At 70.7% G+C, this 100,497-nt stretch carries 92 protein-coding genes and 1 pseudogene (1 of these 93 running past the window's edge); 55 read left to right on the forward strand and 38 right to left on the reverse strand.

What is annotated here, in order from left to right; translation table 11 throughout:
• Both ACFVYF_RS24405 and ACFVYF_RS24410 read left to right on the forward strand, forming a co-directional pair.
• Nucleotides 1-479 carry the 3' end of an acyl-CoA dehydrogenase family protein gene (locus ACFVYF_RS24405; RefSeq protein WP_389458533.1) on the forward strand. It extends 739 nt beyond the left edge of the window, so 479 of the gene's 1,218 nt are visible here — the last part of the coding sequence; its start codon lies off the left edge, out of view; its stop codon occupies nt 477-479.
• Nucleotides 480-602: 123 nt separating this feature from the next.
• The gene (locus ACFVYF_RS24410; protein WP_389458534.1) at nt 603-785 is read left to right on the forward strand and encodes a hypothetical protein; all 183 of its coding nucleotides are present in this window, start codon (nt 603-605) and stop codon (nt 783-785) included.
• Here the strand turns inward: ACFVYF_RS24410 and ACFVYF_RS24415 are convergent.
• Together ACFVYF_RS24415 and ACFVYF_RS24420 are read right to left on the reverse strand one after the other, a co-directional pair.
• Nucleotides 782-1,954, reverse strand: a complete 1,173-nt coding sequence (locus tag ACFVYF_RS24415; RefSeq protein WP_389458535.1) for a N(5)-(carboxyethyl)ornithine synthase — start codon at nt 1,952-1,954, stop codon at nt 782-784. The two genes, ACFVYF_RS24410 and ACFVYF_RS24415, sit on opposite strands and share 4 nt — an antisense overlap.
• 302 nt (nt 1,955-2,256) lie before the next feature.
• Nucleotides 2,257-2,472, reverse strand: coding sequence for a DUF4177 domain-containing protein (locus tag ACFVYF_RS24420; RefSeq protein WP_389458536.1), 216 nt, complete (start codon nt 2,470-2,472; stop codon nt 2,257-2,259).
• 219 nt (nt 2,473-2,691) lie between these two features.
• On the opposite strand from ACFVYF_RS24420, the gene ACFVYF_RS24425 reads away from it, so the two are divergent.
• Nucleotides 2,692-3,384 carry a DUF6629 family protein gene (locus ACFVYF_RS24425; protein ID WP_389458537.1) on the forward strand — a complete coding sequence of 231 codons (693 nt, stop codon included), beginning with the start codon at nt 2,692-2,694 and terminating at the stop codon, nt 3,382-3,384.
• A 900-nt stretch (nt 3,385-4,284) separates the two neighbouring features.
• Complete coding sequence (locus tag ACFVYF_RS24430) at nt 4,285-4,686, forward strand: ANTAR domain-containing protein (RefSeq protein ID WP_389458538.1); 402 nt, start codon at nt 4,285-4,287, stop codon at nt 4,684-4,686.
• 26 nt (nt 4,687-4,712) lie between these two features.
• On the opposite strand, the gene uvrA is transcribed toward ACFVYF_RS24430, so the two are convergent.
• A complete protein-coding gene (gene uvrA / locus ACFVYF_RS24435; RefSeq protein ID WP_389458539.1) occupies nt 4,713-7,181 on the reverse strand; it encodes an excinuclease ABC subunit UvrA in 2,469 nt (822 codons plus the stop codon).
• A gap of 570 nt (nt 7,182-7,751) precedes the next feature.
• Here uvrA and ACFVYF_RS24440 point away from each other — a divergent pair.
• Nucleotides 7,752-8,735: a hypothetical protein gene (locus tag ACFVYF_RS24440; RefSeq protein ID WP_389458540.1), complete on the forward strand. Its 984-nt coding sequence runs from the start codon at nt 7,752-7,754 to the stop codon at nt 8,733-8,735.
• 101 nt (nt 8,736-8,836) lie between these two features.
• Here the strand turns inward: ACFVYF_RS24440 and ACFVYF_RS24445 are convergent, their stop codons facing one another.
• Together ACFVYF_RS24445 and ligA are read right to left on the reverse strand one after the other, a co-directional pair.
• Complete coding sequence (locus ACFVYF_RS24445; protein ID WP_389458541.1) at nt 8,837-9,427, reverse strand: dihydrofolate reductase family protein; 591 nt, start codon at nt 9,425-9,427, stop codon at nt 8,837-8,839.
• Between the two features lie 401 nt (nt 9,428-9,828).
• On the reverse strand, nt 9,829-11,913 hold the full coding sequence (gene ligA / locus ACFVYF_RS24450) for an NAD-dependent DNA ligase LigA (protein WP_389458542.1): 2,085 nt from the start codon (nt 11,911-11,913) through the stop codon (nt 9,829-9,831).
• A 139-nt stretch (nt 11,914-12,052) separates the two neighbouring features.
• Between ligA and ACFVYF_RS24455 the strand changes: the two genes are divergently transcribed.
• Nucleotides 12,053-12,871, forward strand: a complete 819-nt coding sequence (locus tag ACFVYF_RS24455; protein ID WP_389458544.1) for a methyltransferase domain-containing protein — start codon at nt 12,053-12,055, stop codon at nt 12,869-12,871.
• A gap of 20 nt (nt 12,872-12,891) precedes the next feature.
• Here the strand turns inward: ACFVYF_RS24455 and ACFVYF_RS24460 are convergent, their stop codons facing one another.
• The 3 genes from ACFVYF_RS24460 to ACFVYF_RS24470 all read right to left on the reverse strand — a co-directional run bounded on the left by ACFVYF_RS24460 (nt 12,892) and on the right by ACFVYF_RS24470 (nt 14,483).
• The gene (locus tag ACFVYF_RS24460) at nt 12,892-13,065 is read right to left on the reverse strand and encodes a hypothetical protein (protein ID WP_389458546.1); all 174 of its coding nucleotides are present in this window, start codon (nt 13,063-13,065) and stop codon (nt 12,892-12,894) included.
• Nucleotides 13,066-13,101: 36 nt separating this feature from the next.
• Nucleotides 13,102-13,386, reverse strand: coding sequence for a hypothetical protein (locus tag ACFVYF_RS24465; RefSeq protein ID WP_389458548.1), 285 nt, complete (start codon nt 13,384-13,386; stop codon nt 13,102-13,104).
• A 188-nt stretch (nt 13,387-13,574) separates the two neighbouring features.
• Entirely contained in the window at nt 13,575-14,483 is a 909-nt protein-coding gene (locus tag ACFVYF_RS24470) for a carbohydrate kinase family protein (RefSeq protein ID WP_389458550.1), read from the reverse strand.
• A gap of 175 nt (nt 14,484-14,658) precedes the next feature.
• Between ACFVYF_RS24470 and ACFVYF_RS24475 the strand changes: the two genes are divergently transcribed.
• Nucleotides 14,659-16,194 (forward strand): AMP-binding protein, encoded by a 1,536-nt coding sequence (locus ACFVYF_RS24475; RefSeq protein WP_389458691.1) that lies wholly within the window; start codon nt 14,659-14,661, stop codon nt 16,192-16,194.
• A gap of 252 nt (nt 16,195-16,446) precedes the next feature.
• Here the strand turns inward: ACFVYF_RS24475 and ACFVYF_RS24480 are convergent, their stop codons facing one another.
• Entirely contained in the window at nt 16,447-17,232 is a 786-nt protein-coding gene (locus ACFVYF_RS24480) for an ABC transporter ATP-binding protein (protein WP_389458693.1), read from the reverse strand.
• 341 nt (nt 17,233-17,573) lie between these two features.
• Between ACFVYF_RS24480 and ACFVYF_RS24485 the strand changes: the two genes are divergently transcribed.
• The 5 genes from ACFVYF_RS24485 (at nt 17,574) to ACFVYF_RS24505 (ending at nt 22,897) form a co-directional block, all read left to right on the forward strand.
• Nucleotides 17,574-18,425 carry an alpha/beta fold hydrolase gene (locus ACFVYF_RS24485; protein WP_389458551.1) on the forward strand — a complete coding sequence of 284 codons (852 nt, stop codon included), beginning with the start codon at nt 17,574-17,576 and terminating at the stop codon, nt 18,423-18,425.
• 60 nt (nt 18,426-18,485) lie between these two features.
• Nucleotides 18,486-20,732 (forward strand): MMPL family transporter, encoded by a 2,247-nt coding sequence (locus tag ACFVYF_RS24490; RefSeq protein WP_389458553.1) that lies wholly within the window; start codon nt 18,486-18,488, stop codon nt 20,730-20,732.
• Nucleotides 20,704-21,897, forward strand: a complete 1,194-nt coding sequence (locus tag ACFVYF_RS24495; protein ID WP_389458555.1) for a cysteine desulfurase-like protein — start codon at nt 20,704-20,706, stop codon at nt 21,895-21,897. Before ACFVYF_RS24490 ends, ACFVYF_RS24495 begins: the two co-directional genes overlap by 29 nt.
• A gap of 226 nt (nt 21,898-22,123) precedes the next feature.
• Entirely contained in the window at nt 22,124-22,294 is a 171-nt protein-coding gene (locus ACFVYF_RS24500; protein ID WP_383273161.1) for a hypothetical protein, read from the forward strand.
• A 237-nt stretch (nt 22,295-22,531) separates the two neighbouring features.
• Entirely contained in the window at nt 22,532-22,897 is a 366-nt protein-coding gene (locus ACFVYF_RS24505; protein WP_389458557.1) for a PRC-barrel domain containing protein, read from the forward strand.
• 195 nt (nt 22,898-23,092) lie between these two features.
• Here ACFVYF_RS24505 and ACFVYF_RS24510 read toward each other — a convergent pair whose 3' ends face one another.
• From ACFVYF_RS24510 to ACFVYF_RS24520, 3 genes are all read right to left on the reverse strand, one after another.
• On the reverse strand, nt 23,093-23,920 hold the full coding sequence (locus tag ACFVYF_RS24510) for an alpha/beta fold hydrolase (RefSeq protein ID WP_389458559.1): 828 nt from the start codon (nt 23,918-23,920) through the stop codon (nt 23,093-23,095).
• Nucleotides 23,921-24,055: 135 nt separating this feature from the next.
• A complete protein-coding gene (locus tag ACFVYF_RS24515) occupies nt 24,056-24,352 on the reverse strand; it encodes a hypothetical protein (protein ID WP_389458561.1) in 297 nt (98 codons plus the stop codon).
• Nucleotides 24,353-24,567: 215 nt separating this feature from the next.
• A complete protein-coding gene (locus ACFVYF_RS24520) occupies nt 24,568-24,699 on the reverse strand; it encodes a hypothetical protein (protein WP_389458563.1) in 132 nt (43 codons plus the stop codon).
• Between the two features lie 273 nt (nt 24,700-24,972).
• Between ACFVYF_RS24520 and ACFVYF_RS24525 the strand changes: the two genes are divergently transcribed.
• Both ACFVYF_RS24525 and ACFVYF_RS24530 read left to right on the forward strand, forming a co-directional pair.
• Nucleotides 24,973-25,401 (forward strand): ATP-binding protein, encoded by a 429-nt coding sequence (locus ACFVYF_RS24525; RefSeq protein ID WP_389458565.1) that lies wholly within the window; start codon nt 24,973-24,975, stop codon nt 25,399-25,401.
• Nucleotides 25,402-25,705: 304 nt separating this feature from the next.
• Complete coding sequence (locus ACFVYF_RS24530; protein WP_389458567.1) at nt 25,706-26,155, forward strand: hypothetical protein; 450 nt, start codon at nt 25,706-25,708, stop codon at nt 26,153-26,155.
• A 348-nt stretch (nt 26,156-26,503) separates the two neighbouring features.
• Here ACFVYF_RS24530 and ACFVYF_RS24535 read toward each other — a convergent pair whose 3' ends face one another.
• A complete protein-coding gene (locus tag ACFVYF_RS24535; RefSeq protein WP_389458695.1) occupies nt 26,504-27,304 on the reverse strand; it encodes an NPP1 family protein in 801 nt (266 codons plus the stop codon).
• Between the two features lie 1,036 nt (nt 27,305-28,340).
• Between ACFVYF_RS24535 and ACFVYF_RS24540 the strand changes: the two genes are divergently transcribed.
• The 3 genes and pseudogenes from ACFVYF_RS24540 (at nt 28,341) to ACFVYF_RS24550 (ending at nt 33,530) form a co-directional block, all read left to right on the forward strand.
• Entirely contained in the window at nt 28,341-31,085 is a 2,745-nt protein-coding gene (locus ACFVYF_RS24540) for a hypothetical protein (protein WP_389458569.1), read from the forward strand.
• A 260-nt stretch (nt 31,086-31,345) separates the two neighbouring features.
• A pseudogene (locus tag ACFVYF_RS24545) lies at nt 31,346-31,582 on the forward strand (PIG-L deacetylase family protein); the annotation flags it as partial.
• Nucleotides 31,583-31,715: 133 nt separating this feature from the next.
• Nucleotides 31,716-33,530, forward strand: coding sequence for an APC family permease (locus ACFVYF_RS24550; protein WP_389458571.1), 1,815 nt, complete (start codon nt 31,716-31,718; stop codon nt 33,528-33,530).
• 36 nt (nt 33,531-33,566) lie between these two features.
• Here the strand turns inward: ACFVYF_RS24550 and ACFVYF_RS24555 are convergent, their stop codons facing one another.
• From ACFVYF_RS24555 to ppk2, 3 genes are all read right to left on the reverse strand, one after another.
• Nucleotides 33,567-35,663, reverse strand: coding sequence for a SpoIIE family protein phosphatase (locus ACFVYF_RS24555; RefSeq protein WP_389458573.1), 2,097 nt, complete (start codon nt 35,661-35,663; stop codon nt 33,567-33,569).
• A gap of 230 nt (nt 35,664-35,893) precedes the next feature.
• On the reverse strand, nt 35,894-36,670 hold the full coding sequence (locus ACFVYF_RS24560) for a restriction endonuclease (protein ID WP_389458574.1): 777 nt from the start codon (nt 36,668-36,670) through the stop codon (nt 35,894-35,896).
• A 162-nt stretch (nt 36,671-36,832) separates the two neighbouring features.
• Complete coding sequence (gene ppk2, locus ACFVYF_RS24565; RefSeq protein WP_389458576.1) at nt 36,833-37,831, reverse strand: polyphosphate kinase 2; 999 nt, start codon at nt 37,829-37,831, stop codon at nt 36,833-36,835.
• 306 nt (nt 37,832-38,137) lie between these two features.
• Between ppk2 and ACFVYF_RS24570 the strand changes: the two genes are divergently transcribed.
• The gene (locus ACFVYF_RS24570; protein ID WP_389458578.1) at nt 38,138-38,983 is read left to right on the forward strand and encodes an MIP/aquaporin family protein; all 846 of its coding nucleotides are present in this window, start codon (nt 38,138-38,140) and stop codon (nt 38,981-38,983) included.
• 48 nt (nt 38,984-39,031) lie between these two features.
• Nucleotides 39,032-40,549, forward strand: coding sequence for a glycerol kinase GlpK (glpK, locus tag ACFVYF_RS24575; protein WP_389458580.1), 1,518 nt, complete (start codon nt 39,032-39,034; stop codon nt 40,547-40,549).
• Between the two features lie 75 nt (nt 40,550-40,624).
• Here the strand turns inward: glpK and ACFVYF_RS24580 are convergent, their stop codons facing one another.
• On the reverse strand, nt 40,625-41,767 hold the full coding sequence (locus tag ACFVYF_RS24580; protein ID WP_389458582.1) for a TDT family transporter: 1,143 nt from the start codon (nt 41,765-41,767) through the stop codon (nt 40,625-40,627).
• Between the two features lie 326 nt (nt 41,768-42,093).
• Between ACFVYF_RS24580 and ACFVYF_RS24585 the strand changes: the two genes are divergently transcribed.
• Nucleotides 42,094-42,849 carry a dienelactone hydrolase family protein gene (locus ACFVYF_RS24585; RefSeq protein ID WP_389458584.1) on the forward strand — a complete coding sequence of 252 codons (756 nt, stop codon included), beginning with the start codon at nt 42,094-42,096 and terminating at the stop codon, nt 42,847-42,849.
• Between the two features lie 89 nt (nt 42,850-42,938).
• Here ACFVYF_RS24585 and ACFVYF_RS24590 read toward each other — a convergent pair whose 3' ends face one another.
• Nucleotides 42,939-43,772, reverse strand: a complete 834-nt coding sequence (locus ACFVYF_RS24590) for a hypothetical protein (RefSeq protein WP_389458586.1) — start codon at nt 43,770-43,772, stop codon at nt 42,939-42,941.
• A 261-nt stretch (nt 43,773-44,033) separates the two neighbouring features.
• On the opposite strand from ACFVYF_RS24590, the gene murJ reads away from it, so the two are divergent.
• The 4 genes from murJ (at nt 44,034) to ACFVYF_RS24610 (ending at nt 48,680) form a co-directional block, all read left to right on the forward strand.
• The gene (murJ, locus tag ACFVYF_RS24595) at nt 44,034-45,734 is read left to right on the forward strand and encodes a murein biosynthesis integral membrane protein MurJ (RefSeq protein ID WP_389458587.1); all 1,701 of its coding nucleotides are present in this window, start codon (nt 44,034-44,036) and stop codon (nt 45,732-45,734) included.
• A 177-nt stretch (nt 45,735-45,911) separates the two neighbouring features.
• A complete protein-coding gene (locus tag ACFVYF_RS24600) occupies nt 45,912-46,688 on the forward strand; it encodes an alpha/beta fold hydrolase (protein ID WP_389458589.1) in 777 nt (258 codons plus the stop codon).
• A 144-nt stretch (nt 46,689-46,832) separates the two neighbouring features.
• Nucleotides 46,833-47,810, forward strand: coding sequence for a GNAT family N-acetyltransferase (locus tag ACFVYF_RS24605; RefSeq protein ID WP_389458591.1), 978 nt, complete (start codon nt 46,833-46,835; stop codon nt 47,808-47,810).
• A 132-nt stretch (nt 47,811-47,942) separates the two neighbouring features.
• The gene (locus ACFVYF_RS24610; RefSeq protein ID WP_389458593.1) at nt 47,943-48,680 is read left to right on the forward strand and encodes an alpha/beta hydrolase; all 738 of its coding nucleotides are present in this window, start codon (nt 47,943-47,945) and stop codon (nt 48,678-48,680) included.
• Between the two features lie 96 nt (nt 48,681-48,776).
• Here the strand turns inward: ACFVYF_RS24610 and ACFVYF_RS24615 are convergent, their stop codons facing one another.
• The 4 genes from ACFVYF_RS24615 to ACFVYF_RS24630 form a co-directional block, all read right to left on the reverse strand.
• Nucleotides 48,777-50,042, reverse strand: a complete 1,266-nt coding sequence (locus tag ACFVYF_RS24615; RefSeq protein ID WP_389458595.1) for an SGNH/GDSL hydrolase family protein — start codon at nt 50,040-50,042, stop codon at nt 48,777-48,779.
• A 295-nt stretch (nt 50,043-50,337) separates the two neighbouring features.
• Entirely contained in the window at nt 50,338-50,841 is a 504-nt protein-coding gene (locus ACFVYF_RS24620) for a hypothetical protein (protein WP_389458597.1), read from the reverse strand.
• Between the two features lie 275 nt (nt 50,842-51,116).
• Complete coding sequence (locus ACFVYF_RS24625; protein ID WP_389458599.1) at nt 51,117-51,542, reverse strand: DUF6003 family protein; 426 nt, start codon at nt 51,540-51,542, stop codon at nt 51,117-51,119.
• 217 nt (nt 51,543-51,759) lie between these two features.
• A complete protein-coding gene (locus ACFVYF_RS24630) occupies nt 51,760-52,260 on the reverse strand; it encodes an STAS domain-containing protein (RefSeq protein ID WP_389458601.1) in 501 nt (166 codons plus the stop codon).
• A 478-nt stretch (nt 52,261-52,738) separates the two neighbouring features.
• On the opposite strand from ACFVYF_RS24630, the gene ACFVYF_RS24635 reads away from it, so the two are divergent.
• The 15 genes from ACFVYF_RS24635 to hypE all read left to right on the forward strand — a co-directional run bounded on the left by ACFVYF_RS24635 (nt 52,739) and on the right by hypE (nt 67,929).
• Nucleotides 52,739-54,547, forward strand: coding sequence for a hydrogenase maturation protein (locus ACFVYF_RS24635; RefSeq protein ID WP_389458603.1), 1,809 nt, complete (start codon nt 52,739-52,741; stop codon nt 54,545-54,547).
• A gap of 49 nt (nt 54,548-54,596) precedes the next feature.
• Nucleotides 54,597-55,685 (forward strand): hydrogenase expression protein HypE, encoded by a 1,089-nt coding sequence (locus ACFVYF_RS24640; protein ID WP_389458605.1) that lies wholly within the window; start codon nt 54,597-54,599, stop codon nt 55,683-55,685.
• Between the two features lie 80 nt (nt 55,686-55,765).
• Entirely contained in the window at nt 55,766-57,550 is a 1,785-nt protein-coding gene (locus ACFVYF_RS24645) for a nickel-dependent hydrogenase large subunit (protein WP_383273213.1), read from the forward strand.
• A complete protein-coding gene (locus tag ACFVYF_RS24650) occupies nt 57,547-58,119 on the forward strand; it encodes a hypothetical protein (RefSeq protein WP_389458607.1) in 573 nt (190 codons plus the stop codon). Before ACFVYF_RS24645 ends, ACFVYF_RS24650 begins: the two co-directional genes overlap by 4 nt.
• Entirely contained in the window at nt 58,116-58,781 is a 666-nt protein-coding gene (locus ACFVYF_RS24655; protein WP_389458609.1) for a DUF5947 family protein, read from the forward strand. The genes ACFVYF_RS24650 and ACFVYF_RS24655 overlap by 4 nt, the downstream gene beginning before the upstream one ends.
• Nucleotides 58,778-59,467 (forward strand): DUF6084 family protein, encoded by a 690-nt coding sequence (locus tag ACFVYF_RS24660; RefSeq protein WP_389458611.1) that lies wholly within the window; start codon nt 58,778-58,780, stop codon nt 59,465-59,467. Before ACFVYF_RS24655 ends, ACFVYF_RS24660 begins: the two co-directional genes overlap by 4 nt.
• Nucleotides 59,464-60,903 (forward strand): hypothetical protein, encoded by a 1,440-nt coding sequence (locus tag ACFVYF_RS24665; RefSeq protein WP_389458612.1) that lies wholly within the window; start codon nt 59,464-59,466, stop codon nt 60,901-60,903. The genes ACFVYF_RS24660 and ACFVYF_RS24665 overlap by 4 nt, the downstream gene beginning before the upstream one ends.
• A complete protein-coding gene (locus tag ACFVYF_RS24670; protein ID WP_389458614.1) occupies nt 60,900-61,442 on the forward strand; it encodes a hydrogenase maturation protease in 543 nt (180 codons plus the stop codon). Before ACFVYF_RS24665 ends, ACFVYF_RS24670 begins: the two co-directional genes overlap by 4 nt.
• An 11-nt stretch (nt 61,443-61,453) precedes the next feature.
• Complete coding sequence (locus ACFVYF_RS24675; RefSeq protein WP_389458616.1) at nt 61,454-61,558, forward strand: DUF6893 family small protein; 105 nt, start codon at nt 61,454-61,456, stop codon at nt 61,556-61,558.
• Between the two features lie 193 nt (nt 61,559-61,751).
• On the forward strand, nt 61,752-62,147 hold the full coding sequence (locus ACFVYF_RS24680) for a hydrogenase maturation nickel metallochaperone HypA (protein ID WP_389458618.1): 396 nt from the start codon (nt 61,752-61,754) through the stop codon (nt 62,145-62,147).
• Nucleotides 62,148-62,150: 3 nt separating this feature from the next.
• Entirely contained in the window at nt 62,151-62,963 is an 813-nt protein-coding gene (gene hypB, locus ACFVYF_RS24685; RefSeq protein WP_389458620.1) for a hydrogenase nickel incorporation protein HypB, read from the forward strand.
• A complete protein-coding gene (gene hypF / locus ACFVYF_RS24690) occupies nt 62,960-65,353 on the forward strand; it encodes a carbamoyltransferase HypF (protein WP_389458622.1) in 2,394 nt (797 codons plus the stop codon). Before hypB ends, hypF begins: the two co-directional genes overlap by 4 nt.
• 62 nt (nt 65,354-65,415) lie before the next feature.
• Entirely contained in the window at nt 65,416-65,736 is a 321-nt protein-coding gene (locus tag ACFVYF_RS24695; protein WP_389458624.1) for a HypC/HybG/HupF family hydrogenase formation chaperone, read from the forward strand.
• Nucleotides 65,733-66,857, forward strand: coding sequence for a hydrogenase formation protein HypD (hypD, locus tag ACFVYF_RS24700; protein WP_389458626.1), 1,125 nt, complete (start codon nt 65,733-65,735; stop codon nt 66,855-66,857). The genes ACFVYF_RS24695 and hypD overlap by 4 nt, the downstream gene beginning before the upstream one ends.
• Nucleotides 66,850-67,929 (forward strand): hydrogenase expression/formation protein HypE, encoded by a 1,080-nt coding sequence (gene hypE, locus ACFVYF_RS24705; protein ID WP_389458627.1) that lies wholly within the window; start codon nt 66,850-66,852, stop codon nt 67,927-67,929. The genes hypD and hypE overlap by 8 nt, the downstream gene beginning before the upstream one ends.
• 69 nt (nt 67,930-67,998) lie before the next feature.
• Here the strand turns inward: hypE and ACFVYF_RS24710 are convergent, their stop codons facing one another.
• The gene (locus ACFVYF_RS24710; protein ID WP_389458629.1) at nt 67,999-68,385 is read right to left on the reverse strand and encodes a hypothetical protein; all 387 of its coding nucleotides are present in this window, start codon (nt 68,383-68,385) and stop codon (nt 67,999-68,001) included.
• 357 nt (nt 68,386-68,742) lie between these two features.
• Here ACFVYF_RS24710 and ACFVYF_RS24715 point away from each other — a divergent pair, with 357 nt between their 5' ends.
• From ACFVYF_RS24715 to ACFVYF_RS24725, 3 genes are all read left to right on the forward strand, one after another.
• Nucleotides 68,743-69,477 carry an acetoacetate decarboxylase gene (locus ACFVYF_RS24715; RefSeq protein WP_389458630.1) on the forward strand — a complete coding sequence of 245 codons (735 nt, stop codon included), beginning with the start codon at nt 68,743-68,745 and terminating at the stop codon, nt 69,475-69,477.
• 97 nt (nt 69,478-69,574) lie between these two features.
• A complete protein-coding gene (locus tag ACFVYF_RS24720; RefSeq protein ID WP_389458632.1) occupies nt 69,575-70,537 on the forward strand; it encodes a 3-hydroxyacyl-CoA dehydrogenase NAD-binding domain-containing protein in 963 nt (320 codons plus the stop codon).
• Between the two features lie 83 nt (nt 70,538-70,620).
• Complete coding sequence (locus tag ACFVYF_RS24725; protein ID WP_389458634.1) at nt 70,621-72,123, forward strand: CoA transferase; 1,503 nt, start codon at nt 70,621-70,623, stop codon at nt 72,121-72,123.
• An 89-nt stretch (nt 72,124-72,212) separates the two neighbouring features.
• Here the strand turns inward: ACFVYF_RS24725 and ACFVYF_RS24730 are convergent, their stop codons facing one another.
• The 4 genes from ACFVYF_RS24730 to ACFVYF_RS24745 form a co-directional block, all read right to left on the reverse strand.
• A complete protein-coding gene (locus ACFVYF_RS24730) occupies nt 72,213-72,563 on the reverse strand; it encodes a hypothetical protein (protein ID WP_389458696.1) in 351 nt (116 codons plus the stop codon).
• A 164-nt stretch (nt 72,564-72,727) separates the two neighbouring features.
• Nucleotides 72,728-73,603 (reverse strand): SigB/SigF/SigG family RNA polymerase sigma factor, encoded by an 876-nt coding sequence (locus ACFVYF_RS24735; protein WP_389458636.1) that lies wholly within the window; start codon nt 73,601-73,603, stop codon nt 72,728-72,730.
• 254 nt (nt 73,604-73,857) lie between these two features.
• Nucleotides 73,858-74,826: an aldo/keto reductase gene (locus tag ACFVYF_RS24740; protein ID WP_389458638.1), complete on the reverse strand. Its 969-nt coding sequence runs from the start codon at nt 74,824-74,826 to the stop codon at nt 73,858-73,860.
• Between the two features lie 211 nt (nt 74,827-75,037).
• Nucleotides 75,038-75,571, reverse strand: a complete 534-nt coding sequence (locus ACFVYF_RS24745; protein ID WP_389458639.1) for a GNAT family N-acetyltransferase — start codon at nt 75,569-75,571, stop codon at nt 75,038-75,040.
• Nucleotides 75,572-75,806: 235 nt separating this feature from the next.
• On the opposite strand from ACFVYF_RS24745, the gene ACFVYF_RS24750 reads away from it, so the two are divergent.
• Entirely contained in the window at nt 75,807-76,697 is an 891-nt protein-coding gene (locus tag ACFVYF_RS24750) for a carotenoid biosynthesis protein (protein ID WP_389458641.1), read from the forward strand.
• Nucleotides 76,698-76,858: 161 nt separating this feature from the next.
• Here ACFVYF_RS24750 and ACFVYF_RS24755 read toward each other — a convergent pair whose 3' ends face one another.
• Complete coding sequence (locus ACFVYF_RS24755; protein WP_389458643.1) at nt 76,859-77,152, reverse strand: DUF6355 family natural product biosynthesis protein; 294 nt, start codon at nt 77,150-77,152, stop codon at nt 76,859-76,861.
• 227 nt (nt 77,153-77,379) lie between these two features.
• Complete coding sequence (locus ACFVYF_RS24760) at nt 77,380-77,862, reverse strand: ATP-binding protein (RefSeq protein WP_389458645.1); 483 nt, start codon at nt 77,860-77,862, stop codon at nt 77,380-77,382.
• A gap of 225 nt (nt 77,863-78,087) precedes the next feature.
• Here ACFVYF_RS24760 and ACFVYF_RS24765 point away from each other — a divergent pair, with 225 nt between their 5' ends.
• Nucleotides 78,088-78,450 carry an STAS domain-containing protein gene (locus ACFVYF_RS24765; RefSeq protein ID WP_389458646.1) on the forward strand — a complete coding sequence of 121 codons (363 nt, stop codon included), beginning with the start codon at nt 78,088-78,090 and terminating at the stop codon, nt 78,448-78,450.
• Between the two features lie 49 nt (nt 78,451-78,499).
• Here the strand turns inward: ACFVYF_RS24765 and ACFVYF_RS24770 are convergent, their stop codons facing one another.
• The 8 genes from ACFVYF_RS24770 to ACFVYF_RS24805 form a co-directional block, all read right to left on the reverse strand.
• A complete protein-coding gene (locus ACFVYF_RS24770) occupies nt 78,500-78,955 on the reverse strand; it encodes a hypothetical protein (RefSeq protein ID WP_389458647.1) in 456 nt (151 codons plus the stop codon).
• Between the two features lie 206 nt (nt 78,956-79,161).
• Nucleotides 79,162-79,503 (reverse strand): hypothetical protein, encoded by a 342-nt coding sequence (locus tag ACFVYF_RS24775; protein ID WP_389458649.1) that lies wholly within the window; start codon nt 79,501-79,503, stop codon nt 79,162-79,164.
• Between the two features lie 285 nt (nt 79,504-79,788).
• Nucleotides 79,789-81,783 (reverse strand): SpoIIE family protein phosphatase, encoded by a 1,995-nt coding sequence (locus ACFVYF_RS24780; RefSeq protein WP_389458650.1) that lies wholly within the window; start codon nt 81,781-81,783, stop codon nt 79,789-79,791.
• Between the two features lie 54 nt (nt 81,784-81,837).
• Nucleotides 81,838-82,521 (reverse strand): class I SAM-dependent DNA methyltransferase, encoded by a 684-nt coding sequence (locus ACFVYF_RS24785; protein WP_389458652.1) that lies wholly within the window; start codon nt 82,519-82,521, stop codon nt 81,838-81,840.
• 898 nt (nt 82,522-83,419) lie between these two features.
• A complete protein-coding gene (locus ACFVYF_RS24790; RefSeq protein WP_389458654.1) occupies nt 83,420-84,076 on the reverse strand; it encodes a CatB-related O-acetyltransferase in 657 nt (218 codons plus the stop codon).
• A gap of 441 nt (nt 84,077-84,517) precedes the next feature.
• Nucleotides 84,518-85,519: a zinc-binding dehydrogenase gene (locus ACFVYF_RS24795; protein WP_389458656.1), complete on the reverse strand. Its 1,002-nt coding sequence runs from the start codon at nt 85,517-85,519 to the stop codon at nt 84,518-84,520.
• A 43-nt stretch (nt 85,520-85,562) separates the two neighbouring features.
• A complete protein-coding gene (locus ACFVYF_RS24800) occupies nt 85,563-85,820 on the reverse strand; it encodes a hypothetical protein (RefSeq protein ID WP_389458658.1) in 258 nt (85 codons plus the stop codon).
• Between the two features lie 40 nt (nt 85,821-85,860).
• Nucleotides 85,861-86,337: a hypothetical protein gene (locus ACFVYF_RS24805; protein WP_389458660.1), complete on the reverse strand. Its 477-nt coding sequence runs from the start codon at nt 86,335-86,337 to the stop codon at nt 85,861-85,863.
• Between the two features lie 359 nt (nt 86,338-86,696).
• Here ACFVYF_RS24805 and ACFVYF_RS24810 point away from each other — a divergent pair, with 359 nt between their 5' ends.
• The 10 genes from ACFVYF_RS24810 (at nt 86,697) to ACFVYF_RS24855 (ending at nt 99,403) form a co-directional block, all read left to right on the forward strand.
• Nucleotides 86,697-88,424 (forward strand): sulfite oxidase, encoded by a 1,728-nt coding sequence (locus ACFVYF_RS24810; RefSeq protein WP_389458661.1) that lies wholly within the window; start codon nt 86,697-86,699, stop codon nt 88,422-88,424.
• 130 nt (nt 88,425-88,554) lie between these two features.
• Nucleotides 88,555-89,205 carry a fasciclin domain-containing protein gene (locus tag ACFVYF_RS24815; RefSeq protein ID WP_389458663.1) on the forward strand — a complete coding sequence of 217 codons (651 nt, stop codon included), beginning with the start codon at nt 88,555-88,557 and terminating at the stop codon, nt 89,203-89,205.
• Between the two features lie 216 nt (nt 89,206-89,421).
• Nucleotides 89,422-89,799: a hypothetical protein gene (locus ACFVYF_RS24820; RefSeq protein ID WP_389458665.1), complete on the forward strand. Its 378-nt coding sequence runs from the start codon at nt 89,422-89,424 to the stop codon at nt 89,797-89,799.
• A 4-nt stretch (nt 89,800-89,803) separates the two neighbouring features.
• The gene (locus ACFVYF_RS24825; protein ID WP_389458667.1) at nt 89,804-92,518 is read left to right on the forward strand and encodes a caspase family protein; all 2,715 of its coding nucleotides are present in this window, start codon (nt 89,804-89,806) and stop codon (nt 92,516-92,518) included.
• Nucleotides 92,515-93,939, forward strand: coding sequence for an extracellular solute-binding protein (locus ACFVYF_RS24830; protein ID WP_389458669.1), 1,425 nt, complete (start codon nt 92,515-92,517; stop codon nt 93,937-93,939). The genes ACFVYF_RS24825 and ACFVYF_RS24830 overlap by 4 nt, the downstream gene beginning before the upstream one ends.
• 54 nt (nt 93,940-93,993) lie before the next feature.
• Entirely contained in the window at nt 93,994-94,662 is a 669-nt protein-coding gene (locus ACFVYF_RS24835) for a VOC family protein (RefSeq protein ID WP_389458670.1), read from the forward strand.
• A gap of 115 nt (nt 94,663-94,777) precedes the next feature.
• Nucleotides 94,778-95,383: a TetR/AcrR family transcriptional regulator gene (locus tag ACFVYF_RS24840; protein ID WP_389458672.1), complete on the forward strand. Its 606-nt coding sequence runs from the start codon at nt 94,778-94,780 to the stop codon at nt 95,381-95,383.
• A gap of 449 nt (nt 95,384-95,832) precedes the next feature.
• On the forward strand, nt 95,833-97,308 hold the full coding sequence (locus ACFVYF_RS24845; RefSeq protein WP_389458673.1) for an FAD-dependent monooxygenase: 1,476 nt from the start codon (nt 95,833-95,835) through the stop codon (nt 97,306-97,308).
• Nucleotides 97,309-97,349: 41 nt separating this feature from the next.
• Nucleotides 97,350-98,600, forward strand: coding sequence for an amidohydrolase family protein (locus ACFVYF_RS24850; protein WP_389458675.1), 1,251 nt, complete (start codon nt 97,350-97,352; stop codon nt 98,598-98,600).
• A gap of 2 nt (nt 98,601-98,602) precedes the next feature.
• Nucleotides 98,603-99,403, forward strand: coding sequence for an antibiotic biosynthesis monooxygenase (locus ACFVYF_RS24855; RefSeq protein ID WP_389458677.1), 801 nt, complete (start codon nt 98,603-98,605; stop codon nt 99,401-99,403).
• A gap of 158 nt (nt 99,404-99,561) precedes the next feature.
• Here ACFVYF_RS24855 and ACFVYF_RS24860 read toward each other — a convergent pair whose 3' ends face one another.
• Nucleotides 99,562-99,897 carry a DUF6234 family protein gene (locus ACFVYF_RS24860; RefSeq protein ID WP_389458679.1) on the reverse strand — a complete coding sequence of 112 codons (336 nt, stop codon included), beginning with the start codon at nt 99,895-99,897 and terminating at the stop codon, nt 99,562-99,564.
• 319 nt (nt 99,898-100,216) lie between these two features.
• On the opposite strand from ACFVYF_RS24860, the gene ACFVYF_RS24865 reads away from it, so the two are divergent.
• On the forward strand, nt 100,217-100,387 hold the full coding sequence (locus ACFVYF_RS24865) for a hypothetical protein (protein ID WP_054229772.1): 171 nt from the start codon (nt 100,217-100,219) through the stop codon (nt 100,385-100,387).
• Nucleotides 100,388-100,497 lie beyond the last annotated feature (110 nt).

Raw genomic sequence — 100,497 nt, forward strand, 5'->3', positions numbered from 1 at the left:
TGAACTTCTACCTCGGGATCGCGGGCGGCGCCCTGGAGACCGCGGCCACCTACACCCGTGCCAAGTCCCGCTCCTGGCTGCACGGCGGCCACGACAAGGCGGTGGACGAGCCGTACGTCATCGACCGCTTCGGCGATCTGACCGCCAAGCTCTGGGCCGTCGAGGCCCTCGCGGACGCCGTCGCCCTGGAGGGGCAGAAGCTGCACGACGACCCCGACGCCGTCACCGAGCAGACCCGCGGCGCCTTCGAGGTCCGGGTCGCCGCCGTCAAGGCGCGCGCCACCGAGGTCGCCCTGGAGATCACCAACGGCATCTTCGAGGTCACCGGCGCCCGCGCCACCGCCTCCTCCGAGGGCCTGGACCGGTTCTGGCGCAACGTCCGCACTCACACCCTGCACGACCCCGTGGCCTACAAGCGCCGCGAGGTCGGCCGCCATGTGCTGACCGGCGACCTGCCCGAGCCCACCTGGTACTCCTGACCCCTCGCGCGCGTGACGTGAAGGGCGGAGCGCGCGGGGTACCCGGGACGCGGGGGACGGCATGGCGCGGTGACGGGCGCCATGCCGTCGCCCCACGTTACCGAGGGAAGGAGCCGGCGGTGGGTGACGACGGCTCGCCAGGGCGAGGCCTGGCTGCTGGTGAAGGCGGACCACGAGCGGGCCCGACCCGGCGGCGGCCACGGGACGCCGGAGCCCCGCAGGGCCCGCTCGGCACGCAGCGGACGTACCCTCCACCAGGTCGCCGAGGAGGTCCCGGGGAGCGGGAGGCCGGGTCTGCCTGACTAGACCTCGGAGTTCAGCCGGGCCGCCGGGATCTCGGGAGCGTGGGGGTAGGCGGGGGACCGGTGCTGGAAGGAGAGGATCTTCGGGTTCTGGACGACGCCGTCGCGGATCTCGATGGCCTTCCTGACCGTGACGTCGGTGTCCCATGCCGCGGGGCCGCCCATGACCGTACGCAGATAGGGAAGGAGCGCCTCGCTGATTTCCCAGGTGGCGGAGTTGTACAGATAGGACGGGCTGTGGTCCACCGCGTAGTAGTGGCAGCCCGGCCCCACTGTGGACATGGGCTCGGTGAAGCTGGACGGGTGGGCCCATTCGAAGCCCATGCCCTCGTCGCAGGCGACGTCGATGAAGAAGGTGCCCGGCCGGAACAGGGCGAGTTCCTCGTCGGTGACGAACATGAGGGGCGCGTCGGTGTCCTGCAGGACGCAGTTCACGACGATGTCGAACCCGGCCAGGTACTCCGCCAGGGGCACGGAACCGACCCCGGTGAGTGCCTGCAGGCGTGACGGATCGTCCGCCTGCTCCTGGAAGTGGCCCATCACGACCGAGGGCATCGGCGAGGCCACCGCCGCGGCCGCGCGCTGCGTGAGCACCGTGACGTCGGAAACCCCCATGGCGCCCAGGCCCGTGACCGCTCCGCGCGCCGTGGCGCCGAAGCTGATGACCACCGCGCGCAGGCGGCGCCCGTAGCTGCCGGTCAGCCCGCCGAGCTGCAGGGCGTGCAGCACCGAGCAGTAGCCGGCGAGCTCGTTGTTCTTGTGGAACACATGGACGCTGAAGGCGCCCGTGGAGGTCCAGTGGTTCATGGCTTCCCAGGCGATCAGGGTCAGCCGTCGATCGATGCCGATCTGGGTCATCTTCTCGTCCTGCACGCAGTGCGGCCATCCCCACAGCACCTGGCCCTCGCGCAGCTCGGCGAGGTCGTCGTGCATCGGTTTGGGCAGCAGCAGGGCGTCGCATTCGGCGAGCAGCTGCTCGCGGGAACGCAGGCCGGCCACGAGTGGTCGCAGCGCGTCGTCGGCGACGCCGAAGCGCTCGCCGTAGCCCTGTTCGAGGAAGATCTTCTCGCGCAGGTCCGGGGCGATCCGGTCGAGATGACGGGGGTGCAGCGGCAGCCGGAACTCGTTCTCCTTGCGGGAGGAGGCGAGTACTCCGAGACTCATCAGACTCATGTGGGGCGGCTCTTTTCCGGCCGGACGCGATGCGCTCCAGCCCTTGCCGTTCCCCGAGGGCGACGCCGAAATGGATGACGGCGTGCGAAGTGCGCTCGGTACCGCAACGGTACTCCCGTCCCAGTCGCCGAACGCCCGCGGTCGTCTCCCGCTTCCTCGCCGAGGCGACCGGAGCCTCCGCGACGGCTCGCCGCCACGTCCGGCCTTCCCGGGCTGCGCGACGACAGGCCGACCCGGCGTCGTCCGCGAACGGCCCACCCCTCTCGTACGCGGGTGAGCCGTACCCCCGACCCGCGCGGCCGCTACTGCCGGGGACGCTCGAAGGTGAGCAGCAGCCCCTCGACAGCACCGGGCCCTATCCGCCCCTTGACGTCGGCGGACGTGATCGCCTTGAGGCCCCAGCCGTCCCCGGCGTGCTTGTTGAGGACCTTCTCCAGCTTGTCGCCGTCCAGTGCGTCGCCGATCAGCGACTCCCGGAAGCTGACGACCTTGTACTCGTACGTGTAGGGGTTGCTCATGGCGGTGGTGCCCTCCTGCGGGTCGGCCTGTCTGCGATGGCAGGGGGCCAGCCAATCATCGTTCGGTAGCGCGGCACAGACCCGGGGGCGTAAGGCCGCGCAGCCGTGACCCGGGAGGCGACGGCCGTCGTGTCACCCCGGACGCCGGAGCGCCGAGACGTAGCGTGGGCCGCCGGTGCAGGGCGGAATCCCGACGACGGCGGACCCCTGGGTGGCGTGATGTGCTGGAGTGCGAAGGCCGATCTGGTGGCGGGCGCCGGTATCGCGGCCGTCGGAGTCGCGTGTGTGGCACGGGCGCGCGGGGTCCGTGAGCTGCCCCTGGCCGCACTGCCCCTGCTCCTCGGCGCGCACCAGGTCGTGGAGGCGAAGGTCTGGCACACCGCGGGCGGTACGGGCCCCGCCACTGTCGCCTGGGCGGTGATCGCCCTTCCGCTGCTCGCGGTGTGGGTGCCGGTGGGCGTGGTGTGCGCGGCGCCACCACTGGCCCGACGGCGGCTGACGATCCCTTTGACGGCAGGCGTGCTGACGGCGGCGGCACTCGCGTATGCGCTCGCCGCACGCCCGGTGACGGCCGAGATCCGTGGGCACACCGTCGGCTACGTCGTCGACCTGCCGCACGCCCAGCTGCTCATCGCCGGCTACCTCTTGGCCACCGTCGGCTCGCTGCTGCTGTCCGGCGACCGGGGGCTCAGGCGGCTCGGAATCCTGGTCGGCGTGGGCGCGGTGGTCTGCTGGGCGCTGTGGCGGCTCGAGTTCGTCTCGACGTGGTGCGCGTTCGCGGCGGTGTGCTCGGTCGTCCTCTTCTTCTGGGTCCGCGGCCGCGGGGGGCCTGGAGGCGCGGGCCGAGCGGGGCCCGGGGACCTCCGGCGGCTCGGAGCCGGCCGGACACGGGAGAATGACACCGGGTCCTGACGGCCCGGATCCGTGAGCGGGCCGCGGCGGGTGCCGGGCGGAGCGCCCTCGTCGGCCTCTGGCGCTGCGCCAAGAACGCCGACGGCTCCCTGACCCTGGCGGCCATCCCCGACCGGCTGAGCCGCCTGCTCAGTGTCACCGGGATGGACGCCTTCCTGCCCGCCTACTCCAGCGCCGACGCCGCGCTCGCCGCACGCCAAGGCAACCGCGCCACCGCCTGAAACCCCTCGCTCGCCAGTCAATAGCCGGCCGGCACTGCACCGCCCGGCTTTCTCCCGCGGCCGGCGCCGGGGCATGACGATGTCGTCGTCGGTCGGGCTCGGCGTGTCCACGGGGGGCGAGTACCTTCCCGCTCGCCAGGTGCAGCACGTGCAGGACGCGGCCGAACTGATCACCCACCAGGCGCTGGGCCACTACGACCGCGCCGTGGCCGCCGGCCCTGGAAAAATACGGGATGCGACGTCCCCCCCGCCCAGAATGATCACAACCGGATACGTGCCCTAGGCCCGCAGCCCGGTTTCAGCCGTTTTCCGGTGCCGTCGCACACGAGGCATCGAGGTGTGGCAGAGCGGGCAAAAACCTGAAGCGGTCAGGAAGCGGCCATGAACAAACCCTGCTCTGCCCGCTTCGCCGATGGTTCGCGCACACAGTTCTCCCTGCTTGCCGCACCTGTGGCGGCGGCCGCGATGTGGTGCACCCGTATCGCTCCGCCGCCCAGTGGCGGACCTGTCCGGTGATCGCCCATGCGGTCACTCCTCCAGCGCCCGCCGGCATCCGTGGAGGGCATCATCGGCGTCGGGCGCACCGCGCGGGTCCGCCCCCTCGTCGCAGGGGGAGGGGCCCGCGCTCGCGGCTGGACCGGCAACGACCGAAGGCTTCTCTGGTGAGGAAGGCGTTTGCATGGACCGCACGGAGTCAGCGCCACACATACGAGTCGAGAAACCGCTCGTCGGGGCGGCCCCCTCGAAGACGACCGGAGGACCGGCCGGCCCGTCGGGCGACCGGAAACGGGACAGCCGGGTGGCGGCGCGGGAGGGCGAACTGGCCCAACTGCGGCAGACGGTGTCCTCGCACGCGGTCGTCGATCAGGCGATCGGCATCGTCGTCGCTCTGGCCGGCCTGCGCGCCGAGGACGGCCGGGACGTCCTGCGGGAGATCTCCCAGCACACCGACATCAAAATGCGTCATGTCGCCGAACTCATCGTGGAATGGGCCCAGACGGGCCACCTCGCGAGCGACATCCGCCATCAGCTGGAACGCAGCATGACGACGCGCGCGACCCTGCGCCCCGAGCCCGGCTGACCGGGCTTGCGTCCCTCACGCCGTCGTCAGGAGCGCGCGAGCCGGGACGCGAGATAGGGCGCGGTGGCGCTGCGGCGGGCCCTCGCCACCTTGGCCGGGGTGCCCGCCGCGACCACCCGTCCGCCCGCGTCGCCACCGCCGGGCCCGAGGTCGATGACCCAGTCGGCGGTGGCGATCGTGTCCAGGTCGTGCTCGACGAGGACGACCGTGTTGCCGGCGTCGACGAGCCGGTGCAGCTGTCGCAGCAGCAGCGCGATGTCCGAGGGGTGCAGTCCCGCCGTCGGCTCGTCGAGCAGGTACAGGGCGTGCCCGCGGCGGGCCCGCTGCAGTTCGGTGGCCAGCTTGATGCGCTGGGCCTCACCACCACTGAGCTCCGTCGCGGGCTGGCCCAGCCGCAGGTATCCCAGCCCCACCTCACGCAGCGTCTCCAGACTGCGGGACGCGGCCGGGACGGCGGACAGGAACTCGGCGGCGTCGTCGACGGACAGCGCCAGCACCTCCGCGATGTTCTTGCCGCGGTAGGTCACCTCCAGCGTCTCGGCGTTGTACCGGGCGCCGTGGCAGGTCGGGCACGGCGCGTAGGTGCCGGGCAGGAACAGCAGTTCCACCGCGACGAACCCTTCGCCCTGGCAGGTCTCGCACCGCCCTTCGGGCACGTTGAAGGAGAACCGCCCGGCCGAATATCCGCGTGCCCTCGCCTCGTCCGTCGCCGCGTACAGCTTGCGCACGGCGTCGAACATCCCCGTGTACGTGGCCAGGTTGGACCGGGGCGTGCGGCCGATCGGCCGTTGGTCGACAAGGACCAGCCGGTCGAACGACTCCACCCCCGACGCGTCCTGCACGTCGACCTCGAGCTCCGCCTCCTCGGGCTCCTCCGGCACGAGCCCCAGATGGCCGCGGACGACCTCGGCGAGCACCTGCGTCACCAGCGTCGACTTTCCGGAACCGGACACGCCGGTCACCGCCGTCAGTACACAGAGCGGTACGTCGACGGACACGCCGTGCAGGTTGTGGCGGGAGACGCCGCTCAGGTGCAGCCAGCCGTGCGGTGTGCGCGGGCGGTGACCGAGCGGCTGAGCGCGCCCGAACAGATACTGGCTCGTCGCCGACTCCTCGACCTGCTCAAGACCGGCGACCGGGCCGCTGTACAGCACGCGACCGCCGCCCTCACCCGCGCCGGGGCCGATGTCGACCACCCAGTCCGCCCGCCGTACGACGTCCATGTCGTGCTCCACGACGAACAGCGAGTTGCCCGCCGCCTTGAGGCGGTCCAGCACGTCGAGCAGCGGTTCGGCGTCAGCCGGGTGCAGGCCCGCGGAGGGCTCGTCGAGGACGTAGACGACGCCGAACAGCCCCGAGCGCAGCTGGGTGGCGATGCGCAGGCGCTGCGCCTCGCCGGGGGACAGGGTCGTCGAGCGGCGGCCGAGGCTGAGATATCCGAGGCCCAGGTCGAGCAGTACGTCGACGCGCGCGACCAGATCGCCGCAGATCCGGACCGCGACCTCGGTCGTCTCCCCGGACCGGGCGGTGGACGTGGTGGCGTCGGCCTCGGACCGCCCCGCGACGGGCCGCAGCAGCGCCACGACCTCGGTGAGCGGCATCGCGTTGATCTCGGCGATGGAATGTGCCGCGAAGGTCACGGCGAGCGCCTCGGGCCGCAGCCCGCTGCCGTGGCACTCGGGACACGGCACACTCCTGACGAACCGCAGCGCCCGTTCGCGCATCTTCTCGCTCTTGGAGTCGGAGAGGACGTGCATGACGTGCTTGCGGGCGCTCCAGAACTTGCCCTGATAGCCGTAATCGACGCGGTCCTCCTCCGGCTCGATGTACACGGAGGGCTGCTCGTCCGTGTACAGCAGCCAGTCCCGGTCCTTCTTCCGGAGCCTGCGCCACGGCCGGTCGATGTCGATCCCGAGGCCGCTCACGACACTGCGCAGGTTGGCGCCCTGCCAGGCGCCCGGCCAGGCGGCGATCGCCCCCTCGCGGATGCTCAGTGAGGGGTCCGGGACGAGCAGGTCCTCCGCGACGTCGTGCACGACGCCCAGTCCGTGGCACTCCGGGCAGGCGCCGGCCGCGGTGTTGGGCGAGAACGACTCGGCTTCCAGCCGTGCGGCCCCGGGCGGGTAGGTGCCGGCGCGGGAGTACAGCATGCGCAGCAGATTGGACAGGGTGGTGATGGTGCCGACCGTCGAGCGCGAACTGGGCGAACCGCGGCGCTGCTGCAGGGCCACGGCCGGTGGCAGCCCGCTGATCTCCTGTACGTGCGGTGCGCCGACCTGTTGCAACAGCCTTCGGGCGTACGGCGCGACGGACTCGAAGTAGCGCCGCTGGGCCTCGGCGTAGAGCGTGCCGAAGGCGAGCGAGGACTTGCCGGAACCGGAGACGCCGGTGAAGGCGACCATCGCGTCCCGCGGAACGTCGACGTCGATGTTCCGCAGGTTGTTCTCACTGGCACCCCGGACGTGCACGAAGGGGTCGGTCGCGTCGTTGCTCACCGTTCCTCCCTACCTGATCGCGCCGGGAACCGCGCGACCAGCGCCGTCGCCGCGCCGCGGTCATGCGAGCGTCCAGAGGGGCCGGACATAAGCCGTTTTCAGGGAACAATCGGGGATGGTTGACCGTTGAGAGAGATGTGGACGCGAAGGGAACTGTGTCCCCGGGCCTCACCCTTTGCCCATGAGGACGATCGTTCGGCTGAAGCCTTATGGAGCCCCCGCCGCGAGGCGACCGCCCTTCGCGTCCACCCTTGATCGGCCCCGGCTGGGGATCCCCCGAACCAGTCGGGGCCTTCGCGCGCCCGCAGCCGTGCTTGCCCTGCCCCTGCCGGCCGTCGCCGGCGGACGCGGTGGTTCCGCCCTCGCGTGACGCAGTCGGCGCGGGCGGCCCGGCCCAGCCGACCGGTCGCGACTTCGGGTGTGCGCGTCCTCGTGACTCCACTCGCGGTCACCCAGGGGCCGGGCCTGCGCAAGCAGTGGCCCGAGCTGCCGTCCGGGGGCATCCGACGAGATCAGCTGTTCGATCAATGGGACAATAACTATGAAATCGCCGTCCGAAAGAGGGTGCCGGTGGACCTGGACTCTGTCGCCGACGAGCTGTACGGGCTGCGGCCGGAGCAGTTCACCGCCGCGCGGAACGAGCGCGTCGCGGCAGCGCGTACGGCCGGCGACCGGAAGCTCGCCGAGCAGATCAGTGGTCTGCGCAGGCCCAGCCTGTCCGCGTGGGCCGGCAACCTCCTGGTGCGGGAGCGGCCCGACGAGGTGAAACCGCTGATCCAGCTGGGTGAAGCCCTGCGGAGCGCGCACCACGATCTGGACGGCGACCAGTTGCGCCGGCTCACTCAGCAGCAGCGCGCTGTCGTCAGGGCACTCTCGCAGCAGGCGGGGGACCTTGCCGCGGCAGCCGGGCACCCGCTCGCCGACGACGCCCAGCGCGAGGTGCAGGACACCCTGCAGGCCGTACTGGCCGACCCTGATGCCGCTCGGGAATGGGCCGCCGGCCGGCTCGCCAAGCCCATCGGTCCGGCCGTCGGCTTCCCGGCCGTCGGCCCGGCGGCGCCGTCACGCAGAAATGGTGCGCCGTCCGCGGCGAAGAAGGTGACGCCCCCGGCGAAGACCCCGCCGTCCCGGGCGAAGACCCCGCCGTCCCCGGCGAAGAAGCCGCCGGCTTCCGGCGACGGTGAATCGGCGGCGGATGCGCGGCGGCGAGAACGCCTCGCCCAGGCGCGCCAGGAGTCCGAAGACGCCAAAGGTGACCTCCTGGCGCGCGAGACGGCGGCGGAAGCCGCCGAGCGCGCGGTGCAGGACGCCAAGGAACGGACGGAGGCGCTGCACCAGCGCGTCACCGAACTCACCGAGGAACTCAAGGCCCTCACCGAGAAGCTCAAGGCCGCGGAAGAGGAGCACCGTCAGGCGCGAGCCGACGAGCGCGGTGCGCGGGAGCGGGAACGCGAGGCCGGTCGCGGGGTGCGCGCCGCGCGAACCCACGCCGGGAAGGCGGCCGCGCAAGTCGAACGTCTGGCCGCCAAGGCCTCAGGGAAAAAGCGCGGTTGACGCGCCCATTGCGCAGTGGGGCGGGCCGCCCTGCGCGATGCCCTGCTGGGCGCCCGAGGGCAGGCCGCGCGGGCCGGGACGAGTCCCGGCCCGGACGCCGGTCAGGCCACCGGCCGGTAGGTGGTGACCTGCACGCCCGCCCCGCTGGTGACGGTCGAGACCAGCTCAAGCGTGTGCAGTCCGCCGTCGTCCGGGAAGATCGTCTTGCCGCCCCCGAGGATCACCGGCATCACGATGAGCCGGAGCTCGTCGACGAGGCCCTCGCTCAGGAGGGAGCGCGCGAGCGTGGGGCTTCCCATGACCAGGAGGTCACCGCCGTCGGTCGCGCGCAGCTCCCGGATACGGTCGATGGCCTCCTCACCGGGGATGCGCGTGGAGTTGTTCCACGCCGGCTTGTCGTCACCCAGCGTCCGGGACACCACGTACTTCGGGATGGCGTTCATCCGGTCGGCGAACGGGTCGCCTGCCCGCTCCGGCCAGGCGGCGGCCATCGACTGCCAGGTGCGACGTCCGAACAGCAGTGCCTCGGCCTTGCGCAACGCGTCGTCGAAGGCGCCGCCCACCACCTCCGGGTCGAAGAAGGGGTGCGTCCAGCCGCCGTGAGCGAAGCCGCCCTCGGTGTCCTCGTCAGGTCCGCCCGGTGCCTGCACGACGCCGTCCAGGCTCATGAACTCATTGATCACGATGCGCATGGGATTCGCTCCACTTCCTCGCTCCATGGAATACGCCCATAGAGACCGTCGGGCCGGTCCGAAATCATCGCTCCACGCACCACCGGAATGGTGATGCGGAGCACATCGGCGGGCGAGGGGGTGCCCCACGCCTGGCGGCGGGGTGTGGGAGGGCAGTAAAGAGCCCCGACTGGACGGGGGAGACCAGCCGGGGCCGAAGGTGGTGACTGGCGGAGGGCGGTCGCCTCGCGGCGAAAGGCTCCATGGGGCTTCAGCCGAACGATCGTCCCCATGGGCTATAGGTGAGGCCCGGGGACACTGTCCCCTCCGCAGCCACGTATAGATGAACGGTCAACCGTCTCGGATTGTTCCTGCGCCGTCCGGGACTACCTGTGAGGTGGGCCACGCTGCGGCGCGCCAGGTCAGGCCAGGTAGTCGGCGACCAGGGCGGCGAACTCGTCGGGGGTGGCCAGGCGGACGCCGAGGTCTTCGGCCTTGGCGCGCTTGGATCCGGCATTGTCTCCGGCGACGACCAGGGAGGTCCTCTTGGAGACGCTGGAGGAGGAGCGGCCGCCGGCCCGTTCGATCAGCTCGTTCATCTGATTGCGGCTCAACTTCTCCAGCGGCCCCGTCATCCCGCCCGTGACGACGACCGTCATACCCGCGAGGGGCCCGCCGGCCACCCCGCCGTCCCCGGCCTCCGGGGCATCCTCGGTGACGGGCGCGGGCGGAGTGGCGCCGGGCTCGGTCATATTGACGCCCCTCGCCACGAGTCTGTCGATCAGCGGGGCCAGTTCCGCCAGTTCGGCGACGATGGTCGGCGCCTTCTCGGTGCCGATCCCCTCGACCTGCTGCATGGCCTCGGTGTCGGCGGCCCGGATCGCGTCCATGGTGGCGAAGTGCCGTGCGATACGGCGGGACATGGAGCGGCCGGTGCCGCGGACGCCGAGCGCGCAGAGCACCCGCGACAGGGGCCTCCCCTTGGCGACCGTGAGCGCGGCCATCAGGTTGTCGGTGCTGGTCTCGCCCATCCGCTCCAGGCCCAGCAACTGGTCCCGGGTGAGGGCGAACAGGTCCGCGAGATCGGCGACCAGACCGGCCTCCACCAGCTGGACGACGCGGGTGGCGCCGAGGCCCTCGATGTCGAGCTGGTCGCGGCCGGCGGCGTAGGAGAGGGAGGCGACCAGATGGCAGTTGCGGCCGTTCTCGCAGCGCCAGCGCTGCTCGCTGGTGTCGATGGCCGAGCCGCACCGCGGACACACCTCGGGGAAGACGATCGGCCGCTCCTCGCCGGTGCGCAGGTGGGCGACGGGAGCTTCGATGCGCGGGATGACGTCGCCCGCCCGGTGCACCATCACATGGTCGCCCAGCCGCAGGTCGCGGCGGGTGATGTCGGCCGGGTTGTGCAGGGTCGCGTACGTGATGGTGGAACCGTCGATCTCGACCGGCTCCAGCACGCCGCGCGGAGCGATGACTCCCGTGCGGCCGACGTTCCACTCCACCTCCAGCAGGCGGGTGATCTTCTCGACTGCCGGAAGTTTGTAGGCGATGGCCCAGCGCGGGGCGCGCGTACCGGATCCGGCGGTCCGCTGGTCGGCCGCCAGGTCGGCCTTGATGACGATCCCGTCGATGCCGAACGGCAGGTCCGCCCGGAGCGCCGCGATTTCCTGGACGCGCGCGAGGACTTGCTCCGTCGTGCCTGCGGTGATGCCGGCCACCGCGGTCGCGGCGGGAGTGTTCACGCCGAGGCGGGACGCCTCCGCCATCAGTTCGCTGTGCGCGCCCTCAGCCAGCCGCTCCGCGAGCGCCGCCTCCGTGTCGGGCAGGGGCAGCAGACCGTAGCCGAAGAACGTCATCGGGACGGTGTAGGCACGGTCCTTGGCGCGCAGCGTGCCGGCCGCGGCGTTGCGCGGGTTCGCGAACGGCTGGCCTCCGTGCCCGGTCCGCTCTTCGTTGGCGTGCTCGAACTGGGCCGTCGTCATCAGGACTTCGCCCCGCACCTCCACCGTGACCGGCTCGGCCAGCTCCCGTGGCAGACCCTCGATGGTGCCGATCGCATGCGAGACGTCCTCCCCGGCCGTCCCGTCACCGCGCGTGATCAGCCGGGCCAGGCGGCCGCGCGTGTACCGGGCGGCGATCGCGAGCCCGTCGAGCTTCGGCTCGACGCTGAACCGGGTGACCTCGTGGCCGAGCCGCCGGGCCAGCGACGCGGTCCACACGGTGAACTCCTCGGCGGAGAACACATTGTCGAGGCTCAGCATCGCCACCGTGTGCGGGACATCGCCTTCGAGCGCACCACCGGCGACCTTCCCGGTGGGGGAGTCGGGCAACACCTCGTCCGGGTGACCGGCCTCCCATGCCGCAATCCCGCGCACCAGCCGGTCGTAGGTGTCGTCGTCGAGCGTCGACGTGCCGCCCTCGTAATAGGCGGCGGAAGCCTTCACGGCGTCCTCGACGGCCTGCGCATAGGCGGCGGAATCCACGATGACTGCAGCGGGAGTTGTCATGACCCATATTCTTCCCGGCACCACTGACAACGCCCTGGCACGTACGCCTCGTCGAGGGGCGGGACGGCTGCGCCGGGCCCACCTCGCCCCCGGCGCAGCAGAGCTGTCGCTGTCAGTGATGCCAACTAGAGTGGCCGGCATGGGGCAGACACAACCGACTTCGGGATTCCACACCAAGAACATCGCCGGTTCCAACGTCGACTGGCTGGTGTCGGCGCTGGACGCCCAGGAGGCCAATGACGGGGTGCGCCGACTGAGGGCGTGGGCGTACGACGCGGTGGCCGCGCGTCCGGGCGAGCGGGCCGTCGACATCGGCTGCGGCACCGGATCCCAGACCCGGGCGCTGGCCACGGCCGTCACCGCGGACGGAGAGGCGCTGGGCATCGAGCCGAACCCCGGACTGCGTGCGGTCGCCGAGGAGCGGTCGGCCGCGGCCGGCATCAAGGCCCGTTTCGCGGACGGTGACGCGCTCGCCCTGGCGCTGCCCGACGCCTCGGTGGACGTGGTGTGGTGCGAGCGCGTACTCCAGCATCTCCTGGAGCCGCAGCGGGCGGTCGACGAGATGGCCCGGGTGCTCCGTCCCGGTGGCCGGGTCGTCCTCCTGGACACGGACTGGGCGACCACGATTCTGCACCCCGGCGAGCCCGAGACCATCGCCGCGCTCACCTCGGGAGCGCTCACCTCGGCGGCCAACCCCTATGCCGGACGCAAGCTCCTCGGCCAGCTGTCCGCGGCAGGACTGACCGTCGACGACCGGGGTTCACAAGCCCTGATGCAGGACCATACGGCGGTGACCTGGCCGCTCATCCGCATGCTCGCGGGATCGGCCCTGCGCCGTGAGCTGATCACCGAGGCGCAGCGCGACCGGCTGTACGCGGACCTCACCGAGGCCGCCGAGCACGGCGCACTGCACATGTCGGTGACGATGTTCGCGGTCGCCGCGCACCGTCCGGACTGACGCCTGCGGGCGGCGCGGCCTCACCCGGTGAGGCGGAAGCGCAGACAGACGACCTCGGTCCTGGTGCGGTATTCGGCCGCCGGCCCGGCCGTGGCCCGCTTGGCACCGGACAGGACAAGGGAGGTGAGCTCGTCACGGAAGGCGACCTGCGTGCCCAGCTCCAGCACGCGCAGTCCGGGCCGGACCATCGACACGTGACCACACAGGGGGTCACGCCGGCGCTCGCCCGGTCACTCGTCGGTGGTGGGCGGAGTGCCCGCGCGCTCCTGTACGGCCGCTTCGACCTCCGCACGGTCCTTGCCCTCGGCCTTCGCGTACTCCGCCACCGCGGCCTGTACGTCACGGGTGAGGTCCCGCCACGCCCGCCACGCCGTCTCGTACGTCTCGGACTCCTGAGCCGTCCAGCCTCCGTCCTGCGTCGGGGCCCCGAACTTTTCCCGTAGCTCCAGGACGTTCGCGTGCGTCTCGTCGGCTACCTGCTGTTTCTCGACCAGTTCGTCGAAGGTGTGTGCCACAGCGACGGATCTTAGGCGGGCAGGGGCGCAGCCCCGCCGCGACACGGGCGGGGTACGGCCGCTGTCACCAGGGTGCGTACGCCAGGGGTGTGGATCCGCGGCACGGGCCCTCGGCCGGCCCGCTCGTCGCCGGGGCACCGGCCCTCGGGCAGGCCCCCTCTGTCGCCGGGCAGGGGGCCTCCGTCGGCTCAGTGGCCGGCCCCCAGGAGGGCCTGCTGGCTGATGAGGGCGGTGGAGCCCGGCGCGGTGCAGGCGAAGGCGCCCGCCACCGCGCCGAGCCGGGCGCAGTCGAGTACGCCCCGACCGGTGAGCGTGCCGTAGAGGAAGCCGCTGACGAAGGCGTCTCCCGCGCCGTTGGAGTCCACGGCCGGCGCGGGCGGGGCGATCGCCGGGACGTGATGCGGGGTGGAGCCGCCTTCCCGGGGCAGGACGTAGGACCCGTCCGCGCCGGCCGTGGCGACCACGGTGTGGGCGCGGCCCTCGCGCAGAATCTCCCGCATCAGCGCGGTGAAGCCCTCTCCGACGCACGCCGTGCTGAAGAAGACGAGATCGGAGCGGAGGGCGAATTCCCGGTGGTGGCCGGCCAGTCCGTCCCAGTCGTGCAGATCGGTGGAGACGGGGATGCCGAGATCCTCGATGTCGTCGTAGAGGAAGCGCGTGAAGTTCGTGATCGAGAGGTGGACGTGCCGGGCGCGCCGCAGCCGGGGGAGATAGAAGTCCCGGGGCATCCGCAGGTCGTCCGGGTCACGGGCGTCGTAGAAGGACATCCGCCGGCCGCCGGCATCGACCAGATTGACCGCTCGGCGGGTGCCGGCGGGGGAGATCAGCGGGACGAACTCGACATCGCCCTTGGCCAGACGCTCGCGCACCTGCGCACCGGTCCAGTCGTCCCCGATGCAGTCGAGGAACGCCACCCGCAGCCCGAGTGCCCGGGCGCCGAGTGCCACATTGCCTCCGGTGTGGCCGGGCCATTCCTCGATCGGGCCGACATGGACCGAATCGGCGAGCGGGACCGGCAGGGAGTCGACGCGGACGATGGTGTCCACCCCGCTGCCCCCGACCACCAACACGTCGTACGCTGCCTGCTGTTGACTCACTGTCCTGCCTCTCTGCTCCCGCCGGTCCCAGTATCGCGTGCGTCCGTGCCGAGACTCGGGTCCTGGTCGCACGACGGGGTCGGCCGAGTGGAGTGTCGGGTCGCCGGGGTTGTCCGGATGCACGAGACCGTGGCCGGATGGAAGCTGTACCTCGTCTGAGCTTCGGGAGGCCATGATGATCGTCCCCTTCGGGGTCCGTGATTTCCTCGACCGCGCCACCACCGTGTACGCCGACCGGACCGGGATCGTCGACGAACCGGACCAGCCGGCTGAGTCCTGGGAGGGGCTGACCTACCGGCGGGTCGGGGAGCTGGCCCGGGCTCAGGCCGCCGGCCTCGACGCGCTCGGCGTGCCGCACGGCGCACGCGTGGCGGTGGTCTCGCCCAACAGTGCACGGCTGCTCACCTCGTTCTTCGGCGTCAGCGGCCACGGGCGGGTCCTCGTCCCGGTCAACTTCCGGCTGACGGCGGAGGAGGTGAGCTACGTCGTCGAGCACTCCGGCGCGAGCGTGCTCCTCGTGGACCCCGAACTGACGGATCGCCTCGCGGGTGTGACCTGCAAGCACCGCTTCACCCTCGGGGCGGCCGCCGACGCCCAGCTGTACCGCTTCGACACCGAACCGGAGCCCTGGCAGCCGGACGAGAACGCCACCGCCACCATCAACTACACCAGCGGTACGACCGCCCGCCCCAAGGGCGTGCAGATCACCCACCGCAACATCTGGGTCAACGCCGTCACCTTCGCGCTGCACGCCGGCGTCACGGACCGGGACGTGTATCTGCACACGCTGCCGATGTTCCACGCCAACGGCTGGGGCATGCCGTTCGCGATGTCGGCCCTGGGCGTGCCGCAGATCGTGCTGCGCAAGGTGGACGGCGCCGAGATCCTGCGCCGGGTGGCGCACCACGGCGTGACGGTGATGTGCGCGGCGCCCGCCGTCGTCAACGCGGTGCTGGCCGCGGCCCAGTCCTGGGAGGGCGAGATCCCCGGCCGCGACCGGGTGCGGATCATCGTCGCCGGGGCTCCGCCGCCCACGAAGACCGTCGCGCGCGTCGAGTCCGAGCTGGGCTGGGAGTTCATCCAGATCTACGGCCTGACCGAGACCTCACCCCTCCTCACGATCAACCGGACCCGCGCCGAATGGGACGGCCTCGACACCGGGACGCGTGCGGAACGGCTGGTGCGGGCCGGCGCTCCCGCACTGGGCGTCACCCTGCGCACGGACGACGAGGACGAGATCCTCGCCCGCTCCAACGTCGTCCTGGAGGGGTACTGGGAGCAGCCCGAGGAGACCGGACGGGCGCTGTCCGACGGCTGGTTCCACACCGGGGACGGCGGGGCGATCGGCGACGACGGCTATCTGACGATCAGCGACCGCAAGAAGGACGTCATCATCACCGGCGGCGAGAACGTCTCCTCGATCGAGGTGGAGGACGCCCTCTTCAGCCATCCCGCCGTCGCCGAGGTCGCGGTCATCGGAGTGCCGCACGAGAAGTGGGGCGAGACCATCAAGGCGCTGGTGGTGCTCGCCCCCGGCGCCGAGGCGACGGAGGACGAACTCATCCGGCACTGCAAGGAACGCCTCGCCGGGTTCAAGGCCCCGACGTCCGTGGAGTTCCGCGGCGAACTGGCCCGCACGGCCACCGGCAAGCTGCAGAAGTACAAGCTGCGCGAGCCGTACTGGGAAGGGCACGAACGAGGCGTCAACTGACCACCCTCGTGGGCGGTTTGGGGGCGCCGACGGGACGTCGAGGCGGGGCAGCGGTCAGGCTGCCCCGCCGGAGCGCGCCGTCCACCCGGCACGCTCCGGCTGCCCCGCCGGAGCGCGCCGTCCGCCGGGCACGCCCTGGCTGCCCCGCCGGGGCGCGCCGTCCACCGGCCACGGTCAGCCGGCTCTGCCGGGGCCCGCCGTCCACTGGCCACGCTCTCTGCCCCGCCCGCGTGCGCCGTCCACCGGCCACGGTCAGGCTGCCCCGCCCGAGCGTGCCATCCACCGGCCGTCATGACGGCTGACCTCGATGGAGCGGCCGAAGGAGGCCGTCATCAGCGGTCCGGTCAGCACGTCGGCGACCGGCCCCGAGGCCTGCACCCGTCCCTCCCGCAGCAGCAACGCGTGCCCGATCGCGGGGGACAGCTCCTCCAGGTGGTGGGTGACCGTGATGGTGGCCAGTCCGGGCCGTCCGTCGGCGAGCCGGCGCATCGAGTCGATGAGGTCCTCGCGGGAGGGCAGATCCAGCGCGTTGAACGGCTCGTCGAGCAGCAGCAGCGCGGGGTCGGCCATGAGCGCCCGGGCGATGAGGATCCGGGCCCGCTGGCCACCCGAACACACGCCGTACGGACGGCCCGCGAGCTCCTTGATCTCCAGCTCGGCCAGCAGCGCGTGCGCCCGCTCCCGCACCTGGGCGTCGTAACTGCGCCACAGCGGCTGCACCGTCCCGGTGTGCCCGGTGAGGACGACCGTGTGCGCGGTGGCGTCCTGCGGGACACGCTGCGCGGAGGACACGAGACCGATGTGCGCCCGCAGTTCGCGCACGTCGACGCGTCCGAGCCGGTGGCCCAGGACCTCGACGGTGCCGGTGGTGGGATGCATCAGGGCGCCGATCAGCCGCAGCAGCGTGGTCTTGCCCGCTCCGTTGGCGCCGAGCAGGGCCCAGTGCTCCCCGGAGCGCACCTGCCAGTCGATGCCGTCGAGGATGACCTGGTCGGTGGTGAAGCGGCGGACGCTCACCCCGTCCAGGGCGGCGACGATCCGCCCGCCGTCCGTGGCCCCCGTACTCACTGTGTGCCTCCCGGAGCCGGTCCCCGGCGGTACGCGGTCACCCGCCCGGCTGCGGGGGCCGGTCACGGGGAAGAGCCCTGCGACACAGGGTAGCTGTGGCATGCACTCATCTGGCGGGGTGTCCGATTCCCGGACAGGGCGGGGCCTGTCGGTTCCCGGACAGACCGGGCGCGTGCCGTGCGCGACCGGAGCCCGTTGTGTGCGAAGGGAGACAGCGGGCGGGTGCCACCACCCGTCGTTACGATGGGAGTGATCTTCGCGTGCCTCCCGGGCCTGCGGACGAGGGGGCCGACCGACGTCAGGAGGCCGCCGTGAGCACGGTCGAGGTGAAGTCCACGCGGCTGGCGGGAGGGTCGCTCCTGCCGTATGCCGAGGCGGGCCCTCCTGATGGTGCCCCCGTGGTCCTCGTCCATGGCCTGGGCGACTCCTGGTGGACGTTCGAGCCGCTGCTCAGGCAACTTCCGGCCACGCTGCACGCCTACGCTCCCACGCAGCGGGGACACGGCGACGCGGACCGGCCCGCCGAGGGCTATCGCCCCGAGGACTTCGCGCGCGACCTCCTGCAGTTCCTCGACGCCGTCGGGATCGGCCGTGCCGTCCTCGTGGGGGCGTCGTCCGGTGGTGTGGCCGCACGGATGGTCGCCGGGAGCCATCCGGACCGCGTCGCGGGCCTGGTGCTGATGGGCGTACCGGCGACGCTCGACGACAAGCCCGCCGCCGCGACCCTGTGGGAGAGCGTCCAGGCCCTGCGCGATCCGGTGCCCCGCCCCTTCGTCGAGCAATTTCTCAGCGGCATGGTGAGCCGCCCGGTGGGACGCGGCTTCATGGCCACGATGACCGAGGAGGGCCTCAAGGTCCCGGCGTACGTGTGGCAGGAGACCGTACGAGGCCTGCTGGAGACCGACCTGGCGGCGACCCTGCGGGGCATCCTCGTACCCACGCTGCTCCTCTGGGGCGACGAGGACGCCTACCTGCCGCGCGCCGATCAGCAGCGGATCCTCGACACGATCTTCGGCTCGACGCTGGTCGTCCATCAGGGCTCCGGCCACGTCCTGTACTGGGAGCAGCCGGAGCGGGTCGTCCAGGACATCGCCGGATTCGCGGGGCGTGTCCTGCCCCGGGCCGGTGGGGAGGCCGACGGGGGCGGTCGCTCCTCCGGATGACGTCGTGATCAGAGCGGCGTTTAATGAATGCGTCGGAAATGTCTCCCACGGGAGCGGTCCATGTCGGCAACCGGGTCCAGTTCAGGGGGTGGGCGGGCCGCAGCCGGAAGACTCCGTCGGTTGGGGGAGTGGTGCGCCCGGCACTTCGCCGTCGTCATCGCGGCCTGGCTGGTCGCCATCGTCGCCCTCCAGGTGGTGAACCGTTCGTTCGGCGGCGAGTACTCCGACAACTTCTCGCTGCCCGGCGTCCAGTCGCAGCAGGGCCTGGATGTGCTGCGGCAGCATGACCCAGCGGCCGGCGGCTACAGCAGCCAGATCGTGCTGCACGACACGGACAAGCCGCTGACGTCGCTGAGTTCGCAGATGAACCAGACCGTCACGGATCTGCAGAAGCTGCCGCACGTGCTGTCGGCACAGAATCCGCTGCCACCTCCCGGTTCGTCGCAGCCGTCCTCGGGTCAGTCCTCGCAGCAGAACGTCGGCCCGCTCTCCGGCGACGCGAAGACCGCGTACATCACCATCCGCTTCGACGTGCAGCCGTCGACGCTCGGAGACTCGTATCTGAACGGCGTGGACAACTCGGTCCAGCCCCTGCGGGCCGCGGGCGCCGACGTCGAGTACGGCGGACCACTCGGCGAACTGGCCAGGCCGGCGGCGGACGACCGCATCAGTGAGCTGATCGGGTTCGCGGTCGCGATCGTCGTCCTGCTCGTCGGCTTCGGCAGTGTGCTGGCCGCGGGCATCCCGCTGCTCACCGCGCTGATCAGTGTCGTGGGGGGCCTCGCGTGTCTGGGCCTGCTCGCCGCGGCCTTCACCTTCGCGACGGTGTCACCGACACTGGCCACGATGATCGGCCTGGGCGTCGGTATCGACTACGCGCTGTTCCTGATCACGCGTCACCGGCAGAACCTCATCGACGGCGCGGATCCGGTGGAGGCGGCGGGGCGGGCCACCGCCACCAGCGGACGGGCCGTGCTCGTCTCCGGTTGCACGGTGATCATCGCCCTGGCCGGGCTGTCCGTCTCCGGAGTGAGCTTCATCGGGAAACTGGGTGTCGCCGCGGCCGTGACCGTCGTCTCGGCCGTCGTCGGCGCACTGACCCTGGTCCCCGCCCTCCTGGGGCTCATCGGCAGGCGCATCGACCGCTACCGGGTGCGCCGCCCCGTCGCGGAGACGGACGCGGCCGCGGGCGCTCCGGTGCAGGGCACGTGGCATCGCTACGCCCAGCGCGTGCAACGGCGTCCGTGGTGGTTCCTGGCCGGCGGGGCGGTCGTGGTCCTGGTGCTGGCGATCCCGGTGCTCTCCATCCAGCTCGGCCACATCGGCGACGGCGCCGATCCGAAGTCGTTCACCGACCGACGGGCCTACGACACCATGGCGCAGGCGTTCGGCCCCGGCTCCAACGGCCCGCTCACCGTCGTCATCGACCAGACCGGGGTGCCGTCCGACCAGCGTTCCGCCCTGGCCTCGCAGGCCCAGAAGTCACTCACCGACGTGCCGGGCGCGGTCACGACCACACCGCTGACCGCCACCAAGGACGGCGACGTCCTGGTGTCCACCGTGTTCTCCAAAGAGGCCCCGCAGAGCGCGGACACCACCGACCTGACGAACCGCCTGGTCGACAAGACCCTGCCCCAGGCCGTCTCCGGCACCGACGCCAAGGGGTATGTCACCGGTACGACGGCCGCCCAGGTCGACTTCCGCGACATCGTCGCGAGCCGTCTGCCGTTGATCATCGCGGTGGTGGTGGCACTCGCCTTCCTCGTCATCCTGATCGTCTTCCGCGGACTGCTGGTCGCACTGAAGGCAGCCGTCCTCAACGTCCTGTCCATCGCCGCCTCCTACGGCGTCGTGGTCGCCGTCTTCCAATGGGGGTGGGGCGGACCCGCGCTGGGAGTGTCGGGGAAGGTGCCGATCGAGAGCTATGTGCCGATGATGATGTTCGCGATCATCTTCGGCCTGAGCATGGACTACGAGATCTTCCTGCTGTCGCGGGTCCACGAGGCCTGGCTGCACACCGGGGACGCGGGAGCGAGCGTCGCACATGCCCTGGAGATCACCGCACGCGTGATCACCTGTGCCGCCCTGATCATGGTGAGCGTGTTCGCCGCGTTCATCGTGAGCGACAACATCGTGGTGAAGATGCTCGGCCTGGGGCTCGCGGTCAGCGTGCTGATCGACGCAACTGTCGTACGCCTGCTGCTCGTTCCCGCGGTGATGACGCTGCTGGGCAGCCACGCCTGGTGGACCCCGCACTGGCTGGACCGGCTGCTGCCGCATGTGGACGCGGAGGGCGAGCACGGGTGAACTCGTGGGCGGGCCGAGGCCGTTGGGGGTGGGGAGCGGTACACAGACCCCGACGCCGGTGATCGATGCCGTCGCCGACGCGCTCGGCAACCCTCTGTCCATCCGCGGGTCCGTGGCCCCTGGCGAGGTCAATGCCGAGACGATCGTGGCGGAGTTCTGCCGGGCCATGGCGGATCTGCTCGGGGCCGACCCTCGCGGCATCGTCTTCGGCCGCAGTGCGACCCAACTGACGTACGACTTCTCCCGCATCCTCGCGAGGACCTGGCGGGCCGGCGACGAGATCGTGGTCAGCCGCCTCGACCACGACGCCAACATCCGGCCCTGGATCCAGGCAGCGGAGCCGGCCGGAGCCCAGGTGCGCTGGGCGGACTTCGACCCGGTCACGGGTGAACTGCCCGCCTCGGCCGTCGGTGACCTGCTCACCGAGCGGACCCGGCTCGTGGCGGTCACGGCCGCCTCCAACCTGATCGGCACGCGTCCCGCCGTCGCCGGGATGGCGCGGCTGGTCCATCGGGCCGGCGCGCTCCTGTTCGTGGACGGAGTGCACTACGCGGCACACGAGTTCGTGGACGTCACCGACCTCGGCGCCGACTTCTTCGTCTGCTCGCCGTACAAGTTCTTCGGCCCCCACCACGGCGTCCTCGCCGCCCGGCCGGAGTTGCTGGAGACCCTGAATCCGGACAAGTTGCTGCCGTCCGCGGATATGGTCCCCGAGCGCTTCGAGCTCGGGACGCTGCCGTACGAGGCGCTGGCCGGCACCCGCGCCGCCGTCGACTTCCTGGCGGGACTCGCTGCCGAGGGTTCGCGTGAACGCCGGGAACGCCTGCGGTCGGCCTTTTCCCTGATAGCCCGTCATGAGGCAGTGCTGCGCGGCCGGTTGGAGACGGCTCTCTCCGTGATGGAGGGAGTCACGGTCCACTCCAGGGCGGCCGACCGCACGCCCACCCTGCTCCTCACCTTCGACGACCGTGCCGCCGCGGACGCGTACGGCTTCCTCGGCCGGCTGGGTGTGCACGCACCCGCCGGATCCTTCTACGCGGTGGAGGCGTCGCGCCATCTCGGGCTGGGGGACTCCGGAGGCCTGCGCCTGGGTCTCTCGCCCTACAGCGACACGAGTGATGTCGACCGTCTGCTGGCGGGGTTGGCCGACTTCCTGAAGTCGTGAAGCCCCGGGGTCAGGAAGCCGGTCCGCGGTGTCAGCGAGTCGTGTAGCCACGGTGTCAGGAGTCTCCTGTGCCGATCGGTGGGACCGGTTGTTCGTCGGCGCGGAGCTGTCCTGGCCGGCACTGGTGAGTCCGTTGGCGCCGTGCCCGGATCGTGCCCGATCTGTGCGGTGTCGGCGGCCATCCTGTGGGCATTCGGACTTCACCACTCAGAAAGAGGTGACTCCAATGCTCGGTATCGTGGCGGCGGTTCTGTTCTTCATCGCGTTTTTGATCAATGCCGCAGACATTTCTACGAACGACGTGTTCACGTCGACGAATGTCATGCTCATCGGGCTCGCAGTGCTGGCTCTGCATGTCGCCGGCATCGGCAGCGGCTGGTCCAGCCGCAGACGCTGACAGCGGACGATGGCGGAGCGAGGCAGGGAATCCTGCCTCGCTCCGCCATCGTCCGGCCCCAGGCGGTCACCCGCTCGACTCCAGGCGCATGCCGACGGCGCACAGCGCCCCTGTCGCACGCCCGGAAACCGGCCCGGCCCAGGAAGGCCCGACCTGACCACTGCCGAGAGCGATGCCCGGTGGCGCCCAGGGACATCGCGCAAGGAAATGCCGCGGAACGTGAAGGAGAGGAACAGCGTGACCATCGAAGGAATCTGGTCGTACCCGCCGCAGTGCAGACACACCGCGGGGCAGGAACTCACGGGGTACGTCGTCGAGGCCATCGACGGGACGATAGGTCATGTGGACCGGCAGGCCGACGAATCCGGGATGCGCCATCTCGTCGTGGACACCGGGGTGTGGGTCTTCGGAAAGAGCCTTCTGGTGCCCGTGGGCGTGGTCAGCGGCGTCGACACGGAGGCACAGAAGATCACGGTCGTCTGCACCCGCGAGGAGGTCAGATCGGCGCCCCGCTTCCGGACCGACCGCGAGACCCAGGACCCCGAGTACCTTTCCCGCGTGGGCAGTTACTACCAGAGCCTGCCTCCGAGAGAGCCCGCCTGACCGGGCCTGCGACGTGCTGACCGGCGTGCGAGAGGCCGGCGGCCAAACCCCGGCCGGCCGCGTCACCGACCAGCCCGGACAACGCACCTGGGGCCATGGGGAGGCAGACGCCGATGACGACGTTCGGCGTCCGTGAGGCGTCGAAGCCCGTGGGTGGCCGGAAGCCTCCGCCTCCGGCCACACCTCCCGCTCCGCTCAGCCTGCCCGCAGCACCTCACGCAGCCGCGTGGCGAAGGCGTCCGGGGCTTCGACGAAACCGGTGTGGCCGCCGGGGAACACCGTGGGCTCGACGCCCAGCGCGGTGGCGAGGGCGCGGGAGGTCCGGTCGCAGATCTGGCCGGCGGAGTCGGCCCCGATCCCGACCACGAGGCGGGTTGTCGTCGAGCCCAGCAGCGCGATGTCCGGCTGCCAGTGGGCGGTGGGGCGCAGCTCGTGGGCGAACCAGCGGAACTCGTCCGCGACCTGCTGCGGATCCCGCTCTCCGCCGAACATCTGCTCCATCACGGGCTCGGGCAGGTCGATGTCGGCCTGGGCGAAGAACTTCTTCCAGGCGCCCATCACGTCACCCGCGAGATACGTGGCCACGAAGTCGTCGGTCCCGGCCCGCAGTTGCTCGCGCTCCTCCAGCAGCTCGGTCAGCGGGGGTTCATGGGCGATGACGGTATGCAGCTGCTCGGGGTGGGTCTCGGCGAGCGCCAGTGCGGAGACGGCGCCGCCGCTCGATCCCAGGACGACGGCCGGGCCCGCGTCGACACGGGCGATGAGCCGGGACAGGTCGTCGGCGCGCAGCTGCGGGGTGGAGTCCTGGGTGGGGTCGTCGAGGCGGCTGCGCCCGATGCCGCGCGGATCGGTGGTGAGCACCGTGTGGTCGACGGCGAGCAGCTCGGCCAGCGGTGCGAAAGCCGCGGCGCCCATCGGAGCACCGCAGAGCACGACGAGGGGACCCTGGCCGCGTACCTCGTAGTGGAGGCGCGCACCGGGCACGTCAAGGGTTCGTTCGGCGTGGGTCGGGGCGGTGGTCATCGGTCCTCCTGGCGCGGCGCGGTGATCTGCGGTCGATCACTTGGACTCCGGCGCGGAGGCAGACTCATCGGTCACGGGCGCGTTCGTTTGCTGCGGACGGCGTCAGGCGGGCGCGTTGGTTCGCCGCGGGCGGCGTCAGGCGGCTCGGTCGAAGTCCGCCGGGACGTCCTCCTCGTCGTCCCGCCCGGCCACGTACTTCTCTCGGATCCGCAGGACCGCCCAGGCCAGGGCCCACACGGGAACGAGATACCAGGGTGCCTGCCAGGCGGCCTGCCAGCAGTCGGCCTGCGGCGCGACGACCGCTTCGGCTGCCGCGGCCGGCATGGCCACGGCGAGCGTCCAGCACAGCAGCCGCCCCGCCCAGCGGACGGCTGCGGCGAGCCGGTCCGCGGTGGTTCTCGGTCTGCGCGAGCGCGTGCTGCGGCTGTGCATCTGAGATCCCCCCACGGATGGGGCGGCGGCCGTGGACTACGGATCGCGCTCGTTCCCCGAGGTCAGTGTGCCCGTGGTGAAGATCAAGCCACAGAGGCACCCCTGTACACCGCTGACTCACGGTCAACTCATGACCTCAGGCAAATGACCGCATAAGGCACAGATGGCTGACCCTTTCGTAACAAATGGCTACGAAGTGCAGGTCTGTACCTGGCTCAAACGAGACGTTCCTCGACCTGGAAGTTGCAGGCGAAGTCGGGAAAGCGTGATTTCCGGTCACGGGTGTGCGGCTGTCCGGACAGTCCGGGCGTGACGTTGCGGTCGTTCGTCCACCCGGTCGACTCCACGGCACCTTGGCCAGGCCGGCCAGTCGCGCGCTGTCCAGCAGCTGTGCGCGCACGGCGATCCGGCGGGCGTCGGTCCGAGAGAGCTCGTGGACGGTCACGGCACGAGGCCAGGTGGCCGGCCGATCGGCTGCCACGCGGACCGGCGGGCGTTCGCCTGAAGGCGGTCAGGCCCGGTCCGGCGACCGCGTCCCTCATGGAAAGAAGCCCTCTGAAAGAGCCTGACGGGGGTACACGGACAGCAGAACGAGCGAAGCCGGTGCGGGAAGGATCGTCATGAGCGGATCGTCGATGAGGGCTGTGGGCTGGGCGCGTTCCATGCCTCTGTCCCGGGGCGTCAACGAGGCTCGGCAGTGGGCGCGCGAGCATCTCGATGCCCTCGGCTGGACCAGGACCGCGCCGGACACCGTGGACGACGTACTGCTCACCGTGTCGGAGCTCGTGACCAACGCGCACGTGCACGCACACAGCAACGCCCAGCTGCTGTTGACCTGGGACACCGAGTGCCTGCACGTCAGCGTGCACGACTCCTCGACCGACCTGCCGGCACCCCGGCCGCCGAGTACCGAACGTCTCGGCGGACGGGGCATGTTCCTCGTCGACGCGCTGGCGGACGAGTGGCAGGCCCGCCGCTGCCCCAACGGGAAGACCATCACCGCGTGCTTCCGCCTGCCCGAGGCGGCCGCGGGGACCACGGGCACCTAGCCGGCCCGCGACAGGAAGAGCACGCCGCCCGGCGACCCGTCTCAGGGCACCAGGCCGGTCGCCTGGCACACGAAGACGAGTCCGACGCGGCGGACGACCGGCGGCTGTGAGATGCCGGACAGTGGGCGCACTCCGGCCGCACGGAACGGAAGTTGCGCTGAGAATGAGAGCGGCTCGTGGGCCGGCCGAGGCCGACGAGTGCTCCGCGAGGCCGGCGCGTACTCCGCAAGATCTGGTCGTACGCAAAAGCCCCGCTTTTCGGCTGCGGTCGAATCGGCTGCGGTCGAACCTCATGGAGGGCTTGATGGAGATCGCTTCGCTGCCGTACGTCGACGAGCACGCGACGGTCATCGAGGCGGCGGTCGACGACGTCTGGCGGGGTCTGGGCGAGACGCTGGACCGCTCCTTCTCGCGCCGGGGTGCGGGCGGCTACGCGAGAGTGGTCGGATGCGCGGACCGCACCGCGTCCGGCCCGCGGCCCCTTGGCGTCGGCTCGACGTTTCCCGGGTTCCGGGTGGCCGCCGCGGTTCCGGGACGTGAGCTGGTCCTGGAAGGGCGTCATCGATTCTCGTCGTACGCGCTGATCTTCCACCTCGACGAGGTGGGCCCCGGTCGCTCTCGGCTGCGCGCTGAGAGCCGTGCCGAGTTCCCTGGCGCCGCCGGACGCCTCTACCGGCTGCTCGTCATCTCGACTGGCGGGCACGTGCTGGGTGTGCGGCGCCTTCTCTCGGCCGTCCGCCGCCGGTCCGAATAGGGCCGCCGGGCGCCGGTCCGAAACAGATCCCGCGCCGGCCGGTTCCGAACAGGGCCCGTGTTGGCCGGTTCCGAGCAGGCCCATGTCGGCCGGTTCCGGACAGGGCCCGCGTCGGCCGATCGGAACCCGTGCCGCAATGCGCGGCGGCCCGGCTCGCTGTCGCACCGGGCGACCCCGGACGCGATCGCCGAGTCCCCGGCGATCGCGACCTTCGTGGCGAGCGGCCCCGGCCCCGGCCAGTTGCTCATGGCCGTGTGGGGTCCGACGGGGCGGGACCGGTCACCGAGGGCGTGGTTCGCGGCGAACAACACGTCCGCCGGCTACGCCCGTTGTCGTGGGGAGCCTGTGTCACGCGTACGGGTCGAACGAAATCCCGGACGGCTTGGCATAGGAGAGGTTGTCGTTGAAGGAGCCGTCCTTGATCTTGATCGTGGCTTCGCCGAAGTTGGCGTTCATGAGCTTGTCGCGGTAACCGGCCGGGTAGCCCTCCCAGCCGACGAGACGCGGGAAGAACCAGCCGCCCGTGGCGTTCTCCGGCGGTTCGTCGTTGGTGTTCGCGAAGCGGAAGTCGTGGGTCGAGACACCGTCCTTGTGGTACACGATCTTCGGGTGGGTCCCGTCGAAGCGCACGTCGGCGGCGGCAGCCAGCGCGTAGCTGCTGTGCTGCGACACCGAGACGTACTGGACCTGGTTGTTGTTGATCCACACGATGACGTGTTCCCAGTCATGGGTGTGCCCGATGGCCGCGGGGCCCAGAGTCGCCTGGTCCTTCTCGAAGTAGCTGGCGTACATCACCGCGCACCAGCCGTTGTTGCACTTCGAGCGCGAGTACGTGTTGGCGTTGTTCAGCTGGGCGGGGTCGTGGCAGTGGCCGTTCACGTCGCCGCCCAGCGACAGGCCGGGGTTGATGGTGCCGTCGGCACCGATGGCGGCGGTGGTGTAGCAACCGTCCGTGTCGTAGTCGTACGCGGGGGAGTACGTCTGATCCAGAATGTCGGCGTTCTGGGGCAGAAGCGTGAGGACGTTGGCGTTCGCGTCGGTCGGGAGTGCGACCACCAGGGCCACGGCGCTGAGCGCGCCGGCGAGCGTGGACCGGCGGAGTCTCTTGCCCGAGCGCTTCGGGCGGGGCGTCGTGCCCTCGGAGTTCATCGTCGATGACGGCGTGCGGCGCACTGCGGCTCCTCAACAACTGAAGGTGAGGCAAGGATCCTCACGGGGATTCCTTGCATCGAGAACAATGAATTTCCTGCGGCGGGAGAATTCTTGGTGAACCCGAAGATCCCCAGAAGGGACGAGACTCCGGCCTGGAGGAGGTTACCTGCGTGATGCGGCATCAAATTAGCTCAGGGTGAAGCGAGTTGCAACAAGAACTCCACAAAAAGGCAACGTCCCCAACACGGCAATCCGGATATTCCGTAGGATCTGGCGAGATGGAGGAACGGCAGGATTCGGCATTGAGCCTATTCCAACCCCGCTGATGGCGTGCTGAGTCGGTGTGGGGGTTTTGGGCGGGAAGCGGTACGGCTCCTGTGAATTGCTTGTGAGCCGCGCCCGGGACGCCCGTCGGTCCCCGGCGGCTTCGGCCCTTGTGGCGACGGTGAATGTCCAGTGAAGAAGCGGTACTTCGCGGTTACTCACCGGGTTCGAGGCCTCGGCTCGCTGGAGGTCTCCTCGCTACCTCACGGGCGTTGGTCACTAGAAAATGGGCGCCGTTTCAGGGCCGGCCCCGGAACCGATGCCCATACAGGCCGGTAAATGGTCCGGCCTTTTCCGAACCTCTGGATCATGGTGAATGGGAATCCGCCCGAGTCGAGCGACCGTGTGGCGACAAGGCGCGGCCATCGCGTAGCCGAAAATGTGACGGATTCCTACGAACGCTTCATGGGAGAGGGCCTGCGGAGCCACCTTCGCATTCGCCTCGCGGAGGTCATTTCCTAAGGCTCGCGGGGGAGTTCGGAAAACGATCCCAACTCCTTTCCCCGTTCGGCGCGTTCCCGTCGGCGCTCCGGAGCCGGTTCCCGCCCTCCGCCACCGCGAGGCAACCCCACACCCGTATCTCGCATCCTCGGGGTCCGAGGGGCCCGTGTGCAGAGTGGTCCCTCTGCCAGGTTCCCGACCAGGAGGAGGAGAGACGTTGATCCGTGTCCCGCGTCTGATGACGGCTGCCGCCGCGGCCTTATGCGTGATGGCGGTGGGGTCCCCCGGGCAGGCGTACGCGCAGCAGCCCGGCGGCCTCATATCCTCGCCGTCACCGCCCGTGGACCTCGACGGCCACCTCGGGGCGGGGTGGCGGATCACCGGCGCGGACGGCGGCAGGGAGTTGTCCTGGCGTTCGTCCGGCCCGTTGCCCATGGGCGACGCCGCTGTCGAGTTCTACGCGGGCGACCGGTCACTGGGCCGGCCCGTCGCCGACGAGGACCGTCATACGCTCCGGCTTCCGCTGGACGGCGTACGCCTCGGATCCGCCGAGGAGTTGCAGGTCCGGGCGGGCGGCCACCGGCTCGACAAGGACGAGCCCGTCACCGGCACGGGGAGCGGGAGCAGACGCTCCGGCGCGGCCGTGAAACCCGCGGCCCGGCCGCCGGCCAACCCCGTCGACCCCGGCAGACCGGGCGCGTACCGGACGGTCACCGGCGAGTACCAGCTCAAGTCCGTACGGCTGCCCGGGTTCTCCGCCCCGGTGGAGATGCGCGCGGTGGTCGTGGCACCGACCGGGGCCACCGGACACCGGCCGTTGGCGCTGTTCCTGCACGGCCGCCACTACACCTGCTTCAACTCGGGCGGCGAGGCGACCGGCGACTGGCCCTGCAGGTCCGGCTGGAAGGCCGTGCCCAGCTACCGCGGATATCTGCGCGACCAGAAACTCCTGGCCTCCCAGGGCTATGTGACGGTGTCGATCTCAGCCAACGGCATCAACGGACAGGACTACGCGGCGGAGGACGGCGGCGCCCAGGCCCGCTCCTCCCTGGTGCGGTTGCACCTCGCGCGCTGGGCGTCCTGGGCGGGCGCAGGCCGTGCCTCGGCCCCGGCGATCGTGCGGTCGGCGCCGCCGGCCGACCTGTCGCGCGTTCTGCTCGTCGGCCACTCCCGGGGCGGCGAGGGCGTGAACCGGGCCGCCCTGGACAGCCTCGACGCGCCGCCCGCCGACCAGGACGGATATCACGGCCCGACGCGCTGGAAGATCCGTGGCACGGTCCTGATCGGCCCGACCATCTTCGGCCGGAACCCCGTACCCGACGTACCGTCCATGACGATCCTTCCCGGCTGTGACGGCGATGTGTCCGATCTGCAGGGCGAGTTGTACGTGGACGGGACGCGCGGTGTGAGCCGGGGTGCCGCCTTGCACAGCGCGGTCTACGTGGTCGGCGCCAACCACAACTTCTTCAACAGCGAATGGACCCCCGGCCAGGCCAAGGCCCCCGCCGAGGACGACTTCTGGGCCGACGACCGGCCCGACCCGGTGTGCTCGCCGGGTACGGCGACCCGGCTGACCGCCGCACGACAGCGGGCCGCCGGTGCCACCTACATCGCCGCCGCGGCCCGGGTGTTCGTCGGAGCCGACGACCGGGTCCGCCCGCTGCTGGACGGCTCGAACGTACGGGCGGCTTCGGCGGGCCCGGCGCGCGTGCTCACGCATGCTGTCGGCGCGCGGCGCACCTCCGCGTTCCTGCCCGAACCGTCCGCCGAGGTCGACGGCGGACGGGTGTGCACACAGGTGGACGTCGACGCGGCCGCCGGCTGCCTGCCCACCGACGCGCACGGCACCTCACCGCACTTCACCCCGTGGGCGATGCCGAAGGAACCGGGGCGCTACGCCGTCGCCTTGAAGTGGTCGGCAGCCGGTTCGCAGACGCGGGTCAGGCCCGCGCAGCCGGTCTCCGTCGCCGGAGCCGACGCGCTGGCGCTGCGGATCATCGTGCCGCCCAACACCAGCGGAACCCGGATGGACATCGCCGTCACCGACGCGAGCGGCCGTCGTGCCGACCTCGGGCAGATGCGCGTCGACGGGTTGCCGGGAACGGACCGGACCTCCTCGTACTGGGCCAGGGAAGTCCGCGTACCGCTGACGGCCGCGACCCGCGCCGGGCTGGACCTGAAGCGGGTGGCGTCGCTCGAACTGACCTCGCGCAGTGGTGCCGGCCGCGCCTGGCTGATGGATTCCTGGGGCTGGCGCCCCGGCACACCCGCCGTGCGGCCGGCCGCCCTGCCCCGGGTGGACCTCGGCCGGCTGACCGTCAAGGAGGGCGACTCGGACAGCCGGACCTACCGGATGCCGGTACGGGTGTCGGGCCACGGCGAGGGCCGCGTCCGGCTGTTCGTCGCCGACCCGGTCACCGACGAGTTCAAGGACAGCATCGTGACCGTGCGTCCGGGCAGCCGGACCATCGACGTGCCCGTCGAGGTGCGGGGCAACACCCGCTTCGACTACGACGTCGCGCACAACGTGTTCGTCAAGGCCCTCAACGACACGGTCGTGGGCTCGTACGAGGGCGGTGTCACGGCGCAGAACGACGACCCGATGCCGACGAGCACGGTGACGCCGGTCGCGGACAAGGTCGTGGAGGGCCAGAGCCTGACCTGGCGCGTGTCGCTCTCCGAGGCCGCCGACACCGACATGCAGAGCGGCTTCCTCGTGCTGCCGGTCACCGCAGGGCACGAGCTGTCCACTACGGACGCCGACCCCACGTGGTTCGAGGAGAACACCGGCGAATCGCCGCAGCCCTCGCGCGCGCTGTCCACGGTGGAGGGACTGTACCTGCCCGTCACCATCCCGGCGGGGCAGCTCAGCGCCGAGGTCAAGGTGCCCACCGTGTCCGACGGAGTGGCCGAGCCGGAGGAGTCCCTGCGCCTGCGGTGGACGGACTTCAGCGAATCCGACGCCCCGCAGACCCGGCCCGTCGTCACCGGCACCGTACGAGACGCCGCATAGCTCTCCCCGACACAGCACGACAGCGTGGGGTGCCCCCGGCATCGGGCACCTCACGCCGTCCGCTCTCCCCCCATGTGAGGCATCCGGCGTCCCGGCGGGTGCCTGGGCTTTCACCGGCCGATTCTCCTGCCCTGACCAGGGATGGGCGAAGGGATTTCGAGGGGCGGGCGGGCTCCTGGACACGGCGGAGTGGGGCCACGGCGGGCCCGTCGGCGGGCACCATTGAGATTCGTCATCCCCGGCCGGAAGGTGATCCGCCCATGCCCGTGCCGAGCCTGCTCGCGGTCTTCGCTCATCCCGACGACGAGTCCCTGTGGGCGGGCGGAGTGCTCGCCCGGCACGCGGCCGCGGGCGCTCGCACCGCGGTGGTCACGGCTACCTGGGGCGCGGACAGCGCACGCGCTGCGGAACCCGGACGAGCGGGTCACCGCGGTTGTCGACGTCAGCCGCTGGCTGGAGCAGCCGACGTAGGGGGAAGGCGCCCGCGGAGTCGGCCTCGAGGCCGTGGCAGGGCCACGCGAGGGTGACGAGAAGCGGAACCCTGGCGCGTCCTTGACGTCGTGGCAGGTGGGGGGCCGGTCACACTGGCCTCGAACCGTTCCGCCCGCCCCCTGCACCCCGAGGTCCCCCATGGCGTACGGCCTGGCCCGCCGCGAACTGCGGCCGAGAGTTCCGCTACGGCACGGGGAGGGGGACCGGCACCACCTGACCAGCCTGGAAGGGCTCGCGGCGCTGTCCTTGGACGCGCTGAGCTCGGTCGCGTACGGGCCCGAGGCGATCGTCCTCGTGCTGATCGCCGCGGGCACGGGCGCGCTGACCGCCACCCTGCCGGTGACGCTGGTCATCGCCGCGCTGCTGGCGGTCCTCGTCGTGTCGTACGGCCAGGTGATCGCCGTGCACCCGGACGGCGGAGGCGCCTACGCGGTGGCGAAGAAGGATCTCGGCCCCCGGGTGAGCCTGCTCGCGGCGGCCAGCCTCGTCGTCGACTACGTCCTCACGGTGGCCGTCAGCCTGGCGGCGGGAGCCGCCAGTCTCGCCTCCGCCTTCCCCTCGCTCGGCTCCCATCTCCTCGAGGTGTGTCTCGTCGGACTGGCCCTGCTGACCGCCGTGAACCTGCGGGGCGTGGCGGACAGCGCCCGGGTGCTGATGCTGCCCACCCTGCTGTTCATCGCGTCCATCTTCGGCATCGTCGTCCTGGGGCTGCTGCGCTCCCACCCCGTGGCCGTTGTCGGGACCACCCAACCCGTCCACGCGACCGAGGCGTTGGGCGTCTTCCTGCTCCTCAAGGCGTTCTCCGCGGGCTGCTCCGCGCTGACCGGCGTGGAGGCCATCGCCAACGGCGTACCGGTGTTCCGCGTACCGCGGGTCAAGCGGGCCCAGCGCACCGAACTGATGCTGGGCGCGCTGCTCGGCCTGATGCTGATCGGGATGGCTGTGCTGATCCGGCGTGACCATGTCGCGCCACGCGGCGGCGTGACGGTACTGGCGCAGCTGACAGCGGGCTCGTACGGCACGGGCTGGGCGTACTACGCGACCAATCTGGTGGTCACCCTGGCCCTGGCCCTCGCCGCCAACACCAGCTTTGGCGGCCTCCCGGTCCTGATGAGCCTGCTGGCCAAGGATCACCGCCTGCCGCATCTCTTCGGCCTGCGTGCGGAACGGCCCGTCTACCGCTGGGGTGTGACCGCGCTCGCCCTGCTCGCCGCGCTGCTGCTCATCGCCGTGAACGCCGACACGCACCGCATGCTGCCGCTGTTCGCGATCGGCGTGTTCATCGGGTTCACCATCAGCCAGGTCGGCCTCGTGCGGCACTGGGCGAAGGAGCGGCCGGCCGGATGGCTGCGGCGTGCTCTGCTGAACGGACTCGGCGCGGTGCTCACCACCGTGGCGGGCTGCGTCCTGCTGACCACCAAGTTCATGGCCGGGGCGTGGGTCGTCGTGCTCGCGGTCCCGCTGCTGATGCTGCTGTTCGCCCGCATCGAGCGCTACTACACGGCGGCCGGCCTGGAACTCGGGCTCGGCGAGGTCCCCCCGCCCCTGCGCGTCACCGACTCGCTCGTCATCGTGCCGGTGGGCGAGGTCAGCAAGCCCACGCATCACGCGCTGACGGCGGCCCGCTCCCTCGGCCGTGACGTCGTCGCGGTCGCCGTCCATGCCGATCCGGTCAAGGCCCGCTCCCTGGAGGCGAGTTGGGAACGCTGGAACCCCGGTGTACGGCTCGACGTCATCGACAGCCCGCAACGCTCGCTGGTGCAGCCGATCGTCGAGTACGTCCTGCGGTCGGCACAGGACGGGCGGCAGATCGCCGTCCTCATCCCCGAGGTCGAACCGCTGCACCGCAGGTACCAGATCCTGCAGAACCAGCGGGGCCTCCTGCTGGCCGCCGCACTGAGGGCCCGTACGGACGTCGTCGTCTGCGTCGTCCCGTACCGGCTGGACCTCTGACGGCACGGGAGACGCTCGACGGCCGGCACGCTTCGGTCACACGTCGGCGTCGGCGGCGCCGGTCAGGGACTGTTCGGTCCAGATGGTCTTGCCCGGCGCGGTGTAGCGGGTGCCCCACGCCTGGGCCAGCTGGGCGGCGATGAACAGACCCCGCCCGCCCTCGTCGACCGTCCCGGCGTGGCGGACATGCGGCGCCGCCGCGCCGGCGTCCCGCACCTCGCAGGTCAGGGTGCGGTCATGGATCAGCCGCAGCTGGAGCGGCGGGCTGCCGTACTTGACCGCGTTGGTGACGAGTTCGCTGACGATGAGCTGGGTGTTGAAGGCCGTCTCGTCGTCCACGGCCCACGCGTCGAGCTGCTCGCGGGTACGGCGTCGGGCGACGGCCACGGCCGCGGGATCGGCGTCCAGCGGCCACACGGCGAACCGGTCCGCGGGAAAGGACCGGGTGCGGGCGACGATCACCGCGGCATCGCCGGGGCCCAGCCCGGCGGGAAGCGCGTAGACGAGCGTGTCGCAGAGCTCCTGCAACGGGCGCTCGCGGTACTCCGGCGCCGACGACAACGGCCCCGCGGGTGCCGCGAGATACTCCGTGAGAGCGGGATCGCTGGTGAACACCAGAACGCTGCCGTCGGGTACCTCGACGTCGACGGCGGCGAAGGGCGCGCCCTCCGTCGTACCGAGCTGCGGCCCGCCGGGTGCGCCGGGGACGGAGACGCTGCGGTCGGGACGTACGACGACGGGAGCCAGCTGACCGGCCGCCGCCATCGCGCAGCGGCCCGTGAGGGGATCGTGCACCGCGTACACGCAGTCGGCGGTGAGCGCCTCGCGGCGCAGCGGATCGCCGAGCGCGAGGTGCGACCGTTCGGCGGCGAGCTGCCCCGCCGTGTCGTGCAGCCGGGCGAGGAGCTCGTCGGGGGCGAGATCGAAGGCGGACAGCGAGCGTACGGCGGTGCGCAGCTGCCCCATGGTCGCGGCAGCGTTCAAGCCGCCTCCGGACACCTTGCCGACGACGAGAGCGGTACGGGCGCCGGACAGGGCGATCGTGTCGTACCAGGCGCCGGGGTCGGCACCGGTGAGGGAGAGGTAGGCGGTCTCCAGCGACGGGTGGGTCACCGGGCGGCGGGGCAGCAGGTGGCGCTGGACCGTTGCGGCGACGGTGTGCTCCCGCGTGTAGCGTCGCGCGTTGTCGATGCACAGCGCCGTGTGGGTGGCCAGCTCGGCGGCGAGTTCCCGGTCGTCCTCGTCGAAGGGCGGCGAGTCTCCGGCGCGATACAGGCTCACGACGCCGAGGGCCGTGTCGCGCAGCGCCAGGGGAACCACCAGCAGGGAGTGGGCCTGTGCCGACTGGATCGCTTCCGCACGGGGCGGATCGACGGAGAGCCACGGAGTGTCCGGACGGAGCGTGACCGCGCGGGGCTGCAGATCGGTCAGGGCCTGGGTGAAAGGGGTCGGAGCCGGCAGGCGCCGGACATCGCCCACCGGATGGGCCTGCGGTGACCGCGTACGGCTGCTGCGGAACGCGGTGCGCATCAAGGGCGTGCCGGTCGACAGCGGCGCCGGCGGTGGATCGTCGCCGCGGATCACGGCTTCCACCACCTCCACGATCGCGATGTCAGCGAACGCGGGGACCACGGTCGCGACGAGCTCCTCGCCGGTGACGGCCGGGTCCAGGGTGCGTCCCACGTGCCGGCGTACGGCGTCGAGGACCTCGGTGCGGGCCCGCGCCCGCTCCCGCTCGGTGACGTCGATCGCGGTGACCGCCACGCCGAGCACCGTCCGGCGCGGGCTCTCCAGGCGCAGTGCGCTGATCTCGAAGTGCCGCTCCTGCGGGGGGACCCCTCGGACCCGCACCCGCATGACGTGCTGCAGGAGGGGGACGCCGCTGTCCAGCACGGCACGCACCAGCGCCTCCACGTCGCCGCCCTCGACGACGTCGTAGACCTCACGGACCGGGCGCCCGGTCAGGTCGTCCGGAGGCACACCACGCATCACGGGGGTGGCGGTGTTGACCCGTACCACCCGCAGCTCGGTGTCGAGCAGGTGGAGCCCGATCGGTGACTGCGTGAACAGCGCCTCCAGCATGGAGGCCGCTCTCTCGTCCACCGGCCCGCCGGGATGGGCACTGTGCGCCACGGGGACCACCTCCGAGCTCCCTCCGCGCGTGCTGAGGCGCACGGTTGCCCCGTATCCGGGCGTGCTTCCAGCGTGCTCCGCGGACAGCACGCCCGCACCCGCACAGGACCAGGCGCAACCCGGCTTTCGTTACGCAGGGTGAGTGGCGCCTCGCTTCAGGTGCGGGCGGCAGGCCCCGCTGCCCGCCGCCTCGCTTCAGGTGCGGACGGCTGGAACCGCTCCCCGCCGCCTCACGCGCCGCAGGCCGGGCCGGTCCAGGGCTCCGGTCCCGTGCCGTCACTCCACGCCCGCAGGGCCTCCCGGTCGACGCACAGGATCCCGCACTGCTCGGCGTACTCGGCGGCGGGCGCGGTGAAGTCGCTGGTCGTGACCACGATGGCGACCTGCGCCTCGTGCACGGTGAAACACGTACCGCCGAAACGCTGCAGGTCCTGAGAGCCGACCTTGTTGGTGTCGCAGTACCGCTTGCACTGGATGACGATGCGGCGCCCGTCCGCGGTCGTCGCCGTCACGTCGGCGCCCAAGTCACCTGCTCCGCCGACGACTTCCACGTCCGAGCAGCCGTCGCGTTCGCACAGTTCGGCGACCGCCTGCTCGAACTCGTCGGCGTCCAGGGCGTCGTAGTCAACGGCCTCGTAGTCAACGGCCTCGTAGGTGACCGCTTCTTGAACCGACGTCTCCTGGCCGACCACCTCGTATCCGGCTGCGGCTTCCTCGATGTCCGGCAGGACGGCGGTGGCCTCGTCCAGTGCGGCAACTGCCCGGCGCGCGGCCGTCCTTGCGGGGAACCCGCGCCGGCGGCGACGGGCGGCGGCGACCGGTAAACCGACCAGGCAGAGTACGACGGCCAGCGCCGGGCGCTGTTCGACCACACCGAGGGCCACCTTTCCGGCGAAGCCCGCCATGGCGATGACGACGGCGAGCAGCCCGAAGAGCAGCGCCGTGGAGCGGAGATCGAAGGAATGCGTGCGGGTCGCCGGGCGTATGCGGCGCACGGGTGTGGCCATGGGCGGTCGGTCCCCTCTCACGGGCGCTGGCAAGATCACTTCTGCCATCTGCCCATGATCAACGACTTCAGCGCCCCGACCTTGATCGCGACCGAGAGGGCCTTCCGGTCCCGCCGCGGGGTGGCCGAACGGCCGTGAGCACAGGGGAGTGTGAGCCTGGGCTCAGCCCGTTTCGTCGGGGTGCCGGCCGGGCCCGTCAGTGTGCGGCGACAGGGGAGTGGGGGAGAGGTCCGTGGGTTCCTCGCCGCTCTCCAGAAGGGTGTTGGCGGAGCCGATGATCTGCGGATCGGCGACTCCGATCGTCTCCTCGTCCCTGGCCGCGTAGTCGCAGCGCAGCAGGAGGTGGCGCATCGCCTCCAGCCGGCCGCGACGCTTGTCGTTGCTCTTCACCACGGTCCACGGCGCGTACGGCGTGTCCGTGGCCCGGAACATGTCGACCTTCGCCTCGGTGTAGGCGTCCCACAGGTCGAGCGAGGCGAGGTCGGTCGGCGACAGCTTCCACTGCCGTACGGGATCCACCTGGCGAATGGCGAAACGGGTGCGCTGCTCACTCCGGGAGACCGAGAACCAGAACTTGACCAGCACGATCCCGTCGTCGGTGAGCATCTTCTCGAAGACCGGCGCCTGAGCGTAGAAGTGCCGGTACTCGGCGGGGGTGCAGAAGCCCATGACCCGCTCCACGCCGGCCCGGTTGTACCAGGACCGGTCGAAGAAGACGATCTCCCCGGGGGCGGGCAGATGCCCGACGTAGCGCTGGAAGTACCACTGACCCGCTTCCCGCTCGGTGGGCTTGTCCAGAGCCACGACGCGGGCGCCGCGCGGGTTCAGGCGCTCGGTGAAGCGCTTGATGGTGCCGCCCTTGCCCGCCGCGTCCCGTCCCTCGCACACCACCACGACGCGCTGGCCGGTCTCCCGTACCCACTTCTGCAGCTTGAGCAGCTCGATCTGCAGGATGCGCTTCTGCCGTTCGTACGGCTTGCGGCCGAGCTTCTTCTCGTACGGGTAGTTCTCCCGCCACGTGTCGAGAGGTTTGCCCTCGCCGTTCAGCAACAGGGGCTGCTCGGGCCGCTGTTCGTCCACCCGCAGACCGGCGAGCAGCTCGGCTCCGGCGGACGTCTTCGCACGGTCGGCGGCCACCGTGGGCCTCACAGGATCAACCACGGACGGGTCCCTTCTTCTCATGATCGCGCCGCGTCACGACGGCGAGAGGCGTTTCGCCGGGGATCCGGTGGCGGGAGTGGAGAGCCCGTTCCAGCGTACGTCCCGTTCGCCGGCCCCTTCGCCCCTCGTCGGGGTGGCCGGGGAGCGGTCTCGCCCCCTCCGGCCGGCCGAAGACACCGCCCCCGACCAGGTGAAAAGCAGATAAATATCCCAACCGGTGCGATTCGCCCTTGATCGTCCTATCCTGATGCGGGAGGGACTCGGGCAGTCGACGGCCGGTCCTGGGCCGGCGGGAAGCGGGCTTCCATGGCTGAGCGACTTAAAAGGTCGGGGTTGATCGGCGAGCTGTCGGCCGAATTCGCCGGCACCATGATTCTCATCCTCTTCGGTTGCGGTGTGGTGGCCCAAGTCGTCGCGGGCGGAGCGCTCACGACGCCGGCGGGCGGCCTCGGAAACCACGACAGCATCGCCTGGGCCTGGGGCCTCGGCGTCACCCTCGGTGTCTACGTCGCGGCACGGCTGAGCGGCGCCCACCTCAACCCCGCGGTGACCGTGGCCCTGGCCGCGTTCAAGGGGTTCCCGTGGAGCAAAGTGGCGCCCTACGCGCTGGCCCAGACGGCCGGTGCCTTCGTGGCCGCGCTGCTCGTGCGCTGGAACTACACCGAAGCCCTGGCGAAGGCCGACCCCGGCCACACCATCAAGACGCAGGGCGTGTTCTCCACGCTCCCCGCGAACGGCAATCCGAACCTGCCGGTCCACGAGTGGGGCGCGCTGCGCGACCAGATCATCGGCACGGCCATCCTGCTGCTGCTGATCCTGGCCATCACGGACCTGCTCAACACACCCCCCGGCGCCAACCTGGCCCCATTCATCATCGGTCTGGTGGTCGTGGGCATCGGCATGGCCTGGGGCACCAACGCGGGATACGCGATCAACCCGGCACGTGACTTCGGACCCCGGCTGGCCAGCTTCTTCACGGGGTACGGCGGAGCGTGGCGAGATCAGTACGGGAACTTCTACTTCTGGGTCCCGATCATCGGTCCGCTGATCGGCGGTCTGCTCGGCGCCGGACTGTACAAGTTCTTCATCGGTCGGTTCCTGCCGACGGCGGAGCCGGAGCCCCCCGGACGCGTTCCGGCACCCGAGGCCTGACCGGGGGACCGACCCCGAGGGCTGACACTCACACAGAGGCGGCACGCCATGGCGGACTTCGTGGGCGCGGTGGACCAAGGGACCACCAGCACCCGATTCATGATCTTCGACCACGCCGGCAACGAGGTGGCGAAGCACCAGCTGGAGCACGGCCAGATACTTCCGCGATCCGGGTGGGTCGAACACGACCCGGTGGAGATCTGGGAGCGCACCAACTCGGTGATGCAGAACGCGTTGCGGCACGGGAACCTCACTCCGGAGGACCTGGCGGCGATCGGCATCACCAATCAGCGCGAGACCACCGTGGTCTGGGATCCGCGCAACGGTCGCCCCTACTACAACGCCATCGTCTGGCAGGACACCCGCACCGACTCCATCGCCGCGGCGCTGGAGCGGTCGGGCCAGGGCGACGTCATCCGCCGCAAGGCGGGGCTGCCGCCGGCGACGTACTTCTCCGGCGGCAAGATCCAGTGGATCCTGGAGAACGTGGACGGGGTCCGCGAGGCGGCGGAGCAGGGAAACGCGATATTCGGCAACACGGACGCGTGGGTCCTGTGGAACCTGACCGGTGGTCCTGACGGCGGCATCCACGCCACCGACGTGACCAACGCCAGCCGGACCATGCTGATGGACCTGGAGACCCTCGACTGGGACGACGAGTTGCTGGGGTTCTTCAACATCCCCCGGGCCATGCTGCCCAAGATCAACCCCTCGTCCCACCGGGAGGCGTTCGGCGTCACGCGCACCTCCCGGCCGCTGCGCGCCGCCATTCCCATCACCGGCGTGCTCGGCGACCAGCAGGCGGCCACCGTGGGCCAGGTCTGCTACGCGCCGGGCGAGGCCAAGAACACCTACGGCACCGGCAACTTCCTGGTGCTCAACACCGGTACGGAGCTCGTCCGTTCGCAGCACGGGCTCCTCACCACCGTGGCGTACCAGTTCGGGGACAGCCCGGCGATCTACGCCCTGGAGGGCTCCATCGCGGTCACCGGATCCGCGGTGCAGTGGCTGCGCGACCAGATGAAGATCATCAGCGACGCGGCCGAGAGCGAGCAACTCGCCCGTACCGTCGAGGACAACGGCGGTATGTACTTCGTCCCCGCGTTCTCGGGCCTGTTCGCCCCGTACTGGCGCTCCGACGCCCGCGGCGCGATCGTGGGCCTCGCGCGGTACAACGACAACGGCCATCTGGCCCGGGCGACTCTGGAAGCGATCTGCTATCAGAGCCGTGACGTCGTCGAGGCCATGGAGCAGGACTCCGGAGTCCACCTCGACGTCCTCAAGGTGGACGGCGGCGTGACGGCCAACGACCTGTGCATGCAGATCCAGGCCGACGTCCTCGGCGTACCGGTCAGCCGCCCGGTCGTCGCCGAGACCACCGCGCTCGGTGCCGCCTATGCGGCGGGTCTGGCCACCGGCTTCTGGCGGGACACCGACGAACTGCGCACCCACTGGCAGGAGTCCAAGCGCTGGGAGCCGCAGTGGTCCGAGGACCAGCGCGCGGAGGGATACGCGGGCTGGAAGAAGGCGGTCGAGCGCACGCTCGACTGGGCCAAGGTCGAATAGGGCCCACCGGACACGGAAAGGCCGTAGCGCCCCGTCGGCGACGGGGCGCTACGGCACGTACGGAGGCGGCCGTGGTCACGCCCTCTGTGCCGCGGCAGGGTCCGTCAGCAGAGCTCCGGAGATCAGCCCGCGCAGCGTGCCCGACCAGGTGACCGCCCAGAGCAGGACGAGCAGCGTGAACAGGCCCACCGCGAGCCACTGGAAGGCGTCCAGGCCGGTGTGCCGGGCCAGCCCGGCCGTGGCCGTCACGCAGGTGCCGATGGGGAACGTGAACGCCCACCACGACATCGAGAACGGCATCCCGCGTCGCAGCGCCCGCACGGCAAGCAGCACGGACAGGGCCAGCCACAGCAGCGCGAACCCCATCACCGGTACGCCGTACACCACCGCGAAGGCGCTGAGGGCGCGTGTGTAGGAATGGCCGACGGCTGTGTGCGCCACGTCCGCGAGCTGGCCCACCGCCGTGGTCGACTGGCCCAGCGGGCCCAGCACGATGAAGACCGCCGGTGTCAGAGCGAGCGGCAGCAGACCGTGCAGCATCAGCCGGCCGAAGACCAGCGGCAGCAGCGTGAGGGTGGCGAGCAGGCTCAGGCCGAACATCGCGTAGCAGCCGAGCAGGAGTGCCTCGCGCGGCTGGCCCGCGGGCAGATACGGAACCAGCGCGGGGCCGACCGCCGACGCGACCATGGGCGGGATCACGGTCAGCACCCAGGCCGGCGAGGCGTCGGCCGGCCCCAGCCGGTGCCGTACGAGCATCAGATACAGAATCGTCGTGGTGACGGTCAGACCGATCGCCGTGCCGGCACTGAAGAGCACCGCGTCCACCACGACAGCGGTGTGCTCGCCGAGGACATCGCGGCCCACGGCGAGCGTCGCGCCGCCGACCGACAGCAAGGCCATCGGGAAACACCCGTAATAGGGCGCCACGCCGGGGTCGAGGAGATGGGCGCGCACCTGGTCGCGGTGGTGCACCCAGTGCGCCACCCGGGCGGTGACCACGGCGGCGAGCATCACCGCCGACAGGGCCCACACCACCGTCAGGGCCGTCCGCAGGCCCGGGACCCGGGGCAGCGTCGCTCCCGCGCTCGCGACGATCGCCGTCCCCATCACCGCCCCGTACCAGTTCGGCCCCAGGTGTCTCAGCGCAGACGGCCGAGCGGCGGCGGTACGCATCACGTGGGGGGCGCGCGGCGTGCCGGAGCGCGTAATGATGACCATCGCACCATACTGGATTCCGTATACAACTCTCGACAGTCCCTTTGTTTCTATCGCTTGATCAGCACCGCTTATCAAGAGAGGTCCCGGCGCCGGGGCGACGACGGAGAGGGGAGGCCGGCTCCTGTGGGCTCGCCCCTCGTGCGACCACCGGGTTACGGGCGCGTGCCGAAGGCCGCCGAGGGCGAAATGGGCGGGGCGCCGGTCTGTCGTGACAGCGAGGCCGGCTCCGGCAGCTGAGGCGCCGCGTGTGACCATGATCTCGATGGTCACGCAGGGGGACGTGGACCTCGACGAGATTCCGTGCACGTGGAGAGGCAGCAGAGGTCATGACCGCCGTACAGGGCACATCCGTTGACATCCCCACCCAGGACGGCACCGCGGACGCCTACCTGGTCCATCCCGGCGACGGTGTTCCCCGTCCCGCGGTGCTGCTCTACATGGACGCCTTCGGTCTGCGTCCCCATCTCAGGTCGATGGCCGACCGCCTCGCGGCGGCCGGTTACACCGTCCTGGCGCCGAACGTCTTCTACCGCCACGGGCGCGCGCCCGTCGTGGAGCTGCCCGAGTTCATCGACCCGGCGGCCCGCCCCGAGATCTTCGAGAGCATCGGCCCGATCATCCGGGAGCTGACACCCGACCTGGCGATGCGTGACGCCGCCGCCTACCTGGACTGGCTGGCGGCCTGCCCGTTCACCGCCAACGGTCCCGTCGCGCTCACCGGTTACTGCCTGGGAGCCCGTCTGGCCGTCCTCACCGCGGGCACCTACCCGGACCGTGTCGCGGCCGCCGCCGGCTTCCACGGCGGACGCCTGGCCACGGATACCCCCGACAGCCCGCACCTGGTCGCCGAACACATCACCGCGGAGCTGTACTTCGGCCACGCGGACCAGGATCCGTCCCTGCCCGAAGAGCAGATCAAGCGCCTCGACGAGGCGCTCACCGCGGCGGGCGTCCGTCACCGCAGCGAGGTCTACACCGGCGCACACCACGGCTTCACCCAGGCCGACACCGCCGCGTACGACAGCGCGGCCGACGAACGTCATTGGGAGGCGCTGCTCGCGCTGTTGGACCGTACGTTCTGACGGGCGGGGCCTCGCGGGCGGACGGGGATCCGCCGGGGCGATGAGATGCGGCAGGCGCACTCGCTGCCCGGGTTCTTACGGCGCCTGCCTCATCCCGACTGCGGCGCCGCGGCCTCCTGTGCATGGCGTTCCTCGATGCTCGCGAGGACACGCTGCCGCGCAAGCGTGCGCGCCGAGCGCAACTTGGCCTCGGCCGCGAGCAGCGGGATCCACAGGGCCCAACCCCAGAGGCTGAACGTGACCACTCCGGTCGCGACCAGCAGATTGTTCGTCGCGACGGCCAGCACGCAGGTCACCACGTACGCGATGGTGCGGTGGGCCAGGAGGAAGCGCAGGGGCGCGTTGCGCCGGCCCTGCAACAGTTCGACGGCAGCCGCGAGTTCGGCGGCGCGCAGGTCGTCCCCGCCTGCCGCCGCCGGATCCACGCCGTCACCGCCGCGCCGCAGCGCGTCCGTGACCTGCTCGCTCAACTCGGCGGATTCGGCCCGTCGGGCCGCCCCCTGGCCGGCGGCGACCCGGAAGTCGTCCCAGTAGCCGCGGCCGGCCCAGCCGAGTGCCGAGTCCACCCGTGCGCGGGACGGCGACCCGGGCGGAGCCAGTTCGTCGATGCGGGCCCGCAGCTCGACAGCACGCTTCGCGCGGCCCGGGTATGCGAAGGAGTCGGCGCGCAGGCAGAGTTCGAGGTAACAGGTGAGCAGTCCGAGGTCGTCCGGAGCCAGGGCGAGGCCCTTGCGGTACGCGCTCTCCGCCTCGGCGTCGTGGTCGTCCTCGTCCTCGGCCGCGTGCGCCTGACCGAGGCAGCCATAGAGCACCGCGGAAGGCCCCACGTCGTCGAGTCCCGCCAGCGCCGTGCGTCGCACGGCCGCATGGCCGCCCGCCGCGAACAGCTCCGAGCACCGCTCCGCGTACTGCTGCAGTTCCACGTCCCCACCCCTGATGTCCGGACCCCTGATGTCCGGACCAGCACCCTGCGCGACGGGGACGACCGCTGTCAACGGTGTCAGATCACGAATCGCGCACGTCAGAAGTCGTGATGGACCCGCTCGGGGGAGGCGCCCCCGGAGGAGGTGCCGTCCGGTGACGCCCGGAGCCCACCGTATCCATGGCGTCCGACTGCCGCCGCCAAGTTCCGTGCGTGTGCGGCCCATTGAGCTCCGGCGATCTTGAGGACGTAGGTTGACGGAATGCACGAAGGGGCGAAAGACAGGGTGGGGACCCGGACATCCGGGCGGCGGGGGAGCGAGCGGCGCGCTGCCGGGCGGACGGCGCCGGCCGGGGGCGGCCTGGCTCGGTCGTCCCTGCTGATGGCGATGGGTACGGTGGTTTCGCGGGCGACGGGACTGATCCGTCAGGTGCTGCAGGCGGCTGCCCTGGGCACCGGCCTGCTGGCCAGTACGTACAACACGGCCAACACGGTGCCGACGAGCCTGTACACGCTGCTGATAGGCGGGGCGCTCAACGCCGTGCTCGTACCGCAGCTGGTGCGGGCCAGGGCCACACAGGCCGACGGCGGACGGGCATACGAACAGCGCCTGGTGACCCTCGTGGTGTGCGTGCTGGGAGTGGGGACGGCGCTGGCCGTGGCGGCGGCTCCGCAGATCGTGGGCCTGTACATGCGGGACACGTCCGGCAACCACGAGGCGTTCGAGCTGACCGTGGTGTTCGCCCGCTTCCTGTTGCCGCAGATCTTCTTCTACGGCATGTTCAGCATCCTCGGCCAAGTGCTCAACGCCCGCGAGAGATTCGGCGCCATGATGTGGACCCCGGTCCTCAACAACGCCGTGCTGATCGGCATGTTCGGTGCCTACCTGGCGCTGATGACCCTCCCCGGGCGCGTCGAGGACATCACGGCCGCGCAGGTGCGGCTGCTGGGCATCGGGACGACTGCGGGCATCGCCGTACAGGCCCTGGCACTGATCCCCTTCGCCCGGGCCGCAGGATTCCGGTTCCGGCCGCGGTTCGACTGGCGTGGCACCGGCCTGGGCGCGAGCGTCCACGCGGCCAAGTGGACCCTGCTGTTCGTCCTCGCCAACCAAGTTGCCCTGACCGTGGTCACCAACTACGCCAACGCCGTCGATGCGAAGCTGCCGCGGGCCGGTGCGGGCTACACCGCCTACACCTACGCGCAGACCATCTGGATGCTGCCCCAGTCCATCGTCACCGTCTCCCTGGTGACCGCGCTGCTGCCCCGTATGAGCAAGGCAGCCGCCGAGGGCCGTGTCGGGGACCTGCGAACGGATCTCTCCCGTGCGCTGCGGATCAGCGGTGTCGTCATCGTGCCCGCCGCCTTCCTCTTCCTCGCGCTGGGGCCGGGGATCGCCGTCCTGCTCTTCGCCCACGGCGCCGCCGATGCCGCGTCGGTCCAGCCGCTCGGGCACATGCTGCAGGCGTTCGGCCTCGGGCTCGTCCCGTTCTCCGCCCAGTACCTGCTCCTGCGCGGTTTCTACGCCTTCGAGGACACCCGCACCCCGTTCCTCATGGCCGCCTGCATCGCCGCGGTGAACATCGCGTTGGCCACCGGCTGCCATCTTCTGCTGCCCGCACGCTGGTCCGTCACCGGGATGGCAGGCGCCTACACCCTCTCCTACCTGGTGGGCCTCTCTCTCACCGTGCGGCTGCTGCGCGCACGGCTCGGCGGCCGTATCGACGACGGGACCGTACGCCGCACCTTCACCAAACTGGTGACCGCCGCCGGACCGGCGGCGGCACTGGGCTGGGCCACCGCCCACGCCTGTGCCGGCGCCCTGGGCACCGGCACCTGGCCCACGGCGGTCGCGCTGACCGCCGGAACGCTCGTACTGGGTCTCGCGTATCTCCTCCTCGCGCGTCTGCTGAGGATCAGCGAGCTGCGACGCCTGCCCGGTCTGAAGAGAGAGACGCGATGAGTGCACTGGCGTGGGGGAGTGCACCGGCCGGTGCACTCCGCGCGCGGCCGGTTGGTACGTGGCGGTGACGACGCGGGTCCAGGAGGCGTGGCGCATTGTCCGCGGTCGAATGCAGGGTGCCCGTGGGCGGCCGAGTTTCTCCTGGTGAGCCGCGGAGGGTTGGCGCAAGCTGGTGTCATGGAAAACGTGGTGCCGGTCCAGGGCGGCGAACTGTGGGCGGACGACTCCGGAGGGGACGGGCTGCCGCTGGTCCTCCTCCACTCGGGGATCGGTGACTCCAGGCTCTGGGACGCGCTGTTGCCCCGGCTGGTGGAGCGGCACCGGGTCGTCCGCTACGACGTGCGCGGTTTCGGGCGGTCCCCGCAGCCCACCACCACGTACTCCCTCGTCCAGGACCTGGTGGAGGTGCTGGACCACTTCGGTCTGAGCCGGGTCGTCCTGGCCGGCTCCAGCATGGGCGGTGCCACGGCGGTGAGCCTCGCGCTCGACGCCCCGGAGCGGGTCGCGGGGCTCGCCCTGTTCTGCCCGGGCGTCACCGGCTACGAGGGCCTCTCCTCACCGGAGTTCATGGCTCAGGTCGAGACCCTGGCCAAGGCGGGCGACATGGACGGATTGGTGGCTCTCGCCATGGGTGTGTGGGGGAGGGCCGGTGTCGGCGAGGACGCCGAGGCCGTGGATCAGCTGCGCAGGTCGATTCCGGCGTGGTTCACCAATCACGCCCGTCAAGTCCCGGACGCCCCGGCCTTCGACCGTCTCGACGAGCTGACCGTGCCGTGCGTGCTGGCGCTGGGCGAGCAGGACCAGGCCGAGGTGATCCGGTGCAACGAGGCGATGGCCGCCCGGATCGCCGGCTGCCGTCTGGTGAGGATGGCGGGGTCCGACCACCTGCCGACGCTGCGTGAACCCGAGACGGTCGCCGACCTGGTGCTGGAGCTGTGCGAACGCGTGGGGTGAGGCGCGCCGGAGCCCATCGTCCTCCACGGCGCCGACGGCATGCGGGTTGACCAGGCAGGCCCGTGCGGGTGCGCGACCTCGTCCCTCCCCTTCCGCCAGGAAATTCCGTTGCGAAGCCTGCCTTCGCCCACCGACAGTGAACCCATGAGCACCTTCACCCCGTCGCCCCCGCCCGGGCTGACCGTACGCCCGGCGACGCTCGACGACGCGGCGGCGGTGTGCTCGCTGCTCAACGCGGTCGATCTGCTGGAGATCGGCCGCGCGGACACGGAACTCTCCGAAGTCCAAGGGGACTTGAAGCATCCCGAGGTGGAGCTGGAGCGCGACTCCTGGCTTCTGTTCGACGCCGGTGGCCGACTGATCGGATACGGCCTGGTGTGGGACGACTCCGGTGGCGAGCGGATCGACATGGACCTGTACACGCTGCCCGACGAACCGCACGGCGTCTCGTACACGCTCGACCTGATGGAGGCCAGGGCCGCGGAGCGAGCCGCGGCCAACGGTGCCGAACAGGCGGTGGTGCACATGCATCTCAACATCACCCCCACCCTGGACCTCGGCGAGCTGCGCGGCCGGGGCTGGCGCCCGGTCCGCCGCTATCAGGTGATGGCCCGTCATCTGACCACCGCCGACGACCAGTTGCCGACGGAACTTCCCGGAGTGACACTGCGCCCCTGCCTGGCCGAGCCGGACCGGCGACGGGCCCACGCACTGCTCCAGGAATCCTTCGCCGACCACTTCGACTTCCAGCCCCGGACCTACGACCAGTGGTCGCACGACATCGACGCCGAACGCGTCGACTGGTCGCTGACCTGGATCGCGCACGTCGAGGGCACGGGGAATGTGGCGGTGCTGCGAAGCCACAACGACCGGTCCTCGATGGCCTGGATCGGCAACCTCGGTGTCCTGCGCCGAGCCCGCGGTCAGGGCCTCGGCGGCCACCTCCTTCGGTACGCCTTCGGGCACTACGCGGCGCTGGGCCGGGACCGGATCGGCCTCGGCGTGGACACCGACAACAGCAGCGGCGCGCTCGCACTGTACGAGCGGCACGGCATGACCCTCGACTTCGCCGTCGACACCTGGGAGTTGGTCCGCCGCCTGCCCCTGACTCTTGATGCCTGACAGACCAGTGCGGGTCGAGGACACCGAGATCGCTCTCCGAGTCCATCGGTATCGGCCCCTTGAGCTGGCCCTCGGTACGCCGAATTGCCCCCACCGGACCACATGACCAGCGGAAGGCTCCCCGCACCCCACATGGACATCACTGTCACGCGCGACGTTGCCTGCACCGATCCGGCGGAGGCGACCCCGCAGCTCCTGGACGTCTACCAGCCGCGCACCGACGGTCCAGCCCCCGTCGCTCTGCTCTGGCACGGCAGCACTCCGGACGAGAAGGACGTCCTGGCCCCGCTCGCCGAAGAGGTGGCCCGCCAGGGACTCGTCGTCTTCGTCCCGAACTGGAATCCCGCCGTTCCGGACCGCGGCCGGTCCCAGCTCCTCGCGTCCCTGCGTCACCTGCGGAGCCGGGCCGCGCACTACAACGCAGACGTCGACCGGTCAGTGGTGGCCGGCTGGTCCGCCGGAGCCGGTGCTGCCGTCGGGCTCGCTCTGGCAACCCGGCCGGCCGACGACTGGAGCCCGTCGGCGGTCGTCGGACTCGCGGGACGCTACGACGTACCGGCGCGCAGCACAGGAAGAGCACCGCTCGACGATGTGAAGGGGCCCGCCTCCGGTGCGACGCCCGTGCACCTGGTGCACGGGACGCAGGACGTCACCCTCTCCGGCGTGTACTCGCGGCACATGCAGGAAATGCTGGAACACGCGGGCCGGCCGGTCACGCTCACCGAGCCGGACACCGACCACGCGGGTGTCGTGATGACCGAGTTCGACCTGGCACTCGGCCGCTGCCGTCGCACCCAGTCCGAACACGCTGTCCGCGCAGGACAGCAGACGGCACGCATCCTCGCGCGGGCGGTTACGTCCACCCCTTGAACAGCGCTGTCCTGCATCAGTAGACCCGTATGCAGACCCGTCTGCGTCCGTGCGGCGAGCGCCCGGGGCGCCACCGCACGGACACCGGGGGACGGCCTAGTTGTCCAGCAGGGCCAAGTTCACCGCGTTCGCGATGGCTTGGAGGCCCGCCTCGTTCGGGTGCAGATGGTCTCCTGCGTCGTACGCGGGCAGATAGCGCGTGGGGCGGGCCGGATCGTGGGTGGCGGTGTCCTGGTCGACCACACCGTCACAACCGCTGCCGGCGCTCCGGACGAACGCGTTGACGGCCTGCCTGCCGTTCTCGCCGTTCTGCGTCCAGTAGTTGGCGCCTTCGTAGGGGGTGAGGGTGGAGCAGAGGATGCGTATCCCGGCCTGGTGCGAGCGGGAGACCAACTGCTTGAGCCCGTCGATGAGTTGCGCGGCCGAGGGCGGATTGGCGTTGCCCAGATCGTTGATCGGGTCGTCGGAGAAGATCACCCAGCGGACGCCGGCCTGCCCCAGGACATCGCGATCGAAGCGTTTGAGCGCGCTCTGCCCCGCTCCGTCGGCAAGCAGCCGGTTGCCGCTGATGCCCTGATTGAGTACACCGACGGTGCGGCCGCTGTCGGAGAGCCGCTTGGCGAGATCGTTGGTCCAACGGCGGTTGGAATCCTGTGCGGAGGCCACTCCGTCGGTGATCGAGGCGCCGAGTGCGACGACGGCTCCTGTCGCCGCCGGGTTCTGGACGTCGAGTCCGGTGAGGAAGGCGTAACTGCCGGTCGTCGCCGCGCCGGGCAGGGTGGCGTCGTCGCTGGCGTCACCCGACACCACGTAGTTCGTCTGGGTGCCCTGCTGGTGATACGTCGCAGGACCGGTGTCCTCGGGCAGGTAGATGCTCACCGCGACATCCGAGAGCGCGCCGACCGCGAAGGCGGCCGAGTCACTGACCGCGGTCTCGCCGACCGGGACGGTGACCGTCGTCCGGCCGCCGAACGTGACGACACGGTCGGTGGCGGTGTCCACGGAGGAGCCCGAAGTGCGCTTGGCGATATGGACGTTGCCGATGACCAGAGGCTTGGTGCCGAAGACGTTGGACAGCCGTACGCGGACGGCGCTGCCACTGATGCTCGTGCGGGCCGTCTGCCGCAGCGTCTGCTGCTTGTAGCCGGACCCACCGCTCTGCGGGGACACGGACCAGGTCCCCGTCCATGCGCCGTTCGCCTGCCCTGTGACATCACGAGCGGGGCTCACGCTCCTGGGCGTCGGCGTATCGGCGGCTGAGGTCGTCGGGTTGAGGGAGGGGATGAGCGCGCCGGTCGCCAGGGTGACCGTGAGCGCGGCGAGGCGGAGTGGCGGGCGTGGCGCGCGAAGGCTGCTTCTCATGAGGGATCCTCAGATGTGGGGGGTCTGAACGGCTCGGGGACCTCATCGGTGGGGGGATGGGATCGGGCGACAGATACCCAAGGAGACGCGAATCAACCCGGCGTGCCCAGCCGGTCGATGGCGCCGAGCAGAACTCCGCTGTTCGGCTGCCCGCGGCATTCCGCGTTCACTCTTCCGCGGTGCAGCGGAGAAACAGGACGATGCCCGCACAAGACGTCCAAAGATGCCCGGCACAGAGTTCCCACAGAAATGGCCCGTCGCCGGGAATCCCCGGCGACGGGCCATGGCCGCTTTGTCAGTTGACCGGCGCGAGGTCCGTGATCTTGCGGGTCTGCAGGTCCGACTGGACCTTGATCTTGGAGACCTCGGCGGTGCTGCCGTCGCCCCACGTCAGCGTGACCAGCGAGGTGGCGTGGCCCGCGCCGGAGCCGGTGTACTCGACCTTCCACTTCACGGGCACGTTCTGCGCGAAGAGGATGCCGTCGGCGTGCTCCTTCGCCTCGAAAGCGGCGACCTTCTTCTGCTCGGCGGCGCTCAGGTAGAACTTGCGCAGCGCCTTGGCGTTGGCGGCCGCCGTCGGGTCCTCGAGGTCCCAGACGGAGTCGATGTAGGAGCCGTAGAAGTCGGAGACGCGGGTCGTGACGGCGCGCGGGTCGCCCTGCACGGAGGCGGCGGCGGTCGCGCTCTTGGCGCTGGTGTGGGAAGTGGTGCCGGCCAGGGCGGGGGTGATCGCGGCCAGCGAGAGAGCGGCGGCGATACCGGTGGCGGCAAACAGCGTGGTGCGGGTGCGAGAGTGCATTGTGAACGAACCTTCCCCGTAACGGCTTTCGCGGTCATTCCGCGAGTCATTGGTCACCGCATAAGAGCGCCGGGGCGGCGGAACAGTTGCGTTATTTCCCTGCTAATTTCGTGAACACACCAATGGCGTAATGGTTGTAGAGGGAAAAGGAAAGTAACGGCAAAGAGTTGAGTGCGCCGGGCGGACGGACGCCTTGCCCGAGCGCCCGGTGCGGCGCGCGACCGACGGTGAACTCGGATCCGGCGTTCGTCCGTGGCCGGCGGAGCGGCTGCTCGTCAGCCGCCTACGGCCTGGACGACGTCCTGCGGGTCCAGTCCGGTGAGCTGCGCGATGCGCGGTGCCGGAATCCCCGCGGTGAGCGCGCGGTGGATGAGGGACTGCCAGTCCTGGGTGGTGGCCCGGAAGTTGATGAGTTCGCTCTCCATGTCCGTCACGGACTGCGGCGCGCACACCTGCTCCACCCGTACCGTCTCCTCCTCGGTGAGCGGGACGGGCAGCCGCTCGGCGTCCTCGGGAATGAGGATTTCGGCTCCGGCGGGGACGATCCTGACGCGCTCGGAGGACGCGGGAATCCCGTGCGCCTGGAGCCATCCGTGCACCGCGGGTGTCTCGGTGCACCCCAGCTCTCCGACCGCGGCCAGGGGCGCGCCCAGGCGCGGGTGACGGTCGGGGAGTACGAAGAGCAGGGCGTCGTCGGCCATCGTGGTGAGGTCACTTTCGTGGAGAAGGAGCGGGGGTGCAGGGACCCGATGCTAATGCCCCCGCAGGACGCTCCGGGCCCGCGAGAACCCACAACTCACCGATCGAGGCGGCGTTCGATTCTGCCCGTATGCCCCAGCGGCCAGACCGGGCGATACGAGGCATGAGCCGCCGGTGCCGAAGCCGCCGACTTCCGCTCGGGCTCGGAGCTCCCGGCCGTCACGCCTCCCCGCCGTCCCGCGGATGCTGCTGGTGCGGAACTGGCGGAACCGGCGGAACCGGCGGAACCGGCGGAGAAGGCGCACCGGCGGGCTGCTCCCCGCCGTGGAGCGGAGGCGGAGGCCAGGCCGGGCGGTGCTCCGCAGGCAGGGCGAGCAGCGCCTGGCCGACCGTCGGGCGGGTGGGCAGCAACTGCGTGCTTCCCGTCTGCACCAGCAGATCCGTCAGACGCCGCCCCGTTCCGGCCAGCACGAGCTGTCCGTCCCGCCGCTCCAGCAGCCACCGGACGGCGAGGAGGGCGTTGAGTCCCCGGGAATCGCAGAAGACAAGGGCCGTCACGTCCAGCACCAGATGCCGATGACCGGCGTCCACGCTGGCACCGAGCGTGGCCAGGAAGAGCGCCTCGCAGCTGTGGTCCAGTTCGCCGCTGACCCGCAGGACCGCGCATTCGTCGCAACTGGTCAGCTCGGTGATGGTCAGGCGGTCGGTCTGCGTGGACATCGCACCTCCTCCATCCGGTCCTCGGGCGGTCCGCTCCGGCCGTCTCCTCGTACGGCGGCTCCCCGGCGAACCGGGGTCACGCCCCGGCCATCCTCCCGAGGCCCTCGTACGCGGATCGCGTCCGCTTCCGGCGCTGTCGGATTCGGTACCCGTACGGGTGCGTGTGCCCCGCATACCGGCGGGCAGCGGGCCGGGACAGGATTTCTCGTCTGCCTGGCATGTGCGGCACGAGGTCATCGCACCCCGCGGAACCGGGCTCCAGCGCGCCGGGCCAGTGGCGATCCAACGGGCGCCGGCCGACGACGCAGCGCATCGCCCCTGCTCAGGCGTGAGTGCACGGCCGGACGGCGGATCGGCGCCTGCTTTCGGATGACCTCACAGCCTGTCGCCCGGGCCGACCGGTCCGGCGTATCCGACGATCGCAGTCGGCCCGGGGCACTTCTGCCCGCTCCGGCCCCTCGTCCGTCCGGAGGCAGCGGTGCACATCCTGCTCGTGGCCAGCGCGTTCAACAGCCTCACCCAGCGGGTCCACACCGCGTTGCGGGACCGCGGTCACGCCGTCGCCGTGGAACTCGCCCTGCCCGGCGGGTCGTTGCAGGACGCCGTCCGGCGACACGCCCCGCAGCTGATCCTTGCGCCGATGCTGAAGACGGCGATCCCCCGGGAGGTCTGGTCGGCGCACACCTGCCTCATCGTCCATCCGGGTCCGGTCGGCGACCGCGGTCCTTCCTCCCTCGACTGGGCGATCCACGAAGGCGTCGGCCAGTGGGGAGTGACCGTCCTGCAGGCCGCCGAGGAGATGGACGCCGGTGACGTGTGGGCGTCCGTCCCGTGCCGGGTTCCACCGGTGGGCAAGAGCGACCTGTACCGCAACGAAGTCGGTGACGCCGCCCTCGCGGCCGTCCTGCTCGCCGTGGAGCGCTTCGCGAGCGGCACCTATGTGCCCGTCGAACAGCATGCGGAGGGCATGGACGGCGTCCCGCCGCGCACCCGGCCGTATCTCGACCAGAGCGTCCGGCGGATCGACTGGACCGCGGACTCCACGGACACCGTCGTACGCAAGCTGCGGGCCGCGGACTCGCAGCCCGGTGTGCTGGACGCGCTCCTCGGAGGCGAGTGGTATCTCCACGGTGGCCACCCCGAGGACGAGCTGCGCGGCCGCCCGGGGGAGCTGCTTGCCACCCGGGCCGGCGCGATCTGCCGGGCGACGTCGGACGGCGCCGTGTGGATCCCCGAGCTGAGGCCCCGGCGAGTGCCCGGGCAGCCGCCCACCTTCAAACTGCCCGCGGTGCAGGCCCTGGGAGACCGGCTGCCGCCCTTGCCCGAGCACACCGTGCCCCTGTACCCCGGCCCCCGGCACCGCATCTGGACGGACATCCGCTACCGGGAGAACGGGAACGTGGGCTTCCTGTCGTTCTCCTTCCCCGGCGGCGCGATGAGCACCGCGCAGTGCCGGCGTCTGCTGGACGCCTACCGGGAAGCGTGCTCGCGCCCCACATCCGTGCTGGTGCTGGGCGCTGAACGCGACTTCTTCTCCAACGGGATCCACCTCAATGTGATCGAGGCCGCGGAGGATCCCGGCGCGGAGTCCTGGGCGAACATCAACGCCATCGACGACCTGGTCGAGGCGGTTCTGACGACCACGGACCGGCTGGTGGTCTCGGCCGTGCCGGGCAACGCGGCCGCGGGCGGGGTCATGCTCGCCCTGGCGGCCGACGAGGTGTGGTGCCGCGCGGGCGCCGTGCTGAACCCGCACTACCGGCTGATGGGCCTGTACGGCTCCGAGTACTGGACGTACACCCTGCCGCGCCGGGTGGGTCCGGAGGTCGCCGAGCGGCTCACGCGCGAGGCGCTGCCGGTGAGCTCGTCGAGCGCCAGGCGTCTTGGCCTCGTCGACGAGGTGATCGAGTGCGGTCCTGGGGAGTTCGTGGCGGAGGTCGGCCGGAGGGCCGGCCGGCTGGCGTCACTGACGGGAACAGGGGCGCGGATCGCCGCGAAGAAGGCGGAAGCGGACCGGCAGGCGGGCATCGCCCCGCCGGCCGCATTCCGGGCGCAGGAGCTGGCCCGGATGAGCCGGACGTTCCGCGATCCGGACGCTCCGTACCACGCACTGCGCCGTGCGTTCGTCCGCAAGGAAAGCCCTGCGGGCACACCGTCGCACCTCGCCCCGGACGCGGCGGCGACTCCGGTTGCGCTCCACGGCTCGGTCCCCTCTGCCGCGCGCGTCACTGGAACGGCCCTCGATGGCGTCCCACCGGGGCCGGATGGCTGGTACCAAGAAAAGTGATGGTCGAAATGCCATGCTTCGTCCCCACTCCTCCCTAGGAGGCGGTCCCATGACTGCGTCAACGCCGGACACGGTCGGCGCCGCGGACGCCGGAGATGCGCCCGCCGAAGAGACACCCACGATCCACATCCTCTGGATCAACGCAGGGCTGAGCTGTGACGGTGACTCGGTCGCCCTGACGGCCGCCATGCAGCCGAGCATCGAGGAGATCGTGCTCGGTGTGCTGCCGGGCCTGCCGAAGATCGCCGTGCACTGGCCGCTCATCGACTTCGAGTGCGGTCCGGTCGGTGGCGCGGACACGTTCATCGAGTGGTTCTTCAAGGGGGAGCGGGGCGAGATCGATCCGTTCGTGCTGGTCGTCGAGGGGTCCATCCCCAACGAGGCGATCAAGCCGGAGGGCTACTGGAGCGGCTTCGGCGACAACCCGGAGACCGGCCAGCCGATCACGACCAGCGAATGGATCGACCGGCTCGCCCCCAAGGCGCTGGCCGTCGTCGCCATCGGCACCTGTGCCACGTACGGCGGAATCCATGCCATGGCCGGCAACCCGACCGGCGCGATGGGTGTGCCCGACTATCTGGGCTGGGACTGGAAGTCGCACGCCGGCATCCCCATCGTGTGCGTCCCGGGCTGTCCCATCCAGCCGGACAACTTCTCCGAGACGCTCACGTATCTGCTCTACCAGGCGGCCGGCTCCGCCCCGATGATCCCGCTGGACGACAAGCTCCGTCCGACCTGGCTCTTCGGCGCCACCGTGCACGAGGGCTGCGACCGGGCCGGGTACTACGAGCAGGGCCAGTTCGCGATGACGTACGACTCTCCGAAGTGCCTGGTCAAGCTGGGCTGCTGGGGTCCCGTCGTCAAGTGCAACGTGCCCAAGCGCGGCTGGATGAACGGCATCGGCGGCTGCCCGAACGTCGGCGGCATCTGCATCGCCTGCACCATGCCCGGCTTCCCCGACAAGTTCATGCCGTTCATGGACGAGCCGCCCGGCGGAAAGGTGTCGAGCGCCGCCAGCGGTGCCTACGGCGCCGTGGTCCGCAAGCTCAGGTCCATCACGGCACGGACCGTGGACAAGGAGCCCAAGTGGCGCCACACCGGAGACCGGATCACCACCGGCTACCAGCCGCCGTGGTGACGCCCCGCCGCACGTAACCCGCTTCGGCGACCCGACCGACCCCGCACACCTCCCGCGCAACGAAGGGCACGGCACACACGATGGCACCGACGACGAAGGCGGCCGGCGACGGCAGTGGCCTGGTGGAGATGGCCTGGGACCCGATCACGCGGATCGTGGGCAGCCTGGGTATCCACACCAAGATCGACTTCAAGCAGAAGCGGGTCGCCGAGTGCTACAGCACCTCGTCGGTCTTCCGCGGCTACAGCGTCTTCATGCGCGGCAAGGACCCCCGCGACGCCCATTTCATCACCAGCCGCATCTGCGGCATCTGCGGGGACAACCACGCCACCTGTTCCGTGTACGCGCAGAACATGGCCTACGGCGTGAAGCCCCCGCACCTGGGTGAGTGGATCATCAACCTGGGCGAGTCGGCGGAGTACATGTTCGACCACAACATCTTCCAGGAGAACCTGGTAGGGGTCGACTACTGCGAAAAGATGGTCAAGGAGACCAACCCCGGGGTCCTCGAACTGGCCGAGCGCACCGAGGCCCCGCACGCCGGTGAGCACGGCTACCGCACCATCGCCGACATCATGCGGTCGCTGAACCCCATCGAGGGCGAGTTCTACCGCGAGGCCCTCCAGGTGAGCCGGTACACCCGGGAGATGTTCTGCCTCATGGAAGGGCGCCATGTGCACCCCTCCACGCTCTACCCGGGCGGCGTCGGCACGATCGCCTCCGTGCAGCTCTTCACGGACTACCTCAGCCGGCTGATGCGGTACGTGGAGTTCATGAAGCGCGTCGTGCCCCTGCACGACGACCTGTTCGACTTCTTCTACGAGGCCCTGCCCGGGTACGAAGAGGTGGGCCGGCGCCGCGTCCTGCTCGGCTGCTGGGGCGCGCTCAACGACCCCGAGTACTGCGACTTCACCTACGCGAACATGACGGACTGGGGCCGGCGCATGTTCGTCACCCCCGGCATCGTCGTCGACGGCAAGCTCGTCACCAACGACCTCACCGAGATCAACCTGGGTATCCGCATCCTGCTGGGCAGCTCGTACTACGACGACTGGCAGGGCCAGGAGCAGTTCGTCACGCACGACCCGCTCGGCAATCCGGTCGACCCGCGCCACCCCTGGAACCAGCACACCATCCCCGCCCCGCAGAAGCGGAACTTCGACGACAAGTACAGCTGGGTCATGTCGCCGCGCTGGTTCGACGGCAAGGACCACCTCGCGCTCGACACCGGCGGCGGCCCCATCGCGCGGCTCTGGTCCACCGCCCTGTCCGGACTCGTCGACACCGGCTATGTGAAGGCCACCGGGCACAGCGTCGTCATCAACCTGCCCCGCACGATGACCAGGCCCGAGACCAGCTTCGAGTGGAAGATCCCGAAGTGGAGCAACGCGCTGGAACGCAACCGTGCGCGCACCTACTTCCAGGCCTACACCGCCGCCATCGCGCTGCACTTCGCGGAGAAGGGGCTGGAGGAGGTCCGCGCCGGACGCACCCAGACCTGGGAGAAGTTCGAGGTGCCGGACGAGAGCATCGGCGTCGGATTCACCGAGGCGGTCCGCGGTGTCCTGTCGCACCACATGGTGATCCGCGACGGCAAGATCGCCAACTACCACCCGTACCCGCCCACCCCCTGGAACGCCAGCACCCGGGACACCTTCGGCACGCCCGGCCCGTACGAGGACGCCGTGCAGAACACGCCGATCTTCGAGGAGAACACGCCGGAGAACTTCAAGGGCATCGACATCATGCGTGCCGTGCGCAGCTTCGACCCCTGTCTGCCCTGCGGTGTGCACATGTACGTCGGCGGCGGCAAGACCGTGCAGAAGATGCACGTACCCACCGGCCTGAGCGGACTGGGCGGATGAGCGCGCCGACACACCCGGTGAACGCGGAGCAGACCGGCCGCCGTATCGAGGACGTCCTGGACCGGCTCGCCACCCACGCGGACCCGGCGGCCGCCGCGGCGGCCGAGGAACTCGTCCGCTCGCTGATGGACTTCTACGGCTCCGGACTGGCCCGCATCCTTCAGCTGCTGTCCGGTCCCGGCGGCCGGCGGGCCCCTGGCGAGCCCCTGTCGTCGCTGCTCGGCGACGAACTGGTCGCGAGCCTGCTCGTCCTGCACGACCTCCACCCCGAGGACCGCGACACCCGCATCGCCCGGGCCCTCGACGCCGTCCGCGACCACGCCCTCGAACTCGTCGACTTCGACGAGCACACGGGGACCCTGCGGCTGCGGTCGGCGGGTGAGGGATGCGGATGTGCCGCCACCGGTACGGCCTCCCAGCAGGCCGTCGAGGACGCGCTCGCCTGCTTCGCGCCGGAGGTCAAGGCCGTCGACGTACAGGCCGCGCCCAAGCAGGCACCGCTGCTGCAGATCGGCACGGGCCCGCAGTCCGGCGCCACCGTCGGCCCGACCGCGGCGCGGACCCCATGAGTGCCTTCCCGGCAGCTGTCCGGGCGCCCGGCTCCGAGCGCCCCTCCGGCCTGCGCAGGTTCCTGACGGAGCGCCCGCCCCAGCCCGAGCGGTGCGAGCTGTGCGCGGTGGCGGTGGCCCAGGAGGACCACCGCCACCTGGTCGACATCGAGAAGCGCGCGCTCGTCTGCGCCTGTGTCTCCTGCGCCCTGCTCATGGAGCAGCCCGGCGCCGCCGCGGGCCGCTTCCGGACGGTGCCCTCCCGCTACCTCACCGACCCCGCCCACCGCCTCGACGACCGTGCCTGGGAGTCGCTCCAGATCCCCGTCGGCGTCGCCTTCTTCTTCCGCAACGCCGCGCTCGACCGGCTGGTGGCCCTGTACCCGAGCCCCGCCGGAGCCACCGAGAGCGAACTCGAACCGGCCACCTGGGACGAGGCCCTCGGCGGCAGCCGGCTCGCCGAGCTGCTCGAAGCCGACGTCGAGGCGCTGCTGCTGCGCCGCAGCGAGGGGCGCTGCGAGTGCTACCTCGTACCGATCGACATCTGCTACGAACTGGTGGGCCGGATGCGCCTGTTGTGGACGGGCTTCGACGGCGGAGCCGAAGCGCGCGCCGCCCTGGACGCGTTCTTCGACGACGTGGTGCGACGCGCGCGGCCCGTGCCCGAGGCGGGCGTGTCGTGACGGAGTTCTCCTTCGCGTGCACGGGCGTTCGCGCCGACCGGTTCGCCGCCGGACCGACCCTCGTGTTCCGGCTGCGCGTCACCGCGGCCGACGGCGCCCGGGTGCACGCGCTCGCGCTGCGCTGCCAGATCCGCATCGAACCCGCCCGCCGCGGCTACGAGCCCGCCGAGGCCGACGGGCTGGCGGATCTCTTCGGCGAGCGGTCGCGCTGGGGCAGCACCCTCCAGCCGGTGCAGTTCGCCCAGGTCCCGCTGATGGTCCCCAGCTTCACGGGCGAGACCGAGACCGACCTCGTCGTGCCCTGCACGTACGACATGGACATCGCCGCGACCCGCTATCTGGCCGCGCTCGACGGCGGCGAGGTGCCGCTGCTGATGCTGTTCTCCGGCACGGCGTTCACCGGAGCGGGCGGCTTCCGGGTGGAGCCGGTCCCGTGGGACCGGGAGGCCACCTTCCGGATGCCGGTCAGCGCCTGGCGGGAGATGGTCGAGCAGCACTTCCCCGGGTGCGGCTGGATCCGGCTGCCCCGCGACACCATGGACGCCCTGCTCGCCTACCGCTCCCGGCGGGCACTGCCCTCCTGGGAGGCCACTGTTCGGGCTCTCCTCGATGAGGAGACAGCCCCCGTGGAGGCCCCCCGCGCCGATCCGTATCTCACCCTCACCACCGGAAGGACGGATCCGTGAGCGTGACCACGTTCGCCCCGGAGACGGAGGCCAGGTTCGCCCTGGCCCGGCAGGTGGCCGACGCCGTTCTCTTCGAGGGCTACGTGCTCTACCCGTACCGGGCCTCGGCGGCCAAGAACCGGTTGCGCTGGCAGTTCGGGGTGCTCGTCCCGCCCGACTGGGGCGCGGACAGCGAGGAACACGACTTCCAGCACACCGAATGCCTGATGGAACCGAAGGCCGGGGCGACCTTGTCGGTCGAGCTGCGGTTCCTGCACGCCCGGCGGCGCACCGTGCAGCGGGCGCGGCCGGACGGCGGCTTCGACGCGGTGCCCGAACTCCGCCTGGAGGACCGGGTCCTGGTGCCCTGGGACGAAGGCGGCGAGGAGCGCGTCGAGTTGGTCGCCGCGGTGGACGAACTCCTCGGGGACGGTGTCACGTTCCCCTTCGGACGACCCGCCCGGGAGGAGACCGAGCCGGTCCTGGACGCGACGGGCCGTCCCGTCGGCCGGCTGGTCCGGCGGTCCGAGGAGATCAGCGGTGTCGTACGGCTGTCCGCGCGCGAACTCGACGGCCCCTACCGGGCCCTGCGGCTGACCGCCGTGGTCGAGAACACCACCGCCTGGACACCCGAGGACGGTGGCGGTGCCGACCGGGACGCCGCGCTGCCGCGGTCCCTGGTCGCCGCGCATCTCCTCATGGCGCTCAGCGCCGGGTCGTTCCTGTCGATGACGGATCCCCCGGAGTGGGCGAAGGGCGCGATCGCAGCCTGCCGCAATCTGCACACCTGGCCCGTCCTCGCCGGTGAACCGGGCCGCGCCGACCTGGTGCTGTCCTCGCCGATCATCCTGGAGGACCACCCGGCGATCGCGCCGGAGAGCCCCGGGGCGCTCTACGACGCCACCGAGATCGACGAGATCCTCGCCCTGCGCACCGCGGCCCTCACCGACGAGGAGAAGCGCGAGGCCCGGGGCACCGACGAGCGGGCGGCCGCCGTCATCGACCTCGCGGACTCCATGCCCGCAGAGGTGCTGGAGCGGCTGCACGGGGCGGTGCGGAGTCTGCGCGAGATGACCGGCCCGGGCCCGGCCGCCGCCGCTCCCGTGGCCGAGGGCTTCCCCGACGAGTACGGGGTGCAGCGGCCGGACACCCCCTGGTGGGACCCCGCGAGCGACGCCGGTTTCGACCCGGCTCAGGACCGGGTCGTCGTGGACGGCCGGTCGCTCGGCGCGGGCAGCCGGGTGCTGCTGCGACCCGGTCTGCGGCGGACGGACGCGCAGGACCTGTTCCTCCAGGGGCGCAGCGCCAAGGTCGAGGCGGTCCTGCACGACGTGGACGGCGGGGTGCATCTGGCGGTCACGGTCGAGGGCGACCCCGGCGCCGACATCCGCCGAGAACAGGGCCGGTTCCTCTACTTCCAGCCGGACGAGATCACGCCCCTGGAGGACGAGGCATGAACGCTCTCCACCGGACAGGCCCGAGGACCCTCGTCGCCGGTATCGGGAACATCTTCCTCGGCGACGACGGCTTCGGCGTCGAGACCGTGCGCAGGCTCACCGAGCGTCAGCTGCCCGGACACATCGAGGTCGAGGACATCGGCGTACGCGGTGTGCACCTCGCCTACCAGCTCCTGGACGGCTACGACACGCTGATCCTCGTGGACGCCACCGCCCGCGGCGAGGCCCCCGGCACGCTCTACGTCATCGAGCACGACAGCCCGCTCGACGGAGGACCGCCGGCCGCCAGTGCGCTCGACGGCCATCGGATGACGCCCGACACGGTTCTGGCGCTGCTGGACACGCTGTGCGCCGGGACCGGCGGACAGCCGCCGCGGCGGATCCTGATCGTCGGATGTGAACCGGCCTCGGTCGACGAGGGCATCGGTCTCAGTCCGCCGGTGGCCGACGCCGTACCCCGGGCCGTTCGGCTGATCGAAGAGCTGTTGCCGGACGGTGAGCCGGCGTCGCGGGCCACGGCCGGCGAGGCCGCGAAGTGAGGAGAGACGGGATGAAGAAGACCATCATCGGTGGCGCGGCCCTGGCCGCCGCGGCTGCCCTTGTCCGGCAGGTGCTTCCTGACCTCAGGCGCTATCTGCGGATGCGCAGGATGTGAGGCGGGGCACCCGCCGGGGCGTTGGGTCGAACGGCGTACGCCACCGGCGGCCGGCGGCGTGCCTGGCCTTCGAAGCAGGCCCCCTCGCCTCTAATGAAGGCCGCCGGTCCACGCCTTCCCGTGCGGGCCGGGCGGCCGGAACCGGCCGCGGTGGCGGTCGGCGCGGGCCGGCCCCCTGGGAGGACAGAGACCGATGCACGAGATGTCCATCGCGCTGGCGGTGATCGGCCAGGTAGAGGAGGCCGCGCAGCGGGCCGGGGACGTGACGGCCGTGCGGTCGGTACGGCTCCAGGTGGGCGAACTGGCCGGCGTCGTGGCCGACTCCCTCACCTTCTGCTTCGAACTCGCCTGCGCCGGAACCCTCCTGGAGGGCGCCGGCCTGGTCACCGAGACGGTGCAGGGGCGGGCCCGCTGCGCCCCCTGCGCGTTCGAATGGGCCGTCGGCATGCCACCCCTTCTGAGCTGCCCCGAGTGCGGCGGCGCGAGTACCGACCTGCTCTCGGGCCGGGAACTGCAGATCCTCAGCGTGCACTGGGAGGACGGCCGGACGCACGCTCCAGCCCGCGAACCGATCTCCGAGGAGCGCTGAACCATGTGCCGTGTGGTTGACCTGCGTCAGGCCGTACTCGCCAAGAACGACGCGACCGCGCACACGCTGCGCGCCGGGCTCGCGGCCCGCGGCACCGCCGTGGTCAATCTGCTGTCCAGCCCCGGCAGCGGCAAGACCGCGCTGCTGGAACGCGAACTGCTGCTCGCACGGGAGCGGTCGGTTCCTGTCGCGGCGCTGACCGCCGACCTCGCCACCGAGAACGACGCGGCACGGCTGGCCCGTTCGGGCGTGCCGGTCAAGCAGGTGCTCACCGACGGGCTGTGCCACCTGGAGGCGGACATGCTCGGCGGTCACCTCGACGGGTGGCTGCCCGACGACACCCGGCTGCTGTTCGTCGAGAACGTGGGCAATCTCGTCTGCCCGGCCTCCTACGACCTCGGGGAGACGCTGCGAGTCGTCCTCGCCTCCGTGACCGAGGGGGAGGACAAGCCGCTGAAGTACCCGACGGCCTTCGGCCTCGCCCACCTGGTCGTGGTCACCAAGACCGACATCGCCGAGGCCGTCGAATTCGACGAGGCCGCGTTTCGCGCGAACGTGGCGCAGGTCAACCCCGGAGTCGAGGTGGTCCTCACCTCGGCACGCAAGGAGCGGGGGATCGGCGCGCTGCTCGACAGGGCGATCGCGGCCGCGGACGGAGCGCCCGTCCACGCACCCGTCATGGCCCGTCAGCACGACGGCCTCGGTCACGCACACGGTCACCCACACGCTCACGGTCACCCGCACGACGACCATGACGACGGCCCTCCGCACACCCACCCGGACGGCACCGGCGCGATGGCCCAGACCCGCTCGTGAGCAGTACGCCTTCGACCGTCGTCGCCGGTGACACGCCGCGGCGCCGCCGGGTCACCGTCCGGGGCGTCGTACAGGGCGTCGGCTTCCGGCCGTACCTCTACAGCCTCGCCACCGAGCTGGCCCTGTCCGGTCACGTGACCAACACCCCGGAGGGTGTCGTCGCCGAAGTCGAGGGCGCCGCCTGGGCCGTCACCCAGTTCTGCGACCGGATCGCGACGCACGCCCCGCCGCTGGCCCGCGTGGAGTCCGTCGACCACCGGGAGTTGCCCGCCACGGGCGGCAGTGCGTTCACGATCATCGCCTCCCGGACGGACGGACCGGCGCGCACGCTGGTCTCCCCGGACATGGCCACGTGCGGCGACTGTCTCGGCGAACTGGCCGATCCGTCCGACCGACGGCACCGTCACCCCTTCATCAACTGCACGCACTGCGGCCCGCGGTTCACGATCGTCACCGGAGTGCCGTACGACCGGGCGCACACGACCATGGCGGGTTTCGCGATGTGTCCCGACTGCGCCCGGGAGTACACGGATCCCGCCGACCGCCGCTTCCACGCACAGCCGGTCGCCTGCCCCGCGTGCGGCCCGCGACTGCGTCTGCTCGTCGCGCAGTCGTCGCCCGGCGAACCCCCGCGGAGTGCCGGGGCGGGGGACCCGATCGCAGGCGCCCGCGCTCTCCTGGCACGGGGTGCGATCCTCGCGGTCAAGGGGCTGGGCGGCTATCACCTGGCCTGCGACGCCACCGATCCCGCGGCGGTCGCCCTGCTGCGCCGCCGCAAGGCCAGGGGGGACAAGCCGTTCGCCGTCATGGTCAGGAGCGCGGCCGACCTCGAGGACCTCGTCCGGATGGGGCCTGAGGAGCGTGCTCTGCTGGAGGGCGGGACCCGGCCCATCGTGCTGCTGCGCCGGCGCAGGGACCTGGCGCCCGCGACGGGATCGCCCGGGCCCGCCGAGGCCGTCGCGCCCCATAGCCCCGACCTGGGCGTGATGTTGCCGTACACGCCCCTGCACCATCTGCTGCTCGGTCTGCCCGGTGACGCCGACGGACCCCGGATGCTGGTCATGACCAGCGGCAACGTGGCCGGTGAGCCGATCGTCACCGACGACGAGGAGGCGTTGGAGCGGCTGGCGCCGCTGGCCGACGCGTGGCTCACGCACGACCGGCCGATCCATGTCCCGTGCGACGACTCCGTGCTGCGCGTGTGCGACGGGGAGCCGCTGATGGTCCGCCGCGCCCGCGGGTACGCGCCGTTGCCGCTGCCCCTCCCGGTGACCGTGCGCCCGGCCCTCGCCGTCGGCGGAGACCTCAAGAACGTGTTCTGCCTCGGGGAGGGGCGGCGGGCCTGGCTGTCCGCGCACATCGGCGACATGGACGACCTCGGCACCCAGCGCGCCTTCGAGCGCGCCGAGACACAGCTGGAGTCCCTCACGGGCGTACGGCCCCGGATGCTGGTGGCCGACCGGCACCCGGGCTATCGCTCCGCCCAGTGGGCCGGGCGGAACGCGTCGGGACGGACCGTCGTACGCGTCCAGCACCATCACGCCCATGTGGCCGCCGCGATGGCCGAACACGGGCTGGACGGCGGCCGACCGGTGATCGGGGTCGCCTTCGACGGGACGGGGCACGGCGACGACGGCGCGGTGTGGGGCGGGGAGATCCTGCTCGCGGACTACGAGGGCTTCGTCCGGTTCGGGCACCTCGCCTACGTCCCGCTGCCCGGCGGCGACGCCGCGGTGCGCCGGCCGTACCGGATGGCCCTGGCGCAGCTGCGCGCGGCGGGGATCGCCTGGTCGGACGACCTGCCCTGCGCGACCGCCTGTCCGGCCGACGAACGGCGGGTGCTGGCACGGCAGTTGGAGCGGGACCTGAACTGCGTCCCCACCTCCAGCATGGGCCGGCTCTTCGACGCCGTGTCCTCGCTCGCGGGTGTCTGTCACCGGGCCGACTACGAGGCGCAGGCGGCCGTCGAGCTGGAGAACGCGGCGCTGCACGCGCCCGCCGAGGACACCACCTCGTACGCGTTCGGCCTGCGGACGGCGGCGCCTGACTCGGATGACCCGGTACGGGCCGACCCGGCGCCCGTCCTCGCGGCGATCGTCGCTGATCTGCGGGCGGGCACCGACCCGGCGCTGATCGCCGCCCGCTTCCACCGCGCGGTCACCGGCCTGGTGCACGGGATGTGCGTACGGGCGCGGACCCGGCACGGGCTGGACACGGTCGCCCTGACCGGGGGCGTGTTCGCCAACACCCTGCTCTCCTCGGCCTGCGCCGCGGCGCTGCGCGCGGACGGGTTCACCGTGCTGCGCCACCATCTGGTCCCGCCCAACGACGGCGGCCTCGCCCTCGGCCAGCTCGTGGTCGGCGCCCGTGCGGAGACCGGACCGGAGTGAACGAACCGAGGAACTGTCCCGGCAGCCCCGGGCTACGCACGAACCACAGCGAGGAGAGGCACATGTGCCTGGCGGTACCCGGCAGAGTGCTGGACATCGAGGAACGGGACGGCACCCGGATGGCCACCGTCGATTTCGGCGGAGTGGTCAAGGAGGTGTGCCTGGAGTACCTGCCCGACCTCCAGGTCGGCGAGTACGCCATCGTCCATGTGGGGTTCGCCCTGCAACGTCTGGACGAGGAGTCGGCGAAGCAGACACTCGACCTCTTCGCCCAGCTCGGCATGTTGCAGGAGGAGTTCGGCGACCCCTGGGAACTGGCCGCGCAAGCAGGCGAAACCACCCCGTTCCCGGACGAGGACGTCATCGAGGAGGCGCGGAAGTGAAGTACATGGACGAATTCCAGGACCCGGAACTGGCCCGGCGGCTCCTCGACGACATCCACGCCACCGTGACCAGGCCGTGGGCCCTGATGGAGGTCTGCGGAGGACAGACACACACCATCATCCGCCACGGCATCGACCAACTCCTCCCCGATCAGGTCGAATTGATCCACGGTCCGGGCTGTCCCGTCTGCGTGACACCGCTCGAAGTCATCGACAAGGCGCTGGAGATCGCCTCCCGGCCGGACGTCATCTTCTGCTCGTTCGGTGACATGCTCCGCGTCCCCGGCACCGGCCGGGACCTGTTCCAGGTACGCAGCGAAGGGGGTGACGTACGCGTCGTCTACTCGCCGCTCGACGCCCTGCGGGTCGCGCAGCAGAACCCGGACCGCGAGGTGGTGTTCTTCGGCATCGGGTTCGAGACGACGGCGCCGCCCAACGCGATGACGGTCTATCAGGCCCGCAAGCTCGGCATCCCGAACTTCAGCCTGCTGGTGTCCCACGTCCGGGTGCCCCCCGCGATCGAGGCGATCATGAGTGCGCCGAACTGCCGGGTCCAGGGCTTCCTCGCCGCCGGGCACGTCTGCAGCGTGATGGGCGTGGGGGAGTACCCCGAGCTGGCCGAGCGGTTCAAGGTCCCGATCGTGGTGACCGGGTTCGAGCCGCTCGACATCCTCGAAGGGGTGCGGCGGACCGTCCATCAGCTGGAACGCGGCGAGCACACCGTCGACAACGCCTACGCCCGGGCCGTCAGGCCGGAGGGCAACCCGGCCGCCCAGGCCATGCTGGAGGACGTCTTCGAGGTCACCGACCGTGCCTGGCGCGGTATCGGTGTGATCCCGGACAGCGGCTGGCGACTGTCGCGCAAGTACCGCGACTTCGACGCCGAGCACCGCTTCTCGGTCGAAGGCATCCAGACGCTGGAGCCGGCCGAGTGCCGCAGCGGTGAGGTCCTCCAGGGGATGCTCAAGCCGCACGAGTGCGAGGCCTTCGGCACCCTCTGCACCCCCCGCACCCCGCTCGGCGCCACCATGGTCTCCAGCGAGGGCGCCTGCGCCGCGTACTACCTCTACCGGCGTCTTGAGATCACGCCCGTGGCCCGGGAGGCGAGCCCCGTTGTCTGACATCACCGATCTCCGCGTGCCCGCGCTGGACCCCGAGGCCTGGACGTGTCCGGCTCCGCTGCGCGACCGGCCCCGCATCGTGATGGGCCACGGCGGTGGCGGCGCGCTCTCCGCCGAACTGGTCGAACACGTCTTCGCGCCCGCCTTCGGGGGAGAGGTGCTCGCCCAGCTCGGCGACGCCGCCGCGCTGACGCTCGGCGGGGTCCGGCTGGCGTTCTCCACCGACTCGTTCGTGGTGCGGCCGCTGTTCTTCCCCGGCGGCAGCATCGGGGACCTCGCCGTCAACGGCACGGTCAACGACCTCGCCATGAGCGGGGCGCGGGCCGCCTACCTCTCCTGCGGCTTCATCCTGGAGGAGGGCGTCGAACTGGAGGTGGTCGCCCGGGTCGCCGAGGCGCTGGGAACGGCGGCGCGTGCGGCGGGCGTCGAGGTCGCCACCGGCGACACCAAGGTGGTGGAGTCCGGTCACGGCGACGGGGTCTACATCAACACGGCGGGCATCGGGCTCATCCCGGCGGGCGTCGACCTGCGTGCGCAGCGGGTGGTCCCCGGCGATGTCGTGATCGTCAGCGGCGCGATCGGCGTACACGGTGTGGCGATCATGAGCGTCCGCGAAGGCCTGGAATTCGGGGTGGAGATCGAGAGCGACTGCGCGGCGCTCGGTGGCCTGGTCGACGCCATGCTGGCCGTCACCCGGGATCTGCACGTGCTGCGTGATCCCACGCGCGGTGGGCTGGCGGCGGCTCTGAACGAGATCGCATCGGCCTCCGGCGCCGGTGTGGTCATCCGTGAACGCGATCTGCCCGTCCCGCCGCCCGTGGCCAACGCCTGCGCGATTCTGGGCCTGGACCCCATGTACGTCGCCAACGAGGGCAAGTTGGTGGCCTTCGTGCCGCGCGAACATGCCGACGCCGTTTTGGAGGCGATGCGGGCCCATCCGCTGGGACGGGACTCCGTGATCATCGGCGAGGCCGTCGACGCGCACCCGGGCATGGTGGTGGCCCGCACCGGGCTGGGCGGTACACGCGTGGTCGATCTGCCGATCGGGGAGCAACTGCCGCGGATCTGCTGAGTGTCGCTGCGGCCGGCGAGAGGGGTAGTGGGCCGGGCCGGCGCTCGGCAGGCTTGGTCGCCGGTCGGCCTAGCCCGCCCGGCGCCCGGAGGGCGGGTCCTGCGGGTCCACACCTGTGGTCGCGGAGGCGTCCTTGGTCCCGCTGGGGCGCTGCGAGCGGCCCCTGCGACCGGTGTCCCGCATGCCCTTCTCGTCGTTGTCGGCGTACTCCTCGCCGCGCGCACCGGTGCTCTTGCTCGTGTCGCCCGGTACGGGCTCGGTCTCCTCCTTGGACTTCGTCCGGCCCGGGCCCCTGTCTTCGGCGTGTTCGCCCGGATGGAAGGAGCGGTGCGCGCTCGGGTTGTCCTGCTGGCGCGTCTCGTCCACATCGGGCGACCAGCCGTGCTGCCCAGTGCCCTGGTGGCGGCTCGGGCCCTCTCCGTGCGAGGGCTCGGACGGACGTGGTTTCTTCGGCATGGGCTGACCTGCCTGTCGGTGGAAGGGCGCTGGCTGCGCATCTCCGGGATAGTCGAATTCTCCCACTTTATGACGGTTGGGGCGCGCTGCCCCATGGCCCGGCCTGCCGGTCCGGCTGCGCGCGAGCCGGACGGGATTCGTCACGCAGTGCATAGGAAGGTGTGATCCGGTGGGTGGGCGGCATGGGTTTGCGGGAATGTGGCGGACCGCCGTATCGTTGTACATAGCAACAAGTTGTATTTGACAACTTTCTGGATTCTTTCATGGTCGTGGCTCGGGAGGGCACCCCGGCAGCTCGGGACAAGGCCCGGCACCCGGGAAAGCTCCCGCGGCTCACGAGAAAGAAGGGCGAGCCCGATGCGTGCTGAAGACGTCGTCAAGTCGCTGACCACTCCTCTCAACGCCCCCGCGTACCCCGCGGGCCCGTACCGCTTCACCGGTCGCGAATACCTGAACATCACCTACCGCACGGACCCCGAGGCGCTCGCCGCCGTCGTACTCGAACCACTGCGGGTCCCCGAACCGCTGGTGCGTTTCGAGGTCATGCGCATGCCCGATGTGACAGGACTGGGTGACTACACCGAGTCCGGCCAGGTCGTGGCCGTCGAGCACGAAGGCGAGCGGGGCGAGTACAGCCTCGCCATGTACGTCGACAGCCACCCGGCCATCGCCAGCGGCCGCGAGATCAGCGCCTTCCCCAAGAAGCTGGGCGCGCCACGGCTCTACGTCGACTCCGACACCCTGGTCGGCACCCTCGACTACGGCACCCTGCGCGTCGCCACCGCCACCATGGGCTACAAGCACCGGGCTCTGGACCCCGCACAGGCCCGCGCCGAGGTCACCGTGCCCACCTTCATGCTCAAGAAGCTGCCGGGGTACGACGGAAAGCCCCGTATCTGCGAACTGACCCGCGCCCAGATCTCCGACGTGACCATCAAGGGCGCCTGGAGCGGGCCGGCCCGACTGGAACTCTTCGCCCACGCGCTCGCCCCGCTGTCCGACCTGCCCGTACGCGAGGTGGTCTCGGCGAGCCACATCGTGGCCGACCTCACGCTGGGCCGCACGGAACTCGTGCACGACTACCTCGCTTGATCCGACCCGCGGTTCGCGTCGCCCAGTTCGCGTCCGGCGGCTCGCCCGAGCCGCCGCATCAGCAAGACCGTTCGCATTCTCGGAGAGGACCACCCCCATGACCGAACCCACCCACGCCGCCGGAATCCGTCGTGTCACGGTCGTCGGCGCAGGCGTGATCGGCGCCTCCTGGGCCGCGCTCTTCCTCGCCCACGGACTCGAAGTCACCGTCAGCGACCCGCAACCCGGTGTCGACACGCAGGTGCGCGAGCTGATCGACGGCACGGTGCCGGTGCTCGAGGGCCTGGGGCTGCCGACAGCGGACCTCACCGAGCGCCTGCGCTTCGAGCCGGACCTCGCCGCCGCCGTGCGCGAGGCCGACCTGGTGCAGGAGAACGGCCCCGAGCGGCTGGAGGTCAAGCATCAGATGTGGCGGACGATCGAGGAGAACGCCCCGGACGCCGCCCTGTTCGCCACCTCGACCTCCGGCATCCCGGCCACCGACATCGCCAGCGCGCTGAACAGCCCGGAACGCCTGGTCGTGGGCCACCCGTTCAACCCGCCGCACCTGGTGCCGCTCGTCGAGATCGTGCCCGGTGAGCGGACGAGCGAGGAGACCGTCGAGCGCGCCCGTGCCTTCTACACCGCGCTGGGCAAGAGTCCCCAGGTGCTCCGCAAGGAGGTTCCCGGGTTCGTCGCCAACCGGCTCCAGTCGGCACTCTTCCGCGAGTGCGTCCACCTGGTCGCCGAGGGAGTCGTCACGGAGCAGGAACTGGATGACATCGTCACCTCCTCCATCGGCCTGCGCTGGGCGGTCGCCGGGCCGTTCCAGACGTTTCACCTCGGTGGCGGCGAAGGTGGCCTGCCGCACTTCGTCACACATCTGGGGCCCGGCATGGAGAAGCGCTGGGATCAAATGGCCCAGGAACACGTCGCGTTCGACGACGCCACCGTGAGCACCCTGAACGAACAGGCACGTGACTTCGGAGCCGGCATCGACCAGCTGGCCGCCGAGCGCGACCGCAGGCAGGTCGCCCTGATGCGAGCCCTCGCCGAGACACCCGGCGCCCAGCGGGGATAGCCCCGTGACGTGCGCCCCTTGTCCGGCGCGCGGCTCGGCGATTGCTCCCCACCCACCCGTACTCCTCCGGCGAAGGTCCCACCATGAACTCGCTGACCGAAAAGATCTCCCAGGCCGTGGCCCATCCGCTCACCGGCGACGACGACTTCGACATCCACCACGCCCTGCACGACGTCCTGGCCGAGATCGGCATGCGCCCCGAGGACAGCGGCGGGCGGATCACCTTCCTGGGGGCGGACCCGATCGTCCCCTCCGTCATCCGGCTGGGAGCCGTACCGGCGCTGGGCATGACCGCCAAGTCCGTCGCGCTCGCGGCCCTTTGGCGCCACCGGGGAGGCGAAGGCCAGGACGTCACCATGGACCTGCGCAAGGCCCCGCACCGCCTGTGCCCCTTCTACGACAGGAAGTGGGAGAAGCTCAACGGGTTCAGCCCGGGCCGCCCGCACGACCCCGACAACCCCTTCAGCCTGCGGTTCTACGAGACGCGCGACGGCCGTTGGGTGATGCCGCTCAACCTGTATCCGAAGATCAAGGACGCCACGCTCCGGCTGCTGAAGACCACCCCCGACGAAGCCGCCGCCGCGGACGCCATCCGTACCTGGGACGCGGCCGACCTGGAACAGGCCGGTACCGAGGCCGGGGTCGTGATGCCGATGGTGCGCACCACCGAGGAGTTCCTCGCCGAACCGCAGTACCGGGACCACCTCGCCCACGAACCGCTGATCAAGATCGAGAAGATCGGCGACAGCGAGCCCGAGCCCCTGCCGGCGGGTGTCTCCCAACCCCTCGAAGGGCTGCGGGCGTTGGGCATGGGCCATGTGATCGCGGGCGCCGGCATCGGCCGTGACCTCGCCTATCACGGCGCCGACGTGCTGAACCTGTGGCGGCCCACCGAGTGGGAGAACGACGTCACCTACTACACCGCCAACGTCGGATCCCGCTCCGCCACCGTCGACCCCTACGCGCCCGAAGGCCAGAGCCGCGTCCGCGGTCTGCTGCGTGACGCCGACGTCTTCTTCGCCAACCGCAGGCCAGGCTTCCTGGAGAAGATCGGGCTGTCACCCGAGGAAGCCGCCGCCGTACGTCCCGGACTCGTCTACGCCACCGTCAGCCTGCACGGCGACAGCGGCCCCTGGGCGGACCGTGTCGGATTCGACCAGACCGCCGGCTGCGTCAGCGGAGTCATGCTCCGCGAGGGAACGGACGGACGCCCGGCGCTGCCGCCCATCGGCGTGGTCAACGACTACGTTCTCTCCTGGCTGGCCACCACGGGGATCATCCGCGCCCTTCTCCTGCGCGCCACCGAGGGCGGCAGCTACAAGGTCAGCCTCAGCCTCACCCGGGTGTCCGCGTGGATCCTCAGCCTCGGGCTGTTCGACCGTGACTACGCCCACGAGGTCGCCGGCACGGGCGGCCCCGACTCCGAGCACGCCTACCTCGACCCCGACCAGTTCTCCGCCCAGACCCCCTGCGGCTTCTACACCGGAGTCACGGACCAGGTCGTCATGTCCGCGACCCCTGGCCGCTTCCGGACGATTCTGGTCCCGCGTGGCAGCGGTGCGCCGGTCTGGCTGCCCCGGGCCTGACGCGGCGGGCGCGACCCGGCCGTAGGCACCCGGCTTCCGGGGGCCGGGCGGCGTACCGCTCGTACTTGCCGAAGACCGACAGCGGCGGACTACTCCGGCTTGCCCAGGGACCAGCCCGAGACATCCGTGAGCCGGCCCCGCCACAGCGGCATCAGGACCTGCTTGCCCGCGCCGGTGACGGTGACGGCGTCACTCAGGTGGATCCACTGCGGCAGCCGCTGAGCGATGTGCCCCTGCTTCTCGGCGACCACCTGGTCCACCTGCTCCGGAAAGCGCTCCAGCAGCTTCGCTCCGGGGCCGTCCGCGTCACGGAGGCTGCGCGCCCAGTCGGACTTCCACGCCTCGTGTGCGATCAGATCCCCGGAGAGCAGCCCGCCCGCGATGATCAGCGTCACCGGGAGCCGGGCCTCCGGTTCCTGCTCCACCAGGCGCACCAGCATCTGCAGCTGGAGGTCCGGCACCGGCTCCGTCACCACCGGATCGGCCGACTGTCGGATCTGGCCCTCGGCTTCGCTCACTGTCTGTCTTCTCCTTCTTGAAGCTGCGGACTTGAACCTGCGCACCGTCTACGGAGCCGGAGCCGGAGCTGGAACCGGATGGCGTCTCACACGGCGAGGAGCCCGGCACGGAGCTTGGTGAGCGTGCGGCTGAGCAGGCGGGAGATGTGCATCTGCGACAGATTCAGCCGACTGCCTATCTCCGCCTGGGTCATCTCCTGCCCGAAGCGCATTTCGATGATGGTCCGCTCCCGGTCGTCGAGCTCCTGGAGCAGCGGACCGAGCGCGTGCAGATCCTCGAACAGGTCCATGGCGGGGTCGACATCGCCCAGGACGTCGGCGTACTTCGGCCCGCTGTCACCGGACTGCTCGTCACCGGCCGCGGTGTCGATGGAACCGGCGACGTATCCGTTGGCCGCCACCAGGCCCTCGATGATCTCGTCCTCGGTCAGCTCCAGGTGCACGGCGAGTTCCTTGACCGTGGGCTCGCGGTCGAGGCGGGTGGCGAGTGTCTCCCTGCTCTTGGCGAGGGCGACCCGCAGTTCCTGCAGGCGGCGCGGAACGTGCACGGCCCAGGTGGTGTCGCGGAAGAAGCGCTTGATCTCGCCGACGATGTAAGGGATCGCGAAGGAGGTGAACTCGACCTCGCGGGACAGGTCGAACCGGTCGATGGCCTTGATCAGCCCGACCGTGCCGACCTGGATGACGTCCTCCATGTCACCGCTGCCCCGGTTGCGGAAGCGCCGGGCGGCGAACCGGACCAGGGACAGATTCATCTCGATCAGTGTGTTCCGGGCGTACTGGTACTCGCGCGTGCCCTCCTCCAGGACCTGCAACCGGTCCAGGAACAGCTTCGAAAGGGCCCGTGCGTCCTTCGGAGCGACCTTGCCACCGTCCTCGACCCAGGGCAGGTCGGCCGTGTGCTCCGGCGATCCCGTGCCGAGTCGGACGGATGCTTCCTGGTCGTTCACGGAAGTAGTCACAGGGTCGCCTTAAATAGAAAGCAGGGTGACGGACGCCTGCCCCCGTTGGCTGCATGCATGTGTCGGTACGCCGGCCACTTCTCCTCTTGGCCGGTTGCCGATGCCCGTAGGCCGGTGAACGAGCTGGTGCTGATGGCCCGTCGGCCCGCTCGCCGCCTCCCGGGAACCGGCCTGCCGGTCCGGCCGTCCGGGGGCGGCCGGATCCCCGGGAACCAGGCCGGCAAGGGTGGACGAGGCCCGTCGAGGCACCGGGCTCACGTCACCCCCTCGGGGGTCGCGCCCTCGACGGACACCGCGTCGGCCGCCAGGTCGTCGATGCGGGAGAGATCCTCGGGGCTGAACTCGACGTCGGCGGCCGCCGCGCTGGCCCTGATGTTGGCGCTGCTGCGCGCACCGACGATGGCCACGTCCACGCCCGGCCGGGCGAGTACCCAGGCGATCGCCAGCTGGCTGACGGTCAGCCCGCGCCCCTCGGCGAAGTCCGCGAGCCGGCGTACGACCGCGAGATTGCGCTTCAGGGTGTCGCCGGTGAACGCGCTGGACTGGCTGCGCCAGTCGCTCTCCTCGAACGTCGTGTTCTCGTCGAAACGGCCGGTGAGCAGACCGCTGGCGAGGGGGCTGTAGGCCAGGACCCCGATGCCGTGCTCGATCGTGTAAGGCAGGACTTCTGCCTCGATGCCACGGCGGAAGAGGTGGTAGGGAGGCTGCAGGGTGTCCACCGGGCGGACCGCCGCGAACTCGGCCATCTGCTGGACGTCGTAGTTGGACACCCCGGCGAAACGGATCTTGCCTTCGTCGACCAGCTCCTGCAGCGCCCCGGCCGTCTCCGCGGCGGGCACCTCGGGGTCCGGCCAGTGCACCTGGTAGAGATCGATGGTCTCGACGCCGAGGCTGCGCAGGCTCTGCTCCACGCCCTGGCGCAAATAGCCGGCGGACGCGTCACGACCGCCCTCCGGGAGGACACCGCCCTTGGTGGCGATCACCACGCTGTCCCTGTCCGCGGTGATCTCCTTGCGCAGGGCCTTGCCGAGCATCCGCTCGGAAGCGCCGAACCCGTAGGCCTGGGCGGTGTCGAAGAAGTTGATGTCGAGTTCGCGAGCCTCCCGGATGGCGCTGATGGCCCGGTCCTCGTCGAACGTCCCCCATTGCCCGCTCAGCTGCCAGGTACCGAACGCGATGCGGGAGACGCTCAGACCGGTCGAACCCAGAGAGATCCTTTTCATGCTCGTACAACTCCTAGAAGAGCGGTTCTGCCGTGCTCTACCAGGGTTGCGCGGACCGGTCGTGCGGTCCAACAGAAGAAAACGAACGCGTCGAGCAGCTGAGCTTCTTAATCCGCCGGGGCGAGGGCCACGGCTGCCTCACAGGCGGTGCACCCGGCGTCACGGGACAGGAGCCGCCAACGGTCGTCCGTCGTCGGTACGTCCCCGGTGCTCAGGCCTCGAACTCGGTCAGGTCGATGGCGTACACGTGCAGCGGGTAGCCGTACACCGGGTGCTCCGTCTCGAGCTCCGGCTCCATGCCGAGCTTGCGGATGACGTTCTCGGAAGCGTCGTTGCCCATCCGGTTGATGCAGATGACGCGGTCCAGACCACGGTCCTGGAGCGCGAACTCCAGGGTGGCGTGGGCGGCTTCGGACGCGTAGCCCTGACCCCAGAACTGTGAACCGAGCCGCCAGCTGATGGCGACGGCCGGCATCACCTCCGGCAGGAACTCGGGTACGGACAGACCCGTGAAGCCGACCAGTTCGCCCGAGGCCAGCAGTTCGACGGCGAAGAGCCCGAAGCCCTCCTCGTCCCACTCCTCTTCCCACTGCTCGATGGCGTCAGCCGTGTACTCCAGGTCGCGCACCGAGCCGTCGTCGATCCAGCGCATGACCTGGGAGTCCGCGTTGATGTCCGCCATGGGCACGAGGTCGTCGTCGTTCCAGCGGCGGAGGATGAGACGGGGTGTGCGGATCTCGATCATGGCGCCCATCCTGCCGAAGGGACGGCCGCATGGGTAATCGGCGCCCGGATTCCGTGCGGAGCGTGGTGGTGGTGCCAGTCGCCGGCGCGCTCGCGTGACGGCTCGGGGCAGCCGTACGCTTTAATGGACAACTGTCAGTTTTGATGTCGCCCCTTCGGTCGACTGCCGCATGCGCCAGTCCGGACGCGGACATGGCGATTTGCTGTCGCAACCTGAATCCCCCTGGGTAGGTCAAATGTCTGTCGGTCAACGCAGCCCCTCGACGACGATCTTGTGGGTCGTCGTCACCGTCGCGGCGCTGGGGGAGGCTCTCAACGCGGTCATTCCTCATTCGCTCGGGGCGCCGCTCTCTTTCATCACCATGATCTTCCCCTTGCTGCACGGGGCGCGCCGCTACGGCTGGCGGGCCATGGGCGTCTACCTGGTGCTGGTCCTGTTGATCAGCAATGCCCTGGAAAACCTGAGCATCGCCACGGGATTCCCGTTCGGGAATTACCACTACACCGGCTCGGGCAAGATCTTCGAGGTGCCGTGGATCATCGGATTCGCCTACGCGTCCTACGGCTATCTCGCCTGGATCATCGGCAACGTGCTGTTCGCGGAGGTGCGCCGGGGGTCGACCTGGCTGACCACGATCGGTACGCCGGTCGTCGCGTCCTTCGCCATGGTCGACTGGGATCTGTCCATGGACCCCAGCGCGTCGACGATTCGCCACAACTGGATCTGGGAGGACGGCGGCGGTTTCTTCGGTGTACCTCTGGCCAATTTCCTGGGCTGGTCGCTGACCGTGTACCTCTTCTTCCAGATCTTCGCCCTCTATCTGCGCCGGAGCGGCCCACGGGCCGGAGAGCGGCCCCCCAGCAGCGACGTACAGCCAGTGCTGCTGTACGCGGCGATCGCGGTGAACTTCTTCGCCGAGTACGCCCGCGGCGACCGCAAGATCGTCACCGATGCCCTGGGGCACACGTGGCACACCGGCGACATCTACCAGACCTCGGCTCTCACCACGGTCTACGGCATGGTCTTCGTCGCCCTCATGGCGTTTCTGCGTATCGCGCAACGCCGGGCCCCGGCAGCGGGACCGGCTCCGGTGACCGCCGGCGAGCGGGACGTGGTGGACGTATGAGAAGTCCCTCTCTCGGTTTTCGTGCCGCGGGGATTTCACAGACGACGGTGCCCGCTCCTACGTCGGAGACGGGCACCGTGTGAAAAATCAAGGATGTGCGTCGAGGTGAACGGCCTTGGGAGCTGTACCTCATCGCCTCAGTGGTCGTCCCGCGGGGAACGTCAGCACGTGCGGTTGACGTACCGGGCACCCTGGATCCTGCTGGCCTTGCCCAGCCACGTCGAGCCAGGGGTCACGCAGCGCTCGTAGTTGGGGCCGAAGACCTCGACCTCGATCACGATGTGTGAGCCGTCCCGGGTGCAGTGGTTGTAGAAGGCGTCGGAGCCGGTCTCGTAGAACCCGCACGGGTTCATCACCGCCGAACCGTGCCCGGCAGTGGCAGTCGCCGAGGGAGCCAGTCCCAGGGCGAGCGCGGCGGCGGTGGCAACGGCCAGCAGTGAATGACGAACGCGCATCGCGGTCTCCTCGTTGATCACGGTGTCCAGGGGGCTTGCAGCCAGGCACTTGATGATCACCGGGTTCGTCGGCGCCGCCGGCGGGATTGCCCCGTACAGCCGAGTGATTGCAATCAATCGGGGGATGGGCGGGGGAACGGCGAGCGACGAGGCTCGCGCCGCGTTCTGCCGCCAGGGACTTGGGCGTGCCAGGCGTCGCGGGGCAGACGGGACTTTGCGGACACGCCCTAGTGGGGCGACCGGCCCGCGAAGTCGTCGCGCCGGCTGTCGGTGAGGGCGATGCGCGCGGTGGTGCGCTTGCCCACCGGCTCAGGGTGCACGGCGTACTCGTGGCAGACCGCGAGGACGATTTCCAGGCCGTGCTGGCCGATGCGGCCGGGATCGGGCTCGCGCGGAGCGGGAAGGGCAGGACCGGTGTCCCAGACCGTGACCTCCACGCTGTCGTCGACGATGCGCAGGTCGAGCCGGGACGGGCCGGGGGCGTAGCGGCACGCGTTGGTGATCAGCTCGCTCACGACGAGCTGCGTCATGCTCAACGCCCGGTCGGACAACGGCACATGGTGGTCGGCGTGGACGCGGGTGAGGTAGGCGGTGGTGAAGCGGCGCGCGGCGGGGATGCAGCTCGTGTCCCCGTCGTAGGCCGCGCACGCCGGCGGTGCGGAATGCGCGCCGGGAGCCGTCGGCTCACCGTCCTGCGCGGTGTGGTTCATAGGTCCGCCTCGCGTCGCCTGGTCACATGGCCCCGTAGCACACCTACCCCTGAAGTGCGCCTCCACGTGACCGCCCGGCCGGTCTGCCGCCGTGCGAATATGGCCGCAGATCAGTAAGGCGGATGTTGAGATTACCAAGCCGTCGGTTGACACCGACGCGATCAGTCCGTTTGCGTGGACCCAGCGTCAGCGGATCCCCCGCTGCCGGGCGCTGAAGGAGATGGCATGAGTGCCGCCCGCCTGGTCGTCTCCCGCCATGTCACTTCGGACGGCGTCAGCGTTCTGAAGCTGGCCGGCGAGATCGACTTCAACACGGCCGTCGGATTCCGCGAGGCTCTCGCGGACCGGGACGGAGCTCTGGGACATCGCACCGTCGTGGACTTCCGCGAGGTCACGTTCATGGACTCCAGCGGGATCAACGTCCTGGTGGCCGCCAACCGCGCCGCCGGTGAGGGCGGGGGCTGGGTCCGGCTGTCGAGCCTGCCGGCCGCGGTCCACGACGTCCTGCGCATCGTCGGCCTCGACGAAGTGCTCTGCCTGTATCCGACGCTGGATCACGCCCTGGAGATCTCGCCGCCGCCCTCCTGACGGAAGCCGGAGCGCGTTGCAGCCGTGAAGACAGGAGTCTCCCCGCGGCTCACAACTTGGACACTCCACGCCAGGTCCATCCCGCAGCGACGACCGCGTTCTGCAGCGGGCCGCGCAGGTCCCGCGTGTCGAAGCGGAAGTCCTCGACCCGTTGCCGACGGCCGTCGGGCCCTTTCTCGTAGTGCCACCTCCAGGAAACCGAGATGATCCGGGGCCCACGGCCGTGCTCCCGGGCCACGATCCGCCCCGGCGGCCGGCCGGCCCGCGTCACCACCAGCTGTTCGTCGCGGACCCGCACCTCGTGCTGCGACGGTCCCAGACGCATCCGGATCTTGAAGGTGCGCTCGACCTGCTCGCGGGAGCGGCCGGAGCCGAAGGCGGGTTCAACGACGTGCCACTCGGCCACCAGATCGGCGTGCTCGGCCGGCAAGGCGTTCCGCACGCGGTACGGCTTGTCCGGACCGTTGACCGCGAGCAGCGCGGCCCGCACCTCCGCAACCGACAACGGCGCGATCCCGCTCTCGGGATATTTGGTTCCTGTCCGCCAGTCCCGAAAACGCGCCCAGCCGTTCCGAAGCCCGCCCACTGCCCTACCCCCGCCCGAAAAACCCGGCGCACCGTGCGCCCGAGACCCGGGAAGTCTTCCAGAGCGAATGTCGAGGGGGTCGGGGTGGTGGTCGGAACGGGTCGAGCAGCGCGAGCTCGTGCGGATCACCGCACGACAGGAATCACCCTGGCGGCTGTGCCGTCGGGGGCTTCCTCGACGGTGTAGCCGAGTTGGTTGAGGAGGGCGGTGACGGCTGCCCGGACGATGGTGCGCATGCTGTCGCTGGTTCCTGAGCCGTCCGCGCCGTCCGCGCCGTCGGAGCCGCGGGACTGGTCCGCGAGAGCCTCGAAGCCGTGGGAGGCGGTCCAGCCGACCAGCACCCCGGAGTCGTCCTCGCTCACGCGCAGGCCCGGTGCGTTCTCCTCGGTCTCACCGACCACGGTGAAACCCGCCGCGGTCAGGGCGCGGCGGATTTGCTCAGCGAGTGCGGTGGTTTGCGGTGACACGGCGAGGCGCCTTCCCCGTTTCAGCCAAATGATGCGCCGCAGTTCGGCCCGCTGCCCCCGGGCCGGAGTCCGACCGGTCGAACGGCGAACTCGCCAGGTCAGGATGAGGTCAGGCCGGCTGTGGCTGCGCTCCGTGGCGGAGGGCAGGTTCGGCTGACGGGTCTCTCGCCGCGGGCTCGTCCGTACCGCGTCCGCCGCTGGGCGGGCTCGCGATGAGTTCGACGCTCGGCTCGCTCCGGGGCGCACGCGACCGTGACGGCTTCCGCTGGTCCGGGCCCGTGGGGGCTAGCCGCGCGGGATCTGCTGCTCGAACCAGACCACCTTGCCCGTGCTCAGCCGCGTCGCTCCCCAGCGCCAGGCGAGTTGATCGACCAGGAACAGGCCGCGGCCGCCCTCGTCGCCCGGCGCGGCCCGCCGCATTCTGGGCACCTGGGGCGAGTCGTCGGTGACCTCGCAGCGGAGTACGTCGGTGCGCAGCAGCCGCAGTGAGATGGGCCGGGTGGCGAAGCGGACGGCGTTCGTCACGACCTCGCTGACCATGAGTTCCGTGGAATCGGCCAAGGAATCGAGGCCCCAGCGGTGCAGGGCTCTGCGGGTCAGCCGGCGGGCCCGCCCCGCGGTCATCGGGTGGGGGTCCAGGAACCAGTACCCGACGCTCTCGGTGGGGAAGCCGTCGAACCGGGCGATGAGCAGCGCGATGTCGTCGTCCCGGGTGCCCGGGAGGACCGTACCGAGTACTTCGTCGCACAGCAGCTCCAACGAGGGAGTCACCCGCCCGTGCGCACCGGCCTGGAGGCGGGTGCGCAGGGCCTCGACGCCCGTTCCCACGTCCGTGACACGGGACTCGACGAGGCCGTCGGTGTACAGCAGAAGGGCCGCCCCGGTGGGCGCGGCCATCTCGACGGACTCGAAGGCGACACCACCGACGCCGATCGGAGCGCCCGGCGGGACACTGAGGACCTCTCCGCGGCCGTCCGGGTGCAGGAGCACAGGCGGCGGGTGGCCGGCGTTCGCCATGAGCAGCCGGTGGGATATCGGGTCGTAGACCGCGTACAGGCAGGTCGCGATGTGGTCGCTGCCGAGGCGCTGGGCCTGTTCGTCGAGGTGGTGCAGGACCTCGTCCGGTGGCAGGTCGAGGCCCGCGAGGGTCTGCACGATGGTGCGCAGCTGGCCCATGATCGCGGCGGAGGTCATGGAATGACCCATGACGTCGCCGACGATCAGCGCGACCCGGTTGCCGGGCAGCGGAATCGCGTCGTACCAGTCGCCGCCGACCTGCGCGGTCTTCGAGGCGGGCAGATACCGGCTGGCCAGCCGGACGCCGGTGGGCTCGGGCAGCGACGTCGGGAGCATCGTGTGCTGCAGCGTGTCCGCTATGGACGCCTCGTGGCCGTACATCACCGCCTTCTGCACACCCAGCGCGGTGTGTGTCGCGAGCTGGGACGCGACGAGCAGGTCGTCCTCGGTGAAGGCGGGCCGGCGGGACTGACGCAGGAGCACGACGACGCCCATGACGTGATGGCGGCCGTGCAGCGGAGCGATGATCACCCTGTGGCCCGCCGGCAGGGTCCCCGGCTCACTGGCCGCGGGGCCGAGCAGCTCCGCCACCGCGGACGCCGTCCCCGGTGCGTCGCCGAACGCCGGGCGGCCGGTGCGCACCAGCTCCGCGAGTCGGCCGGTGGCCTTCAGATGCACGCGTTCGGCGACGTTCGCGTGTGTGGGAAAGGGCTTCCGGAGCGGCTGACGAGCCCACTCGGCATCCGGCGCATCCGGCGTCCGGTCGATGCTGTGCAGGTGGAGGATGACGGGCGCGGAGGACTTCTCGTCCCCGACCGGCAACGGATCCGGCAGATGGACGATGATCGCGTCGGCGAAAGCGGGAACGGCCGCCCGGCGCAGTTCCCGGAGCGTCTCGTCCAGGTCCATCCCGCGGGCGATCCGCCGGGTGGCCACGTCGAGATACCGCAGCCGGTCCGTCTGCGGCCCGAGAGCGTCCCCCACCGTGTCCCGGGAGTGCTCCGCCTCGGGGCCGTCGTCGGCAGGCGCGCGGCGGCCCAGCGGCGGGGCCGGCGGGGCTGCGCGCGCCGTCCGCCGGTCCAGGGGCACCGAGGGTGCGTCCGGCGCTGAGGCTTCGTTCGCTACGGAGGCTGTGTCCGGTACGGAAGCTGTGTCCGGTACGGAGCCTGTGTCCGGTACGGAGGCTTCGTTCGGCCCCATCTCGCTCACCCGCCGTCGGGCAGCCTCGGCGGAGCCTTCGTGGGGGGTGTGGTGCTCCGTCACGCGTTTCGTCCCGTCCAATGGGTTCCGCGATCCCCGGTGATGACCCGCGCGTTCTCAGCCACGCCGCCTGCAGCAGAGGAAGACCTGCTCCTCGGGCGGGACATCGGCGACCGCCGGGGCGTAGGTGTACGAGGACTCCTTGACGATCTCGAACCCTGCCGCCTCGATGACATGGTGCAGGTCCTCCCGCAGATAGCCGGAGACCCGGATCGTGTTGCCGAGGAACGGGATCGAGAAGTCGTCCACGTCGGCTTCCACCATCGAGAGGGCGAACAAGCCGCCAGGGGCCAGTAGGTGACGGATGGTCTGCAGCGCGTGGGGAATTTCGGCGCGCGGCAGCATCAGCAGCGAGAAGAAGGCCGCGACGGCGTCGAAACGGCCGAGGTCGAGCGGGCCGCCCGGCCGCAGGTCGGCGATGTCCGCCTGGTGGAACGTCGCCCCCGGAGCGTATGTCCGGGCGAGCTTCACCATCTCAGCCGACAGGTCGACCCCCACGGTCTCGAGACCCGCGTCCGCCAGCTGGCGCGCGGTCGGCACTCCGGTTCCACAGCCCAGGTCCAGGACGCGGGAGCCCGCCTCCAGGGATTCGATCAGCCACTCGCCGGCGGCAACCTGGCCCTCCTTGTGCGGAAAGGCCTCGTCATAGCGGTCGCCGATGGCGTCGAAGGCCTCGGCCTGACCGCTGCGGTCAGGCCGGATGCTCTCGTAATCAGTCCCCTGGTTGTCACTGTTGATCACGAAAGTAACCTTTCTTCGGGCAAATTGGATTATTCCACAAATGGGTGAACGGGGGCTGTGCGGGAACGCCCGGCCCTCCGGCTGCCTGCCCGGCCCGTCCGTCCGGCTCTCCGTCCGGCCCGTCCGTCCGGTCGCCCGTCCGGCTGGTGTGGCTCGGCTGTGGCCCTGGGTGTCGGCCCATGCCGGACGAGGCGGGAGCGTCTGGAGGGCGAACGCGGGGAGTGACAAGGCGGGCACGGCCGGCATCGGCGGGCCGGCAGTGAGCCGGATCGCCTGGGATCGGTCAGTGAGGATGTTCCCTCACCCGGTCGCTGCTGCCGGGGAGGGCTCTGGCGGATGTTCCTGGGTGCTTGCCCGAGTCGCGCCGGGTGACGCGACGCGTCTGCCCCGCCGTATGTGCGACTGGTCCCACGGGCACCTGTTCGGTGCCGACCGCGCTACTCGATGTGCCTCTGTCCGCTCGCGTCGCATCACGCAAGTCGGCTTGCCGTTCCATGCGAAGCATCCAATACCAACATCGCGGCCTCGTGTGGGTGGTTTCGGGAAAGATTCAACTCGAACCTTCTTTGGACGTGCTAAGGGCTGGGCGGCCTGGGAGATGCGCCGGCGCCGGGTCGGTCGTGGGGTTCGTACGACCTTGGGGGCGGCAGGGAGCCGTCAGGCGGGGGCGGGGCCGCGCGAGGCCCGTGATCCGTGATCTGCGTTCCGCGCCTCGTAGATGCATGTCGCGTCGCTGCCCGAGAGGCCAAGAGCCCGAGGTGGGGCCTGACTTGGGTGCTGGAGCCTGCGCTGTTACGTCCAGGCAGGCGCACTCCGGTGCCTCGAGAGTTCAGCCGTGAACTGCAGTGCGGGTGTCAGCAGCGACTTCTCCGTCGTAGACCAGCGGCATGGCGACAGCCTAAGAACTTCTGACGACTTGATCTGCGATCTCTTCGAGGTCGTCGATCGTGCCGGACATGATGACCCGGATGTGTTCGGTGAGGTGTTCCGCGGGCCAGTCCCACCAGGCGAGGGCGAGCAGGCGAGCGATGTCGTCGTCGTTGTAGCGGGTGCGGATGACGTTGGCGGGGCTGCCGCCGACGATCGCGTAGTCGGGGACGTCGTCGACGACGACGCTGCCGGAGGCGATGACCGCGCCGTGCCCGATGCGTACTCCGGGCATGACCATGGTGTTGTAGCCGAACCAGACGTCGTTGCCGACGACGGTGTCACCCCTGCCTGGCAGGCCGGTGATCAGGTCGGAGTGCTCGGCCCAGGAGCCGCCCATGATGGGGAACGGGAACGTGGAGGGGCCGTCCATACGGTGGTTGGCCCCGTTCATGATGAAGCGCACCCCGGTTCCCAGCGCGCAGAACTTCCCGATGACCAGTTTCTCCGGACCGTAGTGGTAGAGCACGTTGCGGGTTTCGAACGCGGTCGCATCTTCCGGGTCGTCGTAGTACGAGTACTCCCCGACCTCGATCAACGGTGAGGTCACCAGCGGCTTCAGCAGGACCACCCGCGGCTGGCCGGGAATCGGGTGGAGCGTCGTCGGGTCCGCGGGGAGATGGCTCATGGCGGTCGCTTTCGGTTCGGAGGTAGCTGGAGAATGCTCCCATGCTGCGCATGACACACGGCTGTTCATCCGCCTCCAGGCGAAGCATCGTCATCAACTCGCCGGGACTGCGCGGGATCAGCCCGGTGCACGGGGCTGCCCAGGACCGCCGCGGAGTCGTGTTCACACGTGACGTGCCGAGATCACGGCACCGACGAGTGCCCGGGGCGCGCCGCCGCTCGGACGCAAGCCGCGGACTTTCGCGGACTGGTGCACGCCCGTGACACCGACGCGTTCCGACGTCCTCAAACCAGCTGAGCCGAGAGGAGCCCACCTCTTCTTCCGATTCCGATGACCGGTCCGCCCCTCCATACCGGTTGTTCGGTTGTTCCGGTTGTTCGGTTCTTCCGGTTGTTCGGTTGTTCCATGACCTTGATCAACACCTCGGAAACAGGCCAGGCCCTACTGCCGTACTCGGACGACGAGTTTGCCGGTGGCGCGATCGTGCTCCATGTCGTCGTGGGCCTGCGGCACCTGTTCCAGGCCGTCGTAGACGCGGTCCACGGGGAAGGCCAGCCGGCCTGTCGCGACCGCGTCGAGGATCTCCTGGAAGGCCGCCCGGGGCAGGTCGGTGGCGTCGCCGAAGTAGCCCGCCAGGCGCACGCCCTTCGGCAGATACTCGTTGGGGGAGAAGTCCCGCACCGTCCACTGGTTGGAGAGGCTGCCACCGAAGCAGGCCGTGCCGTGCACGCGCACCGCGCGCAAAGTGTCCGGGAGGGTCGGCGTGCCGACGAGATCAAGGGCGGCATCGACGCCGTCCGGGTACAACTCGCGCACCGCGGGCGCGACTTCGCCGGTGTCGAGCAGAGGGTGGTCGACACCGTGCGCCTTCAGGGAAGCGAGGCGGTCGGGCTGCCGGGTGGTGGACAGCACCGTGGCGCCGCGCCAGGTGGCCAGGGCGGCGGCGGCCAGGCCCACCGACGAGGTGCCGCCGCGGATCAGCACGGTCTGACCGGGACTCAGGTCCAGGCCGACGGTGAGCGAGCCGTAGGCGGTCTGCACCATCTCCGGCAGCGCGCCCAGCACCTCCCAGGGCAGGTCGGTGTCGACGGGGATGACCTGGGACAGCGGCACCGACGTGTACTCGGCATAGCCGCCGTCGTAGGTGCGCCCCATGTCCCCCATCATGGCGACGACCTTCTGCCCGGGAGCCAGCCCGCTGCCGGCCGGGGCAGCGTCGACGGTACCGGCGGCCTCGATACCCGGCACCCGCGGAAAGGTGACGCCCACGCTCAGACCCAGCCGAAGCTTCAGCTCCGAGCGGTTGAGGCCGAACGCCTCGACGCGGATGCGCACCCAGCCGTCCCGCTCCGGCGGAAGCGGGAGGGTGGTCAGCCGCAGGTTGTCCACGGGACCGGGGGCGGAGAGCTGGACGGCGCGCATAGTGGCCGGCGAGAACGTCATGGGCCTGCTTTCTTCCCGGGGGAGGAGGGTCGCTCAGCGGTGGTCAACACGCACGCGCTGCGGCTTCATTCCCGCGTGCCGAGTGCCGAGTGCCGAGTACCGATCCGTGTGGTGAGGGAGCCACCGCCTCGGGGAAGAGGTGGAAGTAGCTGCTGACGAGCATGCCGCGCAGGTTCAACTCCTTGGCCGAAGCGTGGAACAGGTTGTCGGGGCCGGCAGCGGGCGCGGTGGCGTTGTAGCCGCTGATGGCGCCGACCAGCGCGATCCCCACGTCCTCGCCGTCAGTCCCACCCAGCCCCACCCAGCCCCACCCAGCCCCACCCAGCCCCACTCAGTCCCACTCAGTCCCACAGCGGATAGACGACCGTCCGCTCGAATCCGCTCGGCCTGTTGTCGGTGTAGACGAGGCTCATCTGCCCGTAGCGCTGGACTCCCGGGTGCTTCTTCCAGGACCGCGGGTGGTCGAGTCGCACGGTGACGGGATACGAGTGGAACTTGCCCGCGGCGCAGTACGGCTTGCAGTCGTTCACCACGTTGACTCCGCCGGCCACGGCGGAGTTCGGACCCCACTGCGACCAATGCAGCGTGGTGAGGCGGCTGTTGCCGTCACCGCAGGCCAGCATGAAGTCGCCGGGACGTACATGGGACTTCCAGAGGCAGTCGACGATCACCGGCTGCCCGGGCTGCTGTCCCGAAGCGGCGGACGCGGACGAGGGAGTGCCCGTGGCCGTCGTGGCGACCGAGGCCGATCCCATGGCGGCTGTGAGTGCTACGGCGGCACAGAGCGTGGCCGCCGTCCTGACCGAATGTGTCCGCATGTCCACTCCCGCGCCGCATCTCGGGGACCCATCCGATCCCGCGCCGCCGCGTCTGCTCCGCCCGTCGCCGAAGCCCCGCACGCGGAGCGCATCGACCGGCTGCCGTCGCTTGCCGGCGGGTGTCTCCTGTACCGACGCTACGACCCTGCCGGGGGAAACACCACTCGCGAGCGCGGGCACGGAGCGATTCGTACGGCACCTGGCGTGGATCACGGCTTGCGGCGCACACCCGCTGCCCGCGTTCAAAAGAAATGAACGGCTTATCCGTTGCCGACGGCTTCAAGGATTGGTGGCTCCGGAGACTTAATTCTTTTGAGTGAGGCACCAATCCCGCAGGCGCTGGGGACCGGATTCCCCACGTGACGAAAGAACGGAAAGACCGGGAAACGCCGGCTCGTCTGGCCCGACTCCTGTTGGGTGCGCTCAGCGGATTGCTGGCCGGGTTCGCCGCTCTTGCCGTCGCGGAATTGGTGTCCGCCGCGGTTCGGCCGCAGGCCGGCCCTGTCATCGCAGTGGGCGGCGCCGCGATCGATCGCACACCCGCCGGCGTGAAGGACTGGGCGATCCGCCACTTCGGCACCAACGACAAACTCGTTCTCCAACTCGGCATCGTCGCCGTTCTCGCCCTGCTCGCGCTCCTGCTCGGCGCCGTGGCGACACGGCACCGCCGCTCGGGGGCGGCCGGGGTATTGCTCTTCGGTGCCGTCGGCGCGGTCGCGGCCACCAGCCGGCCCGACTCCACCGGATCCAGTGACGGCCTGCCTTCGGTCCTCGGCGCGGTCGCGGGCGCGCTGCTGCTCTACGTACTCGTGGGAAGGCTGCGCGCTCCGGCGAGGGGGACGGCGGACGCCGGTGACGCTCCGGCGAGGGGGACGGTCATCGCCGCGGACGCCGGTGCCGCTCCCGCGAGGGGGACGGCCATCGCCTCGGACGCCGGTCCAGTGGACGACAGCTCGGATGAAGACACGGCGCAGCGCCCCCGTACCGGAGGGCAGGGCTGGGACCGCCGGGGGTTCGTCATCGCGGCGACCGCCGCCGCGGCCGCCTCCGCCGGCGCCGGGCTGCTGGGCCGCTCGCTCAACGGCAAGGGAGGCGAGCAGGCGGCTGCCTCACGCAAGCGGGTGAGGCTGCCGGCCGCCGCCTCGACGGCCGCACCGATCCCGAAGGGCGCCCAACTGCGCGTCCCCGGTGTCAGCCGGTTCGTCACGCCCAACTCGGCCTTCTACCGCGTGGACACCGCGCTGGTAGTGCCCAAGGTCGATGCCACCACCTGGCGGCTGCGCATCCACGGCAAAGGCGTGGCCCGTCCCATGACCGTCAGCTTCGACGATCTGCTCCGCCGGGAGCTGATCGAACGCGACATCACGCTGACCTGTGTGTCGAACGAAGTCGGCGGCCCCTTTGTGGGCAACGCCCGATGGACCGGCGTACGCCTGGCCGACCTGCTTGCCGAATGCGGGGTCGAGCCGCCGTCACGCGGCGGTCCGGCCGATCAGCTGGTGGCGCGTTCCGTCGACGGGATGACGATCGGCACTCCGGTCGACGACGTGATGGACGGGCGCGACGCGATGCTCGCGGTCGGCATGAACGGCGAACCGCTGCCGTTCGACCACGGGTTTCCCGTCCGCATGGTGGTGCCCGGCCTGTACGGCTACGTGTCCGCGTGCAAGTGGATCAAGGACATCGAGCTGACGACGTTCGATGCGTACGACTCCTACTGGGTCAAGCGCAAGTGGGCCCGGACGGCGCCCATCAAGACCGAGTCCCGGATCGACACGCCGAAGCCCTTCGCCCGGCCCACGGCGGGCACGGTCATGGTCGCCGGCGTCGCCTGGGCGCAGCACCGCGGCATCGAGCGGGTCGAAGTACGGGTGGACGACGGGCCTTGGGGGACCGCTGACCTCGCGGCGGAGGACACCCGCGACACCTGGCGCCAGTGGTCCTTCCCGTGGAAGGCCACCAGGGGCGGTCACAGCCTGACCGTGCGCGCGACGGACCGTGCGGGGCGCACACAGACCGAAAAGCGCACCCGGACCATTCCGGACGGAGCGAGCGGCTGGCATTCGGTGGTGGTCACCGTCGACTGACCACGCGCATTCCCCGCCCTCGCATTCCTTTTCTTTCCTCTCCCCTTCCGTCTCCGCCTTCCTCTTCCCCTTTTCCCCTTTTCGGATCGAACACGACGTTCGCGTCTCAGTGTCTGTCAGGAGAACCACCATGAATACTCGTATCCGCCGTACCGCTCTCGTTGTCGCCGGGGCCGCCATGCTGCCCCTGGCGCTCACCGCCTGCTCGGACGACAGCAAGGGCAGTGCCTCATCGGACTCCAGCAAGGCGTCGGCCACCGCCAGTGACAAGGCGGCCGACAGCTCCGGCGACATGAGCGGCACGGACCAGCCGTTCGGTCCGGGTTGTTCGACGGTGCCCAAGGACGGAGCGGGCTCCTTCGACGGTATGGCCAAGGACCCGGTCGCCACTGCCGCCTCCCACAACCCGGCCCTGTCCACCCTCGTCACCGCGGTGAAGAAGGCCGGCCTCGTGGACACCCTCAACAGCGCCGAGAACATCACGGTGTTCGCGCCCAGCAACGACGCCTTCGCCAAGATCCCCAAGGCCGACCTGGACAAGGTCCTCAACGACAAGGCCCAGCTCACCAAGATCCTCACGTACCACGTCGTGGGACAGAAGCTGGCCCCCAAGGACCTTGGGAACGGCTCCTACACCACGCTGGAGAAGAGCAGGCTCACCACCAGCGGTTCCGGCGAGTCCTACACCGTCAACGACTCCGCCAAGGTCGTCTGCGGCAACGTCAAGACCGCCAACGCCAACGTCTACATCATCGACACCGTGCTGATGCCCAAGAGCTGACGGCCGACCCGCGCTCCGGGCGGCCGGAGCGCGGACCACGAAGCGGTGAACCAGGTCTCCCGTGACGGGGAGCCAGGGGCGGCCGGGACAGGACAACGTCCCGGCCGCCTCAGCCCATTGAGGCCGCGGGTTCGCTTGCAAGGCCCCCTGGGCGGCCCGGCAACCTCCGTGCAACACCCTCGCCCGTCATCAACACCCGTGCAATGATGACGAGTTATGACTGAGGGGGAGGATGTGGCCACCCGTGCGATCCGGGTACGACTCGACGGGACCGCGAGCCAGGGCGACATAGGCGCTCTGAAGAAGTGGCTGGAGCGGGAGAAGCCACTGGAGGAGCTGGTCAGGGACGGCGATCTGCGGATCCAGGAGCGCGCCGGGACGGATGAGCAGGGGACGGACGAGCACGGCAGGCCCATGGGCGCCGGGATCGAGATCCTCCTGCTGCTCTCCGGAGCCGCCGCGCAATCCGCGTTCGACATCGTGTACAAGCAGGTGGGGAGGGGCGTCAAGGCCTGGTACGAGAACCGCCGTTCCGTGGAGAGCGGGGATCCGCCCGATTACGACGTCGACCCGGTGGACCTCGACGAGAGGTAGTCCGGTGCACCGCTTCGACCCGCGTGGCGAGGTGAACCGGGCTCTGCTGATCGGCGTGTCCGCGTACGACTCCACGCGGCCGAAGGACCTGCACGGGGTCCCCGGCGACCTCGCCGCCGTGGAGCACAACCTCTCCCTGCTGGAAGGGGCGTTGCTGCGCGGCGGCGTCTTCCGGAAGGGCGAGGTCGTCGTCTCCGCGTCGCCGTACCTGGACGCGTTCAGTGAGTCGCTGCGCACCGCCGCCGACGAGGCCGAGGGACTGCTCCTCTTCTACTTCGCCGGTCATGGAGCCGTGCCCAGCGCGGGCGACGAACTCTGGCTGCAGATGCGCAACGCGCGCGTCGTGCCGGGCAGCCGGGCGGTGTTCCCGGGCGCCGACCCCTTCTCCAGCGTGCTCACTGTGCTCGCCACCAGCCGGGCCCGGCACGTGGTCGTCGTCCTCGACTGCTGCAACGCGGGCAACGCCGCCCAGGTGTGCGAGGCGCTCGCCGACCGTCGGCGCTTCTCCGTGCTGATGAGCGTGCAGGCCAACAACCGGATCGACGCGGGGGACGACACGACACCCACCCCGTTCACGGCCCGGGTGGTGCGGTTCCTGCAGGACGGCATCGACGGGCACGGCGGTGACGTGGCCTTCCAGGATCTGTCTGAGGCACTCACCGCGTACATGTCCGCCCACCACACGACTCTGCGCAACGAGCTGTGGGAGCCGCAGCGGTGGGGTGATGCGGACGCTCTCCTCGCGAGCCCGTCCGCCGGCCCGGTGCCGGCGTCCACGTTCCCCGCGTCGGCCGAGACCGTCCCGGTGTCGTCGCAGGCTCCGCCCCCGGAGCCGCCCCAACCCGCCGACAGTACGAGAGAGCCCGGTCAGCCGAAGGCGGGCGCCGGAGAACCCCGCCGGCCGCGGCGCGTGTTGAGCGCTCTGCGCGCCTCGTCTCTCGTCGTGCTGTCCCCGGCCGCGATCAACCAGGGGCTGCGCCGGCTGCGGCGGAGCCCGGCCCGCGTGGTCGGTGCCGTGGTCGTCCTCGCGGCCGGGGCGGTCGGCGGCTATGCCGCGTTCTCTGGCTGGGGACCCGACCAGGCGGCCTGCGGTCCGACTCTGGAGCTGCGTCTGCTCACCGATCCGGACATCGAGTCCACCGTCCGCAAGGCGGCGGACACCTACCTCATGTCCGCGGCGAACTCGGCCTCCGGGGGCTGCCGGCGCAGCGGCATCACGGTGTACAGCGCGGGGACGGCGGACGCCGTGACCGGCTTCCGCGACCAGTCGGACCCCTGGCAGCGTCCCCTCAGCGACGACCTCGACCCGCAGCGTGACATCGGGCCGCAGCCGGACGTCTGGATACCGGCGACGTCCGCGAGTGTGGCCCGCGCACAACCGGTGGAGCCGCCCCGGAAGTACGTGACGCTGGAGCCGGACGGCGCCCCGTTCGCGTACTCCCCGATGGTGCTGTCCGTACCGCAGAACATCGCCGAGGCTTCGATGAGCGACCGCACCGGCGGTTCGCTCGCCACGCTCAGGGCGAAGCTCACCGCGCAGCAGAAGGACGCCGACGTGCGGCGCACGGATCCCGAGTACACGGACTCCGCGCTGCTGGCCACCGTCGGGCTGTACGGCGCGGACTCGGGCGTGAGCAAGGCCGAGGGCAGCGTCGCCCAGCCGGGCCCGCCCTCGCTCACGGGCTCCGACCTGCTGTGCGCGCTGCCGGACGACCCGCACGTCGACGACCGCACCGCAGCACTCGTACCCGAGTTCCTGATGGTGAGCGGTACCGGCTGCGACCGGACGACGCGTACTCCGCGGATGGCCGAGTACCCCACCGACGTGCCGGCCCTGGACCCGACCTTCGTCCGGGTCCGCTGGGACGACGCCGAACGCGACAAGGCCGCACGGGACGAGGCCGTCCGACGCTTCCACGACTGGCTCGTCAGCAAGGGCGGCGAAGGCGGCAGGAGCGAGACGTACCGCGGCGGTCTCGACGTCTTCGGCGGCGACGGTTTCCGCTCCGCGTCCGGCGCCCACGGCTTCCTCGCCACCCCCGGCCCGGATTCCGGAACCCTCGCCCTCCCCCGGCCGCTCCCGGGACCGGCCGGGGCCGGCGCCATGACGGCGGCCCTCAAGCAGTACCGCAACGCCAACGGCCCCGGCAGGGTCCTCTTCCTCCTGGACAGTTCCGGTTCGATGGGAGACCTCTGGGAGGGGCCCGGGGGCGCGCCGGGCATCCTGAAACAGTCGCTCGGCGGGCTCGGCGAAAGGGACGAGTACGGCGTCTGGTCGGTGGCGTCCCGCAACGGCGGCCCGTACGGCGTCCTGCTGCCCTTCGACCGCCACCGGCGTGCGGACGCGGAGAAGGAGATCGACCGCGAAGCGGTGGTCCACGACGTCGAGGCCGATCCGTACGGCGCGCTGAAGGCGGCGCTCGACGACATGGCGGGGCGAGGCAGGGACGACGAGCGGCCCCAGCTGATCGTGTACGTCACCGACGACGAGGACAACGACCGTCTCAGCGCCGGCGGAAGGCTGGAGGATCTCCTCAAGTCGGCCGGGGACAAGGGAGTTCCGGTGGTGATGGCGGCCCTCGACAGCGGTGGGTGCGACCGGGGCAGGACCGATGCCCGCGTCTCCGAGGCGAGCGGCGGCCGCTGCCTGGACACCAAGACCGACCTCGCCGCGGGCCTGCGCGACGAGGTGGCCCGCACCGGAACGGGGGACGAATGAGGCAACGGGGCACGCCGGTACGGCAGTTGATCCTCGCCGTCCTGCTGACGGCCTGCGCCGCCTGTACCGACGGCGGCCCGTCCGCGCGGCCCGATGCCACGCCCCCGCCGGGCGCCACGGGGGACATCATCGTGGCCAGCGGACGGGACGTGACCGGCAACGGAGGCATCCGGCAGCAGCTCATCGACGCGTGGAACGCGGAACAGGACCGACGGCACACCGGCCGCCACGCCCGCATCGTGGAACTCCCGGGCTCCGCCGACGAACAGCGCAGCCAGCTGCTCGGCGCGCTCCAGTCCGACAGTGCGCAGTACGACGTGGTCAACCTCGATGTGACATGGGTGCCGGAGTTCGCCGACGCGCGTCTGATCCGCCCGCTGCCCGGGAGGCTCGTCGACGACGACATCATCAAGTCCGTTGCCGGCACGGCACGTTGGGGCGGCGAGGTGTTCGCGGTTCCGTTCAACAGCGATGTCGGACTGCTCTACTACCGTCGCGACTACCTGGACCGGGCGGGCGTCCAGAACTCCGATCTGAGCAAGGGGCTCAGCTGGGGCCGGCTGCAGGAGCTGATGGAGACCCTCGGCGAGAAGACGGGCAAGGACCGGCCGGACGGCTATGAGAAGGGCTGGACCGCGCAGTTCGGCGCCTACGAGGGCCGTACGGTCAACGCCGTCGAGGCGTTCGCATCGGCCCCGGACGGTGTCACGCTCACCGACGACGACGGCCGCTACACCGCCTCCGTACAGGACCTGGAGAACGGCCTCGCGGAACTGCGCAACCGGACCCAGGCCTCCTACCTCCTCAAGGACGCCCTGCACTCCGACGAAGCCGAGACGCTCACGGACTTCGCGGACGGCCGGACCGCGTTCCTGCGCCACTGGCCCTACGCGTACGGCACCCTGCATCAGTCCCTGAGCAGCGCCCGGCTCGGCGTGGCCCCGCTGCCCGGCAGCGCGGTGCTCGGCGGGCAGAACCTCGCGCTCACCCGGTCCTCCGGCCGGCAGGACGCGGCACAGGATCTGATCGAGTTCCTGACCGGGAAGGAGAGCGAACGGTGCCTGCTCGACGCGGGGTTCGCGGCCACCCGGGTCTCCGCGTACACGGACGACGACGTGACGTGCCGGTCGGCGAAGTCGCCCGGCGCCGTGACGGCCTCCGGCACCCCGTCACCCGCGGCGTCGGGCGAGAGCGCGGACCGTATGCCACGCGACAAGTACGGCCGCCCCGAGTACGCCCACGACATCCTGCTCCTCGCGCTCACCCGAGCCGTGTCGCGCCCCCGTACCCCGCTCTACGGCGCTTTCACCCAGACCTTCACCACCGAGCTCGGCAAGCTCTTCACCGACGATCCGCCGAGCGACGCGGTCCTCGCGCGGGATCTGGACAAGGCCCTTCGGGGCGTCCTGCCGGACGGCTGATCGGGCCTCGCGTGCGGGCTGCCGACAGAGGCGTGGGCCTGCGATCATGGGGACATGGAGAAACTCGGCACTCAGGAGATCCTCTCGGCGATCACGGCCGGACTCGGCGAGTGGCGCAAGCTCGCTCAGCCTCTCGCCACCCGCTACCGCGTCGCCGGCCTCCGCGAGGGTGCTGCCTTCATGGCGGCGGTCGCGGACGCGGCGGCCGACGCCGGCCAGGACCCGGAGCTCCGGCTGGGGCGCGGGTTCGTCGACGTCGCCGTGTCCACCGTCGACGACGGCGGTGGGCGGTGGGTCACCGCGCAGGATCTCGAACTGGCCCGCACCATCAGCGGACTTGCCCAGGAGCACGGTCTGAGGGCCGTGCCCGGCGAGGTCGTACAACTGGAGCTGGCGCTCGACACCGCCGACCACACGGTGGTGGCCCCGTTCTGGTCGGCGCTGCTCACCGGCGAGCCCGGCCACGTGGTGGGCGACACGGTCCTCGACCCGACGAACCGGGTGCCCAGTCTGTGGTTCCAGCGGACCGACGCGCACGAGGTCCCGCGGCAGCGGTGGCATTTCGACGTGTGGCTGGCTCCGGAGGTGGCCGACGAGCGCATCGCGGCCGCCGTCGCCGCCGGCGGCACCGTCGTGGACGATGCCGGCGCGCCGTCGTTCACCGTGCTCGCCGACCCCGACGGGAACAAGGTCTGTGTCTGCACCGCCCTCACCCGCGACTGAGGGGCGCGTTCGGCCGTGCGGTCAGACGTCCGGCGACGTTGCCGCGGGCCCGGTCCCGGCCGACGCGGTGGATCTTCCTTTAACGGAAGACATCGTTTGCGTTTAGGCTGGCCGTATGCCCCGTCTGAGCGAAGCGCGCCGGGAAGAGCGGCGCCGTCACATCCTGACCAGTGCCTGGAGTTGCTTCTCACGCAACGGCTTCCACGCCACGTCGATGGACGACGTCATCGCCGCGACCGGGATGTCCTCCAGCGCGGTGTACCGGTACTTCCGGAGCAAGGACGAGATCATCGACGCGGCGGCGGACGAGGCGCTGGCCCTGGTACGGGACCTGTTCGCCCGGCTGCTGGAGCGGCAGCCCAGTCCGTCGCCGGCCGAGGTGGTGACGGCGATGGTCGCCGAGGTGGACCAGCGCAGCTCACATCCGGACTACGACCTGACGCGGATCGCCATCCAGGCGTGGGGCGAGGCGCTGCGCAGCCCGGAGCTGGAGGCGCGCACCCGTACCTTCTATTCGGCCGTGCACGACCAGATGATGGAGCTCGCCCGACGGTGGCGCGACGAGGGCCGTATGCCGGAGGCCGACGAGGAGCAGATCGCGACGGCCCTGATCACTCTCATGCCCGGCATCCTGGTGGGGCGCCATCTCGTGAAGCCGGTCTCCGCCGACCACCTGATCCGTGGGCTCTCCGCCCTCGGCTCCCTCTCCTGGGACGCATGACGCGGTGGGCCGGTGGCCCCTGTTGTGCGGTGGGCCGATCCGTTCCTGGACCAGGGCGCTGACCCTCCCGCCGGGATGCAGGCCGAACCCGGCGACGCCGGTACCGCGCGTCTTCCCTCCCCAGAGCCCGCCCCGGACGATGCCCGGCGCTTCGTAGTACGCCGGCCGGCGTATCCGGGCGTACGAGCTCTTCCATGCCGTGCGCTCTGTGGTGGCCCGCCGCTGCCGTGACCTGTCGCGCGGAAGACGAACACTCTCGTTTTCTGCGAGCGGCGAGGGCTCGACGCCCCCAAAGAGGAACGATCGTTTGCGCTTGAGTCGTGGGCCGTGCTACGTTCAAAACAGAAACGAACGTTTCTGCTTGGTGGGGACCGCATCTTCGCCGCTGCTGTACGCGGCAGGCCCACGGTGCGCGTCATCGCCGTGAACACCGACCTGGAGGAGGCGCAATGGCGTCGGCACCAGATATTCCGGACCCCCTGCCGACTCGGACCGATGTACTCATCGTCGGCGCCGGACCTGCGGGACTGACGCTGGCGGCCGGCCTCGGTCAGCTGGGTGTGGACCATGTGCTGATCGACCGCAGCAGCACGGTCCGCCCCGGGAGCAAGGCGGCCGCCGTGCAGCCCCGCACACTGGAATACCTCGAGCGGATCGGCGTCAGCGCCCGACTGGTCCAAGCGGGCGATCAAGGCCGGGGCTTTCGGCTGCACGACTGCGAAGACACTCTGCTCACCGCCACTTACGAGGGTCTGGACACGCCCTATCCCTACGTTCTGCTGATCTCGCAGCAGACGACGGAAGAGCATCTGGCCCGGCGCCTGGGGGAGTTGGGCGGTGCGGTCCACCGTGGCCACACGTTTCTCGGGATGACCCCCGACTTCCCCGGTGTCACGGCCACCGTCGCCGGCCCGGACGGCGTGCTGCGCGCGGTCTGGGCCCGTTACGTGGTCGGTTGCGACGGCGTGCACAGCGCGGTCCGTACGGCCGCCGGGATCGGCTTCCCGGGCCAGGCGCACGAGCAGCTGTTCGCCATCGCCGACGTGTGGCTGGGCCCGGGCACGGACGCCGTACCCAAGGAGGACACCACGTTCTTCCTGTCACCGGCCGGCATGTTGCTCGTATCGCCGCTGGCCGGTGGCCAACACCGCATCGTCGGCCGGGCGTCGGGCCCTGCCGCGCCCACCGCCGACGAGGTGGAACTGATGCTCGCCGACCGGGGACCGCGCACCGGCGACATCCGGGTCAAGGAGGTGGTGACGGCCTCGACGTATCGCGTGCAGGAACGCGTCGCCGAGCGCTTCCGCGAAGGCCCGGTCTTCCTGGTGGGCGACGCCGCCCACACCCACAGCCCGGCCGGCGGCCAGGGCATGAACGCCGGCATCCAGGACGCGGGCAATCTGGCCTGGAAGCTGCATGCCGTGCTGAGCGGGCAGGCGCCGTGCGAACTGCTGGACAGCTACCACCGTGAACGGCACCCGATCGCGGCCGGACTGGTCGCCTTCACCAGCCAGTTCGCCAAGCTGGCCAACGTGCGCGACCCCCTGGCCGGCGGGCTCCGCAACCGCGTCCTCGCGGCGGCGGGAGCCGTCCCCGGATTCGCCGACTGGATCACCGCCAAGCTCTCCCAACTCGATCTCGGCTACAGCCAGGAACCGGACCGCGGTACACCCCGCGTCGGGGGACGTGTTCCGCCGCGGCTCGTGCCCTCGGCCGGGCTCAGCTGGACGCTGGCCCTGCCGGGCGGAGAGGTGCCGGAACCGCCGACCGAGCACGGCGTACTGGCCGTACGACATGTCCCCGGGCTGGGGACACCGCTGCTGGTCCGTCCCGACGGCTTCCTGGCCGCGCGCGGCGTACCCGCCGCTTCCGCCGCAGTGCTCGATCGCCTGTCGCAGTACCTGCCGTTGAACCCCACTCGATGACCGTCACTCCACTGGAGACAGACACATCCGGAGGCACAGACATGTCGACAACAACTCTCATCCGCAACGTCGCCGTATTCGACGGCACCCACCTCCATCCGGCGCAGGACGTCCTGATCGACGGTGCGGTGATCGCCGCGGTCGGCGCGGCGACGGACGTGCCGGCGGACGCCACCGTCGTGGACGGCAGGGGGCAGACGCTGCTCCCCGGTCTCATCGACTCCCACACCCACACCACGAGCGCCGCCCAACTGCGTCAGGCCCTCGTCTTCGGCGTGACCACCGAACTCGACATGGGCGGCGACCCCGAGACCTCCCGTCAGGTGCGTGCCGTGGCCCACAGCCGCGACGACGTGGCCGACCTGCGGATCGCCACCACCGGCGCCACCGCGCCCGGCGGCCACCCCGGGCAGCTGATCGAGCACGGTCTCCTGGCTCCCTTCCCCACGGTCGCCGGACCCGAGCAGGCCGATGCCTTCGTGGCCGAACGGATCGCTGACGGCGCGGACCACCTCAAGATCTTCATCGAGGACGGCACGGTGGTCGGCAAGCCGATGCCCACGATGTCCGCGGAGACGGTCGTCGCGCTGGTGGAGGCGGCGCACGCCCGCGGGCTGCGTACAGCCGCGCACACCTGGACCCGTAGCGCGGCGCGCCAGGCGATCGCCTGCGGGGTCGACATCCTGGCCCACTCCCCGTCCGACGGCCACTCCGACCGCGAACTGGTGGAAGCGGCAGCCGCCGCGCGGAAGTTCGTGGTGCCGACCCTGACCACGCTGGCCGGCATGAGCCTGACTCCCGCGGAGTTCGAACTCGCCGCGGACCCGAGGCTGCGGCCCTTCGCGGACCCGGACTGGCTGAAGGACCTGGAGCGCATCCGCACCACCGAGCCCGGAGAGCGGCTGGGGCCGAGGGCCGTGGAGACCCAGCACGGCGCGGACGCCGCCGTAAGGATGTTCCGGCTCGGTGTCCCGCTGCTGGCCGGTACGGACGGCACCGGCGCGTCCGGTCATCCGACCACACACGGCATCAGCTACCACGGCGAGTTGGCCCTGCTGGTGGCCGCCGGGCTCACCCCGGCGGAGGCGCTGACCGCGGCCACCGCGAACCCCGCCGACGCCTTCGCCCTCCACGACCGCGGCCGCATCGCACCAGGTCTGCGCGCCGACCTGCTGCTCGTCAGCGGCAACCCCCTCGACGACATCACCGCGTTGCGCGACATCACCGCGATCTGGCGGCGCGGCGTCCGCGTCGACCGATCCGCCCACCTGACCTCAGAGGAGTTGGTCTGACCATGAGTACCCCAACCACCACCGAGAACCCGGCACATGACGGCATTCACCACCTCAAGCTGCCGGTGAGCGACCTGGAGCGCAGCACGGACTGGTACTGCACCGTGCTGGGGGCGCGGCGGGTGACCGAGCTGGATCACCGCCGCCCCGACGGCACTCTCTTCGCGGTGATCCTCGACGTCCCCGGTCTGCCCGCGCGCCTTGAACTGCGGCTGGACCCGAGGACGGCCGGCGCACTCAAGGACTACGACTTCCTGACGCTGTCCGTCGCCGACCGAGGCGCGCTCGACGCCTGGGCCACCCGGCTCGACGCCCTCGGCATCCATCACTCCCCGCCGATCGTCGCGATGGTGGGCTGGCTGCTGGTGGTCCCCGACCCCGACGGACTGCGGCTCCGCTTCTACACCACGCAGCCGCACGGGCTCGGCGAGTCCGCCGTCGAGTTCGCTTCGCCGTGGCTCAGCGCCGGAGCCGTGGCCGAGCCCGCCGACGGCAGGAACAACTCCGCCGACTCCCCTGTCTGTGCCGTCGCCAGGCTGTGCGCGCTGCCCGGCCACGAGGACGAAGTGCGGTCCCTGATGGGGTCGGTGGCGGAGGCCACCCGTCAGGAGGACGGCTGCCTGGAGTACCGCGTGCACCGAGCCAAGGACGATCCCAGGACGTTCGTGGTCTACGAGTCGTGGAGCAGCCCGGAGGCCCTGGCCGCGCACCATAGGACGGCTCACATGGACCAGTTCAAGAAGTCGGCCGCCACCCTCGTGGACTGGCCCCCGCAAGCGGAACTGCTCACGCCTGAAACCTGATCGCCTCGCGGAGGGCCGGCCGGGGGTGCGGCGGCTCCGGCCACTGCCCTCACGACCTCCAGCGGGGGAGTCGGCTGTGGGGTCCATGCTCCTGCCGTCACCGCTGCCCGCCTCGACGTGACGGAGTCCACGGCGGCGTCACGGGGGCAGCGGTGGCGTCACCGAGTCCGCGGCGGATCGCCGTCGCAGATCACCCCCGCGTTGCAGGCATCCCGATAGGAATCCTCGTAGGCGCGTTCGCCGGCTGCCTTCGCGCCCAACAAGAACCCGCAGACGACGATCACCATCACGGCCTGACCGACCGCGACCGAGCGCACCCGCCGGATCCCTGCCACGACCGAGGCGAGCAACGCGGCGATCGGCACCACCGCGGCCTTCTCCAGGTAGGGGCCCGGCGGTTCGCCGTAGTGCTGCGGGTCCCATGACCAGTAAGTCGAAGCCCATGCGAGGCCGGTCAAGGCAAGGACCACCAGCTCGATGACGGCCAGGGCCACGGCCACGCCTCTGCCGGATCGTTCAGTGTCTGGGTTCACTCCCCGACCCTCACCCGGACCGGCACGCGGTGTCGTGAGTAGCCGTACTCAGACCGGCCGCGCGAGGACGCCGGCTCTCGCGGAGCCGGTGAGGCCGGCCGCTGCCCGGCAGTCACGTTCCAGGCGTGGGCAGGGAGAGGAGCCGAGTGGCGGTGTGCGTGGCGCGGGCCGCCCACCTGCGGTGAAAGCACATCCCCGCTCCGGCGGATAAGAAACACATAAATTTCCCACGCATGACCGAGGGTTGCCGGGGCACTCGATGCTTCGGAGGTTGATAACTATGGTTCCCCTGCTTCTCGTTCTTCTGCTCGCTCTGGTCCTCTTCGGTGCCGGTTTCGCACTGAAGGCTCTGTGGATCGTCGCCGTGATCGTGCTGGCTGTCTGGCTGCTCGGTTTCGTCATGCGTTCCGCCGGAACCGGTGGTAGCCGCGGCCGTTGGTACCGCTGGTAGAGATCAGTAATCCCGTCCCCCTGACGCCGGGGGGGCCCCCACAATGAGGGGTGGGGGCGCCCCGCGGGGGGGGGGGGCGTGGGGGGAAAAATGGTGTGCGGCGCGCGGGC

The organism is Streptomyces sp. NPDC058274 (genome assembly GCF_042881375.1).
Taxonomy (GTDB): Bacteria; Actinomycetota; Actinomycetes; order Streptomycetales; family Streptomycetaceae; genus Streptomyces.

Bases quoted from the DNA above. Each gene is read 5' to 3' on its own strand.
- ACFVYF_RS24645 (WP_383273213.1), top strand. From the start codon at position 55,766: ATGGCACCGACGACGAAGGCGGCCGGCGACGGCAGTGGCCTGGTGGAG.
- ACFVYF_RS24415 (WP_389458535.1), bottom strand. From the start codon at position 1,954: ATGAGTCTGATGAGTCTCGGAGTACTCGCCTCCTCCCGCAAGGAGAAC.
- ACFVYF_RS24835 (WP_389458670.1), top strand. From the start codon at position 93,994: ATGGAGAAACTCGGCACTCAGGAGATCCTCTCGGCGATCACGGCCGGA.
- ACFVYF_RS24620 (WP_389458597.1), bottom strand. From the start codon at position 50,841: ATGCACTCTCGCACCCGCACCACGCTGTTTGCCGCCACCGGTATCGCC.
- ACFVYF_RS24795 (WP_389458656.1), bottom strand. From the start codon at position 85,519: ATGACGTTCTCGCCGGCCACTATGCGCGCCGTCCAGCTCTCCGCCCCC.
- ACFVYF_RS24420 (WP_389458536.1), bottom strand. From the start codon at position 2,472: ATGAGCAACCCCTACACGTACGAGTACAAGGTCGTCAGCTTCCGGGAG.
- murJ (WP_389458587.1), top strand. From the start codon at position 44,034: ATGCACGAAGGGGCGAAAGACAGGGTGGGGACCCGGACATCCGGGCGG.
- ACFVYF_RS24670 (WP_389458614.1), top strand. From the start codon at position 60,900: ATGAACGCTCTCCACCGGACAGGCCCGAGGACCCTCGTCGCCGGTATC.
- ACFVYF_RS24650 (WP_389458607.1), top strand. From the start codon at position 57,547: ATGAGCGCGCCGACACACCCGGTGAACGCGGAGCAGACCGGCCGCCGT.
- ACFVYF_RS24525 (WP_389458565.1), top strand. From the start codon at position 24,973: ATGAGCGGATCGTCGATGAGGGCTGTGGGCTGGGCGCGTTCCATGCCT.
- ACFVYF_RS24580 (WP_389458582.1), bottom strand. From the start codon at position 41,767: ATGGTCATCATTACGCGCTCCGGCACGCCGCGCGCCCCCCACGTGATG.
- ACFVYF_RS24585 (WP_389458584.1), top strand. From the start codon at position 42,094: ATGACCGCCGTACAGGGCACATCCGTTGACATCCCCACCCAGGACGGC.
- ACFVYF_RS24630 (WP_389458601.1), bottom strand. From the start codon at position 52,260: ATGTCCACGCAGACCGACCGCCTGACCATCACCGAGCTGACCAGTTGC.
- ACFVYF_RS24550 (WP_389458571.1), top strand. From the start codon at position 31,716: ATGGCGTACGGCCTGGCCCGCCGCGAACTGCGGCCGAGAGTTCCGCTA.
- ACFVYF_RS24750 (WP_389458641.1), top strand. From the start codon at position 75,807: ATGTCTGTCGGTCAACGCAGCCCCTCGACGACGATCTTGTGGGTCGTC.
- ACFVYF_RS24680 (WP_389458618.1), top strand. From the start codon at position 61,752: ATGCACGAGATGTCCATCGCGCTGGCGGTGATCGGCCAGGTAGAGGAG.
- ACFVYF_RS24515 (WP_389458561.1), bottom strand. From the start codon at position 24,352: ATGCACAGCCGCAGCACGCGCTCGCGCAGACCGAGAACCACCGCGGAC.
- ACFVYF_RS24865 (WP_054229772.1), top strand. From the start codon at position 100,217: ATGGTTCCCCTGCTTCTCGTTCTTCTGCTCGCTCTGGTCCTCTTCGGT.
- ACFVYF_RS24455 (WP_389458544.1), top strand. From the start codon at position 12,053: ATGGGGCAGACACAACCGACTTCGGGATTCCACACCAAGAACATCGCC.
- ligA (WP_389458542.1), bottom strand. From the start codon at position 11,913: ATGACAACTCCCGCTGCAGTCATCGTGGATTCCGCCGCCTATGCGCAG.
- ACFVYF_RS24805 (WP_389458660.1), bottom strand. From the start codon at position 86,337: ATGCGGACACATTCGGTCAGGACGGCGGCCACGCTCTGTGCCGCCGTA.
- ACFVYF_RS24540 (WP_389458569.1), top strand. From the start codon at position 28,341: ATGGCGGTGGGGTCCCCCGGGCAGGCGTACGCGCAGCAGCCCGGCGGC.
- ACFVYF_RS24830 (WP_389458669.1), top strand. From the start codon at position 92,515: ATGAGGCAACGGGGCACGCCGGTACGGCAGTTGATCCTCGCCGTCCTG.
- ACFVYF_RS24500 (WP_383273161.1), top strand. From the start codon at position 22,124: ATGCTCGGTATCGTGGCGGCGGTTCTGTTCTTCATCGCGTTTTTGATC.
- ACFVYF_RS24535 (WP_389458695.1), bottom strand. From the start codon at position 27,304: ATGAACTCCGAGGGCACGACGCCCCGCCCGAAGCGCTCGGGCAAGAGA.
- ACFVYF_RS24640 (WP_389458605.1), top strand. From the start codon at position 54,597: ATGACTGCGTCAACGCCGGACACGGTCGGCGCCGCGGACGCCGGAGAT.
- hypB (WP_389458620.1), top strand. From the start codon at position 62,151: ATGTGCCGTGTGGTTGACCTGCGTCAGGCCGTACTCGCCAAGAACGAC.
- ACFVYF_RS24720 (WP_389458632.1), top strand. From the start codon at position 69,575: ATGACCGAACCCACCCACGCCGCCGGAATCCGTCGTGTCACGGTCGTC.
- ACFVYF_RS24740 (WP_389458638.1), bottom strand. From the start codon at position 74,826: ATGAAAAGGATCTCTCTGGGTTCGACCGGTCTGAGCGTCTCCCGCATC.
- ACFVYF_RS24495 (WP_389458555.1), top strand. From the start codon at position 20,704: ATGTGGACGCGGAGGGCGAGCACGGGTGAACTCGTGGGCGGGCCGAGG.
- ACFVYF_RS24625 (WP_389458599.1), bottom strand. From the start codon at position 51,542: ATGGCCGACGACGCCCTGCTCTTCGTACTCCCCGACCGTCACCCGCGC.
- ACFVYF_RS24745 (WP_389458639.1), bottom strand. From the start codon at position 75,571: ATGATCGAGATCCGCACACCCCGTCTCATCCTCCGCCGCTGGAACGAC.
- ACFVYF_RS24790 (WP_389458654.1), bottom strand. From the start codon at position 84,076: ATGAGCCATCTCCCCGCGGACCCGACGACGCTCCACCCGATTCCCGGC.
- ACFVYF_RS24510 (WP_389458559.1), bottom strand. From the start codon at position 23,920: ATGACCACCGCCCCGACCCACGCCGAACGAACCCTTGACGTGCCCGGT.
- ACFVYF_RS24755 (WP_389458643.1), bottom strand. From the start codon at position 77,152: ATGCGCGTTCGTCATTCACTGCTGGCCGTTGCCACCGCCGCCGCGCTC.
- ACFVYF_RS24765 (WP_389458646.1), top strand. From the start codon at position 78,088: ATGAGTGCCGCCCGCCTGGTCGTCTCCCGCCATGTCACTTCGGACGGC.
- ACFVYF_RS24675 (WP_389458616.1), top strand. From the start codon at position 61,454: ATGAAGAAGACCATCATCGGTGGCGCGGCCCTGGCCGCCGCGGCTGCC.
- ACFVYF_RS24725 (WP_389458634.1), top strand. From the start codon at position 70,621: ATGAACTCGCTGACCGAAAAGATCTCCCAGGCCGTGGCCCATCCGCTC.
- ACFVYF_RS24430 (WP_389458538.1), top strand. From the start codon at position 4,285: ATGGACCGCACGGAGTCAGCGCCACACATACGAGTCGAGAAACCGCTC.
- ACFVYF_RS24560 (WP_389458574.1), bottom strand. From the start codon at position 36,670: ATGGCCACACCCGTGCGCCGCATACGCCCGGCGACCCGCACGCATTCC.
- ACFVYF_RS24610 (WP_389458593.1), top strand. From the start codon at position 47,943: ATGGACATCACTGTCACGCGCGACGTTGCCTGCACCGATCCGGCGGAG.
- ACFVYF_RS24475 (WP_389458691.1), top strand. From the start codon at position 14,659: ATGATCGTCCCCTTCGGGGTCCGTGATTTCCTCGACCGCGCCACCACC.
- ACFVYF_RS24605 (WP_389458591.1), top strand. From the start codon at position 46,833: ATGAGCACCTTCACCCCGTCGCCCCCGCCCGGGCTGACCGTACGCCCG.
- ACFVYF_RS24445 (WP_389458541.1), bottom strand. From the start codon at position 9,427: ATGCGCATCGTGATCAATGAGTTCATGAGCCTGGACGGCGTCGTGCAG.
- ACFVYF_RS24850 (WP_389458675.1), top strand. From the start codon at position 97,350: ATGTCGACAACAACTCTCATCCGCAACGTCGCCGTATTCGACGGCACC.
- ACFVYF_RS24490 (WP_389458553.1), top strand. From the start codon at position 18,486: ATGTCGGCAACCGGGTCCAGTTCAGGGGGTGGGCGGGCCGCAGCCGGA.
- ACFVYF_RS24710 (WP_389458629.1), bottom strand. From the start codon at position 68,385: ATGCCGAAGAAACCACGTCCGTCCGAGCCCTCGCACGGAGAGGGCCCG.
- glpK (WP_389458580.1), top strand. From the start codon at position 39,032: ATGGCGGACTTCGTGGGCGCGGTGGACCAAGGGACCACCAGCACCCGA.
- ACFVYF_RS24715 (WP_389458630.1), top strand. From the start codon at position 68,743: ATGCGTGCTGAAGACGTCGTCAAGTCGCTGACCACTCCTCTCAACGCC.
- ACFVYF_RS24425 (WP_389458537.1), top strand. From the start codon at position 2,692: ATGTGCTGGAGTGCGAAGGCCGATCTGGTGGCGGGCGCCGGTATCGCG.
- ACFVYF_RS24730 (WP_389458696.1), bottom strand. From the start codon at position 72,563: ATGCTGGTGCGCCTGGTGGAGCAGGAACCGGAGGCCCGGCTCCCGGTG.
- ACFVYF_RS24760 (WP_389458645.1), bottom strand. From the start codon at position 77,862: ATGAACCACACCGCGCAGGACGGTGAGCCGACGGCTCCCGGCGCGCAT.
- ACFVYF_RS24855 (WP_389458677.1), top strand. From the start codon at position 98,603: ATGAGTACCCCAACCACCACCGAGAACCCGGCACATGACGGCATTCAC.
- ACFVYF_RS24570 (WP_389458578.1), top strand. From the start codon at position 38,138: ATGGCTGAGCGACTTAAAAGGTCGGGGTTGATCGGCGAGCTGTCGGCC.
- ACFVYF_RS24655 (WP_389458609.1), top strand. From the start codon at position 58,116: ATGAGTGCCTTCCCGGCAGCTGTCCGGGCGCCCGGCTCCGAGCGCCCC.
- ACFVYF_RS24600 (WP_389458589.1), top strand. From the start codon at position 45,912: ATGGAAAACGTGGTGCCGGTCCAGGGCGGCGAACTGTGGGCGGACGAC.
- ACFVYF_RS24530 (WP_389458567.1), top strand. From the start codon at position 25,706: ATGGAGATCGCTTCGCTGCCGTACGTCGACGAGCACGCGACGGTCATC.
- ACFVYF_RS24840 (WP_389458672.1), top strand. From the start codon at position 94,778: ATGCCCCGTCTGAGCGAAGCGCGCCGGGAAGAGCGGCGCCGTCACATC.
- ACFVYF_RS24695 (WP_389458624.1), top strand. From the start codon at position 65,416: ATGTGCCTGGCGGTACCCGGCAGAGTGCTGGACATCGAGGAACGGGAC.
- ACFVYF_RS24815 (WP_389458663.1), top strand. From the start codon at position 88,555: ATGAATACTCGTATCCGCCGTACCGCTCTCGTTGTCGCCGGGGCCGCC.
- ACFVYF_RS24845 (WP_389458673.1), top strand. From the start codon at position 95,833: ATGGCGTCGGCACCAGATATTCCGGACCCCCTGCCGACTCGGACCGAT.
- ACFVYF_RS24615 (WP_389458595.1), bottom strand. From the start codon at position 50,042: ATGAGAAGCAGCCTTCGCGCGCCACGCCCGCCACTCCGCCTCGCCGCG.
- ACFVYF_RS24820 (WP_389458665.1), top strand. From the start codon at position 89,422: ATGACTGAGGGGGAGGATGTGGCCACCCGTGCGATCCGGGTACGACTC.